Genomic DNA, 115,026 nt, shown 5'->3' with positions numbered 1-115,026 from the left:
TGAAACTCTTGCTCGGTGAAGGACGTTGGGACGGCGGTGAAAAAGGCAAAGGCGATTTCACCAAAGGAGCAGGCCTCAATACTGCTCAAATTAATGGACTTATGGACGCCTACCTTTTGCATGGCGTGAAACAGTTTGCACCCGGTTTCGATAAGGAAAATGAAGGTGATCTCGCCGGTCTCGGGTGGGTAGCTCCAGAAGTTATAGCTGATGAGGAAAAGTTCTTTGATGAGGCGCACGCCTACAACGTTGGAATGAAAGAGCTCCAACTCATTTGGCAAATCGTTGCAGCGTGCGGATACACAGAAGAACAGATTAAAATCGACACATCCGTTGTGCGCGGCCTCGAATATTACACCGGTCCCGTGTATGAAGCCGAGCTGCTGTTCGATGTGACCAACGAAAAGGGCGAAAAAGTCCAGTTCGGGTCCGTTGGCGGCGGCGGGCGCTATGACGGGCTGGTCAAGCGCTTCACCGGCCGTGATGTGCCAGCCACCGGCTTCTCCATCGGCGTGTCGCGTCTGATGACTGCACTGAAGAACCTCGGCAAGCTGGGTCAGGACGAGGTTGTCGCGCCAGTGCTTGTTACCGTCATGGACGGCGACACGGAAGCGCTCGGCCGCTACCAGAAGATGGTGCAGGAGATGCGCACCGCCGGCATCCGCGCCGAGATGTACCAGGGCAACTGGAAGAAGTTCGGCAACCAGCTGAAATACGCCGACCGCCGCGACTGCCCGATTGCCATCATCCAGGGCTCGGACGAGCGCGAGGCTGGACAGCTGCAGCTGAAGGATCTGATTGAAGGCAAACGCCTGTCGGAAGAGATCACCGACAATGTCACCTGGCGCGAAAGCCGCCCGGCGCAGATCACCATAGCCGAGGCGGACCTTGTCGCCACGGTGCAAAAGCTGCTGGCAGAACAGGCCGAAGACCGCGTCAAGGTCAGCACGAGCTCGGCTGACACGAGCACCAAGGGAGACGCATAATGACCGCACCGCTTGCCACTCCGGACAAGTCCAAGATCGCACGGGCCCTGGAACTGTTGCAGGCGGCAGGACATACGCTGATCGAGCCGCCGGTGCTGCAACCGGCGGACGTGTTTCTGGATCTGATCGGCGAAGACATCCGTCGTCGCCTGTTTCAGACCAACGGCCCGGACGGGGCGGACCTGTGTCTGCGCCCGGATTTCACCATTCCCGTCTGCCGCCAGCATCTGGCCAGCGGCGGAACGGCACCGGCTGATTACTTTTACCACGGGCTGGTGTTCCGCCAGCGTACGGACACCACCGGGGAAATTCCGCAGATCGGGGCTGAAAGCCTTGGGCGTGCGGATCTGGATGGGGCAGATGCCGACATGCTGGCGCTCTCCTCGTCGGTGCTGAAATGCTTCGGCGTGGAAACCCAGACTATCCGCATTGGCGACGAGACGCTGTTTGCTGCCGTGCTCTCCGGGCTCGACCTGCCTGCCGCCTGGCAGCGCCGCTTGCGCGGGTTGTTCGGCGAAGGCGAAAAGCTGAGCGATGCGATTTCCCGCATGGCCGGCAGCGACCGCAACCCGGACGACAATCGCGACGTGCGCTTCGGCTTTCTCTCCGCACTGGAAGGTGTCGCACCGGATGCAGCCCATGCGGTGGTCGAGGATCTTCTGTCGATAGCGGGAATTTCCGCAGTCGGCGGCCGGACGCCGAGCGAGATCGCCGACCGGTTCCTGGAGCAGGCAGCTCTTGCGACCGGCAATGGCGGCAATGAGCGTGCAGCCGGTATTCTGTCCCGCTACCTTGCGATCAGCGGCCCCGCCGATAAGGCTGCAACTGAACTGGAAACCTTTGCAGCGGAAACCGGCATTGACCTTGCCGCTCCTCTAGCGACTTTCAAGGCGCGCCTGAGCGCGCTGGAAGCCCGGGGCCATTCTGCCTCCAGCCTGCATTTCGCAGCCGACTTTGGCCGTCGCCTCGACTATTATTCCGGCTTCGTATTCGAGATCCACGGTGAAGACGGCCATGAGGATGGTCAGCTTGTCGGGGGTGGCCGCTACGACCGGCTGGTGACGCTGCTGGGCGCTGAAAGCGACGTTCCGGCCATCGGCTTTTCGATCTGGCTTGACCGGATCGCCAAACTTTCCGGAGCGAGCGCATGAGCAAGCTGACAATCGCCATTCCCTCCAAGGGGCGCCTGCAGGAAAACACGCACGATTTCTTCGGCCGCTCCGGCCTGAAGGTGCAGCGTCCCGGTGGCGCACGGAATTACCGGGGCAAGATCGCCGAACTGCCGGACGTCGATATCGCGTTTCTGTCGGCCTCGGAAATTGCCCGTGAACTGGCGGAAGGTTCCGTCCACTTCGGCATCACCGGGCTTGACCTTGTGCATGAAAGCATCACGTCGCCGGAGGAAAGCGTCCATCTGGTGACACCGCTTGGCTTTGGTCACGCGGATGTTGTGGTGGCTGTGCCGAAGGCATGGATCGACGTGGAAACCATGGCTGATCTGGCGGATGTCGCCTCCGACTATCGAAACCGTCACGGCAACCGGCTGCGGGTGGCGACCAAGTATGTGCATCTGACCCGCGCCTATTTCGCCAATCATGGCATCGCGGATTATCGCATCGTGGAAAGCGCTGGCGCCACCGAAGGGGCTCCTGCGGCAGGCGCGGCGGAGCTGATCGTCGACATCACCTCGACCGGTTCGACGCTGCACGCCAACAACCTGAAAATCCTCGCTGACGGCGTGATGTTGCGCAGTCAGGCGCATCTCGTGGCCTCCCGCAAGGCCGACTGGTCGCCTGCTGCCCTCAACGCAGCACGCGCCATTCTGGACCGGATTGCCGCCGAAGAAGAAGCCCGCGACATTCGCAAGATCCAGGCGAAGGTCACCGATCGACGCAAGGCGCTGGCCGAAGCCTCCAAGTTCGGGGCAACAGCACCCTTCGGTTCCGATGGATCCGACAGCTCTGTGCTGACATTGTTCTGCCCGAAGGCCAAGGTGGCCGAATGTGCCAAGGTTCTGATCGAACTCGGGAGCAGCACGGTCACAGTGCAGGATCTGGAGTATGTCTTCCGGAATGAAAATCCGCTCTATGAAGATTTTGCGGAGAAGGTCAGCCCGCGCAAACGCTGACCAAGACAAGAAAAAGGGCCGCCAGGGGAGGAACTGGCGACCCGAAGGTCAAGGGTGGTGGGCACCCCTGGGCATTGTCGGCAATGCTGAACTGCGCCAGCCAACTAACAAAGATACGCGCGTCGGGGACAGCTGGATCTCCGGCGGCAGCGCTTTTCTGGATGATGCAGTTGGCAAAGCCTGTTGATCAGGGCTCAGGTCGGTCGGGTGAAGGCATCGCGCGCTGCTTCAATTCTGGCGCGGCAACAGCATCCCTCGACATGATCATTGACCATGCCCATGGACTGCATGAAGGCATAGACGGTGGTCGGCCCAACAAAGCTCCAGCCGCGCTTCTTCAGGTCTTTCGACAAGGCGATGCTTTCCGGCGTTGTCGCGGCGATCGTGCCCCGCTCCAGCTTTTCCGGCCGGCTCTCAGCCGTTGGCTCAAAGCTCCAGAAGTGCGCGGCGAGTGAGCCCTTTTCCTGCTTCAGCTCAATCGCACGCTTGGCGTTGTTGATCACTGAAACGATCTTGCCGCGATGCCGAACGATGCCCTTGTCGGCAACGCAGCGCTCCACATCGGCCTCATCGAAGCCGGCGACCACGTCGAACTCGAAATTGGCAAAGGCTGCGCGAAACGCCTCGCGCTTGCGCAGGATCGTCAACCACGATAGCCCGGCCTGGAAGCCCTCAAGGCAGATCTTTTCAAACAACCGGCGGTCCGCGTCAACGGGCCATCCCCACTCTTCGTCGTGGTAGCGGCGATATTCCTCGAGGCCACCATGCCACCAGCACCGATGGAGGTCGTCAGGCCCTTTAAGCAGTCCCTTCAGCAACAAAGCCGCGGCTTCGGTATCCCCTGATCCTGTTGGTTCTTGCGTCGTCATGATCAGCCCCCTCAAACGTTCATTCTTTGTTCCATCCCACAGCCCTTTCTGAAATGCAAGGCTGGCAGCAGAAGCCGCAATTCTCTCCTGACAAGCAAAAAGCCGCCCCCTGACGGGAGCGGCTTTCAAAAAACTGGGCCTGACGAAGCTGGGTAGGTCAGGCGAAGAGGGCGTCGATGTCGTCCTGGCTGGCGACGTCTTCATCGGAATCAAGCGACGGGCCGTTCAGCAGTGCGGCATCGCCTTCTGCCGTTGTCTTGCCTGCAATTTCGACGTCCTTGAAGCTCTCGATACCGCCCCAGATGTCCATCATCTGGGCAATACGGTCTTCAATGAAACGCAGGGTGCCGACCACTTTGGTGATGCGCTGGCCGGTCAGATCCTGGAAGTTACAGGCTTCGAAGATCTGTACGACACTTTCCTGAATGTCGTGCGCCAGATCAGAGTCCTGCCCCTTCAAACGAGCCGACAAGGTGTTTGCGGTTTCATCGATGAACTCGGCAGAGGACAGAATGGCCTCGGTCGCCCCTTCCGTCCCGGACACAACGGCATCCAGTTCGTTTGTGACGCGGGTCATGTCCTCACCCTTGGAACCCGTGGTGTGGTGCAGGGTGGCGATTTCTTTTTTGGTCTGGCTGATCGCCTCATAGATGGCGTCCAGCTCGACCTTTAGTTTGCCTGCCTCCGACATTTCCTTACGGAACTCGGCCAGAACTTTTTCACTGACGTCCTGCGAGTCGACGGCTGGCTGCAGGTTTTCGGTGTGCTGCTGAGCCATCAGACGCTTCAGGTCTGAAATCTCGGCCATCACCTCCTGGTGGCGGCGCTCGTCCGCAAAGCCAATCTCATCGCCGCCATCAGACTGCAATCGTATCAAATTTTCGGCGCGAAAGGATTTTCTCACAGCAACCATCTCTGCTCCACAAACTCCAAGGACATGATCCCTTGAACATTTCCGCACCTTAACCGAGACTTCTTTAAGGAATTGTTTTTGCAGAGAGAGACCCCATGAGATCAGGTCGAAAACCGGAGCCTTGGCAATACTGACAGGTCTTTGCCTTAGTCCCATGCGCATCAGTCAATATCCCAAGCGCGTTGGCCCGCAGCGTAAAGTGCTCTACATTTCATTGTCCCGACTTCGCACCGATTCTTGGAAGTTTTTGATTTAAAATCGATGTTTCGCCTACTCTCGTCTCTTCTCCTGGTGTGTTCCCTTGTCCTGCCGGCCTGCGCGGCGGATCGGATCTTCACGACCGAAGAGCTGCTCGCGGGGTTTCACAAGACTGTTTTCGGGCTGGAATACCGACGTTGGAGCTGGCAGCCCTATCTCGTAAAAAAGTATATGAGCCCGGTCCGCTTCTATGTGCACAACATGTCGGAGATTGATCGACGACCGGTGTTGGACAAGTTTATCCGTCAGGTGCAGATCAAAGTGCACGGGCTGCAATCCTCCATTGTGCAGGATCCCGAGCAAGCCAACTTCAACATCTATGTTGTCGACCGACCAAACTACCTGCAGATCGTGCGCGAGCACGTTTACAAGAAGGCCGATGCCAAGGCGCCCGGTCGCTGTTTGGTCCGGGTGGTTTCCGACAAAAACGGCATAAAGCACTCGACAGCCGTCGTCGTGTCCGACGAGGGAGAGTTCATCTTTCGCCGCTGCATGGTGGAGGAAGTGCTGCAGGGACTGGGCCCAATGAACGATGATGACAGCCTGATCCATTCCGTCTTCAACGATCACTCACGGCATAACCGGTTCACGACCTTCGACCAGATGATCCTGAACATGCTGTATGACGACAGGATTCTGCCGGGCATGAGTACCGAAGATGTCGACCGCGTGCTGCCCAGGGTGTTGCAGCAAGTGCGCAACCGGATGAACTGAGCGCAGGCTTAAACCTTTTTTAACCGTGCCTCTCAACCAAGTCGTAACCATAGATACAATTTACGATCATGGTTAGCTTGCGATTCACCAAACCCTTGGGATTTGCCCCTAGCCTGTGGCCAGCCGATCTGGCGTGGAGATTCGTCTGCCGCGCCGATCCCCTTGTCGCATCGCCTATGGAGCCTTTCGCCATGACGCGCCTTGTCCGATATTTCCTGGCCGCGAGCTTTCTCGCCACCAGCGCCCTGCCCGGTGTTGCAGGCACCGCAGGTCGCGCTGCACCGCCGCCGCTGGTCCTCAGCCCCAATCTAACGGATCCATGGCTGTTGCAACTGCGCCAGAACCCACAGGTTCGCAGCACGTCACGACGCACCGGTTGGCTGAGTGCTCGCCGACCCCAACCCGCTCAGCAGCCGCAGCAGGCGGCAGCGCCTCAGCGCAGCATTGCACCGCAGTTTCTTCCGACAATCGTGCGCTATGACACCCAGCAGAAGCCGGGCACCATCGTGATCGACACCAATGCTCGCTACCTCTATCTGGTGCAGGCAGACGGCACAGCACGGCGCTATGGGGTTGGTGTGGGCAAGCCGGGTTTCGAGTGGGCCGGCACTCATAAAGTCACCCGCAAGGCCGAATGGCCGGATTGGCGCCCCCCGCAGGAAATGCGCAAACGACGTCCCGATCTTCCCGCCTTCATGGAAGGCGGTCCGGCCAATCCGCTGGGCGCCCGGGCGCTTTATCTCGGCTCGACGCTTTACCGCATCCACGGCTCCAACCAGCCCTGGACCATCGGCCACGCCGTGTCCTCCGGGTGCATTCGCATGCGCAATGAAGACGTGACGGATCTCTACCAGCGGGTTGGTGTGGGAACATCAGTCCACGTCATTTGAGGACGTGGTCCGCCATCAGACGGCGAAGGGTTCAACGCGACCCTTCGCCAGATAGTCGCGGAACAACTCCCGCCACTGGCGTTTATCTCCGGTCCACTCGCTGTCGTCCGCTTGCAGAATGCGCAGCTCCGGCAGCTCCGTTCCGCCGTGCCGCTCAGGATGAGACACAACCAGATACTCGCACGCCCTTCCAAAGAAGCCGTCGACCGCAACCTGCAAGCGCTTCAGCTCGTCCGCATCGAAATCCAGTTTTTCTATCCCTGTGTCTCTCGCCACCAGGTCCAGATTGTTCTGTGAGTTGGAGATGACGAAGATCAGCCGCTCACGCTGCCGCAAGCGCTCAAACTTCGCGCGCAGGTGAGTGAAGCGGGAGAGTTCATTCTCAAACCAGCCGTCGATGTCTGCTGCGGCTTCCGGCTCCGGTCGAAAATGATGCAGAAAGCGGATTTCGTAAGGATTCCAGGTCGGGTGCCCTGGACCATCGACGATGGCGACCCGGTCAAACAGCGGAAAACCGTCCTCGAACAGCTGTGCAAGCCCGGCAACAGGCGCAACCAATCCGTCGAAGAAATGACGCTCAGGCTGAAACGCCTGAGCGAGCACTTCCGACAGAACTTCGATGCTGGTCCTGATCTGTCGGGCGCTCTGGCAGGACATGCCCAGAGAGACTATCGCCGTCGTATCACTGCCTGCCGACATGCTGCGCGAACATCCTTCGTCTTTTGTGCCCCCAAGGTAGGAACCACAAAAGACGATGCCAAGGCCCTTACTCCACCGCCTGCGGCAAAGTTGCCAGTTCAACGGGTTTCGGACCGCCATAGACCCAGTCCAGCAGTTCGGCAGTGTGAACCACCGGAAGGTCCATGCCGCTGCCGATTTGAGTGATGCAACCGATGTTACCGGTCGCCACCAGATCCGGTGTGGTCTTGATAATGTTCGCCACTTTCCGGTCACGCAGACGGGTGGCTATTTCCGGTTGCAGGATGTTGTAAGTCCCCGCCGACCCACAACACAGGTGGCCTTCCGGCACGTCCTTGACCGCAAAACCGGCCGCCGTCAACAGCGCCTTCGGCTGACGCGTGATCTTCTGGCCGTGCTGCATGGAGCAAGCAGAATGATAGGCCACCTTGAGCCCCGGCTGGAGAACCGGTTCACCCAGATCCGCTTCGCACAGGAACTCGGTGATGTCCTTGGCCAGAGCTGAAACCTTCGCAGCCTTCTCCCGGTAAACCTCGTCCTCGCGCAGCATGAAGCCATAGTCCTTGATGGTCGTGCCACAGCCGGAAGCGGTGATCAGAATGGCATCAAGGCCCTTGTCTTCCAGCTCCCGGGTCCAGACGTCAACATTGCGCCGGGCGTTGTCGAGGGCGGCTGCTTCCTTGCCCATGTGGTGCACCAGAGCGCCGCAACAGCCTTCACCTTCCGGCAGAACCACCTCATAGCCAGCCCGACGCAGCAGACGGATTGTGGCAGAGTTAATCGACGGCTTCAGAACAGGCTGAGCACAGCCGGACAACAGAGCGACACGACCCTTGGCGGTCGTTGCAGGCGGGTAGACACCTGGCTTGTCGGCTTCGGACGCCGAGGGAACACGCAGTGGTGCCAACGCCAGCATGGCACCAGCCTTGGCAAAGAAGCCCCCCATCTTCTTCAATGGATCCGCCAATGGACGCGCCAGACGTGCACCGGCGAGTGCCAGGCGAAAGCGCGTTGGATGCGGCAGCACGGAGGCGAGGACGCCGCGCAAGAAGCGATCCGACAACGGCCGCCGATAGGTTTCCTCGATGTGCGCCCGCGCATGATCGACCAGATGCATGTAATTGACACCCGAAGGACAGGTGGTCATGCAGGACAGGCAAGACAGGCAGCGGTCGACGTGTTTGACAACCTTGGCATCCGCCGGCTTGTCGTTTTCCAGCATGTCCTTGATCAAGTAGATGCGGCCCCGCGGACTGTCGAGCTCATCCCCGAGCAAGGCAAAGGTCGGACAGGTCGCAGTACAGAAGCCACAATGCACGCATTTGCGCAGGATCTTTTCGGATTCTGCCACATTCGCATCGGCCAACTGGGCAAGTGAGAAATTGGTTTGCATGGGTCTCGTTTCTCCTGCCCGACCTAAACCGACCCGACCATACGGCCCGGGTTGAGAATGCCGACGGGATCGAATTGTTGTTTCAAACGGGCACTGAGGGCGGCGAGCGAGGCGGGCTGAGGCTGAAAAACCGGCGTTTCGAGACGCTCCTGCGCCCGCGCCCGGATCAGCATGGCATGACCTCCGCCGACAGCAGCAAGGCCCTGGCGAATTTCAGTCTCGTGCAGGGCACCGTCTTCGCAACGGATCCAGATCAAGCCTCCAGACCAATCGTAAAACACCTTCACATCGAAGCGTTTGCGCAGGGCATCGACGTAGATAGCACCAGCCGCCGGGGCAACAGACACCTTCCAAACCGGGGCTTCACCGGCAGAGATCATTTCGCAATCACGGACCTGACGCCACAGAGGCTCTGAACGCTCCGCACCGATACGCTCGGGTGTGCCCAGATCCCCTAGAAGCTTGTGCAGGATGGCAAAGCGATAGTCGATGGAGGTCGGGAAGCCCTCCAACCGCAGCAATGTTACCGGCCCCTCGCCCACCTGGGCACCGTCGGGCAAATGTGCAGCGCCCGAGACTTCCGCAGAGGACCCCATGGCCCGGCACAAGGCCTCCACTGCGACGCCTTCCGAAAGTCCCCGCAGGCAGAAGGTCGCCGAGCTTTCCGGCCGGGGATTGACCTTCAGGGTAACAGTCGTGGCGATTGCCAGCGTGCCGAAGGAGCCACAGAAGGCGCGCGGCAGGTCATAGCCGGTGACGTTCTTCACCACACGGCCGCCAGCCTTGAAAATTTCGGCTCGACCAGAAACGGCTTCCATACCGAGGATATGATCGCGGGCAGCACCCGCCTTGAGCCGGCGCGGGCCGGACAGGTTGGTCGCGAGAACCCCGCCAACCGAGCCTTGGCCGGCAGGTCTGCCCAAAAGCGGACCAAGGTCCATCGGCTCGAAGGACAGCTCCTGATTATGCTGGGTGACGAGAGCTTCGACATCGGCAATCGATGTGCCGGTCTTCACCGTCAGCACCAGTTCTTCCGGCTCATATTCAACGATACCGCTCAGATCGGTCAGATCGACAGCATGGGTTGCCTTAACTGGGCGGCCGAGACCGTCCTTGGAGCCATGCCCCCGCACAGCGAGAGCCGTCTCGTTCGAAACCGCCCATTCCACTGCGGAACGAACCTCTTCGACAGTCGTAGGGCGCAAGGTTTCCTGCATTGTTTTTCTCCCTCGCCTCAGAACCGCGGAATATCCGGGAAAGGCAGCTTCCCCTTGTGGACATGCATCCGGCCCAGCTCCGCACAACGGTGCAGCACGGGAAAAACTTTCCCCGGATTGAGAAGGTGGTTTTCGTCGAACGCACATTTGACGCGCTGCTGCTGCTTGAGGTCGTCTTCGGAGAACATTTCAGGCATCAGATCACGTTTTTCGATGCCGACACCGTGCTCTCCCGTCAGCACGCCGCCAACCGCAACGCACAGACGAAGGATATCGGCGCCAAAAGCTTCTGCAGCCTCAAGTTCCCCCGGCTTGTTGGCATCGTAGAGAATCAGCGGATGCAGGTTGCCGTCGCCAGCGTGGAAGACGTTTGCGACGCGCAGGCCATGCTTTTCCGAGAGATCGCGCATTCCAGCCAGCACCTTGGGCAGCTCGCGGCGCGGGATCGTCCCATCCATGCAAAGATAGTCGGGAGAGATACGGCCAACGGCGGGGAACGCGGCCTTGCGACCGGCCCAGAATGTCATGCGTTCTTCTTCTGACGTGGAGATGCGGATGTGTGATGCCTTGTTCTTCAAGGCAATCGCCTCGACCCGTTCGATCAGATCGTTGACCTCAGCCTCCGGCCCATCCAGCTCGACAATCAGCAATGCTTCGACGTCCAGAGGATATCCGGCATTGACGAAGGCCTCGGCCGCGTCAATCGCCAGCTTATCCATCATTTCCATGCCGCCGGGAATTATGCCGTTGGCGATGATCTCCGCCACGCAGCGTCCGCCGTCCTCGCTGGTCGGAAAACCCACCAGCAGCGCGCGCGCGGTTTCCGGCTTCTGCAGAATGCGCAGGGTAACCTCGGTGACTACGCCCAGCAGTCCTTCCGAGCCGGTCATCAGCGCCAGCAGGTCATAGCCTTCGCTGTCGAGATGCTTGCCGCCGAGACGGATCACTTCGCCGGTGATCAGCACCATTTCCAGGCCCAGGACGTTGTTGGTGGTCAGACCGTACTTCAGACAATGCACACCACCAGAGTTTTCGGCAATGTTGCCACCGACCGAACACGCAATCTGCGATGACGGGTCTGGCGCATAATAAAACCCTTCGTGCTCCACGGCTCGGGTCACGCCGAGGTTGGTCACCCCTGGCTGGACCGTCACGCAGCGGTTGGCGAAGTCGATGTCGAGCACCTGATTGAACTTCATCATCGACAGAAGGACTCCGTCGGCGAGCGGAAGCGCTCCACCCGACAGAGAGGTTCCAGCTCCTCGCGGCACCACCTTGACGCCATTCTCATGGCAATAGCACAGGACCTGCGACACCTGCTCCACGGTTTCAGGCAGCACGACGATCAACGGCATCTGTCGATAGGCGGTCAGCGCGTCCGTTTCATAGGGGCGCATCTCCGTTTCATCATCGATCACCCCTTCGCCGGGCACAATTCCCTGCAAAGCGGCGACAATTTCCCGGCGGCGCGCCAGAATCGACTGATCTGGCACCGGCATTAAAATGGCGGTCATGGCCTCCCGAGCCCTCCCTCGACCTACTATCTATTTCCGAATCCGAATAAGTGTGCTTTCATTATTGCCTCAGAGGCGCAAATAAACCAAGGGCCGGATCCACCTCCTCAGACCTGCTGTTCTAGCAGGTTCAGGAAATTCCGACAGCCTCGACCCGATATAGAGACGTTTTCCGGACGGTTGATAATGAGCGAATTCACGGACATGGAAATTTACGCCCGGGTAATCTCCGCCGGCAGCATGTCAGCTGCGGGGCGGGAGATGAACCTGTCGCCCGCTGTGGTTTCCAAACGCATTCGCCGACTGGAGGAAAGGCTGGGCACACGCCTGCTGCAGCGAACCACCCGGCAGATCGCGATGACTGAATCCGGCCAGGGCTTCTATGAGCGGGTGATTGCTATTCTGGCCTCGGTGGAAGAAGCGGAAGCCTATGTGGCCGACGCTGCCGCCAACGCCAAAGGCACGCTGAAGGTGGCGGCTCCCACGTCTTTCGGTCGGCTGCATATCGCCCCGCACCTGGGGAAGTTTTTTCAGAGCAACCCTGACCTGGCCGTCAACCTGGATCTGGAAGACAATTTCGTCGACATTGTTGGAGAAGGCTACGATCTCGCCATTCGGATTGCCGAATTGTCCGATTCCAGTCTGGTGGCCCGCCGTCTGGCCCCGGTTCACCGGATCCTCTGCGCATCGCCGGAATATCTGGAACGCCATGGCGAACCGCAAAGCATCACCGAACTGATGGAACAGCATGTTTGCCTGGCAGCTGCCAATCAAGACCCCTGGCGGCTGGTCGGACCGGACGGACAGATCACCCTGCGGACGCAGGCGCCGATCCGTACCAACTCCTCGGAAGTGGTGCGGGAGTGCCTGCTGGCTGGCGTCGGTGTTGCCCTGCGATCGACCTGGGATATCGGACCGGAACTCCGCGAGGGCAAGTTGAAGGTCGTCCTGCCATCGTATCGGGCCTCCAGCAAGGTCGGTCTCTATGCGGTCTATCCCAGCCGCCGATTCCTGCCGGCCAAGGTGCGCGTCTTCATCGACTTCCTCGCCAGTCTGTACGGGTCGTCACCCTATTGGGATGAAGGTGTGGAAGACTGGTTACGTCTGCCAGAAGAGATAAAACACGAAGCCTAGGCAATTTCGCCCAGAGAAGGCCCAGCCGCCTGCGACATAGACGCCCAAACCCGCCTGTTTCATCAGATAGTTTGATCCATGTCCTTGAGATTTTGCTGTGAAGACGCAGATGGTGTCTGACGCGAATTGACGACATGAGGGAGAAATCTGTGATGCGTTTGCTAACCATTGCCGCGACCATCGGTCTGGCCATGACCGCTCAGGCATTTGCCGAAGGCGATGCCGCGAAGGGCGAAAAGGTTTTCAGAAAGTGCGCTGCCTGCCATGCGGTGGGTGAAGGCGCCAAGAACAAGGTCGGGCCACAGCTCAACGGGCTGATCGACAGACCAGCCGCCACTGTCGAGGGCTACAAGTATTCCAAAGCCATGAAGGCCAAGGGCGAAGAAGGCCTGGTCTGGAGCGAGGACAATCTCCACGCCTATCTGACCAAGCCGAAGGATTTCGTTCCAAAAACCAAAATGGCATTCGCCGGGCTTCGCAAGGAAGCCGACATCGACAACATCATCGCTTATCTGAAGCAGTACCAATAAGCGTCAGAAACCGACCACCCAGCCGGCGCTTCACTCAGGAGCGCCGGTTTTGTCTTGACCGTGTACGATCATAGGCTCAGGCGCCTTCATCTTCGTCGTGATGTGCCCGGATGCGACGCACGGTCCACCAGATGAACAGCACCACCACCGGCACGGCCAGACCGGTGGTCAGCTCAGGAGACGGGATCGGCAGGCCGGATTTCTTCGCCGCCTTGGCGACATAAGACACCAGCCCGATGACATAGTAGCTGACAGCCGCCACCGAGAGGCCTTCGACAGTCTGCTGCAGGCGCAGTTGAAGTCTGGCGCGGCGGTTCATGCTTTCCAGCAGATTGCGATTCTGATCTTCCAGGTCCACATCGACACGGGTACGGAGCATGGTCGTGGCGCGGGCCAGCTTGCGCGACAGATTGGCCTGCCGATCTTCCACCGACTGGCAGGTGCGCATGGCCGGTGCCAATCGGCGGCGCAAGAAGGCAGCCAACCCGAGGCGACCGATCACCGGCTCCTCGTGCAGCGCATCAAGGCGGGCGTTGACAATCTCGTAGTAGGCGCGGCTGGCACCGAAGCGATAGGCACTTGCCGCAGCTCCGGCTTCCAGTTTTGCCGACAATCGCGACAGCTTGTCGAGCACCGAGCGGTTCGCCTGCATCTCGGTTACGCCTTGCAGATTTTGAGTGATGACAGCGAGGTCGCCCTCGATTGAGGCGACCTCCGGCTGTAGTCGGTTTGCCTCAAACAGGCCGAGCAATGCCAACGTCCGGTAAGTCTCGACTTCCAGCAAACGCTGGGCCACGGTCCCTGCCTGCCCTGGTGTCATCGTCTCATCGACAAGCAGAAAGCGGGTCATGCCATGGCCGTCGGCGCGGAAGTCAGAGGCCACCAGTCCTGCGCCGGCTTCGACACGGCTGGCCACCAGACTGGCCGGGTCGAAATGCCCTTCCCAGTCGTCGGGCAGGTCCGCCTTTGTAACGAGATCCAGCCGCATCGCGACCAGCATTGGTCCCGGCGCCCGAAAAGCCCGGCCAAAAGGATGGTTGCCAGTCAAAGGCGCAAAGACTTGCGATTTTTCTGCAGGACCGTCCCAGGTGTAAGTCGTGAACTCGGTGTGACGCTCCCAGCTCAGGGTGCCGCCGGCAAACCCCAGAGTGTGATAGCGCGCTGCTGGCTCCGGTCCGGCCACGCCATGGCTTCGGCACATCTCGGCAAACCATGACCGATCCTCGACGATGGCCTCCCCGTCCAGACAAAATGCGTAGTGCAGAAGCACCCGTGGCGTGTCCAGCGGGCGGAAGGGTCTGGCATGAATTTCTCCCAAAACAGCATCCCGCAAGGGATGGCTGGGGAATGTGGGACCAGAAGAACTCTCGGGGGACGTCGCGTCGGTCATTGTGTCGGTATCCGAATTGGCGCAGGCCGCGCACTGTGACGCCAAGGTTCACCGGAGTCCAATGCGCAAAAGGTCGCTCCGGCCATTCTAGCCATCTGAATTTCCCGCAGCGTTAATCTCACTTCGGCGAATTGGATAATTTATTTGACCAATTTTCCATTTTCTCGTTAGAACAGCGGAGACTTTCCGAGAGGGATGCCCAGTGACTGACGATGTTTGAGAAAATTCCCTCGAGCCGCACAGCCGACGCTGTGACACAGCAGATCGAGAAATTGATCCTGGCGGGTGTCTTGCGTCCCGGCGACCGACTGCCCGCTGAGCGGGAGTTGGCGGCTCAACTGGATGTCTCACGTCCGGTGCTGCGGGAAAGCCTGAAGACCCTGGAGAGCCAAGACCTGCTGGTCAGCCGACCAGGCGGTGGGACCTTCGTCGCTGATGTCATCGGCCCGATTTTTTCCGAGCCTGTCGTTGCCCTGATCGAGCGTCATACGGACGCCGCAGACGACTACCTGGAGTTTCGCCGAGATCTGGAAAGCCAGTCTGCCGCCTATGCGGCTGAACGGGCGAGCGACACGGATCTCGCGATCCTGGATGAGCTGATTTCCAACATGAAAACGGCCTACGCTCATCGCGACCACGCACGGGAAGCTATCCTCGACACGGAATTCCACCAGGCCATCGGCGAGGCGGCGCATAATGTCATTCTGATGCATTGCCTGCGCTCCTGTTATCGCTTGCTGGAGAACGGCATTCTGGTCAATCAACGGTTTCTGTTCGATATGCCCGGCGCCCGCGAAACGTTGCTGGAGCAACATGAACGCATTGCCCAAGCCATAGCCAACCGCGCCCCAGACGAGGCAGCTCAAGCGTCGCGCGATCACATAGATTTCGTCCGCCAGGCTGTTCGCGAAACCAAAGCCCTGACCAGCCGCCAAACATTGGCAGACCTCAGACGCAGCGGCCGCCAGAACAGCCGGGACACCGCCCTCGATACCACGGGCGGCAAACGCCGCTCCTCATGACCCCCTTTTCGCATTTCACGGAGATCTTTCGATATGGCTCAGATTACCAGCATTGCCGACCTTCAGGCCCTCGCAAAGCGTCGGGTACCAAAGATGTTCTACGACTATGCCGACACCGGCTCGTGGACACAGAGCACCTACCACGACAACGAGGCGGCCTTTCAGCGGCAGAAGCTGCGGCAGCGGGTTGCAGTCAACATCGACAACCGCAGCGTCAAGACCACCATGCTCGGGCAGGATGTCTCCATGCCCGTGGCGCTGGCCCCCGTCGGGCTGACCGGGATGCAGCATGCAGACGGCGAGATACTGGCAGCTCAGGCGGCAGAGGAATTCGGCGTTCCCTTCACCCTGACAACCATGAGCGTCTGTTCCATCGAGGACGTGGCAGAACACACCAAGTCGCCTTTCTGGTTCCAGCTCTACGTCATGCGCGACCGAGGCTTTTCGGAAAGTCTGATGCAGCGTGCGCATGATGCCAATTGCTCGGCGCTCTGCCTGACACTTGATCTGCAGGTCCTCGGTCAGCGTCACATGGACCTCAAGAACGGCCTCTCGACACCGCCTAATCCGACACCGCGCGTGCTGTTCGATCTGTTGTTCAAACCGCGCTGGCTGATGGGCATGGCGCAGACCAAACGTCGCCAGTTCGGCAACATCCATGGCCACGTCAAGAACGTCGATGACATGTCATCTCTGGCCGAGTGGACCAACAGCCAGTTTGATCCGAGCCTGGACTGGTCGTCGGTGGAGTGGGTGAAGAAGCATTGGGGCCGCAAGCTGATCCTCAAGGGGATCAACGATGTGGAAGACGCCAAGATCGCTGCCGAGATCGGTGCTGACGCCATTGTCGTGTCCAACCATGGTGGCCGTCAGCTCGATGGCGCATTGGCGTCTTATGACGTGCTGCGTGATATCGTTGATGCCGTTGGCGACAAGATCGAGGTGCATATGGATGGCGGCATCCGCTCCGGGCAGGACGTCTTCAAGGCCATGGCAATGGGCGCCAAAGGCACCTTTATCGGCCGGTCCTACATCTACGGGCTGGGCGCCATGGGTAAGCCGGGTGTCACCAAGTCGCTGGAAATCATTCACAAGGAACTGGATGTGACCATGGGACTGTGCGGCGAAACCAACATCGAGAACGTCGGGCGCCACAATCTGGTGCTTTAACCTCAGTCTCTGACCTGAAAGCACAGCCGGGCTGGCCAATCCTGCCCGGCTTTTTCCATGCGCTCAGATGTCCTTGGACAACAGCGCGACCCAGGCACGGGCAACCTCCAGCCCTGCGCGCTCTGCCACAACCCCGGAGCCTCGCGCTTCACGGACCATGCGTTCCGGCCAATCCGGTGTGTGAACCAGAATGGAAGACGAAAAGCTCTCCGACCACTGCCGCACGACCTTTAGTCCCGCCTCGAAATGAAACTGGGTGGCATAGGTGGACTGGCCAATGCGATAGGCCTGAACCGGCGTCGCATCACTTTGCGCTAAGTGCACGGCCTCTCGCGGCAGGCCGACCGTGTCCGAATGCCAATGAAACAGCGCCGCGCCTTCCTTCAGCACACCGATCACCGGATCGCCTCTGCCTTCGTCAGTCGGTCGGACCTCGTGCCAACCAAACTCCACCGGGCGACCGAGAATGTTCTCTCCGCCGAAAGCCCGCGCGATGAGCTGTGAGCCAAGGCAAATGCCGAGGACAGGTTTACCAGCAGCATGAAATGTCCGGATCAGCTCGCAGACCTGCGGCAGGAACGGATAGCCGAGGTCATCGAGGGCATTCTGTTCGCCGCCCAGCACGACTAGGCCGTCATGCCCCACATGATCTTCAGGAACTGGCGCGCCAGCGTGCGCCGGCACGGAAGTGACGCGGCCCCCAGCTTCTTCAAGAGCCTGACCGAGCAGCCCCAGAGGCGTGCCAGGATAGTTTTCGAGTACGAGAACGCGCATTGGGGTGTCCATTGATCATTGAAGCGGTCTACCCCAGCTGATTCTTTGATTGCATACCAGAGGACCAGCCTCATAACCTGAGGGTCCATCACCCGGCCATTGACGTGCAGACACAAAGGATCAGATCGCATGCCCTCCTCTCCGTTGCAGAACCGGGTTCTTCCTACCGGCGAAATCATCGCAACCAGCTCTCGCGGTCTGTTCTTCGGCAACCGCGGAGGCCGCCTGCACGATCCGTCCACCCGAATACTCCTGTCGCGACGGTGGACCTCGAAGCGCTGGATCTGCTGCTGTCTATCGTTCAAAGGCCGCCAACGGCAGGTCATGGGACCTGGATACACTGAGCTGTTCTTCCTCGACGAAGTCACCGCTCTTGCCTCTGGCCACCGCCCCTGCTTTGAGTGCCGCCGGCAGGACGCCAAGGCTTTCGGCGCGGCCTTTAGCCAGGGTCAGGATGCGCCAGCTCCGCTCAAGGCCGACGCCATCGATATGATCCTTCATGAAGAACGTCTGGCACGACCTCGGCCTTTCCTGGTGCCAGACGAGATCAAGGCCCTGCCGGATGGCACGATGGTTCTCTCGGACGATCAAGTTCTGGCCTTGCGAGATGGCGCCAGCTGGGCCTGGAGTGAAGACGGATACCGCCTAGATAAGCCCATAGCTGAACTGGCGAAGATCAAGGGCGCAAGCGTCGAACTTGTGACGCCGCCAAGCATCGTGGCAGCACTCCGCCACGGCTTTCAGCCTGCCTGGCATCCATCCGCAGCCTAGGGCAAAACTGGCCTATTCAGCCGCTGCGGACAGCTGGGTAACTGACAGGTTGTCGAGCGACGAAATGATGTGCTCCACCAGCGCCTCGGTCACCCGGCCATTCTGCCGCCAGGAGCGCAGCAGTCCGATTTCGCAGTCCGGCAGACGAGGAAACCCTTCGGCTTCCGTCAGAACTCGCATGCCGGGACGCACGGCGCTTTCTGGCAGAACCGAAATGGCAAGCCCAGCCAGAACGGCGGCACCGACGGCAGTCGAGTTCCAGCTGGAATAAAGAATGCGGCTTTCACGACCGGAGGCCTGAAGTGCTGCGAGGGCCGCTTTTCGCCAATCGCAAGTCGCGCGGCCCAAAGCCAGAGGGATTGGCGCCTCATTCTCGGTCGCGTGCCTGGCCGAGGCAACCCAAAGCAACGGCTCGCGGCGAATTGCCTCTGACCCCTGCTGACTGAACTTCGGCACGTGGGTGACAATCGACACGTCCAGCTCGTTGTTTCGGATCAGCTCAGACAGATTCGGTGTCGGCGCGCAGACCACACTGACTTCCGCCTTGGGATGGGTGCGGGAAAACCGCGCCAGAATTTCAGGCAGGAAACGATCGGCATAATCATCCGGCGTGCCTAGACGAACAAAACCGGCAACTTCCGAATCGTCAAAGGCAGCGAGGGTCTCGTCGTTGAGCTGGACCAGCCGTCTTGCGTAATGCAGCAGCCTGTCGCCGTCCTCGGTCAACCGCGACATGCGGCCGTCGCGATAAAAGATAGGTCTGCCGACCCTCTCCTCCAGTCGCCGCATCTGCATGGAGACAGCCGACTGTGTCTTGTAGACCGCCTCGGCCGCGCGCGTAAAACTGCCGTGCTCGGCGATGGCAACGAAGGTGCGGAGTTGATCGAGATCCAGCATGCCCACTCTCATTCATTTTCACGATAGATAGCAGCCCTTCGATCAAGAGACGAGATAAAACATGTCAGGATGGTGACAGGGCATTGGCACAAACCCTCGGATACACGCTTTAAAGTCAATTTAACCAGCAAGTTAGACAAACAAAACAAAAATAGATGAATACCATCAAAAACATTCGTTTGTTTAATAACTAAGGCTGACAGATAGTTTTATCAGACCTCGAAAAGAGGCATTTCGACACCTTCCAACACCAAAAAATCAATCAGCTGCGGAGTGGAGTCCCCAGCAAACAGGAGACTTATGGCAATGACTGATCATGCGAACTCTTCAATTTTCTCGATGCTTCTCAGCGGAGCTTCCAGCTTTTTCCGCGTGATCAAGAATCGCCGCCAGATCGCACGCCTTCACGACCTCACTGATGTTCAACTTGAGGACATTGGTTTGAGCCGGGGAGATGTTCGACGCGCTCTCAAGCTGCCGCTGCTGCAGGACCCGACTGCCGGACTGAGCCTGATGGCTCAACAGCGCCGCATGGGGGAGACCGCTCCCGCCACGCGCACGGCACCAGCAGCTCTTTCCGGTGTGGAAGCCGTGACTCTTTCCATATTCGCCCCCTTCTCTCAGTCGACTTCGCACACTGTGCGGTCTCCGGAGAGCAGCCTGGCTGCGTGACATAGTGCAGCCTTATCGGCACGAACCCCTTGATGCCGATGCCCCAAACTGGCCCGCTCTTCACCGAGTGGGCCTTTTTTTCAAGGAAAGTCATCGTGTCGGCTGGCTGAGATGTCGACGACGCCTGAGACTTTCAGTCCCGGCTTGAACCGCCCTCGGGATCTTTCGCGCTGCGGTCAAACAGGCTTTCGAACGCATTGAACTGAGTGAGTTGCAGCTCGCGTCCACGGGTCATCCAGTCGTTGACCATCGTGTCGAAGCGCGCTGCGCTGACCCCTGCCGGGGAAATCTCGTCCTGAGGTTCCGGCTCCAGATCGTCCTCCAGGTCATCTTCCGGCTCGTCCTCTGGCGGTTCGTGCTTCGCTGCCCAAGCCGAGGATCCGCCCCCGGAAAACGGCCGCATGAAACCGGTCCAGAAGGATTGAACCGCTTCAGAATAGCCTTGCATGTATTCGCTGGCCGTCGGCTGTGGCTTGGGTCTGCCACGCGCGAAGCCCCGCATGAATGCGTCGAGCAGCTCTCTGGCTTCTTCCGGGACATAAGGCCTGGCAATCTGACCGACGGCCAGAGTGGCTGCCACCGGCATCATGTCCATGATCGCGTCACGCTGCAGCCCCGTCAGAGTGGAAATCTGTACGGCAATGGCTTCCCGCATGGGCGCCGGGCCATAGACCAGAGCCAGATGCGGTGCCTCGTCTTTGCCCATCATGCCGGATTGAAAGAAAGACATGGGGTCGGGCACCTTGCCCGCTGAAAAAGCCGAAGGAAGGGATTGCCCGCTCATGCCAGGCATCCCCGGCATACCGGAGCTGGCCTGCATACCCGACATCGCCGCCCCCAACAGAGCAGACATGGCCGTTCCGAGTTCGGTCTCGCTCCAGCCGAAACGCGACTGAGCCTCCCGCACAAGCTCCGTCGGATCGAACGCAAATGGAACCAACGGATTATCCTTCATAAGGGCCTCGCAAATCAGAGCTAAGGTTGCATGATCTGCTTTATACGAGCGAAGGTCAAACGCCTCCTCACATGTCCCTCGCCTAGTAGGCGTAATCCTTGTAGATGCGGTCGATATCGCCATTCCAGCTGCCGTTGTAGCGCTGTAGCAAAACATCGGCCGGAGACAGGCCAGCTGCCAGGCCTTCCTCAACCGGCGCCAGATGCACCGTCTCGTCGAGACCGCCGTCGCTCAGACGGTTACGGCGCTTCAGCCCCTGCTTGGACAGGGACACCACCTGACGTGCTACGTCCAGCACCTTGCCGGACCGGAACGGTGTTTCGAGCGCATAACGCGGCACATCACGACGCAGCTGATCGCGCTCTTCCTGGGTCCAGTCCTTCACCAGTTCCAGTGCATCGGCCAGGATGCCGTCATCATACAGCAGGCCGACCCAGAAGGCCGGCAGTGCACAAATGCGGGTCCAGGCACCGCCGTCGGCGCCGCGCATTTCGATGAAAGTCTTCAGACGCACATCCGGAAACAGGGTGGAAAGGTGGTTATTCCAGTCGCCGAGGCTCGGCTTGGCATCCGGCACGCGGCCTTCCAGAGCGCCGTTCATGAAGGCACGGAAGGTGGTGTCGGTCACGTCGTAATAGGTCGAACCACGCTTGACGAAATACATTGGCACATCCAGTGCCCATTCGACGTAATGCTCGAAGCCGAAGCCCTCGTCAAAAACGAAGGGCAGATTGCCGGTGCGATCGGCGTCCAGGTCGTTCCAGACCTCGGCCCGGAAAGACTTGTAGCCGTTCACCTTGCCGTCGGTGAAGGGCGAATTGGCGAAGATTGCCGTGGCAATCGGCTGCAGCGCCAGACCGACGCGCATTTTCTTGACCATGTCGGCTTCTGAGCTGAAGTCGAGATTAACCTGAATGGTCGATGTGCGGTGCATCATATCGAGGCCGTAAGAGCCGACCTTCGGCATATAATTGCGCATGATGTCATAGCGCGACTTTGGCATATGCGGGACTGCATCGCGCTCCCAGGTCGGCGTCATGCCGGCGCCGAGAAATCCGATTCCCAGAGGTTCTGCGACCGAACGCACCTGATCCAGATGAGCGTGGGTCTCCCGGCAGGTCAGATGGAGGTCTTCCAGCGGCGCACCGGAAAGCTCGAACTGCCCACCCGGCTCAATCGAAATCGCGCCACCGCCAAGTGTGTCGGCAAGACCTATGATCCGGCCATTGTCGTCGATGCGCTCCCAGCCCAGCAGCTTTTCCATGCCAGTCAGGACGGCTTCGACACCTTGATCGCCTGCATAGGGAATCGGTTGATGGTCTGCCAGACGGAAGCCGAACTTCTCATGCTCGGTACCGATGCGGAAAGCCTTGACGGGTTTGCACCCGGCCTCAAGGACCGCTGCCAGCTCAGCCACAGTGCTGATCGGCGTGGAATCAACGGTATCGCGAGCCATCCAGCTCTCCCTCATCTTAACCGGACCCCGGCTGTCCCGCATGACCCTGAAAGAGCCGAATTCGCGTGACCTGTCCGTTGGCTGGCCATGTCCGTTCAGTGCGCCAGCTCGACGCATTTAGGCGTGCGCGGCAATGAAAGCAAGTCGCTGGCTGTGGATTGCGTCCTCAGCCGGTCAGCTCCCCCAGTCACCAAGGGTTGCCTGCACCATGGTGAGTGCTGCCACGGCCGCCGTATCGGCGCGCAGAATGCGCGGTCCCAAAGGAATTGGCGTGACAAACGGCTGCGCCCGCAAAAGCGCGCGTTCCTCTTCAGAAAAGCCGCCCTCCGGGCCAATCAGCACCGCCAAGGGCTGCGGCCCCTGCGCGGCCAGGCGCGTCAGTTCTGCAAGAGGATTTTGACTGTCTTCGGCCTCGTCACAAAACAGCAGACGACGCGCCGGATCTGCCTTCGCCCAGCCGCCAATCAAATCCTTGAGAGAGCGTGGCTCAAGCACGCCGGGCACGGAGATAATACCGCATTGCTCTGCTGCCTCGATGACATTGGCTTCCATCCGTTCCAGATTGACCCGGCTTGCCTGGGTATGCTGGGTCATCACGGGACGCAGGGCAGAGGCGCCCATTTCCACGGCCTTTTGAACCATATAGTCCAGCCGCGCATGTTTCAGAGGGGCAAAGAGGTACTGGATGTCGGCGGACACGGTCTGCTCGCGCACCTGCTCCACCAGCTCAATGGAGCAAGCCCGACGACCGGTGACATTGAGCCGGGCCAGCCATTCACCATCGCTGCCGTTGAAGACGAGCAACTGATCACCCTCTCCCAAGCGCAGGACGTTGATCAGATAATTGGCCTGGGCTCTGTCCGCCTCAATGACCGCACCCGCGGCCAGGATGTGACGGAGATGCAGGCGTTGCATTTTGTGGTCATAACGGGTCATGGGTGAAGGGTATTCAATCCTGCCGGTGTTTTTCAATGGTCTGATGCAAGCGTTCTTGGGATTAAATCTGCATAAGCCTGGTTGTTCCCCCGCTGTTGCTTGACCGGGGCCTGGCGGAGCGCCACTTTTGGCCCGACTGATCACCAAAGGAAAGTGCCAGTGGCCGAAGCCGTTTCCAACGTCGCCGAGTTCTCCGTTTCCGAAATTTCGTTTTCCATCAAGAAGACGATGGAGGACCGTTTCGGATACGTTCGGGTGCGCGGCGAATTGGGGCGTATTTCACGGCCAGGATCGGGACATATCTATCTCGATCTGAAGGACGACCGCTCGGTTCTCTCCGGCGTGGTTTGGAAGGGCGTCGCGTCACGGCTCAAGATCCAACCCGAGCAGGGTCTGGAAGTGATTGCCACCGGCAAGATCACAACATTCCCCGGCCAGTCGAAATACCAGATGGTCATCGATGCACTGGAACCAGCAGGCGCCGGCGCGCTGATGGCTTTGCTGGAAGAACGCAAGCGCAAGCTGGGTGCGGAAGGGCTTTTCGCCGAAGAGCGCAAGCGTCCCCTGCCCTCGCTGCCGAAGGTCATCGGCGTCGTCACATCACCAACTGGTGCGGTCATCCGCGATATCCTGCACCGGGTTGCCGACCGCTTTCCGCTGCATGTGCTGGTCTGGCCGGTGCGGGTTCAGGGCGAGACGTCGGGCGCCGAAGTTGCCAACGGCATTCGCGGGTTCAATGCACTGGCACCTGGTGGCGCGATCCCCCGGCCCGATCTGATTATCGTGGCACGCGGTGGTGGCAGCATCGAAGACCTTTGGGGCTTCAATGAAGAAGCCGTGGTGCGTGCGGCAGCGGCCAGCGACATTCCGCTGATTTCCGCAGTTGGCCATGAAACAGACTGGACGCTGATCGACCTGGCGGCCGACCTACGTGCTCCGACGCCGACAGGTGCTGCCGAAATTGCCGTCCCGGTCAAGGCAGAGCTAATGGGTCTGGTCGATGATCTTTCGCGTCGCCTTTCCTCCGGCCTGCTGCGGCTGGTGACCAACCGCAGGACGGAATTACGCGCCGCAGGTGCCGCCCTGCCTGCCCCGCATGAATTGCTTGCGCTGCCAAGGCAGAGGTTCGACACCTTCGCAGGACGACTGGAGCATTCACTCACCGTCAACACCCGCAGCCATCGCAGTGGCTTTCAGGCCGCGAGCACCCGCCTCTCGCCGCATGTGCTGACCCGTGGCACACAGGATGCACGCACAAAACTGAACCAGCTGAGTGACCGTCAGCAGCGCGCCCTCGGCGTTGCGGTCTCGCAGAAGCGCCAGGCCTTTTCAGCTCAGGCGGTCCGACTGTCTCCGCACCGCCTGTCACAGCAGATCGTACTGGGCAGCGAGCGACTGACTAGTCTCGGCGGGCGCCTCGACCGCGCCTATGGCACCCGACTCGGCAAGTCGAGGGATCGCCTGACCGGCCTCGAAAAGCTGCTGAAGTCGCTGTCCTACAAGGATGTGCTGTCGCGTGGCTATGCGTTGGTGCGTGATAGCAACGGTCAGCCGCTGCGAAGTGCCGCCGGTGTCGTTGCCGGGGCCGCGCTGTCGATCGAGCTGGCCGACGGCACGCTGGAAGCCGTTGCTGCCGGTACAGATGGCTTTGTTCCCCCCTCAGCACCAACGGCAAGTCCGGCGCCCAAGGCTGCTGCCCGGGCAAAACCTGCAGCAAAGCCTAAGAAAGCCGCCGCAACAGCGGCTATAGGCAAGCAAGGAAATCTGTTCTGATCCAAGGTCATTAGTACCGCCGTTGGCGCTAACGCATTCTTCACCAAGCTGACCTTACGTTTTGGGAATCCTTTTTCCAAATACGATGTTTTTTATGACAAATTCCAGAAAGACTTTTGGCCGACGCGGCAGGGGCCCGCGTGACAACCTCATTCCCAACCCAGATTCTTTAAGTAGCCAGGGTCGCGAGAACCCATATGGCGATCTACGCGCCTCGCTTTACACAACCGCGGAAGACACCGAAGAGAACACCGGTTTCAGTCTTGGCAGCATTCTGGACTTTCAAGGCCGGATCGGGCGCGGCACCTTCTGGTTTGCCTGCCTCCTGTGTGGCATCATATTCTTTCTCTCAGCCCTCGCCCTGGGTGTCGATGGACGGCTCGCCCTGACTCTGGATACGCGGCTGATCTATCTGCAGATCGGCGAGACCCGCTTCTACATTTTCATGGTGCTGATGGTGATGACGACCCTGGTACAGGTGTCCCTGATGGTTCGCCGCTTTCATGACCGCGACCAGTCCGGACTCTGGGTTTTCGCCTTGGCCGTGCCGATCCTCGGCCTGTGGTGCTCCATCACACTGATGTTCTTCGCCGGCACCGATGGCCCCAACCGCTACGGGCGCTAGAGAGCTATCTTCCGACTGATCACAAAAAGGCCGCCGGGCGATCAGCCGGCGGCCTTTTTCATGTTCACACGTTGTGTTGCAGGATTACTGCATCAACGACGGTAGCAGGGTGATGATCGACGGGAAGGCAAGCAGGCCACCGATCGTCAGAATGTCTGCAATGAAGAACGGCACGCAGCCACGGAAGACTTCCTGCACCGGAATATCAGGCCGCACGCCCGAGACCACGAAGCAGTTGAGCCCAATGGGCGGCGTTATCAGACAGAGCTCCGCCATCTTCACCACCAGAATGCCGAACCAGATCGCGCAGGCCTCTCCCGACATGCCGAAGGCACTGTCAGCGGCAGAAACACCCTCGCCACCGTTCAACGCCATCACGGCAGGGTAAACCACCGGCAGGGTCAGGATCAGCATGCCGATGGCATCCATGAACATGCCCAGCACTGCATAGGCGCAGAGGATCAACACCATCACCATCCATGGAGAGAACTCCAAGGCGACGATGAAGTCCCGGAAGGCGTCCGGCAGACCGGCAAACCCGAGAAAGCGCACGTAGACGAGAACGCCCCAGATCAGCGTGAAAATCATCACGGTCAGCTTGGCCGTCTCATGCAGGGCCTGGCCAAGCTGCTTGAACCGCATGCCCTTGGCAATCGCCACGATGAGCACGACAAAGGCGCCAAGCGATCCGGCTTCTGTCGGTGTTGCAAGACCGAAGAAGAACGAACTGAAGATGATCCCCACGACGGCGACGATTGGCAACGTTCCGGGGATCGACTCCATCCGCTGCTTGAAGGTGTAGCCACGGATCGGAGGTGCATCACCGCGCCAGGCGGAAATGCCGACGATGATCGCCACATAGATCAGCGCCGAAAAGACACCTGGAAGGAATCCGGCAATCAGCAATTTACCGACAGACTGCTCCACGAGAATGGCGTAGATCACCAGGATCGCCGATGGCGGAATAAGCGAAGCCAGGGTGCCACCTGCAGCCACCACGGACGCCGCCAGACGCTTGGAGTAACCTGCAGCCAGCATTTCCGGAATGGCAACGCGAGCGAACACGGCCGCTGTAGCAACGGAAGCGCCAGAGACGGCTGCGAAACCGGCGGTCGCAAAGACCGTTCCGACAGCCATGCCACCGGGCATCCAGCCGAGCCAGCGTTTGGACGCTTCAAACAGCTGCTTGGTGAACCCGGCGTAAAACGCCAGGAACCCGATCAGAATGAACGTCGGCAGCACGGAAAGCGAATAAGTCACCGACTTGGAATGGGGGATCGTACCGGCCATTTTCAGCGCGACAAAGAAGCCCTTTTCGAAGCCCATGCGCAGCGAGAAAATGGCAATCAGGCCGACAAGCCCGGTCAGGGCGGCGGCAAACGCCACCCGAACGCCGATCATAACAAGGACGAGCAAAATGCCCGTCATGATGAGACCTACTTCAAACGGGGTCATTTCGTCTCTCCCGCCACGGCATCATCGCCGAACGCTTCTTCAATTTCATGCTGGGCATGGGCGGTGACGTCTTCGATGACCGGAACAGCCACAGGCTCCCGGTTCGGGTCGATGACCAGTCGCAGATAACCGTAGGCTTGCATAAGCAGACGCAGGAACAGCAACCCCAGCGCCACGGGAATGACCAGCTTGGATGGCCAAGTCGGGAGGCGAATGTCCATCGTGCTGTCGCCCAGCGACCACGAGCGGTCGAAATGGTACCAGGAGCCCCAGATCAGCAGCAGAACCGTTCCAGCGATCAACAGGACGCCCAGGAATTCAGCGATCCAGAGAGGCCGTCCGCTCAGCTTGCCAAGCAGGATCTCCATGCGGATATGACCACCGACCCGCTGGCAATAGGCCACGCCGCCAAATGCAAAGACGGCCATCGCCTGCTCGGTGATGTCGATGAACCCGGGAACCGGCATGTTGAAGACCAGGCGTCCGAGAATTTGTGCAACGGCCATCAGCATGAGGATAAGGACGCTGGCTGCCGCGATCAGGTTGAAGATGTTTTCGACTACGCCCAGCGCGCCGTCAAACCGTATGTAGGTTTCCGGCCGATCGGGCCCCGCGGCAGTGCCTCGAGTGATCATTTGATTGTCCCCTAAGAAAGCACTCCGGCGCCTGATGGCGCCGGAGCCGAGCCTGTTCTTGAAACAGGCTTTAGCGTTTAGCTGGGATCAGCCCTTGATTTCGGACTTTACGAAATCGAGCAGTTCCTGAGCCGGAAGACCATTGGCAGCGTTTTCATCTACCCATGCCTTATGGATCGGGCCGGCCTTTTCAGCAAAAGCTGCCAGCTCTTCCTCAGAGTACTCGATCTGCGTGATGTTGCGCTCATCAAGCGTCTTCCACCAGGTGTCGTACAGCTTGTTGTAGGTCGCGAGATAGTAGTCCAGCGACGGTGCAACGGACGCATCGAGAGCTTCCCGGAAGTCATCCGGTAGAGCTGCAAGTGCATCGCTGTTGACCACGACCGGGCACTGAACCGTGCCTGGATTGAGGTTCTTGGTCCACCAGTTGGAGGCCTCAATGGTCTTGAACGACAGATGTGCATGCGGTGCAAAGCTTGCTGCATTCACGGTGCCGCTGTCGATCGCCTGATAGGTTTCAGATGCTGTGACCGATGTCGGAACTGCGCCTACAGCTTCCATCAGCTTGCCGATACCGCCGAGAGCGCGAACACGCATGCCTTCGAAATCGGAAATCGCTGTCGGAGCGTCACCCTTGCCGGCAAAGTTGTACTGCGGCATCGGGGTCGGCATCAGCAGGGTTGCGTTCCAGCGTGCCAGGTCTTCCTTGACCGCAGGCTGCTGGTAAAGAGCCTGGGCAACCTTGATCTCGGTTTCCAGGTCAGCCACGCCGAGGAAAGGGAGTTCCATCACTGTCAGGGTGGGGTTCTTGTCCGGATGGTAGGACGCACAGAACTGGGCCATCTCGAAGGCACCGAAGGAGATTCCGTCCAGGTTCTCGCGGGACTTGGACAGCGCGCCGCCGTAATGCAGCTTGATTTCGAACTTACCGTCCGTGCGGGCTGCGACTTCTTCAGCCAGCTTTTCGACGTGCTCGGTGAAAGCACGGCGCTTGCCCCAGAGAGAAACGTTCCAGGTCAAGTCAGCGGCGAAAGTCTCGGTCGCGAAGAAAAGAGCCAGCACGCTGGCTGAGGCAGCGGTCGCCAGCTTGCGGCGGGTGTTTACGTTGGACATGTAATCCTCCCAAGGGCCTAATCATGTAATTCGTCAGACTGGCGGCGCCATATAAACAGGCGCTGCCGTGTTCTCCCAATCCGTCCGCGCAAGGGTATGATTTTCCATCATTCCGATCCAGCCAGAGCAGATTTCTCCGAAATCCTTGGCGAATATGATATTTTTTTCAAGGTCGTATTTTAGGAGGGATCATTTACCCCGTGCTTCGGCAGGACATCAGAGCGTGTAAAATGTCACAAAGCAATCCCAATGCGGTGTATAATTAATCTGCAATAACAATAAGTTATAGAGGCCTTCCTGGAAGGCTCACGGAGGAGAGACAATGTTCCATAAGCTGCCAGATGAGCTGCAACTTATCTCAGAAACCGCTGGGAAACTCTCGCGCGACCATCTGGAGCCCTTGGCAGCCACGCTGGACTCTGGTGAGGGGCGCGAATCTTTCCTCAAAAACCTCAATCTTTTGGCGGCTAACGGCTTCATGGGATTGAACATTTCATCCGACTACGGCGGCACTGAAGCCGGTGCCACGGGCTTTGCCCTGGCCATCGCCAAACTGGCCGAAGGCTGTGCAGCGACGGCGTTGACAGTCTCCGTATCCAACATGGTGGCCGAGGTCATTCAGGCCGTCGGCAGTCAGGCGCAGCGCGATGCCTATCTGCCAAAGCTGACCGACGGCACCTTCCCCGCCGGTGGGTTCTGCCTAACAGAAGCCGATGCCGGATCCGATGCGGCCTCCATGCGGTGCCGGGCAGCAAAGGACGGCGACTTCTATGTCCTCAACGGATCGAAGCTTTATATTTCCTCCGCTGAATATGCCGGACTGTTCGTGGTCTGGGCGGTCACCGATCCGGCAGCCCGCAAAGGCAAGGGCATCTCGTGCTTTCTGGTGGAAGCCAATACGCCGGGACTGATCATAGGCAAGGCCGAAAAGAAGATGGGCCAGACCGGGTCTGCCACCAACGAAGTGCATTTTCAGGACTGCCGCATCCCCGCCTCTGCCTTGATGGGTGCGGAGAATGAAGGCTTTCGCATTGCCGTCAAAGAGCTGGCGGGTGGGCGCATCGGCATCGCCGCACTGGCCTATGGCATCGGGGTCAAGGCGATGGAAACTGCCAAGGTCTACGTGAGCGAGCGCAAACAGTTTGGCCAGCCGCTTTCGTCACAACAGGGCATCCAGTGGATGCTGGCCGACCGGGAGACCGAACTGGAAGCCGCCCGCCTGCTGATCCTGCAAGCTGCGGCGCTGAAGGATGACGGCCTGCCCTTTGCCAAACAAGCCAGCATGGCCAAACTCTATGCGTCCGAGACAGCCCAGCGCGCCACCTACACAGCGCTTCAGTTGCACGGCGGTGCCGGTTATATTCGCGAGTACCCTCTTGAACGCTATGCCCGTGATGCCCGGATCACCACGATCTATGAAGGCACTTCGGAGATCCAGCGGCTGGTGATTGCGCGTGAAATCCTCAAGGACTTCTAGTATTCCCAACGATCTCAGGAGAAGGCGCTGATGCAGGAGCCAGACCGCACGGGCGTTGAAGCCAGACTGGAAACACAACGGCTGATTTTGCGTCCTCCGCAAGAAACTGACTACGCGGAGTTTCTCGCCTATTCAACCTCGGACCGAACGCGCTATGTCGGCGGGCCGAAGACTGATGATCTGTGCCGTGAAAAGTTCGATGACCTGTCGGACCAGTGGCGCCAACGCGGATTTGGCCGTTTTATCATCGTGCGCAAGGACACCGGGCAGCCCCTCGGTCATGTTGGTCCGCTGCAGGACAAGTCCGGTGGCCCAGTGGAAATGACCTGGACGCTGTGGCGGGCGGAACACGAAGGTCAGGGGTTCGCGCTCGAAGCTGCCCAGGCCGCTCTCAAATGGGCGTTTGAAGCCGTTGACCAGCCCTACCTTGATGCCATGATCCATCCGGAAAACAAAAGTTCGATTGCCCTCGCCCTGCGCCTCGACGGCAGGCACCAGGGCGATGAGCCACACGAGCACATGGGGCGCTGTTCGGTCTTTCGGCTCGTCGGCACTTAATCCGTTCCGAACGATTTTCTGGAACAAATGAGACAGCTTTGATCCCTGTCAAAGCAACTTAGCAAGGACAGAGTAATTTACCTCATGAAAACACCGTCAGGACCCTGGTGGTCAGGGCTCCACCAGCGGTGTGTTGGAGGGAACTATGCCCATCAAGGACATTCTGACAATCGTCGACATGCAAGGCGCCCAACCGGCCGTCAAATATGCTTTGGCGCTCGCGGGGCATCACGATGCCCATGTCACCGGCCTGGCACTGGCCTTTGAACCTTTGGCCCCCGCCTTCGCCGCAACGCCAATGCCGATCGACTATATTCAGGCTGCCCAGGAGCAGGCTGTCGCAGCCGCCAAGGAAGCTCAGAACCAATTTGACGAGCTGGCCCGGATCGCTGCAGTGAAATGTGAAAGCCGCGTCACCAACCTGCAAACCGGCGGCCCGATCGAACCGGTCTTGCAGCACTGCCGTCCAACGGACCTGGTGGTTGTCGGGCAGAACAATCCCGAGGCTGCCGAGCCCTTGCGGGAGATGCTGATTGAGTCCGTGCTGTTTGAAAGCGGCGTGCCCGTCCTCCTCGTGCCTTATGTCGGCGCGCCTGAACGACCCGCCAAGAACGTGCTGATCGGATGGGATGGCAGCCCGACCGCAAGCCGCGCCGTGCATGCCGCCCTGCCACTTCTTGCAGACGCCGACAAGATCACCATCATGGTGGTCGAAAAAAATGCCAGCACCAACGGGCAACCTGGTGCCGATCTTGCGACCTATCTGGCGCGGCATGATCTTGACGTCACCATAAATGTGGTCACCAATCCACAGGTTGGCATTGCCGACACCCTGCTCAACGCGGTGTCCGAACAAGGGCATGATCTGATCGTCATGGGCGGCTACGGCCACAGCCGGATGCGCGAATTCCTGTTTGGTGGTGCGACACGTGAGATCCTTGCCAGCATGACAGTTCCCGTGCTGATGGCACATTGATCCGAACCGCCCGCCGGTGAATGCATCGGCGGGCGGGTTTCATCCGATTTCGCAATCCCTTCAGGACATACGCAGTTTGCACCGGCCATTTCAGCGCAGCGGTGGCGTCACGACCTGCTCCTGACCTATGATCAGGAAGAGGAGCAGCTGACGCGCCACGCGCCGGAAAGGGTTTGCCAAAGTGACCATTCGCAATCTTGAAGGGTTCTTCTCCCCCACATCAATCGTGGTGATCGGTCCCAACCGACATGATCAATGCGTCGCTGACCGCCTGCTTGAGCAGCTCTCGACCCATCGTGATACTGTTAAGGTCACGGCTGTCGATCTCCCCGACATGGTTTTTCCCGATGGCGTGAGCGCCGCTGACATTCTGCCGACCCATGTCGATCTGGCAATCTGCCTGGGCCCATCAAAACACATGCCGGCGCGCATCAACACGCTGGCCCAAGCCGGCTGCAAAGCCGTCCTGCTGCTGTCTCCGGGTTTTGAGGCTTGGGATTCGCAGCTGCTGCAGGACTGCCGGGAAGCCGCACGCGACAAGGGTCTGCGGTTGATCGGCCCCGGCTCCATCGGTTTCAGCGTGCCAGCACAAAAGCTCAATGCCCTGTTGAGTGCGGAGGCCCCGGCGGCCGGAGATGTGGCTTTCATTTCCCGCTCCTGCGCCGTTCTCAATGCTACGCTGTCCTGGGCCAATGCGCGCAGGATCGGCTTTTCAGCAGCCGTCAGTCTGGGTGAGCGAACGGATGTGGATGTCGGAGACCTCATCGACTATTTCGCCCAAGATTACCATACCCGCGCCATCCTGCTGCACGTGGAGAGCATTTCGAACCCGCGCAAGTTCCTGTCGGCCGCACGGGCAGCCGCGCGCAACAAGCCAGTGATTGCATTGTGGTCGGGTCGTCGCACATTGGGCCTGACGTCCGAGCGCACCCATGCCGGCCGACTGTTGACGCGCGAGGCCGTGTTCGAAGCAGCGTTCCTGCGGGCAGGCATCTTGCGCGTGACCGATCTGGACGAGATGTTCGAAGCGCTGGAAACCTTGTCGCGTGTGCGCATCCCGAAGAGCAACGCCTTCAGCGTCATGACCAACGGTCAGGGATTAGCCAACCTTGCCGCAGAGCGGTTCCGTGATCTGGACGGGCATCTGGCGGCATTGTCTCTGGAGACCCTGCATAAGCTGGCCCCCGCCTGTCGTGATAGTGTTTCGGAGAGCCTCGACAGGTCCCGAACTGAGCCAATACTCGTGCGGGACAATCTGTCGCCAGAAGGTCTCACCAAGGCCATCGGCGACGTGCTGGCGGATCCGGCCACCGACGGGCTTCTCGTTCTACAAGCCCCAACTGCCACGGCTTCGCTGGAAGACATGGGCGCAGCGATCGCTGCAGCTGCAAAGGCCGACAAGCGACGCAGCGGCCGAAAGAAGGCGCTGGTTGTCGGGTTGATCGGCAATTCCAGCCAGGGCCGCAAGGCGCTGGATGAGGCGAAAGTGCCTTGTTACGGCACGCCGGCGGAGGCCGCGCGGAGCCTGATGCACTTGGCACGGGACGCTCATCTGAAAGACTTTCTGATGGCAGCCCCGGCCAGCTTGCCACGAGACTTTAGCCCTGATGTCGACCATGCCCGCGACGTCCTCACCCAGGCGAGGGCTTCCGGGCGCACCTGGCTCGACCCGGATGAAGTCGTCACCCTGCTTGAGTGCTATCAGATCCCGGTGATGCCTTGCCGTTTCTGCAAGGACGCACCGTCAGCTGCAGAGGCCGCGCGGGAGATCCTGCAGAAGACCTCTCACTGCGTGGTCAAGGTCATCTCCCCCGACTTGCCCTTCAAGTCGCAGATCGATGGTGTCAGGCTCGGTCTGGAAACACCTGAAAGTGTCGCCTCTGCTGCCAAAGATCTTCTGTCGCAAACCCGCAAGGCCTATCCGGAAGCACGCATTACCGGGGTCACTGTGCATCCGATGCTGGAAGACCGGCACGGATTGGAACTTTATCTGGGACTGGGTGAGACCCACGACTTTGGCCCGGCGATCCTGTTTGGCCACGGTGGAACAGCCGTCGAAGACCGACAGGATGTTGCCGTGGATCTTCCCCCGCTTGACCTCAATCTGGCGCAGGCCTTCGTCCGGCGGACTGACGTGGCTCGGTTGCTGGATGGAGGAAAATCCCGGCCTGCGCTGGACCGACAAGCCATCGCTCTGGCATTGGTGAAGCTCTCGCAGATCACTGTTGATCTGTCTGATATTCTCGAAATGGACATCAATCCGCTGGTGGCCCTGCCCGACCGGCTCGTCGCGCTGGACGCACGCGTCACCCTACGGCCCGTTTCAGACACGCTGAGCCGCAAGGAAAAACGGGACCGTCTGGCGATCACCCCATATCCGGCCGAATGGGAGAAAACCTTGCACCTGCGCGATGGCAAGGCGTTGCAGGTGCGCCCCGTACGTCCAGAGGATGAGGCGCTATTCGCTCAATTCTTCGAAAGGGTGACTTCAGAAGACTTGCGCCTGCGGTTTTTCGCGCCGGTCAAGGACTTCAGCCACCGGTTTCTCGCCAAGCTGACCCAGCTCGACTATGCCCGCGCTATGGCATTCTGCGCCATCAACCCAGACAACGGCGATCTGCTGGGTGTCGTCCGCTTGCATGCGGATGCCGACCATCGCACCGGTGAATATGCGGTGATGGTTCGCTCCGACCTGAAGGGGATTGGCCTTGGCTGGGCGCTGATGAAGCTGATCATCGACTACGCCCGCTCCGACGGCATCGAAGAAATCCACGGCGAAGTTCTGAAGGAAAACACCAGCATGATCAGCGTTTGCGAAGCCCTTGGCTTTCGCATCGAGCCGTCACCGGATGACCCGGGCATTGCCCAGGTCACCCTGCCGGTCGAGGATTACTCCAATGCTATCTGAGCAAGCCTCGTCCATATTGTGCAACTCAGTCATCTGGTTTTGAACTTGTCCCCAGCATCCCGGTTAACCTATCTAGAAGGGGCATAATTGGATCGACTCGGCAGCGACTGGCAAAGATTATGAGTCCAAATAGTTCTAGTATCCCGATCACTATCGGCGCTGACCAATTCTCTGACTGAAGTAGAAAAAATATATCCAGAACTATAACTAAAAGTAGAACCCAAAGAAACCTCTCTTCATGGAGCTTATTTTCCAAGTCTACAATTTTATCTTGCAAATTGGCGACCTGATCATCCATCGCTTTTGGCCGATCGACGCTTCCGCCTTGACCGGCGCTCCGCTGGATGAAGCCTTTCACACCTTCCTCAGTAGAGGTTTCACTAAGCGGCGATTTTTCGATCATTATATTCTCGTAAAATTTCCATCTTAGGAATTTTTATGTTTCGCAAATGCGGAGCATAGAACTTAGCCCAGGCGCCTTGAGGCCAGTGAGTTATATTTACGAGTTCACCAGCGGTAAGTCTTTTCGTCTGAGCAGCAACCGCAGATAGTATATCAAATTCTTTCGACCCCTTTTTCACAGGGTCAATCCAATGGAAAACGTTTGGGACTGCGCTTTTGCCAAAACCACGAGCCTTGGAGTAGACAATAGGCACTACCGGCCCATAGTCCCAAGCCTCAAAATCCTCAAATATTAGAGGATCTTCTGTTATGCCAAGGTGATATAGTTCTGCTATGTACAGGAGCTTCTGCAATTCCAGATTGGAAATATTCCAATTTCGTTCTTCGCAGAGTGTTCGAGCTGCAGAAAGCGCTGATACCGTCATTGACCGCCTCCTATGCATTACCTACTAAAAACAGTTAATATCACGATCAGTATCTCGCAAGCTCAATTTTTTACTAAGAGTAATGGTTTTTAGCGCTCAGCTCGCTTTGAGCGCAGTCTCCCGGATCTGGCTTAGCGATGCGGCTGGCGTCAGGGCTTCCGGATCGATTTTCAGATGCAGCAACGCAGGCTTTCCACTGGCGCGGGCCCGCTCGAAGGCCGGGCCGAAATCCTCTGTGGCAAGCACAGTCTCTGCATGGGCGCCATAGGCGCGGGCGAAGGCAGCAAAATCCGGATTGACCAGCTCTGTTGCCGACACCCGGCCAGGGTAATGGCGCTCCTGGTGCATGCGGATGGTGCCATACATGGCGTTGTCGACGAGCACGACGATAACGTTCGCCTTGTCCTGACAAGCGGTGCCGAACTCCTGCATGGTCATCTGCAGACAGCCATCACCAGCAAAGCAGATAACTTCGCGCTCAGGGAACGTCAGCTTGGCGGCAACGGCAGCCGGCAGGCCGTAGCCCATGGAGCCGGACGTCGGAGCAGCCTGCGTCGCAAACTTGCGGAAGCGGTGGAAGCGATGCACCCAGGTGGCATAATTGCCGGCCCCATTGGTGAAGATGGCGTCGTCAGCAATGTTATCCTCGATCCACGCCATCACGCCGGCCATCTGCAGGTCACCCGGCGTTTGCGGGCGTGCACCCGACCACGAGAGATAATCGGCATGAGCGGCCTCGGCAGCTCCAGAGCTCTTCAGCTCGTTTGGTGGCTGAACGCCTTCGAGTGCCTTGACGAAGGCAGACGGGCTGGCGTGAACCGCCATCGTCGGACGATAGACCTTGCCGAGCTCTTCGGCGTCCGGGTAAACGTGAACCAGAGGTTGGCTCGGCTGGGGAATATCCAGCAGCGTATAGGACTGGCTCGGCATTTCCGACAAGCGTCCGCCGACCAGCAGGATCAGATCCGATGCCTTGACCCGTTCAGCCAGCTTCGGGTTGAGACCGATGCCGACATCGCCAGCGTAATTCGGATGCAGGTTGTCGAACAGCATCTGGCGGCGGAAGGAGCAGGCCACCGGCATGGCAAACCGTTCAGCAAACCGGATAAACCCGGCAACAGCGTCCTCGGTCCAGCGAGACCCACCGAGAATAGCTATCGGCCGCTCAGCTGCCCAGAGGCGCTTCTGCAGCTCGGCCATCTGGGTCAATCCAGGATAGGTTTCAACCTGGGTCCATGGGGCCGGCTGGGCGACGTCGGCCATTTCCACCAGCATGTCTTCCGGCAGGGCCAGCACCACGGGACCAGGACGGCCGGAGGTCGCGACATGATAGGCGCGGGAGATGAACTCCGGCACCCGGTCCGCATGGTCGATCTCGGCGACCCATTTGGTCATGCCGCCGAACATCTGGCGGTAGTCGACCTCCTGAAACGCCTCACGCTCGCGCATGCCGCTTTCGATCTGGCCGATGAACAGGATCATCGGCGTGGAATCCTGCATGGCAACATGAATGCCGGCAGCAGCGTTCGTGGCGCCCGGCCCTCGGGTCACCATGCAGATGCCCGGCTTGCCGGTCAGCTTGCCATAAGTCTCCGCCATCATCGCCGCGCCACCTTCCTGGCGGCAGAGCGTAATGGGAATAGAGGCGTCGTGCAGAGCGTCGAGAACCGCGAGGTAGCTTTCGCCCGGCACACAGAACACCCGCTCTGCGCCGTGGATTTCCAGCGCGTCTACAATCAGCTGCCCACCGGATTTTGCCGCCATGTTTCAGTCCCCTTTGGTTCTGTCACCATTCCGAGGTGGAATGCCCACCTGCATCATGTCTTCGTCTATACGCCAAGGATGCTGACTTCGGCAGAGCAATGCTTACGGAAATTGGCAATGAATTCATTCCATTTGCGAGCACAAAGAAGGCAAACCGACAACAGAGACGATTTGCCCGACACACAAAGACTTGCACCAACCGGCGCCATCCTCCACCTCTAGGCAAGGAATTTCGTTACGGGGCGGGGTCCCCCTGCAACCGGAGGCCAGTGGTTTCATGTCTACTCAGCCCACGCCTGATGACCAGGGCGATGTTCTCGCCTTTCTGGACCAGCTTGCCCGACAGGCAGCCGCGGATGACACGCCTCATCGGATCGACACCCACGCGAATGTGATCTTTATGGTCGGCGACCTAGCCTACAAGCTGAAGCGCGCGGTGTGGTTTCCGTTTCTGGACTACTCGACGCTGGAAAAGCGGCGGCATGCCTGTCAGCAGGAGATCGCCTGCAACAAGGCCAACGCGCCTCAGATTTATCGACGGGTGGTTGCCCTGGTTCAGGAAGACAATGGCGGACTTGCGCTTGGGCCGGAAGATACACCGCCTGCAGCAGCTGTGGACTGGCTTGTCGAGATGAACCGGTTCGACGGCAACCGTCAACTTGACCGGATCGCCTCTGAGGCCCCTCTGCCCGCCCCCCTATGCGACAAGCTTGCGGCAATGATGCTGGAGGCTCACGACGCCGCCCCCGTGAAACTGGACGCCGGGCCGGCCTTCTTTGCAGAGCTGACATCCTACGTGGATCAGAACGCGGACGCCTTTCAGGCCTTTCCGGATCAATTTCCGCCTGAACAGGCGCGCGCACTCAACGGGCAAGCCCGCAGTGGCTTGAGGGCACTGAAGCCTCTGATTTTACGGCGCGCACTTCAAGGCAACATCCGCTTTTGCCACGGCGATGCTCACACCCGGAACATCATCCTGCTGGATGATCAGCCCGTGCTCTTCGACGCCATCGAGTTTTCCGAGGCCATCGCCACCACAGATCGGCTGTATGATCTGGCCTTTCTGCTGATGGATCTCTGGGAGCAGGACCAGAAGCCGGCGGCGAACCTGATCTTCAACCGATATCTGGATCGTAAAACCCTTGCTGAGCATGGTGCGCAGCCAGGTGACGACGAGGAAAGCCTGGCTGCGCTGCCCTTTTATCTGATGATGCGCGCCTGTATCCGCGCCAAAATCGCTGCGGCCTCTGCGGACAACCAGGAGAGTGATCAGGCACGCGATGCGCTGCGCCGGGAGGCCACAACCTACTTCAATCTGGCGCGCTCCTTCATCGGCCTTGGTCCAGCCCCTGAGCGGGAGAGCACGCGACTTGTCGGCATCGGCGGATTGTCAGGCAGTGGAAAATCCACTCTGGCGCGGCAGATAGCCTGTGACACAGGGCGTGCGCCCGGCGCGCGTATTCTCAGGACTGACGTTGAACGCAAGGCGCTTTTAAAGCTGAAGGAAACCGACAAGGCACCGCAAAGCGCTTATGCGGAGGACGCGGCCCGGACGGTCTACGCCCGGCTTGAAGGTCGGATCCGCCATGCCTTGCAAGCCGGACAGAGCGTCATTTTCGATGCGGTGTTTGCCCATGAGGCGCAACGCCGCGAAATAGAGGCTTTGGCTGCGTCGGCGGGCGTGGAATTTCTCGGACTGTGGCTCGACGCCCCCGCAGACGTTCTGACCTCACGGGTCACCCAACGGCGCGGAGACGCGTCGGATGCCGATGCAGACGTTGTGGCCCTGCAACTGTCCCAGGACATCGGCGACATGACATGGCACCGGATTGATGCGTCAGGTTCCGCCGAGGACTGCCTTCGCCAATCGCGAGACCTGCTCTAGGTCCGTTGGATCAAATGCCGAAGTGACGGAAGATTGCGGCTGCGGCAACGCCGCCGAACACCGCGACAAAGTCCTTGCGGATCAACGCCATGATGGCCACGGCGACGACGAGGCTCAGGCCGAGCGCCAAATCACCCTTCAGCACAATCGGCAGGATCGTGGAGACGATAATCGCCCCCGGCAATGCTTCAAGGCCGCGACGGGTGCGGTCTGTCAGGGGCAGACGCCCCATCAGCCAGAAGCCGCCAGCGCGCATGAAATAGGTCACGCCGGTCATCATGGCGACGGCTGCGATGAACATCAGGTCTGCAGAGAAATACGGATCAGTCATTGAGATAGGCCCCAGCGAAAGCCCCGGCCAGAGCGCCGGTCAACACCCCCCAATAGCCGCCGAACAGAGTCCAGGTCGCAGTGGCAACAAGGCCTGCCAGCGCCCAGCCTACGGTTTGCCTGCGGCCTTTCCACAGTGGCACAAGAAGTGCGGCGAAGAAGGCCGGCAAAACAACGTCGAGGCCCCAGTCCTGCGGGTTCTCGATCAAACTGCCGAAGAAGTAGCCGGGGAGCACTGACAGACACCAGACAACCCAGAGCAACAGACCGCTGCCCAGAAGAACGCCCCAGTCGCGGTGGCCCTCATCATAGTGACGCACGGCCAGAAGCCAGTTGATGTCGGTGAGTACGAACAGGGTCGGATAAACCTGCCAGGCCGGTTGCCCCCCCATCCACGGCCGCAAGCTGGCCCCGACAAGCAGCATGCGCATGTTGACGGCCGCCACCACGCCGGCCATGGCCAGTGCAACGCCCCAGTTTATCGGATCGCGGTAAACTTCCATCGCCACGAACTGCGACGCACCGGCAAAGACAAGGCCCTGCATCATCATCGTTTCCAGCAAGGTCAGGCCTTTCTGGGCGGCCACCGTTCCGAAGACGGCACCAAGCGCAATGGAGCCGGGCAGAATGGCAAGGCACAGGCGCGCGCCAAGCAGGATGCCGTTCAGGCTGATCGTGACGGGGGAGGAAGAGGACATGGATCTCCGGCCCGAGGCACACTCCGCAGGCGCAGTTATCGAGACCGGGCACAACATGCGCCGATCCACTCAAGGGGAATGGGAAAAGCTGGCGCGACTTGTGTCACACCAGCTCAACAGAATTCCAACAGTGCCCCAACATCAGGGAAAACACCAATAAAAATCCTTGATGAACCCATCATCCCACGCAAGGAGCGAGACTGTGGGCCGATCCACTCAGAACATCACATCATAGATCATGCGCAGACCGGTGAAGCCCAGGAACAGCGCAAACACCAGCTTGAGCTTTGACGGATCAATCGCATGAGCGATCTTGGCCCCCAGCGGCGCGGTATAGGTGGACGCCGGAATGATCAGGATAAAGCCGATCAGATTGACATAGCCGAGCGACAGTGGCGGGCGGCCTTCAACGCCGAGGCCGAAGAAGATCGACAGCAGCGTGCCGGGAATGGCGATGATCAGCCCGATAGCCGCAGCGGTCCCGACAGCCTTGCGGATCGGATAGGAGAACAGCGTCAGGGTTGGCACGCCCAAAGTGCCGCCGCCGATGCCCATCATCACCGAGATGCCGCCAATCAGCATGCCGATCAATTCCTTGACCGGTGAGCCTGGCAAATCATCAGCCAATGAGGCGCCGTCCTTGCGGAGCAGCATATTGGCGGAAACCACGAGAGCCACAACGCCGAACACCAGCGTCAGTGTGCCACCAGAGACGTTGCCAGCCAGGGTGGCTCCGCCCAGAACGCCCAGAGCAATGGCCCACCACCAGCGTTTCAGCAAATCCACATCGACACTACCGCGCTTCCAGTGAGCGCGGGCGGAAGACGTCCCGGTTGCCAGAATTGTCGCCAGAGAGGTGCCGACAGCGACATGCATGAGCACGTCCTGATCCAGTCCGAGACCGGAGAACATGTAATAGAGGACTGGCACGATCACGATGCCACCACCAACGCCCAACAGTCCGGCAATGATGCCCGCAACCACGCCCGTGGCCAGCAGCGCACCGGCCAAAAGCCCCATTGAGGCAAGGCTCAAGTCTTCCATTTGGTTTCCCCCTCGTATCGCAAGCTCGAAGCTCGTCGTCTTGTTGCGCAGCTTGATACCCGTCTGTTTGACCGGAGGAAACGATAATTATAGCCTCAACCGGCATCACAACAGGTCTTCACATTCTCAATTGCATACAATTTTTATCACAAAAGGCAAATATGTCGACAATTCTCTCGCCTCATTTCATCAAATGAGCAGCTTTATCCTCGCAGCCTACACGTTCGCCCTGTTCCACGACCGCTACGAATCCGAAAGGATCTCCGGATTTCGTGACGCCGAGCCGGGAGCTTTTGCCGCGATTGAGCAAGCGCCCGGCTTTCTCGGACGCTCAGGCTATGAAGGTGATGAAGGTCCGAAGAGTTGGGGAGAGCAGGTTTTCCCAAGGTTCTGGGTCGACAACGGCGACGGCTTTGCCCCTTCCACCCTGTCAGTGTGGGAGACCCCGGAAGCCCTGGCTGCGGCGACCTATCACGGTCGCCACGGGGCAGCCTTTCGGCGCGGGCGGGAGTGGAACATCCTGCCGGAAAGCTGGCCTGGCTATGTGATGTGGTGGGTGGATGTCTCGCACCGGCCTGATTGGAGCGAAGCCGTGGCTCGACACGAGCATCTGGCGGATCATGGCGATAGCGCCCACGCCTTTTCGTTCAAGGCGCTGTTTGATCCCCACGGCCAGCCGCTGCGCCTCGACAACCGCCGGACCAAGTCCCTAGGCGCCAATCTGTCGAGATCATAGATCATCCCCGTCATGTCCCTGAAAAGGGTTGTCGACGGACGGCACGATCAAATTTTTACAGGAAGAAATGGTACAGACGAGTGGGTTCGAACCACCGACCTTCGGAGCCACAATCCGACGCTCTAACCAACTGAGCTACGTCTGCACGGGCAATGAGCCAACACCGAAAACCGTCCGGGTGACCTCATCAGGTGGCGCGGAACATAGGGGCGTTCCGCAGCCTTTGCAAGGGGGCTTCTAGCGTTGTTTCGAACTGTCCACAAGGGGTCAATTCGACCTTTTTCGACCACCAAAGCTACCCTGGCTTTTCAAAGCAGGCGAGCTTGAATACGACAACACCGCCGCAAACGGACCACGACTCCCGAACTGAATAAGTCCGAAAAATGCTGCGGAGCCGTCGCGGCGGTGTTTGAAATTTCACGCAAGCCACCCCTGATCAGGCGGCTTGGCGTTATCGTCTCAGACCGGGTTACAAAGCCTTAGGCGACTTTGAATTCCTTGGTAGCCTTGTCCACTGCGGACTTTACCGGAGCACCAAGTTCTGTAGAGAGCTTGGTGGCAAATTCCTGCATGTCCTTGGCCTGGGATGTCAGAGCGTCGAACTGCTGACGGGCAAAGCTGGACTGAAGCTCAATCACTTCGGCGACCGACTTGGCGGAAACCACGTCCTTCCAGAAGGAGAAAGTGGCGTCGGTGTTTGTCTTGGCAAGATCGACTGCCTTATGATTGAACTCAACCGCGCCCTGGCGGGAGGTCTCAAAGGAATCTTCCATCATGTCCGTTGCTTCTTCAGCAGCAGACTTGACCTTGTCGTAAGCGTCGCGCGCCTGAGAAATACCCTTCTCGGTGGCTTCGCGAACAGAGTCTGGAACTTCCATGCTCGGCATCGCGAAAGCTTCGAAATCCATGAAAGGATTTCCAGCGGCGGCGCCGGTCTTGGTGGATTTTGTAGTGCGGCCCTTAGGGGCTGTTTTGGCAGTGGTTGCTGCGTCAGTCATGATGTCTTCTCCATTTTTGAACGGACGCGATCATCATTTCGAGCAATTCCAACGAACCTGATCTCTTTATCGCGGCTCGTCAGTGTCGTCATCCGTGACCTGAATATAGGGGCGCACCTGCTGCATTGCAATATATTTATTGCGGTGCACAATAAACAAACAGCCACACAGGAGAGGAGAACTAACTCTCCACCTGTGTGGCCGATGAAAATATGTTCTACGTCAAGGACTTCCACGGACAGCGCTTCAGAAAGAAGACAGAAATATTTTTCTGTTTCAGCCTGCGGCGCCTTTCAAAAACGGCTTATTCCTTGGCAGCGTCGCTGGCCTTCTTGGCAGCCTTGGTCGCAGTCGCGCTCAGGTCACGGGTCTGCTCTCCGAGAGATTCCATCTGCTTGCGCATATAGTCACGCTGTAGGGAAACAACCTCATCGACATCCTTGGCACGCACCATCTGCTGCGCAAACTTGAAAGCCGCATCAACATGCTCTTCCGCATAGCTGAGGGTTTTCTTGTTCACGTCGGTCGCACCAGACTGTGCCACACTGGCCGAGCCTTCGACATTCGCGACAGCTTTCTGGGTCATCGACATGAAATCATCAAACGCCTTGCGCGCCTGGTCGACGCTCTTGTCAGCGAAGTCACGCATTTGGTCCGGCACTTCGAACCCGCTTTTGTCATTGGCCATTCATTGCTTCCTTGCACTCGGATCACGACGAAGGAGACCATCCTCAAAAAGGCCCGACCGCACCTACCGCGCGGCTGTCGCCCGCCAACCGGGCAGCCCTTGAAATCAAGGCGTCTCTAAAGTTCATGGAGGCTGGAGGTTTTTCTGGGACAAGTCCAGTCAGGTTTTACCCACTGGTCATGCCGAACCTCTTCTTGTTTCAAACGGCGGGACGGGCTGGAAGCCCAAGGCTCGGTCACCCGATCATCACCGGACCCGGAACGCGAGATGTGCCGCTGCGGACCATATCGTGCAGGCCCGCCATGGAGATCTCGGCTCCGAAACGTCTTTCAAGTCTTACCGTATAAATCCAGCTCCAAACCGACATGGCCAATCCTCCCACGGACCATTTCAGTTAGGCTGTCAGATCTTTACCATGAGACATGAGGGACCGCAAATATTACACTGGCAATTAACCACGCCTTCATGTCCCGGGACTTAGACCACGCCCTCCCGTGGACGAACGGGCTGAATACCGTTATTAACAAGGTATTTACCACCGCCGACCCGAAGCAACGTTTGCCGGATATAGTCACCTGCCTGAGCCTGCGGAGCCGCTCCATGGATACCCACCTAAAAACCTTCATGGAAATCAGCTCTTTGCCAGCGGTTTCGACGCTGCTGGAGGACCCCAGGGCTGCCTGGGTCTGGTCTGCTGACGGCGCCCGGATCCTCTGGGCCAATGCCGCTGGTGCCCGGTTCTTTTCCGTCAAGGATGCCGATGGCCTGACGCATCTGAGTGCGCTTGCCAAGTCCCCTGCCCGTCCGCACATCGCCCGGATTGCCACCAGCGGTCCGGAAGACCGGATGACGACGGATCGGCTGCGGTTTTATCGCGGCCTGCGGGTTATGCTGCTGACTTGCCAGGGACAAAGGCTAACCCTGCCGAATGGTCATTCAGCAGCGCTTGTCATCTGCGCCGACCGCAGTCTGGCGCTAACCGACGCGCCGCTTCCCGCCTATCTCGACCTCATCGCCGGACGCAACCGGACGGCGGCCGTGCTCGATGCAGCAGGCGCCGTTCTTGCTCAATCCGGTGACCTGGATCTGGCAACCGCCAGCTTCCCCCAAAGCGTACATGCCTCCGGCGAAACAGGCGGCAACGACTTCCTGGTGCTGGACGGCATGAGGCATACGAGCCTGAAGGCTGCCGCCGCTGATACGGTCCTGATCCTGGCTGAGAACACCGGTTCCGGCCCATGGCTGCCCGACATTGAGCCGGGCATTGAGATTGAGGAAGAGACTGCGGCCTCTCTTTTGGAAACAGATGAATTCACAACGGACGATGCAACGGCCCAAGAGGGCCCTCAGGTCGAGGATGCTCAAGCCACTGACGAAGACGCCGCCCTGAGTCACGCGCAGATCGAGGAGCCTGCTTCGGAGTTTGAGCCACCTGTCGAAACCGCGGGTGCCGATCTGCCGGTACATCCTTATGCCCTGAGCCTGCCTGCGGGAGCAGAAAGCGGCTGGGGTCGTGCCCAGGACATGGAAATTGCCGAGCCGGCCGAGGCGGATGAAAAGGCTGAGACCGAGGAGACGGAAGACGCCTCGCTTGCACTTGAAGAGACCAAAGCAGTTGAGCATTCTTCGTCCGGCAAGCCGACAGCAGCAGTCGACGATGCGGGGCAAGCCGACACAGCAGTGGCAGAGTCTGACGAGGCCATCAACGATGCCGATGAGCCTGCGGCAGAGGTTGCAGCTGAACCTGCAGCTTCCGAGGTCTCCGAGATGGCCGAGCCAGAAGGCTTTGTCTTCCAGCCACGCCGCCGTCCGATCCGCTTTGCCTGGCAGATGGATCTCGAACAGCGCTTTACCTTTATGTCCGACGAGTTCAGCGAAGCACTTGGTCCGACTGCTGGCGACATCGTCGGCCTCACCTGGCGCGAAGTCGCGCTCCGGTTCGGCCTCGATACCCGCGGTGAGATTTCACGTGCCCTCGACCGTCGGGACACCTGGAGCGGCAAGACCGTGCTCTGGCCGGTCAGCGGTGCGCAGCTGCGTGTTCCTGTCGACATGGCGGCTCTGCCGGCCTTCGATCGGGACCGGATCTTTGAAGGCTATCGCGGCTTTGGTGTCTGCCGTTTGGTCGATATGGTCGAAGACAAGAATGCACCTCTCGCAGAAGAACCGGCCGCTCTACCGTCTTCTGATGACGATTATGATGCCGACAGTCTGAATGCGGAGAAGGAGACCGGTGTTACAGATGAGGGCCTGACGAGCGACGGGTCCATTCCCGCGCATGCCGCTTCGACAGCCACCGGCGCACTCCTGACCTCGGAGGCCAATGCTGCGGACGCTGCTGACGCCTCAGACACGCCTGATGCGACTGCATTGAGCGAACAGAGCGATGCGCTAATTGAAGAGCAGGCAGAAGAAGAGCCAGAACTGGCATCTGATACGGCCTCTGACGCAAGCGCCGACGCGCAATTCACCGAAGACGAACAGCCGACGGAAGAAACAGAGCCCGTTTCGCCTTTCACCGCAACGGAAACCCCGCCCTTCGATCTGACCCCGATCAAGCATCAGCGTGAGCCCAATGGGGGAGGCCTGGCCCTTGGCGCCCGAGCGTCTGCACTGATCAGTGGCCTGGCCGCACGCGCTGGTGGTTATTTCACACCAGAAATGACGGATACCGCGTCAGGTCGCACCACCGCTTCTGTACGCCACACGGAACAGCCCAAGGCCGAGACGGCAGCAGATACCCCCTCTGACGACATCAAGACAGAAGCGCCGACAGCTGAGAGCAGCGAAAGTGTACTCCTGACGCCGACCGAGACCCCTGAAGAATCAACCGTCGACGCGCAGACGGACACGCTCTCTCTCGAAACGGAAATGGACGCTGCAAGCCTGCCGATCTCGGACGAAGTGACGGAAAGCACCGCTGTTCTGGGCGCCCCCCAAGACGATGACGCGATTGCGGATGCCCCTTCTGAGCCCGCTGAAGAGACCGACCTTCTGGCCAACGCCGGCGATGACCACAGCAGCAATGCGTCACAGATTGGGTTTTCCGAACGGGAGGATGTAGCTGAGGTCTCATCCGATGAGACACCGTCGGATGAGACACCGGCAGATGAGACCGTTCCCGAGGAGGCTCCGGAGCCATCAGCAGAAGACGAACAGCCATCGCTTGAGCAGGACGATGCCAATCCGCTGCTGAGCCTGCACGAGGCAGAAATTGACGCCGAAGAAGGTGTGCTTACTGGCATTCAGGGCAAGCAAGCGCTCAACCCAAAGGATATCGAGACCGCTGTCGCCAGCCTCGCCAAGAGCTACAAGAGCGGCACGCCTGTCAAAACATCGACCGAAGATGATGTCACGGCTGTGCCGGTCCAGACATCGCGCGACCTTTTCACACCGAAGTCCACGGACGTGCCGGCAGCGGAAAATGACGACCTGCCGTCCGCTATCGAGACGTCTGCCCAAACCGAAGATGATACCCCGGCTTCCGAAAGCATTTCTTCTCAGACCGAAAACGAGGCGAAGGATGGGGACGACGATGTATCCGGTGCCGATGAAGAAAGTTTTCGCAGTGAGACGACAGACTATCTGGCGGCAGATCTGGCAGAAGAATTCAACGAAGACCTGCTGACGCTGGACGATGAGGAGCGCTCGACGCCTCGCTCTGCAGGTCCGCAGCTGGACGACACATCTTCTGACGTCCCTGTTAAGCCGACCACTGAAACCGAAGGCACCACAGAGGAAGCCGAAGTGGCGGTTCCGGCCAGCAACGTGGTCCCCATGCCGCGTCGACGCGCTCATCTGGTGCCTGTGGATACCTCCCGACTTTCAAAGCCGGAGATCGCCGCGTTCCGCAAGATTGCCGAAGCCCTTGGGGCGCGGCTTGAAGACGATCTGGTCGAAGACGAACCGCCACTGGATCCGGAACTCGCCGCGAAGGTCGAACGTGACACCACGCCACCCAGCGCTGGTCCGATTGATCCGCGCCTGCTGGATCGGCTGCCAATCGGCATTGCCATCGTTCGCGACCGGGATGTGCTCTACGCCAATGACACCCTGCTTGGCCTGCTCGGCTACACCGGTTTGCAGGCCCTGACCGAAGCCGGTGGTCTGGAAGCGGTCTTCGCCGATGATGATGACGATTTTCCCGATACCGAGCTGGAAGGTACAATCGACGGCACACTGAAGGTGCGGCTCGCCGAGGGTGGATCCCGCAAGGTCGATGCTCGCATGCACACGGTTCCATGGAATGGCGGCCAGGGCCTGATGATCTCGATCATGGAACGGGCGGCGGAAACCGTACCTGTTCGGGCTGCCAGCCAGACAGCCGTCCTGACCGATTTCCCCTCACCTGCCTTCGCCGCTCGCACAGAACAGGAGACGCTGGAGAGTGAGCTGTCCAAGGCCCGTGAGCGTGTCGACGAGCTCGATGCCATCCTGGAGACCGCGACAGACGGCGTGTTGGTCATGGATCGCTACGGCACCATCTTGAAGTCCAACCGGTCGGCGGAAGCCCTGTTTTCCACCAGCCGCGGAGATATCGTCGGCGAGGCGCTGACCAGCTTCCTGGCGCCGGAAAGTCACCGCTCCGCCCTCGACTACCTCGACGGACTGTCGCGCAACGGTGTCGCCAGCCTGCTGAATGACGGACGCGAGGTTCTGGGACAGGTCACTTCGGGGGGACTGATCCCGCTGTTCATGACCATTGGCCGCGTTACGGGCAGCGGCGACCAGACGAAATTCTGCGCCGTCCTGCGTGACATAACGAACTGGAAGAAGGCCGAGGAGGAACTGACCGAGGCCAAGCGTCAGGCAGAAAACGCCAGTTCACAGAAGTCAGACTTCCTGGCCAAGATCAGTCATGAAATCCGCACGCCACTGAATGCCATCATCGGCTTTTCGGAGGTCATGATCGAGGAACGCTTCGGCCCGATTGGTGGCGAGCGCTACAAGGAATATCTCAAGGACGTACGCACCTCTGGCGCGCATATTCTGAGCCTGATCAACGACCTGCTTGATCTGTCGAAGATCGAAGCCGGCAAGATGGATCTGCAATTCTCTGCCGTGTCCTCCAATGAGGTCATTCGCGAATGCGTGGCGCTGATGCAACCACAAGCCAACCGCGACCGGGTGATCATCCGCGCCAGCTTGCCGGATGCCGTGCCGAATGTGGTCGCCGATCCGCGCTCCCTGCGTCAGATCACGCTGAATTTGCTGTCCAACGCCATCAAGTTCAACAAGTCCGGAGGCCAGGTGATCATCTCCACCGCACTGGAAGACAATGGCGAGGTGGTTCTGCGGGTACGCGATACAGGTCCGGGCATGAGCGAGAGAGATCTGTCGGCGGCGATGGAGCCGTTCCGCCAGCTGCACACATCGCGTCTGGGAGGGGGCACAGGCCTCGGCCTGCCGCTGACCAAGGCGCTGACCGAAGCCAACCGGGCGAATTTCCATATCGACTCCACCCCGAAACAGGGCACTCTGGTCGAGATCCGGTTTCCCTCGCAGCGGGTGCTGGCTGAGTAATAGCGACTTATCGAGACCATCAGATTGAGGGCGTCCGCGGTGCACCAACTCCGGGCGCCCTTCACTTTTAAGTCAGGACAAAGGGTCGCAGAAAAACATCGCGACCCGGCGCATCCCGGACTTTCTGAAAAATTGCCTGTAAATTCAGAGGCCTACATTCATGTATTATCAACACGCTCAACTCCTTTTGGAATTCTTCTAAACTATTGATTTAAAAGCGTTCGTTGACAGCCTTCAGGCTCGCAACCATAGTCTCGTCTCCATATCAGAGACCGTCCATAACGGCGATAAAGGGAGAAAAACATGACACGCAACTGGCATCGGCTGGCTCTGGCCACCATTTCCTGCATTCCGCTTTCTCTGGCCCTTCCGGCCGCATCGCAAGCCGAAGAAGTCAACATCTACTCCTATCGCCAGCCATATCTGATCCAGCCACTGCTGGACGCTTTTGAAGAAAAAACCGGCATTAAGACCAATGTGGTCTTTTCCAACAAGGGGCTCGGCGAACGTATCGCAACGGAAGGTGAGAACTCACCCGTAGATGTCATGCTGACTGTGGATATCGGACGACTGTCCGGCGCCAAGGACCTTGGTATCACTGCTCCCATTCCGGCTGAGCAGCTGGAAGGCACAGTTCCGGCAGAATTTCAGGACCCCGACGGCGCCTGGATCGGACTGACCAGCCGTGCGCGGATCGTCTATGCATCGCGTGAACGCGTCGAACAGGACAGCATCGACTACGAGGACCTGGCCGACCCGAAATGGCGTGGCCGTATCTGCACCCGCTCGGGCCAGCATGACTACACGCTCGGCCTGATCGCCTCGATGATCGCCCATCATGGCGAAGCAGAAACCGAAACCTGGTTGACCGCTGTTCGCGATAATCTCGCCCGCAAGCCGACCGGCAACGATCGCGCACAGGTCAAGTCGATCTACGCCGGCGAATGCGACATCGCCCTTGGCAACACCTATTACATGGGTCAGATGGAAACCAACGATAAGGATCCGGAACAAAAGGAATGGGCTGCTTCCGTCAAGCTGCTTTACCCGAATTCGGACAATCGCGGCAGCCATGTCAACCTGTCCGGGGTGGTTCTTGCCAAATATGCGCCACACAAGGAAGCGGCCATGAAGTTCATCAGCTTCCTGACTTCGCATCAGGCCCAGGGCATCTATGCCGAGACCAATTTCGAATACCCGGTCGATCCGGAGGTTCCTGTTTCAGAGCGCGTCCTGTCGTGGGGAACCTTGAAGCCGGACAGCCTCCCCTTGCACGAAGTCGCCGACTTCCGTAAAGCAGCAAGCGAAATGGTGGACCGCGTCGGCTTCGACAACGGACCCCAGAGCTGAAAGACCGTTCAGTAGCGGGACAAACCGTCCCGCTACTGACACTTCCGGGGCCGGCCCCGATCAGGAGATGCATGCGTGATCGGTGATGCCGGCAAGAGTTCAGAGGGTGCGTGGTCAGGGCTGGCGCTGGTAGCGGCGGCCCTTGTGCTTATTCCCCTGCTTGCCATCGGCTGGATTGCGCTGTCGCCCGCTGGTGACGTCTGGCATCACCTGCTCACCACCGTCCTGCCTCGGTCTATGGCAACCACGCTGATCCTGATGGCCGGGGTCGGGGTATTGACCACCGTGCTGGGTGTCGGAACCGCCTGGCTCACCACCATGTGCCGGTTTCCAGGGCGTGGCTGGTTCGACTGGATCCTGCTGATCCCGCTGGCGATTCCGACCTATATCGTTGCTTTTGCTTATGTAGAGGCGCTCGATTACACCGGTCCGCTGCAGTCCGCCCTGCGATCCGTCTTTGGCTTCAAGACCTCACGTGACTACTGGTTTCCGGAAGTTCGATCGCTCGGCGGTGCGATCTTTGTGATGAGCCTTGTGCTCTATCCTTATGTCTACCTGACCAGCCGGGCGAGTTTCCTGATCCAGATCGCCTCGGTCTTCGACGTATCGCGGACGCTTGGCGCCTCTCCCTGGCGGGTGTTCTTCACCGTGGCCTTGCCGATGACCCGACCGGCAGCAGTCGTCGGTGTTTCCCTCGCGTTGATGGAGTGCCTCAACGACATCGGCGCCGTGACCTTCTTCGGTGTTCGCACGCTGACCTTCTCCGTCTATGAGACCTGGCTGAACCGATCCAGTCTGGAAGGCGCAGCTCAGCTGGCCGTTGCCATGCTGTTGATGGTGTTTGCCCTGTTGTGGGTCGAGCGCCAGGGACGACGGCATCAGAAATTCCACAACCATTCCACCAAGCACCTTCAGCCTTCGCGGTTCAAGTTGCAGGGCTGGCGCGCTACGGTTGCCTTTACCGCCTGTGCGCTGCCTGTGCTGCTCGGCTTCGGCATTCCAGCCTACATTCTGGTCAAGATGGCTTCTCGCAGGCTTGAGCAGCTTATGGACGGGGCGTTTCTCGCGGCGATCAGCAACAGCCTGTTTCTGGCCTGCATTGCATCGGTGCTGACCGTCAGTCTGTCTGTCGCCCTCGCCTATGGCATGCGCCTGCAAAAGAACGTCATCCTCTCCCTTGCCGTGCGGTTTTCCGCCATCGGCTATGCCATTCCCGGGACCATTCTGGCCGTCGGCATTCTGGTGCCTCTCGCCAATCTTGACGGCGTGCTCAATTCCTTTTCAAAGAGCACCTTCGGCTATGCAACCGGGCCGCTGCTGCTCGGCTCAGGCGTCGGGCTTATCTATGCCTACACAGTTCGGTTTCTGGCGATTTCCTTCGGCCAGATCGACAGCGGCTTTGCCAAGATCTCCCCCCACCTCGACATGGCATCCCGCACCCTGGGGCGCACAGCCTCGCAAACGCTCTGGCAGGTTCACCTGCCGATCCTCAAGCCGGTGCTTTTATCGGCTTTGCTGCTGACCTTTGTCGATTGCATGAAGGAACTGCCGGCGACCATTCTGCTGCGTCCTTTCAACTTCGAAACGCTGGCCACCACGGTCTTTGAAGCAGCCTCACGCGAGGCCTTCGAGGATGCCGCCCTGCCAGCGCTGGCGATTGTTCTTGTCGGGCTGCTGCCTGTCATCCTGCTGGCACGCACAAGCGCACAAAGCTTCCGCAGCAAGTCCTCAACGCGTCCGCCGCTGGAGGCCGCCGTCCCACTCGCCTCTCCCGACCTGTCAGCGGCAGAATAGGCCGTTATCAACGGCCCAATGAAAAACCGCCGATGCCCCAGGACACCGACGGTTCTTGCAATCTTGTGTTTGTGTCGAAGGCTTATGCGGCCTTAGTCGACCAGCGCAGCCTCAGTCTTGGACTTGACCTCGTCCAGTGTGATGCCCGGAGCCAGCTCAACCACTTTCAGACCATTGTCTGTGACGTCAAAGACACCCAGGTTGGTGATGATGCGGTCAACACAGCCAACCCCGGTCAGCGGCAGCGTGCATTCCTTCAAGAGCTTGGCATCTCCCTTCTTGGAGGCATGATCCATGACAATGACCACACGCTTGACGCCTGCGACCAGATCCATGGCGCCGCCCATGCCTTTGACCATCTTGCCCGGGATCATCCAGTTGGCGAGATCGCCTTTCTCGGAGACTTCCATCGCACCGAGGATCGACAGGTCGATGTGCCCGCCACGAATCATCGCGAAACTGTCAGCCGAGGAGAAATAACTCGTCTGCGGTAGCTCGGTGATGGTCTGTTTGCCAGCGTTGATCAGATCGGCATCCACTTCGTCGTCGGTCGGGAACGGCCCCATGCCGAGCATGCCGTTTTCCGACTGAAGGGCGACTTGAACGCCATCCGGAATGTAATTGGAAACCAGGGTCGGGATTCCGATACCCAGATTGACGTAGAAGCCGTCTTCCAGCTCCTGGGCGGCGCGCTTGGCCATATCGTCACGTGTCCAGCTCATGGTGCCCTCCTCAGGCCTGACGGATTGTGCGCTTTTCAATGCGCTTTTCGAATGATGCGGAAAGGATCCGGTCGACAAAGATACCTGCGGTGTGGATGTGGTCGGGATCCAGCTCACCGGTCTCGACGATCTCTTCCACTTCAACAATCGTGACTTTGCCTGCCGTGGCCATCATCGGGTTGAAATTGCGCGCAGTCTTGCGGAAGACGAGGTTGCCTTCCTTGTCGGCTTTCCACGCCTTGACCAATGCCACATCGGCCAACAATCCGGTTTCCAGAACATAGGTCTCGCCGTTGAAGTCCTTCAGTTCCTTGCCTTCAGCGATCAAAGTGCCAACGCCTGTTTTCGTGTAAAAACCCGGGATCCCGGCACCACCCGCGCGGATGCGCTCTGCCAATGTTCCCTGCGGATTGAACTCAAGCTCAAGTTCTCCATTCAGGTACTGACGCTCGAAAGTTGCGTTTTCACCGACGTAGGACGAGATCATCTTCTTGATCTGCCGGGTCTGCAACAACAGGCCCAGGCCGAAATCATCGACACCGGCGTTGTTGGAGATCGCGGTGATATCCTTTGTGCCGGTGTCCCGAAGAGCTGCGATCAGATTCTCCGGAATTCCGCACAAACCAAAGCCACCGGCCATGATCGTCATCCCGTCAAACACAACTCCCTCCAACGCGGCGGCCGCGTTCGGGTAAATCTTCTGCATATTCGTCTCCCAAGAAGATTGTCACCAGTTGGGGTCACTTGAAACCACATGTTGCAGAGCGTCAAGAGTGAAGCCGTCTTCACTTCGTGACTTTTTGGCAATCAAGGCCTCCGCATTTTCTCGCTGGACATATATACCAGCAGCGGCAACAAGACTTTCATCCCCGGTCTATTGCTTGACCATAGCGCAACCGGTCGCCACTGTCTTAACATGGGCGGTCTGAACGAGGTGATTTCGGAGCGAAGCTTGTCTCAATTCCTTTTGACGCTTTTGAAAATCTCCGGCTTTTCCCTGCTGGTCGGGATAGCACTGTCCGTCTTCGGCATTTCCGCTGCGGATCTTCTTGAAAGCATTGGCCTGACACCTCTCGATGTCTGGATCTACATCCTGAATGCCATCGACTGGGCGGTGCCGACGATGCTGCTTGGCGCGCTGATCGTGGTGCCGATCTGGATCGTGATCTTCTTGCTGCGCCCGCCCGGCAACTGATCTCTTTCGCAGATGCACAAAAGGGGAAGGCCATATGACCTTCCCCTTCGCGGTTCAGCTGTTTTCTTCAAACACTACCCTTGAGCGATAGCCGCCCGCTCGTCACGCTGGCGCTGGGTTTCCCTTCGCTTGGTCGTCACCGACGCGGCAATCACGCCCATGGTCACCAGGGCCACAAGGATCGTACAGACCGCGTTGATTTCCGGTGTGACCCCAAGGCGAACCTGCGAGTAGATCTTCATCGGCAGCGTCGTTGCCCCCGGTCCGGTGGTGAAGCTGGCGATGACCAGATCATCCAGCGACAGGGTGAAGGCCAGCATCCAACCGGCAATCACCGCAGGCAAGATGCCAGGCAGTGTGATGAGGAAGAACGTCTTGAAGGGCGGGCAGCCGAGATCTTCTGCCGCCTCCTCGATGCTTCGATCAAAGCCGACAAGACGCGACTGCACGACCACGGCGACGTAGCACATGCAAAAAGTGGTGTGTGCGATGATGATCGTCCAGAAACCGCGCGATTGATCAATCGCCACGAAGAGCAGCAACATTGACAGCCCGAGGATCACCTCGGGCATGACCAGTGGCGCAAAAATCATCCCCGAGAAGATTGTCCGCCCCGGAAACCGGCCCGAGCGAGAGAGCACCAGGGCAGCCATCGTGCCGAGCACCGTTGCAATGGATGCGGAGAGAAAAGCCACCTGCAAGGTGACTTTACCAGCGTCCAGAAGCTGCTTGTTATGGAACAACTCTCCATACCACTTGGTGGAGAAGCCTCCCCAGACCGTGACCAGACGCGATTCGTTAAATGAAAAGATCACCAACAGAACGATCGGCAGATAGAGGAAGGAAAATCCCACCACCAGCGACGTGACGTTGAACCAGGAGGGACCGTTTCTCATGCCTGTTTCTCCTGCATCTTCTGCTGATAATTCTGGAACAGCACAATAGGGATGACCAGCAACAGCAGCAGCAAGACCGCAACAGCCGACGAGACCGGCCAGTCCCGGTTGGAGAAAAATTCCACCCAGAGCGTCTTGCCAATCATCAAGGTGTTTGATCCGCCAAGAAGATCGGGGATGACGAATTCACCGACCGCCGGAATGAACACCAGAAAGCATCCGGCGATCATGCCGGGGATCGAGAGCGGAAAGGTGATCTTCCAGAAAGCCTTCCAAGAGGGGCAGCCAAGGTCTTCCGCCGCTTCAAGCAGACTGTCGTCAAGTTTTTCCAAAGAGGCGTAGAGCGGCAGAACCAGAAACGGCAGATAGGAATAGACGATGCCGATGTAGACGGCAGTGTTGGTGTTGAGGATCACCAGCGGCTGATCGATGACGCCAACCCACAAAAGCAGCTGATTGAGCAGCCCTTCATTCTTCAGGATACCGATCCAGGCGTAGACGCGGATCAGAAAGCTGGTCCAGAACGGCAGGATGATCAGCATCAGCAAGGTCGGACGCCAGGCCTTGGGCGAGCGCGCCATGCCGTAGGCAATCGGGTAGCCGACCAGCAAGGTGATGAAAGTCGAAATCCCTGCGATGACGACGCTGGAAATATAGGATTTCCAATAGAGATCGTCTTCCGTCAGCCAGATATAATTTTCAAAGGAGAGGTCAGAGAGCTTCTCGACGAAGGCACTCCAGCCGGAGGCAAGGTCGAATGTCGGAACATAAGGTGGCATCGCCACCGCGACCTCCGACAGGGAGATCTTCAGAACGATCAGAAACGGTGCCAGAAAGAACACCAACAGCCACAAATATGGGGCAGCAATCAGCGCCTTCGCGCCCAGGGATCGACGGGGTTTTGTCTGTGTCTGGCTCATGGCCTCACTCCTCCTCCACCATCACTTGGACAAGATGACGCCGGCATCGCGGCCCCAGCTCAAGGTCACCCTGTCTTCCCAGGTCAGTGGACGCTCTACCAATCGGGTCACATTGGCGATGGTCGACCGCAAGCTGGTTTCCTCAGCTTCACCGACCCGCGAGTGGAAGATTGAAACGTCGCCCAGATAGGCGATGTCCCAGACTTCCGCGCCGACCTGGTTGATTTCAGGTGTTTCCGTTTCTCCCAACTCGATGCGAACCTTTTCCGGACGCATGGCATACCAGACGGTATCGCCAACGCTGACGGTCGTGGTTTGCGAACTGTCGATCCGGCAGCCGATTCTCGGGGCATCCATGATTGTTCCGTCTTCTGACTTGGAAACAACCCTGGCTTCGATCAGGTTGATATCCCCAATGAAGTCCGCGACGAACTTGGAGTTGGGCGTTTCATAGATTTCCGAAGGTGTCGCGCATTGCATGATCTTGCCGGCATCCATGACGGCAATGCGGTCGGCCACGGTCATGGCTTCTTCCTGGTCGTGGGTGACGATGAGGAAAGTGGTCTTCAGCTCTTCCTGAATATTCATCAGCTCGAACTGGGTTTCCTCACGCAGCTTGCGATCCAGCGCGCCGAGCGGCTCGTCCAACAACAGAACTTTCGGCTTTTTCGCCAAGGCACGGGCCAGAGCTACGCGCTGGCGCTGACCGCCGGAGAGCTGGTGAGGCTTGCGTTTGCCAAAGGCCTCAAGCTTCGTCAGCCGCAGCATTTCAGTGACCCGCGCCGCGATGTCGGCTTTCGACATCCGATCCTGCTTCAGGCCGAAGGCAATGTTTGCCTCAACGCTCATATGTGGAAACAGCGCATAGGATTGGAACATCATGTTGGCCGGCCGCTTGTAAGGCGGCACACCGTGCATGTCCTGACCATCGATCAGGATGCTGCCCTCGGTCGGGGTCTCGAAACCCGCAAGCATGCGCATCATGGTGGTCTTGCCGCAGCCCGACCCCCCGAGAAGCGCAAAGAACTCGCGTTCGTAGATTTTCAGACTGAGATTGTCGACGGCGGTGAAATCGCCGAAGCGTTTGGTTACGTTCTGGAATTCAATGAACGGCGTTGCCGTGCTGTCTTCCCAAGGCGTAAACGTCCGGCGCACCGGCCCAATTGCTTTCTTTGCCAAGTACCCACCCCCTGGTCCCGCCATCGGCGGAATTGAAATTCAAACATTTGGCCAGATCCGAAAAGGATCGGCACGGTTCCCTGACGAGAAACACCTGCTTACAGAACCACCCTCGACCTACCTCGGGCGGGCTCCACCGGGCTCATGCCGGCTCCGCAGCTTCCCCGCGCAGACGCAAACACATGTTACCGATTGCAGCGGGTGTGTCTCTCAAAAAGACGGTTCAAAGAGTTGTTCGGTTCCCGGAATTCTTATTTTCTTTGAGACTGATAGCGGCATTCGGCTGCCAGGATTGCCCTGCAGGCTTTCGAGCGTGCAACGCCCGGTGAAACTTTCGCTCCGACCTGTCGCCCAAGCTTGAGCAGTGGCATCCTACCGTGCAACCGAAAAGCCCCGGACAGATTGTCCGGGGCTTTCGTTGTTGGATTACTGTCCGCTCTTCACGGATGTCCAGACGCGGGTCACAACCCGGTTCACCTTCGGCGGGTAAGCGGTGACGGTGTAAAGCTTCGACACAGTTTCCTCGCTTGGGTAGATCGCCGGATCGCCGATCACGTCTTCATTCAGGAATTCCTGAGACGCCTTGTTGCCGTTGGCGTAGTAGACGTAGTTGGACGCCTTCGCCATGACGTCGGCACGCATGATGTAGTTGAGGAACTCATGCGCTGCATCCGGATGCGGAGCATCTGCCGGGATCGCCATCTGGTCGAACCACATGAGAGCCCCCTGCTTCGGGATGGAGTATTCCACCGTCACACCGTTGTCGGCCTCTGCAGCACGATCACGGGCCTGTAGAATATCACCAGACCAACCGACTGCCAGGCAGATATCGCCATTGGCAAGTGCGTTGATGTACTCAGAAGAGTGGAACTTCTGAATGAACGGGCGGACCGTCTCCAGCAGCTCACCGGCCTTCTTGATGTCTTCCGGGTCCTTGCTGTCCGGGTCCAGGCCCAGGTAGTTCAAGGATGCCGGGATGATCTCAGTCGGCGCGTCCAGCATGAAGATGCCGCAAGCGGACAGTTTTTCTGCATTGGCCGGATCGAAGACCATATCCCAGCTATCGACCGGAGCATCGTCGCCCAGAGCTGCCTTGACCTTCTCAACGTTGTAGCCGAGGCCGGTGGTGCCCCACATGTAGTTGATCGAGTAATCATTGCCCGGATCGTATTTTTCCACGCGAGCTGAGATATCGGCCCACATGTTTTCCAGGTTGGTCAGCTTGGACTTGTCCAGCTTCATGAATACGCCAGCGGTGATCTGACGAGACAGGAAGGACCCGGTCGGAACCACGACATCATAGCCGGTGCCGCCAGCAAGCAGCTTGGTTTCGAGGATCTCGTTGCTGTCGAAGACATCGTATTTGACTTCGATGCCGGTTTCCTTGGTGAAATCTTCCAGGATCGACTCGTCGATGTAGTCCGACCAGTTGTAGACGTTGACGACCTTGTCTTGCGCAAGGGCCGAACCGCCCATCAGGCACAAGGCCGCAACACTCAAAATCAGATGTTTCTGCATATTAAACTCCACTCCAGAAGGTGCTCTGCCCGCCGTTCTCGACGTGTTGGCTTTATGACCCGACAGCCTGTTGGCCACCGAACGCTAAGTCAAAGGCCTGCTCCCATCAAGACGTGTTTCTCGTCTTACAAGCCCGTTTTCAAAAGCAGACTTACAAATAAGTCTGCCGTTCCAGGGATGAGATCTCACGGCCGAATTCGTTCAGCTCTTCCTTTTTGATCTCAGTCAGGACCTTGTGCATCTCATCGCCGACGGCGGCCTTCATGCGATCCGAAGCCTCGAACGCGTCAATCGCCTCATCCATCCAGGGTGTCAGCCGCTTGTTCTTGGCTTCATAAGCATTGCCGATGACCGGCGGCGGGGCCGGCTGCTTGTTTTCCAAGCCTTCCAGCATACCTGCCAATACACCAATCAGCACGAAATACGGATTGGCATCCGCACCGGCGATGCGATGTTCGATGCGCGTGGCTTCGGCACTGCTGGCCGGAACGCGCAGAGCGACCGAGCGGTTGTCGTAGCCCCAGCAGATTGACGTTGGAGCGTAAGAGCCCGGCTGCATCCGGCGGAAGCCGTTGAAGGTCGAGGTGAACAGCAGCAGTGCTTCCGGCATGGTCCTCAGCAAGCCGCTGATGGCATGGCCCAGACGGGTGCTTCCCTCCTCCGGACAAGCGAAGATGTTGCCGTTCTTGTCTTCCATGGAAACATGCACATGCATGCCATTGCCGGGCCATTCTACGAACGGCTTGGCCATGAAGGACGCTTTCAGATTGTGCTTGCGGGCAACTCCCTGCACAAGACGACGCAGCAAAACGGCATCGTCCGCAGCCTGCAGTGGATCGCGGCGATGATGCAAGTTCAGCTCAAACTGGCCGGGAGCGGCTTCCGATACGGCCGCATCGGCCGGGATATTCTGTAGCTCGGCGGCCCGACGCAGATCGTCCACCAGCGGCATCAACGCTTCCAGATCAGACAGGGCGTACATGTTCTGACGTGCCGGGCCGAGGTGGGTAGAGAACAACGGCTTGGGCTGATCGGTCCAATCGCCGTCGGTTTCTTCCAGAAGATAGAACTCCAGCTCAAACGCACAGGTCGCCGAAAGACCATGCTCCGCCAGGCGGTCGCACATTGATCTCAAGACATGCCGCGGATCCATCATGAAGGGCGCGCCCTCACGATCATACATCGACAACAACACCTGCGCCGTCTTGCGGTCGCTCCAAGGCACCAGCTTCAGGGTTTCCGGGACGGGCCAGCACAATGCGTCCCTGTCCCCGGTCTCGATATGCATGCCGGTGCTTTCAACTTCACGTCCCCAGACATCAAGTCCGAACAGCGAAAACGGAAAGGCCACGCCCTGCTCGAAGACCTTGGCAGTCGCATTGCCTGGCAACCACTTGCCGCGCAAGACCCCGTTGGTGTCGGGCAGCACCACTTCCAGCGTGTCGAGATCCGGATGTTCGGCGAGAAAGGCCTCGACACCCTTCTTCCAGCTCGTCTCATCGGGATGTTCGATGGTAAATTGCGGCAGATCGACCATGTCGAAAGGTATTCCCTTATTTTTGGGGCCAGCGATCTGGTGGCTTTCGCCCAATTCCCAGCCAAAGGAGTTCATCGGCCGGCCCACCGACCAGAAACAAGCTTGCTTGATCTGGACGACTCCATATGATTTCCAATATGTTGTGATCACATTTAGTGCGACTGTCAAGCAGCGCAGGCATGTCCCTCCAGACCACCTTTTGGAAGTAACGCTCAAATTACGGGCATGTCGCCAAGCTGATCAGGAGAGGCGTAGACAAAACCTGGCAAGAGCTGTCAAATATCCCCGATCGGCACGCCAAGCGCTCCATACCTGAGCCATTATGACGACAAGGATACTCAAGGACTGGAATGGAGAACCCTACGAAGCCGACCCCTGAAGCAGGCCCTGCCTCCCCAGACAAGCCGAGTGACACCCCAGGCCAGCGCGGTGCGACCCGAGCCCAAGTTGAACAGGCGATCCGGACATCGCTTCTAACCGGGCGTTTCATCCCCGGAAAAGCTGTCACACTGCGGGGCCTGGCAAGTGAACTCGGCGTCAGCCCGATGCCTGTTCGCGAGGTTATTCAACGTCTTGCTGCTGAACACGCCCTGGTGATCAAGCCCAATGGTCGGGTCCAGGTGCCGGAAATGAGCAGCGAACGCTTTGACGAGATCCTCAAAGCCCGCCTGCTGCTGGAACCGGAAGTGGCGGCCATGGCATTGCCGCACCTGTCTGCAAGTGACGCTGCGGAACTCCTCGACATAGACCTGGAAATCGACCGTTGCCTGGAAAGTGGCGATGCCGTGGGCTACATGCAGCTGAACCATCAGTTCCACTTCCGCATGTATCAAAAGTCCGGCTCGCAGATCCTGCTGCCGCTGGTGGAAAGCCTGTGGCTGCAGTTCGGGCCTTACATGCGCATGGTCTATGGTCGCGTCGGCACGGCGAATTTGGTCGACTGGCACAAGCAGTCCCTGAAAGCGATTGAAACCAGAGACGCCACAGCGTTGCGTCAGGCCATCGCCTCAGATATTTCCGACGGCATGGGCATGCTGGGTCGGGATTGCCTGCCCACCTTGTGAGTTCAGCCCCCTTTTCACATCGAATGATCCGGTCAAGACTGACCGGTCCCTGAAACTCGACCCTTGCATTTTTTGTGATCACAAATTATGCCTGAGCTTAAGTTGATAGGATGGCAACGTGGCGTGCGCCTCATAAAGCGCTTCCAGTCTCGAAAACCGCCCTATCGTTCATCGAAGCTGCAAGGGACTGGAAAAACTTGGCATACTGCGGCCCGAATCTACCGCGTCGTTCTGCCAGACCGCACAATATGGAGCCCCCCAGTGAGCACTGATTCCACTCCCAAGGAAAACGCCAACTCTTCTGACAATGTCGACAGCCTGCGAGGTGTCGACGCTGAGGATGCCGCCCGCTCCTGGCTGCATGCGCGCAACATCCATGACATTGAGTGCATCGTTCCAGATCTGGCCGGCGTTGCCCGTGGCAAGATGATGCCGACGGAGAAGTTCTTCTCCGGCCCGGTGATGACCATGCCCGCCTCTATTTTTGCCCAAACCATCTCCGGCAGCTATCCGGAAGACGATGAGCGGTTTCAGCACAACCCAATCGACGGAGATCTGTATTTCCGGGCCGACTATTCCACGTTGACCGTCGTGCCTTGGGAAACCGACCCGACCGCCCAGCTGATCCACGATGCCTACACCCGTGACGGGTCACCGGTGGAAACCGCACCTCGCAACGTGCTGAAGCGGATCCTCAAGCTGTATGAAGACAAGGGCTGGGAGCCGGTTGTCGCACCGGAAATCGAGTTCTATCTGGTCAAGCCGAACACCGATCCCGATTACCCGCTTGAGCGCCCCACCGGCCGCTCCGGGCGCCCGGAAGTGGGACGACAGTCCTATTCGATTTCCGCCCTGAACGAATTCGATGATCTTATCGATGACATCTACGACCTGTCGGAAAAGCAGGGACTGGAAATCGACACGATGATCCACGAGGAAGGCGCGGCGCAGATGGAAATCAACCTGCGTCACGGCAACCCGCTGGAGCTGGCCGATCAGGTTTTTCTGTTCAAGCGCACCATTCGTGAAGCTGCGCTGCGTCACGACATGTTCGCGACCTTCATGTCGAAGCCTATGTCAAACCAGCCAGGCTCGGCCATGCACATCCACCAGTCAGTGATCGACAAGCAGACGGGCAAGAACATCTTCTCCGATGCAGAAGGCAAAGAAACCCCGGCCTTCCTGTCGTTCATCGGCGGCCATCAGAAGTATCTGCCCTACGTAACGTCGATGATGGCGCCTTACGTGAACTCCTATCGGCGCTTTGCCCGCAGCTCGACAGCTCCGGTCAACGTCTACTGGGGCTATGACAACCGCACGGTCGGTCTACGCGTTCCCTACTCTGACCCGCAGGCGCGACGGTTGGAAAACCGCGTGCCCGGCTCGGATGCGAACCCGTATCTCGCCATCGCCGCCTCCCTTGCCTGCGGGTATCTGGGCATGATGGAAGAGCTGACGCCGGATGCCCCCCAGAGCGTGGATTGCAGTGACTTGCAAAAAGCTCTGCCGCGCGGATTGACCGATGCGCTCGCCCTGTTCGAGCGCAACGACGCGATGGTTCAGATCTTCGGCGAAAAGTTCGTCGCGACCTACCGGGCCATCAAATACGAAGAGTTTGAAACATTCATGTCCGTCATCAGTCCCTGGGAGCGGGAATACCTGCTTCTCAACGTCTGATCCGGAGCCACTTACCCGTCACCGGAGAAAGCCCCATGACCGCGGTGTCCAACATCTATCCAACTGCATCGCTCCAGGCGATTGATGCAGCTCACCACATCCATCCGTTCACGGACACCAAGGAGCTGAACGAGGAAGGCACCCGGATCATTACTCGTGCTGACGGCGTCTGGCTGACGGATTCCGACGGCAACCGGATCATGGACGGCATGGCGGGTCTGTGGTGCGTTCAGGTGGGGCATGGGCGGCCGGAGATTGCTGACGCCGTTCACAAGCAGATGAGCGAGCTGTCCTATTACAACACCTTCTTCAAGACGACCCACCCGCCTGTGGTGGCTCTGGCGGAGAAACTGGCACAGCTTGCTCCGCCGCACATGAACCATGTGTTCTTCTGCTCCTCGGGGTCCGAAGCAAACGACACCGTTTTTCGGATGGTGCGTCACTATTGGGCCCAGATGGGCAAGCCGGAGAAGCAGGTCATCATCGGCCGCTGGAATGGCTACCACGGCTCCACGGTGGCTGGCACCAGCCTCGGCGGCATGAAGGCCATGCACGAGCAAGGCAATATGCCGATACCGGGCGTTCATCACGTCGACCAGCCTTACTGGTTCGGTGAAGGCGGCGACATGAGCTCCGACGAATTCGGCATTCATGTCGCCCGCAAGCTGGTGCAGGCGATAGACGAGATCGGCGAAGACAAGGTTGCGGCCTTCATCGCCGAGCCTATCCAGGGCGCTGGCGGTGTCATCATCCCGCCGGAGACCTATTGGCCTGAAGTGAAGCGCATCCTGAAGGAGCGTGACATCTTGTTTGTCGCCGATGAAGTCATTTGCGGCTTCGGGCGCCTCGGCACCTGGTTCGGCTCAGAATACTTCGGGCTTGAGCCGGACCTGATGCCAATCGCCAAGGGACTGTCCTCCGGCTACCTGCCTATCGGTGGTGTTCTGGTGTCGGACCGTGTATGCGAAGGGCTGATCGACAAAGGCGGCGAGTTCTACCACGGCTACACCTACTCCGGTCACCCGGCGTGTGCTGCGGCGGCCCTGGCCAACCTGGAAATCATGGAAAGCGAAAACCTCATCGGCTACGTCGCCGATGATATCGGTCCCTATCTGCAGCAGCGCTGGAAAGCGCTCGGCGATCATCCACTCGTCGGCGAAGCACGGATGGTTGGCCTCATGGGCGCCATCGAGCTTGTTCCGAACAAGGGTGATCGGTCAGTCAAATTCGCGCATGAAGGCAGCGTCGGGACGATGTGCCGCGACCTCTCCTTCCAGAACGGCCTGGTGATGCGTGCCGTTCGCGACAGCATGATCATCTCTCCGCCGCTGGTGTTGAGCCACGAGGAAGCCGATCTTCTGGTCGCCACGACAAAGAAGACGCTGGATGCGACTTATAACGAACTGAAGCGGACTGGACAGGTCTAACCAGCATTGCCACACGCTGTAACAAACAAAAAGCCCACCACATTGGCGGGCTTTTTTTAATGCTGAATGCGCAGCTTATTCGGCTGCTTCCGGAGCGCCTGGCACGGGCTTGCGCGCCCAGGGACGCTCACCAGCCGGGAGCTCTTCAACGGCGTCGACCGGCTGGAGATAATTGGTCACCTCCGGCCACTCCCCTGCATCCAGTGCCTTCAGCATTTCCGGCTTGGAAATCTCGAAGCTGGTTACACCGCAGCGGCGCAACAGTGGCGCCTGATCCAGAATGTACTTGCCGATGGCGCGAATGTCGCCCTGATAATTCAACTGCTCGCGCAGAACACGGGCTGCCGAAAACCCTCGGCCGTCGGAGAATGCGGGAAAATCCACCGCGATGATCGCCAGCTTGTCCAGATGGTCGGCCAGCAGCTCCACATCCTCGCCAGCGGCGACCACCACAGCCAGACCGCGGTTGGAACCGGCGAAGCTGTTGGGCTCCTCCAGAAAGCGGCTCATGGGCAGCAGGACATTTCCGGTCTCTGGAAGATCATCTTCAAGACCAATATGAGCCCATTCCTCGTCGCGGAAAGCGCCGTTTGCAAAAATCTTCGTCATCTTTTCTTTCGCGTCCGTATCGCGTCCTTGCCGAAACCAATTGCCCGTTCCCTCTCGGACCGGCATGCGGCACATGTGTCTTAAAGCCTGACCGATGGGAGGCCAAGGTGTCGGCTGGAATTAAATCCCGCTGCCATCCACTTCGCGCCCATGGCTGGCGATGTGGATGCCGCACTCGGTCTTCTCCTGGCCGCGCCAGCGACCGGAGCGCGGATCCTCGCCTGGTTCCACCTTGGAAGTACATGGCATGCACCCAATGGACGGATACCCCTGTGCCACCAGCGGATGTGCCGGCAGATCGTGATCGCGGGAATAATCCAGAATGTCCTGGGCCGACCAATCCGCCAACGGATTGACCTTCACCCGACCGTCTTCAATCTCGAAGATGTCGAGCTTCGCGCGGGTTCTGCTTTGAAACCGCTTGCGACCGGAAATCCACGCGCCAAAGCCTTCCAGCGCCCGCTCCAGCGGAACCACCTTGCGGATATGGCAGCAGGCATCGGTGTCGGTCATCCAGAGCATGCCTGCAGGGTCCTCTTTCGAGAGATCCTCACGTGCCGGCTTTTCAGACAGTACGTTCGTCAACCCGAAGGTCTCCGCTAGCAGATCGCGATAGCGCAGCGTGTCGGGAAACAGTTTGTTGGTATCGACCATCACAACTGGCGTCGCGGGATCTACCTGGGCCATCAAATGCAACAGCACAGCCGAATCCGCGCCGAAACTGGAGACCATGGCGATATCGCCAACAAAGCCTTCCGTCAGGGCAAAGCGCAGGATGTCGAGGGCAGACTGGCCCTCGAACCGCGCGTTCAACGCCGCAACCCTGGCAACCGCCGGATCCGGTTTCTGCTCATTAGCCCGAAGGGCTTCAGCTAATGCCATAGAGTGCCTCCTTGAAAGGCTCCTCCCCGACGCGCCGATAGGCATCCAGGAAGGTTTCTTCCTTGCCAGCCCGCAGGCCGAGATAGGTGTCCACCAAAGTTTCGATTGCATCGACAACCTTTTCCGAGGAGAAGCCGCGACCCACGATCTTGCCGATGGAGGACTTTTCGTCTGCCGAACCACCCAGGGTGATCTGGTAGAATTCCTCGCCCTTTTTCTCCAGGCCGAGAATGCCGATGTGACCGACGTGGTGATGACCACAGGCGTTGATGCAGCCGGAAATCTTGATTTTCAGCTCGCCAACTTCCGCCTGACGATCCGCATTGCCGAAGCGCTCGGAAATTTCCTGAGCGACCGGAATGGAGCGTGCCGTTGCGAGAGCGCAGTAATCCATGCCCGGGCAAGCGATGATATCGGTGATCAGACCGGCGTTGCCCTCGGCCATGCCATGAGCAACCAACGTGTCGAAGATCGCCGGGACGTCCTTCAAGGCAACATGCGGCAGGATGACATTCTGCTCATGCGAAATGCGGATTTCGTCGTGGGCGAAACGCTCTGCCAGATCGGCAATCACATCCATCTGCACATCCGTCGCATCGCCTGGAATTCCGCCAATCGGCTTCATCGATATGGTGATGCTGGTGTGACCGGGAACCCGGTGCGGGTTCAGGTTGTGCGCACAGAACTGGGCGAACGCCGCATCCGATGCCTTGCGGTCCTCAAGGCCCTTGTCATCGACCTCCAGCACTTCCAGCGGGGGCGGTGCGAAATAGGCCTCGATGCGCCGCACTTCCTCATCGGGAAGACGCAGAACGCCGTGGCGGATCTTGTCGAACTCAGCCTCGATATCAGCCTTGAGTTCCTCCAGACCGGTCTCGTGCACCAGGATCTTGATGCGGGCCTTGTACTTGTTGTCGCGACGACCGTAGCGGTTGTAAACGCGCAGGATCGCTTCCGAATAGGCCAGCAGGTCCTCTTCCGGCAGGAAGTCACGCACCTTGCGGCCGATCATCGGCGTACGGCCTAGACCACCACCAACAAACACGACAAAGCCGATGTTGCCATCTTCGCCACGGGCCAGCTGCAGACCGATGTCATGCACCTGCACGGCGGCACGGTCGTGCGGCGCGCCGGTGATGGCGATCTTGAACTTGCGCGGCAGGAACGAGAATTCCGGATGCAGCGACGACCACTGACGCAGGATCTCGGCATAGGGACGCGGATCGGCGATCTCGTCGGCAGCAGCGCCGGCGAAATGGTCTGCGGTCACATTGCGGATGCAGTTGCCCGAAGTCTGAATGGCATGCATTTCAACTTCGGCCAGCTCTTCAAGAATAGCCGGAGTATCTTCCAGCTTCGGCCAGTTGAACTGAATGTTCTGCCGGGTGGTGAAGTGGCCGTAGCTCTTGTCATACTTGCGGGAGATATCGGCCAGCTTGCGCATCTGACGCCCATTCAGCGTGCCATAAGGAATGGCAACACGCAGCATGTAGGCATGCAGCTGCAGGTACAGGCCGTTCATCAAGCGAAGCGGCTTGAACTCGTCTTCCGACAGCTCACCAGCCAGACGGCGACGCACCTGATCGGTGAACTGCGCGGTGCGCTGGTTGACGAAATCCTGATCGAACTCATCGTAGCGGTACATCTCAAATCCTCTCCGCTCGGGCGCTGCCTGCGCGTGGGCGCGGCGCTGCCCTCATTGGTATCTGTTTCGCGTCTCGCGGGTGTGCCCTGGGCAGGGTCTCACACCAGTGTTGGACGTGCCTGCTTGCCAAGGTGCGGGTGCGTCGTCGGACCGGCTGCCCGAATAAGCTCGCGAAGGCGCACCGGAACGACCCGGCCATCCTCTTCCTTGACGTCGATTTCATACGCATCGACCATCACCTGCTCATCCAGCGACTTCTTGGCCAAGGCCATCGCGTCTGCGACATCGTTCTTTTCGTGCAGGATTTTGGCGAGCGAAAGCAGCTCGACCCAGGATCCGTTTTCCCCCATCCAGACGACTTCTCCGTCCAGCAGGCGGTTTCCAGTGATAACCTTCATTGCCTCTCTCCTCAGGCAGCAAAATTACGTTTCAAGGCCGCTGCCGAGATAGGCTCGGCGGCAGCCAGACTTGCGTGGGCGACTGCGTCTCCAATCACCATCAGCACAGGTCCATCGATATCGTCACGCTCACTCAGCAGGCGCAGGTCCTGCAGGCTGCCCAGGAACTGACGTTCCTCAGCGCGGGCAGCATTTTCGATTATTGCGACCGGTGTGTGCGGCTTCATGCCGGCTGCAATCAAACGGGTCGAGACGGCAGCAGCCACGCTGCGGCCCATGTACACTGCGACTGTTGAACCTTTGAGAGCCAGCCCGGCCCACTCCGGCAGGGTTTCGGACTTGGCATTGTGGCCCGTGGCAAACACCAGCGTGGAAGCCACACCGCGCAGGGTCAGCGGCAATTGCGCCGAAGCGGCTGCTGCAAAGGCGGCGGTGACGCCTGGAACGACCTCGAAATCGATGCCCGCGCTCCGCAGGGCATCCATTTCCTCGGCAGCACGGCCGAAGATCATCGGATCGCCGGATTTCAGCCGGACCACTTTCAGACCCGCCTGACCAAGTTCAACCAGCTTTTCACAAATCTCCTTTTGGGAGACCGAATGCTTGCCTTTGCGCTTGCCGACAGAAACGCGCTGCGCATCCCGACGCCCCATGGCGACCACAGCAGCGGGCACCAGAGCGTCATGCACGATCACATCGGCCTCTTGCAAAAGGCGTTGCGCCCGCAAGGTCAAGAGATCTTCAGCTCCCGGACCAGCCCCGACCAGCCAGACATAACCATTTTCTTCTGTCGCGCCATTCAACAGTCGCTGTGCTTCCTGGCGTGCGCCGGCAAGGTCGCCGGCGTAGGCACGGGTAGACACCGGACCGGAAAAGAACTTCGCCCAGAACCGACGCCGCGCTGCGCCATCCGGGATCAGATTGGCTGCTGCATCCCGCAGGCTTTCGGCCAAACGGGCCAGATCGCCCGTCGAGCGCGGCAGCATGGTTTCGATACGCGCCCGAATGTGACGGGCCAGAACCGGACCGACGCCCGTCGATGTGATTGCCACGGCTATCGGCGCCCGATTGACCAGAGCGCCTGTGTAAAACTGGCAGAGATGCGGCTTATCGACAGCATTGGCAGGCACCCCCATGATCCGCGCAGCTTCGACAACAGCCCGATCGAGTGCGTCATCCTCACGGGCACTGAAGACCAGCACAGCGCCATTCAGGTGGGTTGGGCGAAAGTTCTCGGCAACATGGACGGCGCCGACTTCGTCGATCACCTCGGCAAGTTCAGGCTCGATATCCCGCGAAATGACTTCGATCAGTGCATTGGTTTCGCCCAGCAGACGCACCTTCGCAGCGGCCTCGCCGCCATGACCGACCACACAGACGCGCTCACCCGCGACCTTGAAAAAGGTCGGGAAGACATCCAGTCGGGTCCTTGGGTTGCCACGCTTGCGCGAAGTCATCAGGCCTCTCCGCCTACTTGGAATTGTTCCAACCCAATGTAGCGGTTTCGCCAGCGTTTCTGCGGGCACGGGTTTTCAAAGAAGCTCGTAAAAGGAGAAAAGGTTTCCTCAGCCGCCGAGTGCGAGGAAACAGCAGGCTTTTCAGCCCAGAAACTCAAGAACACCACGAAAATGGCGGCAGAGCATGCACCGCCGCCATTCCTGTGTGGATGCTACTTCATCGCCTGCAAAATAGAGACGTAGTTTGCCACGGCAGCACCACCCATGTTGAAGATGCCGCCAAGCTCGGCGTTTTTCACCTGGATGTCACCAGCTTCCCCCGCCAGCTGCATGGCGGTCAGAACATGCATGGAGACGCCAGTGGCCCCGACAGGATGGCCCTTGGCCTTCAGGCCGCCGGACGGATTGACCGGCAACTTGCCATCCGGGTGGGTCCACCCTTCCAGAATGGCACGGGCGCCATCGCCCTCCCCGGTCAGGCCCATGGCTTCATATTCGATCAGTTCAGCGATGGTGAAACAGTCGTGTGTCTCGACAAAGGACAGGTCTTCCAACGCCAGTCCGGAATCGCCCAGTGCCTGACCCCAGGCCCGTGAACACCCTTCGAATTTCAGGATGTCACGCTTCGACATCGGCAGGAAATCCTGCACATGCGCCATGCCACGGAAGGCAATCGCCTTCTTCATGCCCAAAGCGATGGTCGCGTCGGTCAACACGAGAGCTGCGGCGCCATCAGAGACCAGCGAGCAATCGGTTCTCTTCAGCGGGCCGGCGACAAACGGGTTTTTCTCGCCCTCGTTGCGGCAGAAATCGAAGCCCAGATCCTTGCGCATCTGCGCCAGTGGATTGGCTGCGCCGTTCTTGTGGTTTTTCGCCGCGATATGGGCCAAGGCGTCAGACTGATCGCCGTACTTCTGGAAGTAGCTCTCGGCAATCTGGCCAAAGACACCAGCGAACCCAGCCGGAATGTCCCCCTCTTCCGCCAGATAGGATGCCTTCAAAAGGTTCTTGCCGATCTCCGGCCCCGGTGTCGTCGTCATCTGTTCAACACCGACAACCAGCACGACCGACGCGTCACCGGCTTCAATTGCCCGAACGCCCTGATGGACGGCAGCTGACCCGGTGGCACAGGCATTTTCCACCCGCGTAGCCGGCTTAAACCGCAAGTCGGGATTGGCCTGCAAGACCAGCGACGCGGTGAAATCCTGCGCCGAGAAGCCGCCGTTGAAATGGCCGAGAACGATCTCATCGACGTCTTCTGCTGCGATGCCCGCATCTTCCAAGGCTGCGTTTGTCACCTTGACGATCATGCTCTCGACAGTTTCGTCGCCGTGTTTGCCAAACGGCAGATGAGACCAGCCTACGATTGCTGTTGCCATGATGCTTCCTCCAAATCCGGCCGACCTCCCGCCGACCTCTATCAAGACCAGAAACTACGCCGCCAACAGTGGGAAGAAAAGGCTTTGTCTTCGCACACGCAGCAAACCTCAGAATGCGGTCGGGTTCATTGAAAAATGCTGCCGGTTCGGCTCAAATAATCGTCATATGACTTACGCTGTTCCTTCATGCGCCTGTCACTTGAAAGGCGGATAATCCGTAGCGTTACATCAAGTCGTTTTTCGATATTTTTCAGATTTTCCGGCCAATTCCGCTCGAGCGGGATTGGCCTTTTTATTTGACCATCAGTTTTTGCGAAAAGTGCGTCCCTTCCGTCGATGAGACACTCTTCTGATGCCAGATGAAACTCCTCAGTGTGGTTTTTCTTGACGCCTTGCACTGAAGCAGCTAGCGATTCAAAGCGCTTTGAAACTCACTTTTCTAGGTTCACCTCCCGGCACGGCCGCAGTCATTGGCGAGAGGACGACACATCAACCGGAAAGACACTCATGTCGGATATGCTGCCCCACCCATCAGACACAGCCTATCCCGCAGCCTCCGGCGACACCGACTGGTGGCGCGGCGCGGTGATTTATCAGATCTACCCGCGCTCTTTTCAGGACAGCAACGGCGACGGCATCGGCGACCTGCCGGGCATCACCCGCCGCCTCGACTATATTGCCGGTCTTGGGGTGGACGCGATCTGGCTTTCGCCTTTTTTCACGTCGCCGATGGCCGACTTCGGCTACGATGTCTCCGACTACCGGGATGTCGACCCGATGTTCGGCACGCTGGACGACTTCAAGGCCATGGTCGCAAAGGCCAAGAGCCTCGGGCTCAAAGTCCTCATCGATCTGGTGATCTCTCACACTTCCGACCAGCACGCCTGGTTCAAGGAAAGCCGCTCTTCCAGATCAAACCCCAAGGCTGACTGGTATGTCTGGGCGCAGTCCAAGCCGGAGGGGTCGCCGCCCAACAACTGGCTGTCGATCTTCGGCGGTTCCGCCTGGGAGTGGGATGGCGTACGCGGCCAGTATTACCTGCATAACTTCCTGACCAGCCAACCGGACCTGAACTTCCACAATAAAGAGGTTCAGACGGCGGTTCTCGATGTCGCCCGCTTCTGGCTCGATCTGGGTGTGGAAGGCTTCCGGCTGGATACAGTCAACTTCTACTTCCACGATCAGGAATTGCGGGACAATCCGCCACGTCCACCGAACGTGCCTATCACCGGCGTCGATCCGTCGAACCCTTACTCCTTCCAACATCACCTTTTTGACAAGACGCGACCTGAAAACCTGGCGTTTCTGGAACGCTTGCGCCGCCTCGCCGACGCCTATCCCGGCACAACATTGGTCGGCGAGATTGGCGCAGACCGGGACGTGATCGGTACGACAGCAGCCTATACAGTCAAGGACAAGCGGCTGCACATGGCCTACAGTTTCGACCTGCTGACAGAAGACAATTCGCCCGCTTACCTGCGCCAGACAATAGAGGCGATGGAAGCCGAGCTTGGCGATGGCTGGCCAAGCTGGGCGCTATCGAACCACGACGTTACCCGGGTTGCCACGCGCTGGGGGCAGGGCCGTGATCTCCGCCGCTTCGCACCTCTGGCCACGGCTCTTGTCACCTGCCTGCGCGGAACGCCCTGCATCTATCAGGGCGAAGAGCTGGGGCTGGAAGAAGCCGATGTGCCTTTCGAGCTACTGCAGGATCCCTATGGCATTCGCTTCTGGCCGAAATTCAAGGGCCGCGATGGGTGCCGAACGCCAATGCCGTGGGATGCTGACGCGGCACATGCCGGCTTTACGGAAGGAACGCCGTGGCTGCCGGTGCCTCAGGCGCATCATATGGTTGGGGTCTCGGCGCAGAGTGGCGACGGCACCTCAGTACTGGAGCGGACGCGCAGCTTTTTGACATGGCGCAAGCAACAGCCGCCACTGCAAAAGGGTAGCATTCGCTTTGTTGATGCGCCGGAGGGAATGTTTGCGTTGCTGCGTCACTTCGAAGACCGGGCAATCCTCTGCGTCTTCAACATGACCTCAGACAGCACGAGCTTTACACCAGACATCGGCGCATTGACGCTGCTTTCAGGTAGTGGTTTCGGTGGAACCCTTGACGGAGCCACCCTCAAAATTCACGGGCTCGATGCAGCCTTCGCCGAAGTGGAAGCGTAAAGCAGGAACCGGCACTAGCCCGTCCAGCAAGGCAGTCCGGACTTAAGCCCGGATTGCCTTGTCGTTTTCATCGAAGAAATGCAGACGGCTTTCGTCGAAGGACAGCCCAATGCGACTTCCCTCGGCAATCTCTTCACTGCCATCGATCCGCACAAGCATCGCCTCCAGCCCGTCCACGCCAACGTAGAGATAGGTGTCGGCGCCAAGATACTCGGCAACATCCACCGTTGCATCCAGATGACCTGCGCCAGGCGCCACAACCTTGATGTGTTCCGGGCGGATACCGAGTTTCGTCGGGATGCTTGCAGTCGAGGCATACGGATAGACGCCGGAGCCCTTGCCTTGCAGGTCAAAGCGATCTCCCGTCGCAGTACAAGGCAGAACATTCATCTTTGGCGAACCGATGAACTGGGCAACGAAGAGGTTGTCCGGCTTTTCGTACAGCGCACGCGGGGAGCCTACCTGCTCGATATTGCCGGCCTGTAACACCACGATCTTGTCGGCAAGGGTCATCGCCTCGACCTGGTCGTGGGTGACGTAGATCATCGTTGTGCCCAAAGCCTTGTGCAAACGGGCGATCTCAAACCGCATCTCCACCCGCAGGGCCGCATCGAGGTTCGACAGCGGCTCATCGAACAGGAAGGCGGCCGGTTCGCGCACGATGGCCCGGCCGATGGCGACGCGCTGACGCTGACCGCCCGAAAGCGCTTTTGGGCGACGATCGAGATAGTCGTCGAGCTTCAGAACTTCAGCCGCCCGCCCCACTTTCTCATCAATATCCGCCTTTGGCATTCCCGCTGTCTTCAGCGCAAATCCGACGTTTTCGCGCACACTCATATGCGGGTAGAGCGCGTAGGACTGGAACACCATCGACAAGCCACGCCCTGAGGGTGGCTCGGCGGTCACATCCTTGCCGTCAATCTCCACCACACCACGGCTGGTTTCCTCCAGCCCGGAAATCAGCCGCAAAAGCGTGGACTTGCCGCAGCCGGACGGGCCTACGAAAATCACGAACTCGCCATCGGCGACGTCCAGATCAATCCCCTTGATGACCTGAAGTTCGCCAAACCACTTTTCGATGCCCGAAAGACGGATCGCTCCCATAACCCTAAACCCCGTTTCTTGTGTCTTTAGGCCGCTTCGACGGCATGTGTTGGCGATACCCAGGCAAGCCAGACAGCAGCTGTCCAGGAAAACGAGCGTCCGCCTGCCCCCGTGCCGTCAATTGGGCTGAAATATTCGGCGAACCCGCTTTTTGCGACGAGATTGGCGGTGTCCTGCCGAACGCGTTCCGCACGCAAGGTGTCGCCTTGTTCCCGCAGACCACGTGCAATCATGTAGTTGACCACCGCCCAGACCGGGCCACGCCAGTAGCGCATGTGCTCAAAGCCTTCATAATCCGGGTCATACGAAGGCACCATGTAGGTGACCTTGCCGGCAATCCGGTCAAAATGGTTGCGCATAGGGTCCAGCACCTTCGGATCGGAGATGCCGGCAAACGGCGCCAGAAAAGCAGCGCTGGAGACGCCCGCACCGAAAACGCCGCTGCGCAGGTTCTTGGTGGTGTAGGCCTGAACCGTCTCGTTCCATAGACTGGCAACGCCACGCTCAAGCTGGGCAATCCAGCCCTGGATCTCGACACGCTCGCGTTGAAAGCCGAGGCGTTCCGCCAGAGCCAGCAAATCGCGGTTGGCGCGCAGCAGGATCATGGTGATTGCCGGATCCGCCACGAGGAACGGACTGTTTTCGACAACCTTGTGCGGATCCCAACCGACTGCCCGTCCAGACTGAAGGATCGCCATATAGCGATCATAATCCTGCTTCAGCGGCCGCATGGAGGCATCGACGTGGGTCGTGTCCTTGCGCTCGTAGGCATCAATCCGGCTGACATCGACCAGCGACAAAGGCTCGTCCCAGTCCGGCAGATTGTCGCGCCCGGATTCCCAAGGGTGGATGATCGCAACGCTGCCTTCACCCGACGGGTCGCGGTAGGTCGCCCACCAGCGATGAAAGGCCATCAGCTTGGGAAACAGACCCTTGGCGCGTTCAGCATTTTCGTCGGCGGGCGCTTTTTCAAACATGTCCCGCACGGCGATTGCAGCGACCGGTGGCTGTGAATGGCCGGAGGTCGGAAAGGGCTCGTGACTGGTCTGCCAGACACTCGGTCCGGGAAAATAACCAGGGTCATTTTTGCGAAACAGAATGTGCGGCACCATGCCGTCGGTCCATTGGCCCTCGAACAAGGTTTCCAGCTCGCGCCAGGCCCGATCAAGATCGAACGTCGCAAAGCCAAGCGCTACGAAAACGGAATCCCAGTTCCACTGATAGGGATAAAGCCCCTTGGTGGGGACCGTATATCCGCCAAGATCATTGCCGATCAGGATGTCATGGGCCGCTCGTTTCAGACTGGCTCCCATTGTGTGAATACTCCTGTGTGTTCCAACCGCCTTGCGAGCGGTTTGTGCGTGTATCCGCGCTCAGCCTTTGACGCTGCCAGCGGTCAGGCCCTGCACCAGGAAGCGCTCAAACCACAGAAAGATGACCAGAACGGGAACCGTTGCGATCACGGCGCCCGCCATCAGATGCTGACGGGGCACTTCCGAGGAATTCAACGCGACGATGCCGCGGGAAAGGGTGAAAATGTCCGGATCGTCAAGGAACATGAAAGCAAAGAGAAATTCATTCCAGGCGATCATGAAGACATAAAGCGAGACTGAGGCCAGTGCCGGCAAGGACAGTGGCAGGGTGATTTTCAGAATAACGCCGATACGGCTCAGGCCATCCATCAGACCGGCCTCTTCAAGCTCGGCAGGAAGCCCGCGAAAATAGCCCTGCAGCATATACAGTGCGACCGGAATGGTCGTTGCAGGATAGACGATCAGCAGACCCGTCAGGCTGTTGCGCAGTCCCAACTGCGAGAAGACGGTATAAAGCGGGATCACCAGAACAATCGCCGGCACCATGTAGATCAGCAGCACGGAGCGCGACAGCATCGCCCGGCCTGGAAACCGCAGGCGGGAAACCGCATAGGCCCCCGGCACTGAAAACAGCAACGTCAGGATGACCGTGGCCACCGAGACGACCGTCGACACCAGCAGGTAAGTGCCAAAGTCGTACTGTGTGAACAGCTCGACGTAAGACCGGAACAATCCGGCGATGCCTTGACCAATGTCGATGGAGAGGTCCAGCGGATTGGCGAGTAGGGCCTGCTGGCTTTTCAGCGACGTCATCACCATCACATAGAACGGCAGCGCGACGATGATCGTGAAGAAGACAAAGCCGATCCCCTTCAGCACGCGGATCAGGACGACCTCCTGATCATAACGCCGCATGGCCCCCAGCGCGATGCCGCGCAGACAAGCAGCGTTTGCATACATCATGGCGCCCAAAGACAGGACCAGCGCCACGGCCTGCCAGACCGGCATGACACTCAGCGGCAGGCTGAAAGGCATGGCCATGGTCAGTACCATCAAGACGATAAAGGCGATGAAGAAACCGGTCAACGATGACTGGCTGCGCGCCGATGAGCCTTTGACGCTCCAAACAAGCCACAAGGCCTGTAAAGCGCCAGCGATGGCCGCAGCCCCCACAGCAGGGACAGCGACCTGACCGGTGACCAACGTCAGTGTGACCCCGGTGACCAGCATCGAGACGGCCCCCCAGACAGCACCACACGCCAAGGCAATCAGAATACAGGCAAGCATCTCAGAGGCCCTCCTCTTTCGGTGAGAAGGTCAAGAACAGCGTGGCAAAGGCAACCAGCACCACGAAGACCACCACAGCCACGGCGGCACCCGCCCCCAGGTTCGACAAGGCGAAGCCCTGCTCATAGACATCGACAGTCAGTGTCCGCGTTCCGGCATTGCCGCCGGTGAGCAGGAAGATGTCGTCGAACTTGTTGAAGGTCCAGATGAAGCGCAACAGGAAGAGCACAGACAGGATCCCCATCAATTGCGGCAGGGAGATGTACCAGAACTGCTGCAGCGGCGTGGCGCCGTCCATTTCAGCTGCCTCATAGACATCCGTGTTCATTGACTGCATGCGTGCCAGAATGAAGAGGAAAGACAGCGGAAAGTAGCGCCAGGCTTCAAACGCAATAACGGTGCTGAGCGCCAGGGGAAACTCGATGGTCAGACCGAAAAGCGACAGATCAAGAGAGCGCTGACCGAAGAAGTTGATGGCCTGATCGGCCACGCCCATCTTTGTCACAAGGGCATTGACCGTGCCGGAGAACGGATCGAACAGCACCAGCCAGGTGAAGGCCACGGCAATAACCGGCGAGACGTAGGGAAAGAGAAAGAGGCCGCGCAGAAATCCGCGCCCCTTGAAGCTGGTATGCAGAAGTTGAGCGGCAAACAGGCCCATCACCAGCGCTCCGCCGGTGCCGAAAATCGTGTAGTAGAATGTGACCCGCAACACGCTCCAGAACTCGTCATTGTCAAAGACGCGGGCGAAATTTTCCAGCGTGAAGTCGAAGTTGGTCAGGATGTTGTCAGCGTCTCCCGAGACCACCGCTGCGTGAATGTCCTCAGGGTCTTCCGTGTCGAGAAATGCCTGATCGACGGTTCCCTCGACCTTCAGCCGCTCGCGCCATTTGCCCGGTACGGTCCCAAGATCACAGGACAGAAGATCGTCGGTTAGCGTGCAGACCTCGGGCACGCTGGTGACCGAAAATCCGTCCGGGATCCGATCTTCGAGCATCACTGCCCGAATCTCCTTGTCCTGGGTCGAGTTTCTCAGGCGGTATTCCAGCGTTGCAGCGTCACCGGGGTTTTCCGGACCGCCGCGCACACGTTCATTGATCAGCACCGAAGGCGGTCGTAGATCAGCCAGCCCGACCGGTTTCACACTGATCCAGAAGTTTGCAAGCAGCGGGCCCAGGACGATGGCCAGCACGATCAGAAAGGTCGGCGCCAGCATGAGATAGGCCAAGCGCGATTCACGTCGCTGCATTGGCCCGATCCCCTTGGGAGGGCGCGGGCGGTCATCCTCGTCCTGAGCGGCAGGCAGTTTGGCACTGATGTCCGACATGTCTTGATCTACTTGAAGCTTGAACTCGGAAAGAACGCACCAGAACATCCACCGACTTCAGTTAAGTCTGCCCCGGCAACCGGAAGGCAACAGGGGGTCGCCTTCCGGGAAATGCTAATCGTCCGTACTTACTGGATTTCCGCCAGTTGCTCGTTCAAGGCCGCAACAGTGGCCTTGGCGTCCCGCTCGCCGTCGATGAATTCACGCACCAATCGGTTGAGGGTCTGACTGTTGATGATCTTGGAAGCCAGCGACAGCTGCCCTTCTTCGACACCCCAGCGGCTAGCTGTTTCCAGCCCTTCAACGATGGAGTTGATGGTGACTTCGTCATAAAGCTCACCAAGTGGCGCCTTGCGATCGACGCCAACAGGCAGCTCAGCCCAACCCTTGACGAACTTGGTTGCATCATCAGCATTGCCGCGACGGATCGGGAATTTGCCTTCCGGTGCGATGGACAGGGTGGTCAGGTAGCCTTCGTCCATGGAGAACTTGACGAACTCCATCGCGGCATCCGTGTCGGCGTCATTGGTGATGCCGAAGTAGCGAATGTCACCCCAGGCAGCACCGTCCGGATTGGACGGACCGGAGAAGGTTGTGACCACACCTGTCATGCCGGCAAGCGCGGCAGAGGTCGGATCGTCGTTGATCGTCGGCGGAGCACTGTCACGCAGCCCGGCCAGTTCATCGAGAATAAACGGCGACCAGATGATCATCGCGGCCTTGCCGGCAAAGTAGACTTCGCGAGACTGTTTCCAGAACAGATCACCTGGAGGCGAGGCGTCGGCAATGGTCTTGTAGAACTCAAGCGCCTCGACGGTCTTGGTCTCATCCAGCGGCAGGAAACCGTCCGGACCAACCGGCGTGATGCCGTTGGCGAGAAGAACATGTTCCAGCACCTGGCTCATGAAGTTTTCGTCGATCTTGGTTGCCGCGACAAAGCCGAACATTTCCGGCGGATTGTGCAGCTTTTCGACGGCGGCTTCGATGGCCGCGTAAGTCGTCGGCGCTTCCAGGCCATTCTCTTCGAACAGATCCTTGCGGTAAACGATCATCTGCGTCCATCCGTCGGACGGAACCGAAGCGACCTCCCCGTCCACCGTCGACATGTTGACGGCTCCCGGCGCAAAGGTGTCTGTGCCCAGCGCTTCCATGACGTCAGCAGCAGCTTCCGTGTCGAGAATGCCGGCTTCGCTCCACGGTCCGACATACTGTAGCGTGTGATAGATCACATCCGGCAGATCACCGGCTGCGAAGGCTGCCGTGGCACGGGTTCCGAGATCCTTTTCGGTAACCGGTATGACATCAACGTCGATGCCGGTCTTTTCCTTGAATGCCGCTGCCATTTCCTCCTGTTTGGCAAGGCGCTCTGGCTGTTCTTCAATGGTCCAGAACCGCAAGGTTTCGGCATTGGCTCCCCCCAGGCCAAGCGCCAGCGCGCATGCCATGGTTGTTGCTGCAATCAGCTTCCTCCCGAACATTTCCAACTCCTTTGCTAAAAATAAAATGGTTGTTACGTCAGTGTCGTAGAAAAGCCGCCAGTTCTTGCGGCGTACGGGCCGGAGGTCCATCGGACCCTCGGCGCACGAGTGTTGCGCTCACCAGTCTCTGGGTCGGCGGCGCCAAAGGCTTTTCAATCTCGGCAATCAACATGCTGGCAATGCTGCCGCCAGCCTCCTGCGCTGATTGAGAAAATGTCGTCAGTGGCGGATCAAGATAGGCGCCGACCGGCAGTCCGTCGTAGCCGATGATGGTCACGTCCTTGCCAACAGTGAGCCCCATCACTCCACATTGACGCATGGCGCCGATGGCCTGCGCATCCGTTGCGCAGAGGATCGCCGTCGGGGGCAAAGCTGCAGCCAGAAGCTGACTTGCCCCCAAGGCTCCCCCCTCTTCCGTCAGCGGTTGTTCAACTTCCAGCTCATCAGACAGGACCAACCCGTGTCGCACCACGCTCTTCCGGTAGCCATCCAGGCGCTGACAGGCGAAATTCAGGTCGATCGGCCCGCTGATCATACCGATGCGGCTGTGACCCAGATCCGCGACATGTTCGACGCCCTCGACGAATGCCTTCTCGTTGTCGACATCCAGCCAGGAATAGGCCTCCGCATTGCGCGTCCGTCCCAAAGCGACGAAGGGAAACTTACGGGCAAGCAGGAAATTCACCCGTGGGTCATCAACCTCCGTCCGGGTGAGAATAAATCCATCCACCTTGCGTCGTGCCATCAACCGCTCATGCGCCTGCACGATATCCTGCGCCGAATGGGCCGTGGAGATCAGCAGATCGAGGTTCAGATCGTCCAAAGCCCGGGCGATGCCATCAATGAACTCAGCCAGAAACGGATCAGCGCCGCGGCCACGCCCGAGCGGCATGACCAGCCCGATGGTGTCCTGACGTCCCCGCTTCAGGCTGCGGGCAGTGGAGGACGGATGATAACCCAGCTCTTCGACAGCCTTGAGAATGCGCTCGCGGGTCGCCGCTGAAATGTCGGTGTAATTGTTCAAAACGCGCGAGACCGTTCCCTTCGCGACACCGACGTGACGCGCAACATCAGATATCGTCACCGATGCCCGCTCCTTGTCCTGGGTGTCACTCATGAAAACGCTCTCTCCGTATTCCGCATTCAGGCACCGAAACAAAGCAGACCTGCCTGCTCTTGAGGCAGGTCCTTGCATCAACAGCCGTGGTGCTTTTCCTGACCAACCGAACCCGTTTGACGTTTGGCACAACGGGAGGCGATTTGGTCAGAACGCGAAAAAATCCAAAAATCCTGTCAAAACAACTTACAAAATCGGTTTCGAGAGTCAACAAAATCGGTTTTGGCAATGCAGCATCATCCGCGTAGCAGGGCCTCAAAGCCACTGCTACCGACATGAGGGCAGGCAGAAACCTGCCAAAATTTCAGGCGCGGCACTGCGCAATTGTTTTTCACGGCACGGAGCCTCTTGAGCCCTTTCCCGACCTGCCATTCCCGTTCTCGCAGCACGTGCTTTTCGAAGTCCGACGCCTGACAGGCCCCTTCGATCCTGCTAGAACCCAGTCACTTCATCCCGATTAAATGCAGCTCCGGATCCCCCTCCATGCCCCTTCCCCTGTCCGTCTTCATAATCGCCAAGGATGAGGCTGACCGCATTGGCCGGGCCATAGCCAGTGTGCACGAGTGGGCGGATGAAGTGATCGTCATCGACAGCGGCTCCACCGACGGAACCCAGGACATTGCCGCAGAGCTCGGGGCAACGGTGATCTTCAACCCCTGGCCCGGATATGGCCCGCAGAAACGCTTCGGCGAAGACCAGTGCCGCAACGACTGGTTGCTCAACATCGATGCGGATGAGGAAGTCACACCGGAGTTGCGCTCAGAGATCGAGGCACTGTTTGCTGACAACCAGCATCTGAAAGCCGACAACTGGCGGATCATGATCCGGGATGTCTTCGCGCATGAAGACACTCCTGCTGACTGGGCCTATGGCTATCACCAGATCCGTCTCTATGATCGGAGAAAAGGGCGGTTTTCAGCTTCCACCGTGCATGACACGGTGCGGCCGCAGACAGGCACGCGCAGCGCCGATCTACAGCACCCGATGGCCCATCGCTCCATCCGCAGCCTGGAATTTCAGGTCGGCAAGTACAATCGCTATTCGGACATGCAAGTCGCCGACATGCAGGCGCGAGGCCGCAAGCTGCCGCGCAGCCGTCTGTTGAGCGAGTTCCCCCTGGCGTTCCTGAAGGCGTATATCATCCGACGCTATTGCCGATACGGTTGGTGGGGGCTCGTCTTATCGGTGAACTACGCCCACGCCCGATTTCTACGGGTCGCCAAAGCCTATGAGGCGGAGCTTCTGGACAAACGGCGACCGTGAGGCTGAGCACGCCCAGTCGCGCGCTCACTTCAACACACCCTCATGCAATCACTCACGCACTGAGGGGTTCCGCCTGCTTTTGAGCCGCCGGCTGGCGATGCACTCTGATCGGCTGCCTGATGCCTGCCACATGATTGTAGTGATCGAGCCGGCGAATGGTGGTACCGGTCAGCTCGTGCCCGCGTGACAAGACCAGTTCATGCGTCCCGTCTGTGAGCACATCATCAACCAGGACATCGCCAGGACGCAGGGCTCGAATATGACAGAGAGTAACCTTGTCATCGCCCTCCTCTTTCTTCTGTTCCTTCAGAAGAACCTGGCGTGCCACCTCAAGAAGTTCCGGGTCATACTGGCGATGATTGATTTGAAGCGCTTCGAAGGCAGCGGCATCCACGCCGTTTTCAGGGCTGGCGTACCAAAGATCGGTCAGCAGCTTCAGTATGCGGGCATTCAACGGGATATCCCGCCCGCTCGGCCCGTCCTCCGGAAACCCGGATCCATCGAAGCCACGGCCTGAGCAATAGATGGCCTCTGCGACCTTTTCCAGCTGCGGGATATTGTTCAGGAGATCACGGGTCTGCCGCGGGGCCGTGGCCAGGATGGCCCGCTGCTGATCCGTAAGGGTTTTCGCCGATCTGTAGCGTGACAGGATTTCCTTGGGGAGCAAGGCTTCGCCCAAGGGTGAAAACATCACCGCCATCTCCAGTTCCCATGTCCGTTTCAGCCCAAGCTTGCGGGCCATCGTAACGGCTTGCGGTCGAATGACGTGGGTCCGGCGAAAGGCTTCCGCATGGAACAAGCTCAACATGTCGATCAACAGCTTGACGGAGCCACCAATCGTTTTCTCCAAAGTCATCCGATCATTGTGCAGACGTGCGTGGTGTCCGACACCGGCTTCAATACCGGCAACCAGATCCGTTTGGGAGCAGGGTTTGCTGATGAACATGAAGACGCCAACTTCATTCACAGCACGTTTGAGCGTATCCAGGGACTTATCCGCTGTCAGCAGAATCCGTGCGGCCATAGGCGCCAGCGACTGAGAGGCCAGGAGAAAGCCAAAGCCACCCCGACCAGGCAAATTCATACAGGAAACCACAACCGCCACACCTGGATGATCTTTTAGATACTTCAGCGCGCTTTCCGGTTCCTCATAAGTGGTGACTGCATACCTTCCCTCAAACAAGCGCGTAAAGGCCTGCAGCACCTTTGGATCGTCATCTACGACGACAATGGTCTTTGAAGGTTGGGCCATACAGCGCCTCCTTATCCTGTTTATGAGCTTTCCCTTCTGCGACGAGACAAAAGCATCGGAAAGACACGTTGACCGCAGAGGAAACCTCGAGCTTTATTCATTTTGCAGAATTCTAGTCATAAAATACCCTATCAAGACCCTAACAATTTTAAGTAAGTTCACTTTAATCCCGCACCCCCTTGCGAATATTACTTACTAAACAGCAATATGAGGTTCCCCCTTTGAATAATCCGGTTTCCGGCTATAAGGGCCCCATGTTAGATATCTTGATAATTGGCGCCGGCCCAGCGGGCTTGATGGCTGCTGACAGACTGTCTTCCCAAGGGCTTTCGGTTTGTCTGGTGGACCAGATGCCTTCTGTTGCCCGAAAATTCCTGATGGCAGGTCGCGGCGGTTTGAACCTGACCCATAGCGAGCCGCTCGATCAGCTCCTGACGCGCTACCGCGAGGCTGAGCCCCGACTGGCACCGATGATCCGGTCGTTCACCCCTGACGATCTGCGGGCCTGGTGCACAGAGCTGGGTCAGGAGACCTTTGTCGGCAGCAGCGGCCGGATTTTCCCGACGGCCATGAAAGCCTCACCGCTTCTGCGTGCCCTTCTGGCGCGACTGAGCAGCCGGGGCGTCGAGGTGCGCCTGCGCACCAAACTGGTCGATCTGCCGGCCAGTGGCGGAGCGACTGTGAAGACGGCGGAGGGCGCAACTGAGACCATCCCCGCCCGCGCCATTCTACTGGCGCTGGGCGGAGCAAGCTGGCCGAGGCTCGGCAGTGACGCAGACTGGGTCTCGCTGCTGAGCCAGGTCGGCGTAGCGCAACGCAGACTTCGCCCCGCCAATTGCGGCTTTTACATCAATTGGTCCGCCATCTTGAAAGACCGCTTTGCCGGCACACCGCTGAAGCGCGTCCAGCTGAGCCTGGGCGACGTAAGCCACAAGGGAGAAGCGGTCATTTCCGAACGCGGGCTGGAAGGCGGTGTGGTCTATGCCCTTTCGGCCGAAATTCGGGACGCTATCGAAGCCAAGGGCGATGTCACGCTGCATGTCGACCTGCGGCCCGACCTCACGGCCGAAGCGCTGCATCAGCGGCTGGAAGCGGGGCCCGGCAAGCAGTCCATGGCGACTTTCCTGAAAAAACGAGCCGGCCTGACGAGCGCCGAGGCCAGTCTTTTACGTGAGACGGGCGACGCGCTGCCGCGCGACCCGGACGCCCTGGCGCGGCTGATCAAGGCCCTGCCGCTGGTGACCCACAGCCCCTATCCAATTGACCGCGCCATCTCCAGCGCCGGTGGCGTTTCCATGGACGAGCTGACCGATGGCCTGATGGTGCAGATGCGGCCGGGTCTGTTCCTGGCCGGTGAAATGCTGGATTGGGAAGCGCCAACAGGAGGTTATTTGCTACAGGCATGCTTCGCAACAGGGTACCGGGCGGCTGAGGGGATTAGCCAGTACTTGAACCAGCCGACAGCAACGGAAGCTGCCACATGACAAAACTCTACGTCGATGCAGATGCCTGTCCCGTCAAGGCAGAGGCCATTCGCGTCGGTGAACGCTATGATGTGCCTGTCATCATGGTATCGAATGCGTTTTTCCGCCTGCCCGAAAGCCATGTGGTGGAACGGGTCGTGGTGCCTGAAGGGCCGGATCAGGCCGACGACTGGATTGCCGAACGGGCCACAGCTGGCGACCTGGTGGTGACCGCAGATGTCCCACTGGCATCTCGCTGCGTGAAAACCGGTGCGCTGGTGATTTCTCCCAATGGCAAGCCGTTTGCGGAAGCTGCCATGGGCATGCGCCTCGCTGTCCGCGATCTCAATACGCAGCTGCGCGAGATTGGCGCAATCAAGGAAAGCGGACCACCGTTTTCAAAGACCGACCGCTCCCGCTTTCTCAATCAGCTGGATCCCCTGATGCGTCGGGCAATCAAGATCTCCGAAGACCAAAAAGAAGCCTGAGCTCCCCCGGATACGTCACCCGGAGGAGGTCAGGCTGGTCTGCGCGCCCGCGCTGCTCTTAACGGCAGAAGCGATGATTGCCTGAATAGGCCACAAAGTATCCCGTGTTCGGATTGAAAGACCGGTATTTGGCCGAACAGTAGCGGTACCAAGCCCGCGTCCAGGGCTCCGGACGATGGCGATAGCGCGGCGCCGGGGCGATATAGACCGGCGCCGGCGCAGTGTAGCGTGGCTGGCTCAGAACACTTCCGACGAATGCTCCGGCAACGAAGCCGCCAACAGCTGCAGCCCCTGCGTTGCCGGCCTGCGCCGGCTGAACATTCGCTATTGTAGCAACACTGGCCACAACAACAGCTGTGACGGCGACGGCTTTTGCAAATTTCCTGATCATGATGACTTCCTCCTCTTCAGAGGCTGCCCACGTCATGTGACAGTTGGGAAAGGCGACCTCTTTGCGATGAAGTGACGTTACGTCTTTCGGCGCAAACCCGCTGTGACCCGGGTCACAGTTCATCGGTTTGGCGATCGCTCGGGATTTTTGCCTCATGCGACTTCAAGTGGCTAGAAAGTGGGCGTCACCCGGTTAAGCTGAGACTTGTAAATAAAAAAGTTCCCGCCTATCTTTCCCGCTATCGGCAGCGTCTGCCGAGCGGGACACGAAATAGACCCGGCGAAGATTGTTTTCGGTTCGTGTTTTACGAACTCTGAATTGCGAAGCTTTTCCGTATCTACTTGACTGCTCGTTCCAGGCAATCCTTGGAGAAGCGCTTCGAGGAGATGCCGCAAACTACGGAAAGGTTTCCCATGCGCCAGACAGGCACTATCAAATTCTTCAATTACGACCGTGGCTTTGGCTTCATCACGCCGGAAGATGGCAGCAAGGACGTTTTTGTTCATGTCACCGCTTTTGAGCAGGCTGGTCTTCCGGCTCCGGAAGAAGGGGCAAAGATCTCCTTCATCGCCGAAGACGACCGTCGCGGACGCGGCAAGCAGGCAGCACAGCTCGAGCAGGTCTAAGTCTCTCTTTCGAGATTGAGCATCGTGGAAGCGCCGGCCCTTGGGCCGGCGCTTTTGTGTCAGGCCTCACCTGAGGCAAAAGCGCCTAAAGCTGATCGGGCGACCTGCGCAAGGGATCATGGGCGTTACGCAGATCCTCAAGTGCCTGCATCCGCTCCCGGCTGCGTTCGGAGTTGACCCGCGTCACACCGGCAATCAGCATCTCGGAGATGGCCATCAGCGCTGTCGACGAATCCCAAGGGGAAGGCACCGCAACTTGCGCCGGGAGGACATGGCTCGCCACCCGTGAAATCGGCGAGTGCCAGCTGTCAGTGATCAACGCCACCGTCGCCCCCTGCCCCGCCGCAGCTTCTGCAAAGTGGATGATTTCCGTCTGGTAGCGACGAATGTCGAAGATCACCACCACGTCTTTGGGCCCGAGGCCAATCAGCTGATCGAGCCAGTTTCCGTGCTGCCCGGCGACATGCACAACGTCGGGCCGGACGATACGCAGATGGGCGGCCATATAGCGGGCAAGCGCATCGGTGAAGCGTCCGCCAATCAGGTGGATGGTTTTTCGCTCGTCCGCCAGAAGCCGCACCATGGCTTCCAGCTCGACCCTGGGCAGGTTGGCAAACGTCTCGCGAAGGTTGGCCAGAAGGTGCTCGACAAAGGGATCCTCCGCACCGTTTTCCTTATCGGAAAGGACGGAACTGCGTGCCAGAGGCGTGTTGAGCTGTGCTTCCAGCTCCGCTCTGAGGCGCGCCTGAAAATCGGCATAGGCCGGGAAGCCCAGACGCGCTACAAAGCGCAGAATCGTCGGCGAACTGACCCCCGCACCCTTGGCAAACTGCGCAACCGTTGCCAGGCCCTGAAGCGGATAGTTGGCCAAAAGGGCATGAGCGGCCTTGCGCTCGGTTGCTGTAAATTCTTCCAGCCTGTCCTGTACTTCCAGTCGCAGCGAACTTGCCATCGCAGCCGTCCCTCACCCCGAAATGCCCAACAAGTGCGCAGGCGCAGCTTTCCATCAGCTATCGCCAGATTTACGTTTGACAATAACCCTCATTCCGTATCAAATCATACAGAATTCTGAGTTTGATGCGTTTTGTAACAAAACATACAATCCAAAATAACGCGCCAAATCAGCTGAGGGGACTACCTGATGGCGTATGCCTCATCGACCGTAGGCGAAGCCTACGCGCCGGTTAAAATCGAGAATGAGACCGGCAACGGTGGCTTTGTGTTTGTCTGCGAGCACGCCAGCAACTACATCCCGCCCTCCTTTGGGGATCTGGGATTGACCGAGGCCGATCGCGAGAACCACATCGCTTGGGATCCCGGCGCCCTTGGGTTGGCCCGCGGCTTGTCACGGCGCCTTTCAAGCCCGCTCATCGCAGCAGGTCTGTCGCGACTGCTGATTGATTGCAACCGGGACATTGCCGCCCCGGATCTTATTCCAGAATGCAGTGAACTGACGCGAATTTCCGGCAACGAAGGTCTGAACGACGCGGCACGCAGCCACCGCATCTCCTTGTCACACACGCCGTTTCATGCCGCCGTCGAGAGTGTTGTCTCCGGACGGCTGCTCGCCGGCACCCCGCCAGCCATCGTGTCGCTCCACACGTTCACTCCGATCTACAAGGGCACACACCGCCCCTGGGACATTGGCCTGATTTACGATCAGGATATGTCGCTGGCCGCACCGGCACTTGAGGCCCTGAAAAGCGGCACAGGCCATATCGTTGGCGACAATGAACCCTATTCCCCGGCAGACGGCGTGTTCTATACGCTCAATCGGCACGGCCAATCGAAAGGTCTGCCACATCTGATGATCGAGGTTCGCAACGACCTGATCCAATCTCCCGAGCAGGAAGAAGCCTGGGCTGATACTCTCGCCTCGATCCTTCAAAATGCACTTGATAGCCTGTCCGCGACGCCGGAAACGGGAGCGACCCATGCCTAAAGTGGCCCTGCTCTTCATTCGCTACGTCGACGGGTTCAACCGAGGCCTCGGCAAGATCATCATGTGGGGCATCTTCGTGATGGCCGGCATTCTGCTGTGGTCGTCGATCTCCAAGACCTTCTTCAACCCGTCGCTGTGGACGCTGGAAATCGCCCAGTTCGCCATGGTCGCCTATTACGTGCTGGGCGGGCCTTATTCGATCCAGATGGGGTCCAACGTGCGGATGGACCTTTTCTACGCCGAGTGGTCGTTGAAGAAGAAGGCCTGGTTCGACACTTTCACCGTGCTTCTGCTGATCTTTTACATCGGCGTGCTGATCCATGGCGCGTTAAATTCCACGGCTTATTCGCTCGGGTATTTCGGCAAGAGCAGCTACGCCTTCTGGTGGGACCTGTTCGTCGCCTTTATCACCGGTGGCCCGGATGCAGCCTCCGACATGATCGGCTACATCGAACGCAGTCCGACCGCCTGGCGGCCCTTCCTCTGGCCGATCAAATTCACCATGCTATTCGGCTTCATCCTCATGTTGTTGCAATCCGTTTCGGAGCTGCTCAAGGACATCGCCCGGCTCAAGGGAGAGACGATCTGATGTCCTATGAAATGATCGCAATCCTGATGTTCTCATCGATGATGCTGATGCTGCTGACCGGGCAGCGCGTCTTCGGGGCCATCGGCGGCATTGCTGCCATTGCCGCACTTGCACTTTGGGGCACCGGCGGCGGCGACATTCCGTTCTCTGCTGCCATGAAGCTGATGAAATGGTATCCGCTGCTGACGCTGCCGATGTTCATCTTCATGGGCTATATCCTGTCGGAAACGAAGATCGCCGACGACCTCTACAAGATGTTCCACGTCTGGATGGGACCGCTACCGGGCGGCCTTGCCATCGGCACGATCTTCCTGATGGTGCTGATCTCCGCCATGAACGGGCTGTCCGTCGCAGGGATGGCCATCGGGGCGACCATCGCCCTGCCCGAGTTGCTCAAACGCGGCTACGACAAGAAAATGGTGACTGGGGTCATCCAGGCCGGGTCCTCGCTGGGCATTCTCGTGCCGCCGTCTGTCGTGCTGGTGCTGTATGCGATGATTGCCCGCGCACCGGTTGGCCAGCTTTGGCTCGCCGGACTGATCCCCGGCCTGATGATGGCCGGCATGTTCATTATCTACATCGCTATCCGCTGCAAGTTCCAGCCTGAGCTTGGACCGCCGCTGCCGCGTGAAGAACGCGACATCTCCAAGGCCGAACGCTATCGCCTTCTGGCCGCAGGTGCGCTGCCGCTGGTGATCTTTGGTGCAATGATGGTGCCCTTTGTCAACGGGTGGACCAGTCTGGTAGAAAGCTCCGCAATCGGCGCCCTGACCGCGCTGTTGGCCTCTATCGCCAAGCGTCGCCTGACCCTGCCGATCCTGATCTCGTGTCTGAAGCAGACGCTTGGCATCTCCTGCATGTTCATGTGGATCATCCTGGCAGCCCTTGGCTTTGGCGCGGTGTTTGACGGACTGGGTGCGGTGAAGGCGATCGAAAGCCTCTTCACCGAGCAGCTTGGTCTGTCACCCTGGGCGATCCTGATCCTGATGCAGCTTTCCTTCCTGGTGATGGGTACCTTCCTGGACGACACAGCCATGCTGGTGATCGTTGCGCCGCTATACGTGCCGCTGGTTGGCAGCCTGGACCTTGGAATGCCACGCAACGAGGTGCTGATCTGGTACGGTGTGCTCTACACCGTGACCACGCAGATCGCCTACATGACGCCGCCCTTCGGGTACAACCTTTTCCTGATGCGCGCCATGGCTCCCAAAGAGATCACCATGCGCGACATTTATGGGTCTATTGTACCGTTTGTCGGGGTGATGGTCCTGGCCCTGATCATCATCATGGTGTTTCCGCAGATCGCACTCTGGCTGCCGCAAGTCGTCTACGGACGATGAGGCAGTCGGGGAGCCAATAACAAAAACAACAAGAAGATAGCTTCGTATCCGACTTTTAACCCGGATCCTCAGACAAGACCTGAATGGCGCTGAAGATCCAATGTTTGCCACTTACCAGAGGGGAATTCTGGACATGACCAACAGACGTGATTTTCTTAAGAAAGCCGGTATCGGCGGCGTTGCCGCAGCTGGTGCCACCGCGCTTGCCGCTCCTGCCGTTCGCGCTCAGGCGCCGATCAAGTGGCGCCTGCAGACCTATGCGGGTCCGGCTCTGGCCGAACACGTGATCAAGCCGGCCATCGACGCTTTCAACAAAGCTGCCAACGGCGAAATGGTCATCGAACTCTACACCGCTGACCAGTTGGTTCCGACCGGTGAGTTGTTCCGCGCCATGCAGCAGGGCACGATCGACGCCGTACAGTCCGATGACGACAGCATGGCCTCCCCGACCGAAGTGACCGTCTTTGGCGGCTACTTCCCATTCGCTTCGCGTTACTCCCTCGACGTTCCGGTCCTGTTCAACCAGTACGGGCTGAAGGAAATCTGGGAAGAAGAATACGCCAAAGTCGGCGTCAAGCACATTTCCGCAGGCTCCTGGGATCCCTGCCACTTCGCCACCAAAGAGCCGATCAACTCGCTCGCAGACCTGAAAGGCAAGCGCGTCTTCACGTTCCCGACAGCCGGACGCTTCATGAGCCAGTTCGGCGTTGTTCCGGTCACCCTGCCTTGGGAAGACATTGAAGTTGCCGTACAGACCGGCGAACTGGATGGTATCGCCTGGTCCGGTATCACCGAGGATTACACCGTTGGTTGGGCCGACGTGACCAACTACTTCCTGACCAATAACATCTCCGGTGCGTGGGCTGGGTCGTTCTTCGCCAACCAGGAACGTTGGAACGAACTTCCTGATCATCTGAAGACCTTGCTGCAGCTGGCCATGGACAGCTCCCACTACTACCGCCAGTGGTGGTACTGGGGCGGCGAAGCATCGCTGCGCGTCAACGGCGACAAGATGAAGCTGACCACCATTCCGGACGAAGAATGGGCAACTGTCGAAGAAGCTGCTGTTACCTTCTGGGACGAAATTGCAGCTGAATCAGAGACAAAAGCCAAGGTTGTCGAAATCTTCAAGAAGTACAACGCCGACATGAAGAAGGCTGGCCGGCCCTACCGGTACGGCTAACCCCTTCTTCCCTGAAACAGATCGGCCCGGCATCCGCCGGGCCGATCGCTCTGTTCCAACGTCTCCACCTGCAAGCGGATCGACCCTTAAATGGCTGGCACCTTAACTTTCGACGCCCTCAAGAAAGCCGTCTCCAACGGCGAGATCGACACGGTTCTCACCTGCATCATCGACATGCAGGGGCGCCTGATGGGCAAGCGCTTTCACGCACAGCATTTTATCGACAGTGCTTATGAAGAGACCCATTGCTGCAACTATCTGCTGGCGACGGATCTGGAGATGTACACGGTCGAAGGGTATGCCTCGACCAGCTGGGCAGGCGGCTATGGTGATTACGTCATGAAGCCGGACCTGGAGACCCTGCGTCCCGTGCCGTGGCTGCAAGGCACCGCGATGGTTCTGTGTGATCTCCTCGATCACAACACGCACAAGCCTGTTCCGCATTCGCCGCGCGCCTTGTTGAAAGCACAGGTGGCGAAGCTGGCCGAGATGGGACTTTCCGTCATGGCGGCGACGGAACTGGAATTCTTCCTCTTCGAGAAGGGTTTTGAGGAGCTGCGCAAGAGCGGCTATCGCCCGCTGGAGCCGATCTCCGGCTACAACGAAGACTACAGCATTCTGCAGACCACCCGCGAAGAACATGTGATGCGGCCGATCCGCAACCATCTCTACAAGGCGGGCATCCCGATCGAAAACTCCAAGGGCGAGGCGGAATCCGGTCAGGAAGAGCTGAACATCCGCTATGCCCCTGCACTCGACACGGCCGATTACCACACGATTGCCAAGAACGCCGTCAAGGAGATTGCCCATATGCAGGGGCACGCCGCCAGCTTCATGGCGAAGTGGCGGCCGGACAAGGTGGGCAGCGCCACCCATGTGCACCAGTCACTGTGGGACAGCAACGGCACCAACGTCTTTGTCGATCCGGACAAGCAGCATGGCATGTCCGAGCTGATGCAGAACTATGTTGCCGGGCTGATCAAATATGCGCCGGAGAGCACTTATTTCTTCGCGCCTTACATCAACAGCTACAAGCGCTTTCAGAAGGGCTCCTTTGCCCCGACCAAGACCGCCTGGTCCGTCGACAACCGCACCGCCGGTTTCCGTCTCTGCGGCGAAGGCACAAAAGCCCTGCGGATCGAGTGCCGCATCGGCGGCGCCGATCTCAACCCGTATCTGGCAATAGCCGCCCAGCTTGCAGCCGGCATCAAGGGCATCGAAGACAAACTGCCGCTTGGGGCTGCAACTGATGGCGACATCTATGATGCGACCGGCGGCAACGAGATCCCGATTAATCTGCGCGATGCAAAAGATCTGCTGAAAAGCTCAAGTTTCTTCCGCGAAGCCTTTGGCGAAGCAGTGGTAGATCACTATGTCCGGGCGGCGGAATGGGAGATCGAGGATTTCGATCGTGCCGTGACCGACTATGAAATTGCACGCGGCTTTGAACGGGCCTGACCCGGCAGCCGGTGCCAGACTGGCAGGCGCGACTGCGTCTACCGACCCAAGACCCAAACCCGCGCGAGAAGACGCGGTGCTTCGAGGTGTAAAATGACTGATACGATCAAGCTCGTCTCTCCTGTCGACGGATCGATCTATGTTGAGCGGCCCGCCCTCGACGAGTCGGCTGTCGAGAAAACTGTTTCCGCAGCACGCACTGCCCAGATCGCCTGGGCCAAGGTGCCGCTCAATGAGCGTGTTTCTTATTGCTTCAAGGCACTGGATGCCCTGAAGGCGATGAACGACGAAATCGTTCCGGAACTCGCCTGGCAGATGGGGCGCCCGATCCGCTACGGCGGCGAATATGGCGGCGTTGATGAACGCACGCGCTACATGGGCGGGATTGCCGAGAGCGCACTTGCCGACATAGTGCGCACCGACAAACCAGGCTTCGATCGTTATCTGAAGCATGTTCCGCTTGGCATCGTCATGGTCATCGCGCCGTGGAACTATCCGTTCATGACCGCGATCAACACGATTATGCCAGCGCTGATGGCCGGCAACGTCGTGGTCCTCAAGCACGCAGCGCAAACGCTGCTGGTTGGCGAGCGTCTTGCCAAGGCGTTTGAAATCGCCGGACTGCCGAAAGACGTGTTCCAGAACATCGTCCTGACCCATGCCGGCACCGAAAAACTGCTGGGCTCCGGCCTGATCAACCACGTCAACTTCACCGGGTCTGTTGGTGGTGGCCGTGCCATTGAAAAGGCGCTTGCAGGCACCTTCGCCACGCTCGGCCTGGAGCTGGGCGGCAAGGATCCTGCCTACGTGCGAGCCGATGCGGATCTGGATTACACCATCGGCAATCTCGTCGACGGCGCCTTCTTCAACGCCGGTCAGTGTTGTTGCGGCATCGAGCGCATCTATGTGCATGAGAGCAAGTATGATGCCTTCGTCGATGGCTTTGCCGACATCACCAAGCAATATGTGCTCGGCAATCCGCTGGACGAGGCAACCACGCTCGGCCCGATGGCGCAGACACGGTTTGCCGACTGGGTGCGCGAACAGACCCAGGAAGCCCTGCGCAAGGGTGCCAAGGCACTGATCGACACGTCTGCCTTCAAAGCCGACAAGGCAGGAACGCCTTATCTCGCGCCGCAGGTCCTGACCAACGTCGACCATCAGATGTCGGTCATGCGCGAAGAAAGCTTTGGCCCGATCGTCGGCATCATGAAGGTGAAGGACGACGCGGAAGCGCTGCAATTCATGAACGACAGCCCTTACGGACTGACCGCGTCGCTGTGGACGGAAGACAAGGAAGCTGCCGCGACCATCGCCGACCAGATCGAAACCGGCATGGTCTTCATGAACCGCTGCGACTACGTCGATCCGGGCCTCGTATGGACTGGCGTCAAGGACACAGGCAAGGGCGCAGCAATGTCCGAGATCGGCTTCCACAACCTGACCCGGCCAAAGGCCTACCACTTCAAGATCGAACATTGATTCCAGGATCGGAAAGGCGTGCGAGCGCGTGCCTTTCCGCTGCCTCCCATCAACCGTCCATAACCCTCCTCTAAGGGCGAACCAGCATGAGCTCCCTTCCCCATATCAATTGGTCTTACCCAACCTCCGTGCGCTTCGGCGTCGGCCGCATCAAGGAATTGCCTGAGGCGGTCAAGGCGACGGGCATGAGCAATCCGCTTCTCGTTACCGATCCGGGCGTTGCCGCCCTGCCGATGGTGGCAGACGCCATCGCCAGCCTGAAAGCTGCCGGTCTTGGCGCCGACGTGTTCTCAAACGTCAAACCGAACCCGATCGATGCCAACATCGAGGCAGGTGTCGCCGCCTACAAGATGGGCAAGCACGACGGCGTCATCGCCTTTGGTGGTGGCTCTGGCCTGGATGCGGGCAAGCTGATTGCCTTCATGTCCGGACAGACCCGTCCGATCTGGGATTTTGAAGATATCGGTGACTGGTGGACCCGTGCAGATGAAGCCGGCATTGCGCCAATCATCGCCGTTCCGACCACAGCCGGAACCGGCTCTGAAGTCGGCCGTGCCGGTGTTGTCACCAACTCCGAAACCCACACCAAGAAGGTGATCTTCCATCCCAAGATGCTGCCGGCCATCGTGATCTGCGATCCCGAGCTGACTGCCGGCATGCCAAAGATGATCACAGTGGGTACAGGCATGGATGCGCTGGCACATTGCCTCGAAGCCTACTCCTCGCCGTTCTACCACCCAATGTCAGAAGGCATTGCACTGGAAGGTATCCGGCTGGTGCTTGAAAACCTGCCAAAGGTTGCCGCTGACGGATCCGACCTGGAAGCCCGTGGCCATCTGATGAGCGCAGCTGCGATGGGTGCAGTCGCCTTCCAGAAAGGCCTGGGCGCCATTCACTCCCTCTCACACCCGGTTGGTGCGCTGTATGACACGCACCACGGCATGACCAATGCAGTCTTCATGCCTTATGTGCTGCAGTTTAACAAAGCTGCCATTGAACAGAAGTTCGAACGACTCGCGGGTTTCCTCGGCATTGCCGGCGGCTATCAGGGCGTTCTGGATGCAATCCTGAAACTGCGCGAAGACCTCGGTGTTCCACACACGCTGAAAGGCCTGAATGTCGACGGTGCAAAACGCGATCTTATTGCCGAGATGGCCGTTGTCGATCCGACGGCAGGCGGCAACCCGGTCAAGCTGACGAAAGAAGGTGCGCTGGAGATCTTCGACAAGGCACTGTCCGGCGAAGTCTGACCACAACGGTTTACTGAAGCACTGCAACGCACCCGTCGACAGGCTCGGCGGGTGCTTTTTTCTGGACATGCTCGCTTCAAACCGAGAGGCTTGCCAGAGCCATTCTCCGGTGTTCGCACGCAAGGTCACGCAACTCGAAGAGCTCGGCATCGTCGAGGCCCAGCCACTCGAAATAGTTGGCGAGATTTTCCAGATAGTCGATGTTGGGCCCGAGATAGCCCTCAGCATGGGCAATGGCGCGCGCAGTTTCCTCAAGACCCATCGGCGGCAGCAGTAGAGGGTTGTCTCGGTTGACCAGAAACGACAGGGCATCAACCTGTCCCTCAGCGGTTTCCAAGGTCAGGAACTCTGGCGCATAGGATCGCATGAGCATTTCACGGCGCCATAGAAAATGGCTTTCCTCTTCGACCAGATGGCCATCGATCTTGAACACCAGCCCCTGACAGACACCGCCTACGTCCAGCCCGGCCATCAGACCGGGTTGCTCCGGGGTACCGCGCCCGACTTCCGAGCGCAGACAGAACCGCCGATGAAAGCCTGTCGCTGTCGCCCGTCGGATATCCGAAAAGATGAAGGCCGGGTCCCACATCAAGGACCCATATGCAAACACCCAAAGATCCTCATCGAGACGGCCTTCGAGTGTGGCCAGACGGGAGGCATTGCGGTCCTCGTCGCAACGGCGCCAGTCCGGGCCGAAGCCGCGCCCCTGCATGTCGCGATCCATGTCGGTCAGATCAAGAGAGCGGAAGCGGGATGTCAAAGGGTCCTGAATCTTGGACCGAAGGTTCGGATGATGGCGAAACGGATCTGGGGCTTGCAAGAACGGCGTCCTGTGGAACTGGGTGGAGACGGCGCATCATAGCACCGTCTCCACCCAGTTCCACAGACAGGGACCGGAAGGTCCCGTTTTTGGGCAGCCAACCTGTCACACCACAGCGAAGCCCGAGATGACGACCCGGTTGCGGCCCTCACGCTTGGCCCGATAGATCGCATCATCGGCTTTCGGGATGAGATCCGGGATCGTCTTACTGCGGCTGCCAATTGCCACGCCCACCGACACGGTCACCAACCGTGGCCCGATGTGGACCTTTTGGGCAACGGATCGGCGGATACGTTCCGCAATCACACTGGAAGAACGATGTTCGGAGTTGGGAAGGAATACGATGAACTCTTCTCCGCCATAGCGACCAACTACATCCGACGTTCGCACGCTTTCAGTCAGCACCCGCGAGACCTCGATCAGCACATCGTCACCGGCATCATGGCCGAAGTTGTCATTGATGCTCTTGAAGTTGTCGATGTCGATCAGCAGGATCGATCCCATGCACTGCTCGGATGTTCTGGCCTCGAAGCCGCGCCGGTTGAGCAGACCGGTCAGTGGGTCTGTATGCGCCGCCTCCATCGCCTCCGACAGTTCCGAGGTGACCAGACTGAAGTGGGAGTTGACGCTTTTCATCAGGGACCCAACTTCGTCAGAGTGGATATCGGGCAATGGTTCGGCGGTGTGATCCGCTGCAAAGCTCTCCATCGTGCTTTGAACCTTGTAGATCGGCACGAGGATCGCTTTCAGGCTCCACAAGGTGGCAAACGTTCCAGCGAGGGTGGCCAACAACAAGGGGGCAAGAACGTCGATCTGGCCCCAAATTCCGCCGTGACGGAAGAGTACGACCATCACCATGCATATGAGTGGGACGTGGGTTCCGATGAAAGCAACACAGAAGACTTTTGCCGTGTAGCTGCGAGGAAAAACCTTATCCAGTGACTGATATAGGAACATAGTCTGTCTCCTTCCGACAGGCCTACGCTACGTAAAAAGCCTTAAAAGAAATTACTCGAATACTCATAGAAAACAATACGTTGCCCCATCGCGAATAATCACGATGGAGCTTGGCAAGTTTACCGTTACGTGATCAGGCAATCAATCAGCTGGCGCTCGGAAACCTTACCAAGCGCCTTGCCCTCCTCTTCGATCCAGACGTCGCTCAGGGCTGATTTTTGCAGCTTCATGACATCGCGAATCTTCTCATGTGGTTTACAAAAGATTGCATCTTCCGGAACCACATCCTCCGGTGATACCGGTACCATAATGTCACGTGCGCGCAGTACCGTCAGCGGATTCATATGCCCAACAAAATCGGCCACATACTCCGTCGCCGGCTTCCGGACGATCTCCTGAGGCGTGCCGAGCTGAATAACCCGTCCGCCTTCCATGATCGCGATACGCGTTCCGATCTTGGCTGCCTCATCCAGATCGTGACTGACGAAAAGAATGGTCCGGTTAAGACGTTTCTGTAGATCCAGAAGCTCATCCTGCAGCCGGTCGCGGATCAGAGGATCCAGTGCGGAGAAAGGCTCGTCCATCAGCAGGACCGGTGCGTCTGTTGCAAAGGCACGTGCAAGCCCTACGCGTTGCTGCATTCCGCCTGACAGTTCATGAACGTATTTTTCGCCCCAACCGTCGAGGCCGACCAGCTCAAGCTGCTCTTTCACTTTTTCCATGCGCTTGGACTTCGGCACGCCGGCCAGCTCAAGGCCGAAAGCCACATTGTCTTCGACCGTGCGCCATGGCAGCAGCGCAAATTGCTGGAACACCATGGCAACCTGACGGCGGCGCAGCTCTTTCAATTCTTCAGCCGTGCATTTGGCCGGATTGACGTAGGAACCATTCATCGCGACTTCCACGTCGCCGCGAATAACCGGATTGAGGCCGTTCACAGCGCGCAAAAGCGTCGACTTGCCCGAGCCTGACAGACCCATCAGCACGAGAACTTCACCTGCCTTGACATCGAGGCTGGCCCCGGCGACACCCAGGGTCTGTCCAACCTCGGCCTGAATTTCTTCACGGGTCTTGTGTTGGTCGATCATTGGCAAGGCAGACTGCGGCTTGTCGCCGAAGACGATGTCGACCTCACGAAATTTGATCATCGGTTGATCGGTCATTTGCGGTCCCCATTCGTTTCCTGCTGCTGAAAGAAGCGGTCCAGAATGATCGCAATCAGAACAATTGCCACGCCAACTTCGAAGCCCTTGGCGATGTCCGCCCGGCCCAGCGCGCGGACGATCTCTGCACCGAGTCCCGGCGCTCCAACCATCCCGGCAATGACCACCATGGAGAGCGACAGCATGATGGTCTGCGTCAGACCCGCCATGATCTGGGGCAGCGCGTACGGCAGTTCGATCTTCCACAGCAGCTGCGATTTCGTTGCGCCGAAGGCGTGTCCGGCTTCCAATAGGTGGGATGGTGTGGACGAAACACCGAGCTGCGTCAGGCGAATAGGCGCAGGCACGGCAAAAATCACCGTTGCCACCAGCCCCGGCACCATGCCGAGCCCGAACAGGATCAACGCCGGGATCAGATACACGAAGGTCGGGATGGTCTGCATCATGTCGAGAACAGGTCGCATCACCACATAGACCCTCGGTCGATGCGCGGCCATGACACCGATTGGAACACCAATGATCACACAGACAAAGGACGCAGCTGCAACCAGCGCCAGGGTCTCCATGGTTTCGGACCAATAGCCCTGATTGATGATGAAGAGCAGGGAGACGGCGACAAATGCCGCAAAGGCGATATTGCGTTTGACGATCACCGCAAGCGCCACAATGACAGCAACGACGATGAGTGGATGCGGGGCCAGCAGCAGCCAGAGGATCCCTTCAATGACGCTCTTCAGCACGTCGGCAATCGCATCGAACACCCAATAGGCGTTCTCCGTCAGCCAGTCGACAATGCTCTCGGCGACATCGCCTACCGGCAGCTTGTTCCTCGTCAGCCACTCCAAACCCGCTACTCCAATTTCATCGTTCTGCATTTCCAGCAGGGCAGCCCCATGAAGCCCTGAAACCTAATTCGGCAGAACCTGAACCCAGGTCCTGCCGAACGTCTTGGCCAGACTGTCTAGCGGTCTGGCAACCGAACCTTATAGGCCCAGTTTTGTCTTCACGACGTCGTAGCCAGCGCCACCATCAATGCTGGTCACGCCGTCAAGCCAGGCCTCGGCTGCCGATGGATTGGCCTTCAGCCATGCTTCAGCTGCCGCTTCCGGCTCAGTGCCATCGTTGAGGATCGCGCCCATGATCTCATTCTCCATCTTGAGGGAGAATTCGAGATTGTTCAGGAGCTTTCCGACATTCGGGCATTCTTGCGTGTAGCCGGCGCGAACGTTGGTGTAGACAGTCGCTCCGCCGTAATCTGGACCGAAGAAGTCATCACCACCTTCAAGATACTTGAGTTCGAAGTTGGCGTTCATCGGGTGCGGCGCCCAACCGAGGAAGACAACATCCTGGTTGCGCTTCTCAGCCCGTGCGACCTGCGCCAGCATGCCCTGCTCGGAGGATTCGACCACATCGAAATCCTTCAGGTCGAAAGCGTTGCCTTCGATCATGTCGAGGATCAGGCGGTTGCCGTCGTTGCCCGGCTCGATGCCGTAGATCTTGCCATCAAGATCGTCGGAAAACTTGGCAATGTCAGCAAAGCTCTTCAGACCCTTTTCATAGGTGTAAGCCGGAACAGCCAGCGTGTATTTCGCCCCTTTCAGATTGGCGCGAACGGTTTCGACGCTGCCATCCTCACGGAACTTGGCGATGTCGCCTTCCATCGTCGGCATCCAGTTGCCGAGGAACACATCAATGTCCTTGTTCTTCAGCGACGCGTAGGTGACAGGAACAGACAGGATCTTGGTTTCCGGCTCATATCCGAGCGCACCGAGCACGACAGAAGTCGCCGCTGTGGTGGCGGTGATATCCGTCCAGCCGACATCGGAGAACCGAACAGTCTTGCAGGCCTCGGAAACATCCGCGAGTGCAGTTCCGCTCGTCAGGGCGACAGCCAGCGCAACACCGCCAGACATTTTCACAAAGTGGTTCATTCAAAAGCCTCCGTTCTGATTAGACCGTAACTATGCGTAGGTTACGGCAAGACGCAAGCAGATGGTCATCAGCTGACGTCCACGCATCCCCGACATTCCTGTTGAAGACACTCACGTTCATTTTGCGCCAGCGTTGCCGTCGCATTGCTCCGTTACTCTGCTTGCTTTTCTGCAAAAGCGTCTGTAGGCAACCATCTTAATGCCGCAGTTTCAAGTTTTTTATTGATTGACTGTTCAATCAAAAATACCTTTGGCGCGAATAAGGAGATGCCGGTGCCACGTATCGGAATGGAAGCTGAACGCCGAAAAAGCCTGATCGCTGCAACGATCGAGGCCATCCACGATCGTGGATTTTTCGATGTGACGCTGGCACAGATCGCCAAACGGGCTGGTGTCTCCAGCGGATTGGCCCTGCATTATTTTGGCAGCAAGGACCAGCTTCTAGCTGCAACCATGCGCCATATGCTGAAGGATCTGCAGGACAGCATCCGCTGCGAGCTGCGCAACGCCGATACACCGCGCGCCCGGCTCAGCGCGATTATCGCAGGCAACTTTTCACCCGAGCAGTTCCGTGACGCGACGATTGCCGCCTGGCTGGCTTTCTACATTCAAGCCCGCAACCACGACGGAAACCGCCGTCTTCTACAGATTTATGCCGCGCGGCTGGCCTCGAACCTGGCCTTCAACCTGAAAACGTTCATGAGCCCGAAGGATGCACGCCACGTTGCGGAAGGCACCGCCTCGATGATCGATGGCGTGTGGATCCGCCATGCTCTGCGTGACGGCCCGGCCAACCGCTCTTCGGCGATTGAGATGGTTGAACAATTCGTCGAGGCGCAAATTGCCTTCTACCAGACCAGCGCTGCGGCTCCCGCACAAGAGCACCTTCAAATAACCAGCCGATAGAAGCCCCAAGGTATCGAAAGCCCCATGTCAGTCACATATGATTACATCATCGTAGGCGCCGGCAGTGCCGGTTGCGCCCTTGCTTCGCGCCTCACAGAAGATCCGTCCAACTCGGTTCTCTTGCTGGAGTTTGGCGGCACGGATGCCGGACCGTTCATTCAGATGCCGGCGGCCCTGTCGTATCCGATGAACATGAGTCGCTACGACTGGGGATACCAGAGCGAACCGGAACCACATTTGAACGGGCGGCGGCTGGCGACCCCGCGCGGCAAGGTCATCGGCGGATCCTCATCCATCAACGGGATGGTCTATGTGCGTGGACACGCCAAGGACTTCGACACCTGGGAAGAGATGGGCGCCCACGGTTGGGGCTATCGCAATGTGCTGCCCTACTTCCAACGGCAAGAAACATCCCATGGCGGACAGGCTGGCTGGCGCGGAACATCCGGGCCTCTGCATGTGCAGCGCGGCACCAAGTGGAACCCGCTTTACGCGGCCTTCAAAAAGGCCGGTGAAGAAGCCGGCTACGCTGTGACGCCGGACTATAACGGCGAGCGCCAGGAAGGCTTCGCCGACATGGAGATGACCGTCCACAAGGGCAAGCGCTGGTCGGCCGCCAACGCCTATCTCAAGCCTGCCTTGAAGCGCCCCAACCTGACGCTCATCAAGGGCGCCCTGGTCGAGAGGGTGCTGTTTGAGGAACGTCGCGCGACAGGGGTTCGCTACGAGGCGTCAGGCCGAACACAGGACGTGCTTGCTGGAAAGGAGGTCATCCTTGCTGCCTCCTCGATCAATTCGCCCAAGCTGCTGTTGCAGTCCGGCATCGGCTCTGCCAAGGACCTCGGGGCCTTGGGAATTGAGGTGATTGCGGATCGTCCAGGCGTTGGTGCGAACCTGCAGGACCACCTGGAACTCTACATCCAGCAGGCCTGTTCCAAGCCGATCACGCTCTACAAGCACTGGAACCCGATCTCCAAGGCTTTCATCGGGCTGCAATGGCTGTTGCAAGGCAAAGGGCTGGGTGCCTCCAATCACTTCGAAGCTTGTGCCTTTATCCGTTCCAAGGCCGGGATCGAATATCCGGACATCCAATATCATTTCCTACCTTTCGCGGTCCGCTATGACGGACAGGCAGCCGCCGAAGGCCACGGTTTTCAGGCCCACGTCGGGCCAATGCGCTCCAGGTCACGCGGCCGGATCAAACTGACGTCCCCGGATCCAAAGGCGGCGCCGTCCATTCTCTTCAACTACATGTCGCAGGACGAGGACTGGGCCGACTTCCGCACCGCCATCCGCCTGACCCGCGAGATTTTCGGCCAGTCCGCCTTCGACGAATATCGCGGCAAGGAAATCCAACCGGGCGTTGATGTTCAATCCGATGAAGATCTCAACGCCTTTATTTCGGAGCACGTCGAGAGCGCCTACCATCCTTGTGGCACCTGCCGAATGGGCGATGCCAGCGACCCAATGGCCGTTGTCGACCCGGAATGCAGGGTCATTGGTGTCGATGGCCTGCGGGTTGCCGACAGCTCGATCTTCCCGCAGATCACCAACGGCAACCTCAACGGCCCGTCGATCATGGTCGGGGAAAAAGCCGCCGATCACATTCTGGAAAAGCCTCCCCTTGCGGCATCGAACCAGGAGCCGTGGATCCACCCGGACTGGCAATCAAGCCAACGCTGATATCATCTGTCGAATTCACTCAAACTCCAGAGGCCCCTCATGCGCGCACAGCCCACTGCCTCCCACTACATCAACGGCCAATACCGTGAGAACGCGGAAGGTGCCGTCTTCACCTCGATCTACCCGGCGACTGGTGAAACGATCGCTGAGCTGCATATCGCCAGCGTCGAGCTCATCGACGAGACCATGCAGGCCGCCAGCAAAGGCCAGAAAATCTGGGCTGCCATGGCGCCGGTCGAGCGTGGTCGGGTGCTGCAGCGCGCAGCCGCCCTCCTGCGCGAGCGCAACCGCGAACTTTCGGAACTGGAAACTCTCGACACTGGCAAACCGCTGCAGGAAACATTGATCGCCGATGCGGCCTCGGGTGCCGACTGCCTTGAATATTTCGGGGGCATTGCTGCCTCTGTCACCGGCGAACACATCGACCTGGGCGGCGGGACCTTTGCCTACACTCGCCGGGAAGCGCTTGGCGTTTGCGTCGGGATCGGCGCGTGGAACTACCCGATCCAGATCGCCTGCTGGAAAGCGGCTCCTGCCTTGGCCTGTGGCAACGCCATGGTGTTCAAGCCGTCGGAAGTCACGCCCTTGAGTGCGCTGAAGCTGGCCGAAATCTTCACAGAGGCCGGCCTGCCCGATGGGGTCTTCGACGTCCTGCAGGGCAACGGTCCGGTCGGCGCAGGCCTGACGGCCCATCCGCTGACGGCAAAGGTCTCGCTGACGGGTTCCGTGCCGACCGGCAAGCGCGTCGCCGCCCTTGCAGGCGAACACTTGAAGAAGGTGACACTGGAGCTGGGTGGCAAGTCGCCACTGATCATTTTCAACGATGCAAACGTCGAGAACGCGGTTTCCGCTGCGATCAACGCGAATTTTTATTCAACCGGCCAGATCTGCTCCAACGGCACCCGCGTCTTCGTCCAGAAAGGCATCAAGGATGCATTCCTGGAGCGCCTGAAAGAGCGCACCGAAGCCGGCTCTATCATCGGCGACCCCATGGACGAGAGCGTCAACGTTGGCCCTCTGGTGTCCGAACCGCAGCTGGAAAAGGTTCTGGGCTACATGGCACTTGGCCAGGAAGAAGGCGCTCGCCTGGTCTTCGGCGGCAACCCCACATCAGTGGCCGCGCTGCCTGACGGATATTTCGTTGAGCCAACAGTCTTTGCCGAGGTGAAGGACGACATGCGCATCGCCCGTGAGGAAATCTTCGGGCCAGTGATGTGCGTTCTGGATTTCGACACGGAAGAAGAGGTTCTAGCCCGTGCAAACGACACGGACTTCGGCCTTGCAGCCGGCGTATTCACCAGGGACCTGCAGCGGGGGCACCGTGTTGCAGCAGGACTGGAAGCCGGCACCTGCTGGATCAATACCTACAATCTCACGCCGATCGAAATGCCATTTGGGGGCCACAAGTCGTCCGGGATCGGTCGCGAAAACGGCCACGCAGCCCTGGAGCACTACTCTCAGGTGAAAAGCGTTTATGTGGAGATGGGCGACGTCGAAGCTGCGTTTTAAGGAAAGCCGCGTTCAAGGCTTTTCACCTAGTGCACTTTTCCAAGAGGGCCGGATACGTCCGGCCCTTTTTCGGGCGCAGGATCTACAACGACAGCGCCGACGGCCAAATCTTCCGGGGGCGGCGACACGGCAGACTTGCGTTTTTTGCCTTTGAATGCGCGGTGACGCATCTGCAGCGGAGGTACCCCGAACCAACCTTTCGCCGCTCTGGAGAACGCACTCAATTCTGAGTAACCCAGCCGATAGGCGATCTCTGACAGCGACAGGTCGCTTTCCTTCAGATAGCGCAAAGCGAGAGAGTGACGCACATCATCCAGCAAAGCTCGGAAGGTGGTGTTGGAATGCTCCAATTGCCGTTGAAGGCCACGCCGTGACATGCCCAGACGTCCGGCAACCGTCATCAAGCTGGCTTCACCCTGCTTCAGGCATTCACTGATCTCGCTTGAAATCCGGAAAATCACATCCCCGCGACTGTGCTGGGCCTGTAGAATGTGAAGAGCCGACTTTTCGATGATGGTCAGTAGGTTGCTTTCACTGTCAACCGGCTTCCACTCGAGAATTTCGACAGGAACGCCAAGCCGCAAGTGGGGCCTGGAAAAGCGGACGTTCGGACCAAGAATGCTGGTGTGGTCGGTCATGTCGTCCGGTTGCTTGCAGGGCATGTCTACAAAGAGCTCAACCTTCCTGTCTCCAGCCATCCGGCGAATGCGACTGCTTGCGAAGCCCAATGTCATCCCGCAAATCTGAGCCTGCGGACCGACTGTCTCTGGGAACTCCCAATTGAGGTAGGCACGACCGTTCTCCTGCGAACGGGTCACAATGATCGAGCTGGAAATAATGCTTTGATAGCGCAGCCAGTTGTCAAAGGCCTCATTGAAAGACGGTGCAGCCAGGCTGACGTAATCATAGACGGACGCAATGCCGATTGGTGCTCCGTGGCCCAGTTTCAGTCCATAGGCTTCATCATTGAGAACATTCGCCGTCTCATAGAGATAGCCCGCAAAATTCGCCAGCGGAACAAACTGTTCGCCCTGATGGGCCTGATCCGGATCCAGTTTGAACGCGCGCTCGATCGCCCGCCAATCCAGCCCTGCCTCGGCCAGTTGTCCACGCAAACGCAGAATCACCGAAGAAAGGATCAACCCACCCGCATCAGTCTTATCCACCATATGAAGCCCCTTCTCTTCGTATAATGTCAAAGAACTGGAACAAAATGTCAAATCGCTTCTCTTTCGCTTTACTTGTGATTTGAGCCTCGGCAGGCTACAGCAGCCGCTATGTTGGAAACTGATGTCATCGTTGTAGGTGGGGGCGCCGCCGGCTTCATGTGCGCCATCGAAGCGGGAAAACGCGGGCTTGGCGTCCATGTTCTGGACCATGCAAAACGTCCAGCCGAGAAAATCCGCATTTCCGGCGGTGGACGGTGCAATTTCACCAATCTGCATTGCAGCCCGGCAAACTACCTTTCGCAAAATCCCCGCTTCTGCATTTCGGCTCTTAAGCGCTACACCCAGCACGATTTCCTGCAACTCGTCGAAAAGTATCGGATTGCCTGGCACGAGAAGACGCTCGGCCAGCTGTTTTGCGACGACAGCGCTCAAAACATCATCGACATGCTGCTGAATGAACTGAGGGACGCAGGGGGTAAACTGCTACTGGAAACCTCAGTCGACGATATTACCACGCCCGATAATCAGTTTCGTCTGGAAACCAGTCGCGGGCCCATGCGCGCCCGAGCTGTGGTGATTGCTACCGGTGGCCCGTCGATCCCCAAGATGGGCGCAACCGGGTTCGGCTATGAGATTGCTCGGAAATTCGGCCTCTCGGTGGTACCGACAAGACCGGCCCTGGTACCGCTGACGTTTTCCGATGCCCACAAGGAGATGTGCAAGCGATTGGCCGGCGTATCGATTGATGCAGAAGTCAGCTTTGGCAAGACGCGTTTCCGCGAAGGGCTACTCTTCACCCATCGCGGTCTCTCGGGGCCGTCGATCCTGCAAATCTCTTCTTTCTGGGAAGAGGGCAAGCCGATCTCGGTCAACATGGCACCGGACATCGCAGTCTTCGATAAGCTCTCCGAGGCCCGACAGACGAATCCGAAGCAGGAATTGAGAACTGCCGTTACACGGATGTTCCCTGCCCGACTGGGCGACGAGCTGACGCGCGAATTTGACCTGAAGGGCAAGTTGGCGGACATGTCCAACAAGGTGCTGACCCGGACAGCAGACCAGATCAACGGCTGGCGCCTCACGCCGGTTGGAACCGAAGGCTACCGCACCGCCGAGGTGACTTTGGGCGGCGTCGACACCGGTGAGCTCTCGTCGAAAAGCTTCGAAGCTGTAAGGGTGCCCGGCCTCCATTTCATTGGCGAAGTGGTGGATGTGACCGGCCATCTCGGCGGCTTCAACTTCCAGTGGGCCTGGGCTTCCGGCCACGCTGCTGGACGCGCGCTACTAGCCAGCTGAGCACGCGGTCGAGCAGGATCTCGCTGCCTCACGGCTCCCAGCTCCCCAGGCTACCCAACGCCTTCTGGGTTCGGGATGACGTCTCGGCTTTCCTGGCTATACTCCCGGATCTGCCACGAGGACGAAAATGCGCCGAATCACCATTCACGATGTTGCCGCCAAGGCCGGGGTCAGCCTTGCAACCGTCGACCGGGTCTTGAACAACCGTCCGGGTGTGCGCCAGATAACAATCGAGAAGGTTCAAGCTGCGGTTCGGACCTTGAACTACATTCCGGATGTGCATGCTGCCAATCTGGCGAAGCGCCGAACCTACCGCCTGAAGTTTCTGCTGCCCAACAGCTCCAACGGCTTCATGCAGGATCTGGTGCGTGAGGTGGAGGATCGCGCCGCCGCACTGACCCAGGAACGCATCCTGATCGAGATTATCCCGATCGACGCCTTTGACGCCCACGCAGTCACCGGCACGCTCGCCATTCTTGACAAGTCGTCTTGCGATGGGGTCGCCGTTGTTGCACCAGCTTTTCCCGAGGTGCGCGCAGCTGTCGACCGGTTGCAGGAGCGCGGCGTGCATGTGGTCACGCTGATCTCCGACCACCCCGCCTCGGCCCGCCAGCACTTCATCGGCATCAACAATGATGCAGCCGGCCGCGTTGCAGGTCGCCTGCTAGGACGCTTCCTCACGGGACATCGGGGCAAGGTCGCCTTCTTGGCCGGGTCGCTGGGACTGCGGGATCATGCCGAGCGTTATGCCGGATGCACCCGCATTCTGCGTGAGGAGTTCCCCGACCTGACGCTTTTGCCTGTTCAGGAGGGGCGTGACGATTCCACCCGCAATGCCGCAATGCTGAAGCAGCTATTGAACGATCACCCAGATCTGATCGGGCTCTACAACATGGGTGCGGGCAACCAGGGGCTTATCGATGGTTTGCAGGAGGTGGCTGAGGTCAGGCCAATCGCTTTCGTTGCCCATGAGCTGACGTCCCAGACCCGACAGGCATTGGAAACCGGCATCATCGACGCCGTCATCGCTCAGGATCCGGGTCACGAAGTCCGCAGCGCGATCCGTGTGCTGAAATCCTTGTGCGATGGAGCTCCAATTGTTGAAGGACAGGAGCGTATTCGCATCGACATCTTCCTGAAGGACAACCTGCCTGACCTAGGCTGACCCCTGCGAAAGTCCGCGCCAACTCTCCAAAGGGGACCTGAAACGACGCAACTTTAGAATTTTTTTAAACAAGGATTTTCAGGGAGTTGAGCCAAACTCGTTAAAAGTCGAGGTTTGAACTCAAATATTATCGTTGACGGATATGGAACGAGATCGCATATCTAACCTATGCGCCTGACACAACAAACCAATTATGCGGTTCGCGCGCTGATGTACTGTGCTGCGAACCCCGAGCGTCCAAGCAAGGTGGCTGACATCGCCGCCAGCTTCGACATGTCCGAAACCCATCTCTTCAAGATCATGAAGGTTCTGGTCGACTCGAACCTGATCCGAACGATCCGTGGACGAAACGGTGGTGTCATGCTGGCACGTCCGGCTGAATCCATCACGGTCGGTGAAGTGGTTCGTGCAGCGGAAGAAAGCTTCCTGCTGGCGGAATGCTTCGATTCGGGAAAGACCGACTGCCCGCTGATCATGTCCTGCGGCTTCAACGGCCTGCTGCATGAAGCACTTGAAGCCTTCCTGGATGTTCTTGATACCAAGACAATCGGTGACCTCTCCGAAGATCGCCAGGGAATGCGCAGCCTGCTGAAGATCGATCTGATCCCGCAAAAGCCCGTCGCCCGCGCCAGCTGACTCTGGACGCCCGGTCGTTTGAGGTGACCCGCCCCGTCAGGCGCGGTGGGTGCAGCGCGAACTCTCGCGCGCTTATCCAGCCTCATTTCAGACCCGGACTTGAACAAAAAAACCCGCCTCAGTGAGGCGGGTTTTTTCTTGTTCGGTCACCAGAACAAGGAGCTACAGGACGCGATTGAGCCCCCGTTCGGTTTCGATGGCAGGCTGGTTTATCTGGCTGGCTCACCGTTGAGGGAGAGGAGAGGACGGTTGGCTTGCCGGACAAACTAGCGTGTTGCCAGACCTGAATTGAAACGAACCAGAAGGACGCGATTCCCAGCCGTTTCAAATCAGGCATTGCCTTGATACTTAAACTTGAGTATTTGTGTCAAGAAATTTTCTTGAGTATTTGGCTCAAGTTTTTAAAAGCTCTAAATCTGGCCGCTCAGCGAGGAAGAACCGCCGATGCATTCCACCAAGGTCCGTCGTGACAAACTGTCGATCTCCGGTCTCAGCCGTCCGCAACCCAGCTATCAGGACAGCCATGACCTCGTCCTCGATACCAAGGCTCTGTTCAAGGGACAGCGGGAACTGAAAATCCAACACAACTCCGAGGTCTATCGATTGTCGATCACCAAACTCGGCAAACTTATCCTGACCAAATAACACCTCCCTCCTCAGTCCAGGACGCACCTGCAAACCTTCAGGCTGCGCCAACCGGTCCGCACCGTAGCCAGGCAGCCTATAGTCCCAGCTTGCGATTTCGAGCGAATATCCAGACAGCTCCGGGAAATCGGGGTGACGGAAGAGCGAATTAACGGCATGATGATCTGATAATCAGAGCACGCTCACACCGTCACAGGCTTTTGGTCCATGTTCATCAGCGTCTTCGACATCTTCAAAATTGGCATTGGGCCTTCCAGCTCGCATACGGTTGGCCCGATGGTGGCCGTCACACGCTACCTTGATCGCCTGAGAAACATGCCGGGGCTCGACCAGCTGCAAACTCCTAGACTTCGCGTGACCCTGCATGGCTCCCTTGCCTTTACCGGCAAGGGCCATGCCACGGATCACGCGGTCTGCCTCGGGCTGATGGGCGCCTCGCCTGCCACGCTCGATCCGGATCAAGTGCCGGGCATGCTGGAACGCCTTGCTGCGGACAAGATCTTACAGCCGGAGGGGCTTCCTTCCCTTGCCTTCGATCCCGCCCATGACGTGGTCTTCGACTACGGCCCGCCTTTGGCAATCCATGCCAATGGCATGACCTGCGAGCTGCTGGATTCTGAGGGCAAGGTCATCGACGAGATGGTCTATTTCTCCATCGGCGGCGGCTTCGTTGTAACAGAAGCCGAACATCGCAAGACCCGTAATGCGGTGGATGACCTGGCCGACCAGCCCGTGCCCTATCCCTTTGCCTCGGCGGCCGAGATGCTGACCATGGGCAAGACCAGCGGCTTGTCAATCGCCGACATGAAGCTGGCCAATGAGAGTGCCGCAACCTCCAAAGAGGAGGTTCTTGGGGGCATCGACAAGGTCTGGGGGGCGATGGATGCCTGTATCAACCGCGGTATTTCCTCCTCCGGCACCCTGCCTGGCGGGCTGAAGGTCAAGCGCCGTGCCGCTGACATCTATCAACAGCTTTTGAGCGAAGGCCGGTCAAAACCTCCGTTCGAGCACACCGTGATGGACTGGCTTGGTGTCTATGCCATGGCCGTCAATGAAGAAAATGCTGCCGGCGGCCGGGTGGTCACCGCCCCGACGAATGGAGCTGCAGGGGTCATTCCCGCCGTCACCCGATATTATCTCGACCATTGCCCCAATGCTTCCAACGAGGGGATACGCACCTTTCTACTGACAGCCTCTGCCATCGGAGGGATCATCAAGGCCAATGCCTCGATCTCCGGTGCAGAAGTGGGCTGTCAGGGTGAAGTTGGCTCCGCCTCGGCCATGGCAGCGGCCGGTCTCTGCGCCGCCCTTGGTGGCAGCAATGAGCAGGTGGAAAATGCAGCAGAGATTGCACTTGAGCATCATCTGGGCATGACCTGCGATCCGATTGCCGGACTGGTTCAGGTTCCCTGTATCGAGCGCAACGCGGTTGGTGCCGTCAAGGCGGTCACGGCCTGCTCTCTGGCCCTGCGCGGCGATGGCTCGCATTTCGTTCCGCTGGACGGCTGCATCGAAACCATGCGCCAGACCGGGCTCGACATGTCCGACCAGTACAAGGAAACCTCACAAGGTGGTCTTGCCGTCAACATCGTCGCGTGTTGACCGGTAGAGGACACAGGCATGGATCTGATCGTCACCCCGATTTACACCGCCCTGCTGGCTCTGCTTTTCATCGTGTTGAGCATTCGGGTCATCCTGCTTCGACGGGACCTTTGGATCAGTCTCGGTGACAAGGGCAACCCGCAGCTTTTGCGCCGTCAGCGGGTTCACGGCAATTTCGCGGAATATGTGCCGTTCGCACTGCTGCTCATGGTCGGTGCGGAACTGATGTTAACGCCGAAGTGGATCATCCACGCCCTAGGCGTTGCGCTTCTGCTGGGCCGATTGGCACATGCCTATGGTGTCAGCCGCGAACCGGAATCGCTTTTCCTGCGCAGCGTCGGGATGGTGCTCACCTTCATTGTACTCTTCGCAGGGGCACTCACGTGTCTGGTGCAATCTTACCGGATGGCGGGATTCGCCGGCTGAGACACCTCGTCCTGCACACCTAGATCTGTTGAAGCCGGGTCTTGTGAGCTGCCCCGATATGCCGGCGTGCGGCGGCTTCGGCCCGATCGCTGTCGCCCGCTTCGATCGCATCGACAATCGCGGCATGCTCCTCGACTGCAGTTTCCCGACGTTCAGGAGTGTCCAGCGTGGTCCCGGCCATGAGGATCAACGACAAACGCAGGTGCTCAATCTGGTCGACCAGATAACGGTTATGCGATGCCAGACAAAGCCGACGGTGGAACTCGCGGTTGGACCTGACGAGCTCTTCCTTGTCGGTGATGCGCTGACGATCCGCGGCCACCAGATCCTGCAGGATCTCGATCTCCGGCTCGGAGGCATGTTTGGCAGCCAGTGCGGCGGCGGTTCCTTCCAGAACCTCACGCATGAAATAGACTTCATTGACCTGCGAATGGTCCAGGGTAGGGATGACCATGCCACGGTTGGGCTCGTGGACGGCAAGCCCCTGCGCTTCCAGCCGCTTGAGGCCTTCGCGAATGGGCGTTCGCGACACGCTGAATTCCTTGGCCAGATCCGCTTCCCGCAGACGATCCCCAGGCTTCAGCACACGTTCTTCGATCAGGCTGATCAGCCTGCGGTAGATTTCAGATCCGTTCATGGTTCAAGGTCATAGCTGATTTTTGCCAGCTTGGCAGCTCTGCATATTCCCACACCTTGAAACCAACCGTTGCAATGCGGTGAGATGGGGCAAAAAGCCGACTTTAACGCCGAGCAGTAAACAGACGCCCCCCAACAACAGGACGCTGCGCACCGGTCGTTTCCGGATAGCTGGTGGGCAATCCGGCCAGCAACCGGGCGCCGAGGAACGCCATTGCCTGCGCTTCCAGCGCGTCCCCATCAAAACCATGTTGCTCAACCGGTACGACGCTGCCCTGCATCTTTTCGGCGAGCACCTTCATCAAAGTCTCGTTATGACGTCCACCGCCACAGACAAGCCAGGCAACAGGCGGCGCCGGACAGAACGTCTCAGACTGTGCAATCGCAGCCGCCGTGAACTCAACCAGAGTCGCCGCTCCATCCTCCAGCGCCGTGCCGGGGTTGAGTTTGGTGTTTGAAAAACTGTTTCGATCGAGTGACTTGGGGCCAGGCCGCGCAAAAAACGGATTTGCCAGTGCTGCAGACACCCAATCTGCATCGGTGGAGCCCTTGGCAGAGATTTGTCCGGATGGATCGAAGTCTCCGGCCTGATGGGACCGAACCCAGTCGTCGAGCAACGCATTTCCCGGACCGATATCGAAGGCCAGGACGGATGAGCCATCGATGTAGGTTAGATTAGAGACACCGCCGATGTTCAGGAAACACAGCGGCTGGGGAAGTTCGTTGGCGAGTGCCTGATGATAGACAGGCACTAGAGGAGCCCCCTCGCCGCCTTCCAGCATGTCCGCAAGGCGCAAGTCGCCGACAACATCTATGCCGAGCGTATCCGCCAGATCCTGAGACCTGCCCAGTTGCACGGTCTCGCCGGCCTTCGGGTCATGCCAGACGGTCTGACCATGAAACACTGCCAACTCGGGTTCCAGGTCATGCGCGTCCACAAACTGGCGGATGGCCGCCGCATGATCGCGGGTGACCAGCCGGGACACCTCGGGCCAGCTGCTGCGATCGGAGGGCCCCGTCTCGATCGCGGAGAGAACGGCTGCCCGAGTTTCATAGGAATAGGGCAGTGTCGCAGATGGACCAAAACGGACGACCGTGCGGCCATCCGTTTCAAGTTCTGCCAGATCAATACCATCAGCGGATGTGCCGCTGATGGTTCCGATGACTGAAGTCAACTCAGAGCCCCTTGGCAACCTCGTTGATACCGGCTTCGGCGATATCGAACATGTCGTTGACCTGTGTCTCGCTCATGATCAACGGCGGACAGAAAGCCATTGTGTCGCCCAGTGCACGGGAGATCAGACCCTTTTCGAGATAGGAGGCATTGACCTTGCCGCCGAGAACGCCCGGGGTGTCCTTGACGCTTTCATGCGCCAGTTCGACGGCCCCGATAAGGCCGATGCCGCGAGCTTCAATGACCAGTGGATGCTCCTGCAGGCTGTTCAGGCGCTTCAGGAATGTCGGACTGATGTCGCGAACATGACCGACGAGATCGCGTTCCTCGATGATCTTCAGGTTTTCCAGCGCAACAGCTGCGGCGACCGGGTGCCCGGACGCGGTGTAGCCATGGCCGAAGGTGCCGATCTTGTTGCTTTCATCCGCGACCGGGCCGTAGACCTTCTCGTTAACGAGAAGCGCGGAAATCGGCAGATAGGACGACGACAGCTGCTTGGACAGGGTCATGATGTCCGGCTGCAGGTTGTAGGTCTCTGTGCCGAACATGTTGCCAGTCCTGCCAAAGCCGCAGATCACTTCATCGGCAACGAACAGAATATCGTACTTCTTCAGGATCGGCTGGATCTGCTCCCAATAACCTTCCGGCGGCAGAACGACACCACCGGCCCCGATGACCGGCTCGCCGAAGAAGGCAGCAATCGTGTCCGGGCCTTCAGCCAGGATCAGATCTTCAAGCTCCGTTGCACAGCGCTTGGCGAAGTCGACTTCCGTCTCTCCGTCCTTCTTCATGGTGCGGTAATGCGGGCTGGAGGTATGCAGAATGTTGGCGATCGGCAGATCGAAGGAACGGTGATTGTTCACCAGACCAGTCAGGCTGGCGGAGGCAATCGTAACGCCGTGATAGCCACGAACACGCGAGATGATCTTCTTCTTGTCCGGCTTGCCCATGGCATTGGAGCGATACCAGATCAGCTTGATCGCCGTGTCATTGGCTTCCGAACCGGAGTTGGTGAAATACGCCTTCGACATCGGAACCGGCGCCATGTTCACCAGCTTTTCGGCCAGCTCAACGGACGGACCGTGGGTCCGGTGGGCAAAGGTGTGGTAGTAGGGCAGCTTTTCCATCTGGCGAGCGGCAGCTTCAACCAGACGCTTTTCGCCGAAGCCTACCGCAACGCTCCAGAGGCCAGCCATAGCCTCGATGTAGCGCTTTCCGGAGTTATCCTCGACGTAGATCCCCTCTCCCTTTTCAATCACCAACGGGCCCATTTCCTCATGCTTGCGGGCATCGGTGTACGAATGAAGTTGAAAGGCGACGTCCCGGGCTTCGAGAGAGTTGGGAATCTGATTCATGACATCCTCTGGATTTATTGTTCTTCGCGTCACTGCCGGGGCAGCTGGTTCCGTGTCACCACTCTGGAGATGCGGCATCCGGGTTTTAAAAATCAGCGCAACCCCTCAGGGCATGGTGCGGTTGCGCCTGCAACTTGCGACATTACGCATCCTCCTGGCCCTTTTCACCTTTATTTTCTGGATCCACAGACCGCTTGCCTGCGCCAATGCGATAGATCGTCCTTTTGCGACGAATATCAAAAAAGGCCCGAGGAATTCCTCGAGCCTTTTGAATATCTAACATGTTGGCGTTTAATCAAAAATCCCAATCATCATCTTCGGTCGCGACGGCTTTGCCAATCACGTATGAGGAACCGGATCCGGAGAAAAAGTCGTGATTCTCGTCGGCGTTTGGAGACAGGGCTGCGAGAATCGCCGGGTTCACCTGACAAGCCTCATCCGGGAACAAGGCTTCGTAGCCCAGGTTCATCAGCGC

The 115,026-nt window shown here is 58.8% G+C and carries 104 protein-coding genes and 1 tRNA gene (2 of these 105 running past the window's edge); 48 read left to right on the top strand and 57 right to left on the bottom strand.

All coding sequences use genetic code 11. From position 1 onward, the window contains the following. The 3 genes in view from hisS to hisG are tightly spaced (each overlapping or abutting the next) and all read left to right on the top strand, a layout consistent with a single transcriptional unit that may run on beyond the window. A protein-coding gene (gene hisS / locus J0X15_RS11450; protein ID WP_206940770.1) for a histidine--tRNA ligase crosses the window boundary here: on the top strand, positions 1-986 show its 3' portion. 634 nt of this gene lie to the left of the window's left edge; the window shows 986 of its 1,620 coding nt (coding positions 635-1,620); the start codon falls outside the window, past its left edge; its stop codon occupies positions 984-986. Further along, positions 986-2,137 carry an ATP phosphoribosyltransferase regulatory subunit gene (locus tag J0X15_RS11445; protein ID WP_206940768.1) on the top strand — a complete coding sequence of 384 codons (1,152 nt, stop codon included), beginning with the start codon at positions 986-988 and terminating at the stop codon, positions 2,135-2,137. The genes hisS and J0X15_RS11445 overlap by 1 nt, the downstream gene beginning before the upstream one ends. Then, positions 2,134-3,114, top strand: coding sequence for an ATP phosphoribosyltransferase (hisG, locus tag J0X15_RS11440; protein WP_206940766.1), 981 nt, complete (start codon positions 2,134-2,136; stop codon positions 3,112-3,114). Before J0X15_RS11445 ends, hisG begins: the two co-directional genes overlap by 4 nt. Before the next feature lie 194 nt (positions 3,115-3,308). On the opposite strand, the gene J0X15_RS11435 is transcribed toward hisG, so the two are convergent. Both J0X15_RS11435 and J0X15_RS11430 read right to left on the bottom strand, forming a co-directional pair. Further along, positions 3,309-3,983 carry a DNA-3-methyladenine glycosylase I gene (locus tag J0X15_RS11435; protein ID WP_206940764.1) on the bottom strand — a complete coding sequence of 225 codons (675 nt, stop codon included), beginning with the start codon at positions 3,981-3,983 and terminating at the stop codon, positions 3,309-3,311. 157 nt (positions 3,984-4,140) lie between these two features. Continuing rightward, positions 4,141-4,896, bottom strand: a complete 756-nt coding sequence (locus J0X15_RS11430; RefSeq protein ID WP_206940762.1) for a protein phosphatase CheZ — start codon at positions 4,894-4,896, stop codon at positions 4,141-4,143. A gap of 261 nt (positions 4,897-5,157) precedes the next feature. Here J0X15_RS11430 and J0X15_RS11425 point away from each other — a divergent pair, with 261 nt between their 5' ends. Together J0X15_RS11425 and J0X15_RS11420 are read left to right on the top strand one after the other, a co-directional pair. Then, on the top strand, positions 5,158-5,868 hold the full coding sequence (locus J0X15_RS11425) for a DUF2927 domain-containing protein (protein WP_206940760.1): 711 nt from the start codon (positions 5,158-5,160) through the stop codon (positions 5,866-5,868). 191 nt (positions 5,869-6,059) lie between these two features. Further along, on the top strand, positions 6,060-6,758 hold the full coding sequence (locus J0X15_RS11420; protein ID WP_206940758.1) for a L,D-transpeptidase: 699 nt from the start codon (positions 6,060-6,062) through the stop codon (positions 6,756-6,758). 15 nt (positions 6,759-6,773) lie between these two features. Here the strand turns inward: J0X15_RS11420 and J0X15_RS11415 are convergent, their stop codons facing one another. The 4 genes from J0X15_RS11415 to J0X15_RS11400 form a co-directional block, all read right to left on the bottom strand. After that, the gene (locus J0X15_RS11415) at positions 6,774-7,457 is read right to left on the bottom strand and encodes a hypothetical protein (RefSeq protein ID WP_206940756.1); all 684 of its coding nucleotides are present in this window, start codon (positions 7,455-7,457) and stop codon (positions 6,774-6,776) included. 67 nt (positions 7,458-7,524) lie between these two features. Continuing rightward, positions 7,525-8,850: a glycolate oxidase subunit GlcF gene (glcF, locus tag J0X15_RS11410; protein WP_206940754.1), complete on the bottom strand. Its 1,326-nt coding sequence runs from the start codon at positions 8,848-8,850 to the stop codon at positions 7,525-7,527. A 23-nt stretch (positions 8,851-8,873) separates the two neighbouring features. Then, complete coding sequence (locus J0X15_RS11405; RefSeq protein WP_206940751.1) at positions 8,874-10,067, bottom strand: FAD-binding protein; 1,194 nt, start codon at positions 10,065-10,067, stop codon at positions 8,874-8,876. 17 nt (positions 10,068-10,084) lie between these two features. Then, complete coding sequence (locus J0X15_RS11400) at positions 10,085-11,581, bottom strand: FAD-linked oxidase C-terminal domain-containing protein (protein WP_206940749.1); 1,497 nt, start codon at positions 11,579-11,581, stop codon at positions 10,085-10,087. Positions 11,582-11,764: 183 nt separating this feature from the next. Between J0X15_RS11400 and J0X15_RS11395 the strand changes: the two genes are divergently transcribed. Further along, a complete protein-coding gene (locus tag J0X15_RS11395; RefSeq protein ID WP_331461910.1) occupies positions 11,765-12,715 on the top strand; it encodes a LysR family transcriptional regulator in 951 nt (316 codons plus the stop codon). A 152-nt stretch (positions 12,716-12,867) separates the two neighbouring features. Further along, a complete protein-coding gene (locus J0X15_RS11390) occupies positions 12,868-13,245 on the top strand; it encodes a c-type cytochrome (RefSeq protein ID WP_206940745.1) in 378 nt (125 codons plus the stop codon). A gap of 76 nt (positions 13,246-13,321) precedes the next feature. On the opposite strand, the gene J0X15_RS11385 is transcribed toward J0X15_RS11390, so the two are convergent. Beyond that, positions 13,322-14,635: a DUF3422 family protein gene (locus J0X15_RS11385; protein ID WP_206940743.1), complete on the bottom strand. Its 1,314-nt coding sequence runs from the start codon at positions 14,633-14,635 to the stop codon at positions 13,322-13,324. A 212-nt stretch (positions 14,636-14,847) separates the two neighbouring features. Here J0X15_RS11385 and J0X15_RS11380 point away from each other — a divergent pair, with 212 nt between their 5' ends. Next, positions 14,848-15,657: a FadR/GntR family transcriptional regulator gene (locus J0X15_RS11380; protein WP_206940741.1), complete on the top strand. Its 810-nt coding sequence runs from the start codon at positions 14,848-14,850 to the stop codon at positions 15,655-15,657. A gap of 33 nt (positions 15,658-15,690) precedes the next feature. Next, the gene (locus tag J0X15_RS11375) at positions 15,691-16,827 is read left to right on the top strand and encodes an alpha-hydroxy acid oxidase (RefSeq protein ID WP_206940739.1); all 1,137 of its coding nucleotides are present in this window, start codon (positions 15,691-15,693) and stop codon (positions 16,825-16,827) included. A gap of 63 nt (positions 16,828-16,890) precedes the next feature. Here J0X15_RS11375 and J0X15_RS11370 read toward each other — a convergent pair whose 3' ends face one another. Continuing rightward, positions 16,891-17,601, bottom strand: a complete 711-nt coding sequence (locus J0X15_RS11370) for a type 1 glutamine amidotransferase (RefSeq protein WP_206940737.1) — start codon at positions 17,599-17,601, stop codon at positions 16,891-16,893. 129 nt (positions 17,602-17,730) lie between these two features. Here J0X15_RS11370 and J0X15_RS11365 point away from each other — a divergent pair, with 129 nt between their 5' ends. Further along, the gene (locus J0X15_RS11365; protein ID WP_206940735.1) at positions 17,731-18,372 is read left to right on the top strand and encodes a hypothetical protein; all 642 of its coding nucleotides are present in this window, start codon (positions 17,731-17,733) and stop codon (positions 18,370-18,372) included. Positions 18,373-18,384: 12 nt separating this feature from the next. On the opposite strand, the gene J0X15_RS11360 is transcribed toward J0X15_RS11365, so the two are convergent. Beyond that, a complete protein-coding gene (locus J0X15_RS11360; protein WP_206940732.1) occupies positions 18,385-19,269 on the bottom strand; it encodes a LysR substrate-binding domain-containing protein in 885 nt (294 codons plus the stop codon). A 306-nt stretch (positions 19,270-19,575) separates the two neighbouring features. Between J0X15_RS11360 and J0X15_RS11355 the strand changes: the two genes are divergently transcribed. Next, on the top strand, positions 19,576-19,941 hold the full coding sequence (locus tag J0X15_RS11355; RefSeq protein WP_206940730.1) for a DUF1127 domain-containing protein: 366 nt from the start codon (positions 19,576-19,578) through the stop codon (positions 19,939-19,941). A 133-nt stretch (positions 19,942-20,074) separates the two neighbouring features. On the opposite strand, the gene J0X15_RS11350 is transcribed toward J0X15_RS11355, so the two are convergent. The 3 genes from J0X15_RS11350 to J0X15_RS11340 form a co-directional block, all read right to left on the bottom strand. Further along, the gene (locus J0X15_RS11350; RefSeq protein ID WP_206940728.1) at positions 20,075-20,896 is read right to left on the bottom strand and encodes a hypothetical protein; all 822 of its coding nucleotides are present in this window, start codon (positions 20,894-20,896) and stop codon (positions 20,075-20,077) included. 82 nt (positions 20,897-20,978) lie between these two features. After that, positions 20,979-22,352, bottom strand: coding sequence for a glutamate--cysteine ligase (locus J0X15_RS11345; RefSeq protein WP_206940726.1), 1,374 nt, complete (start codon positions 22,350-22,352; stop codon positions 20,979-20,981). Between the two features lie 174 nt (positions 22,353-22,526). Continuing rightward, positions 22,527-23,288, bottom strand: coding sequence for a 16S rRNA (uracil(1498)-N(3))-methyltransferase (locus tag J0X15_RS11340; protein ID WP_206940724.1), 762 nt, complete (start codon positions 23,286-23,288; stop codon positions 22,527-22,529). Between the two features lie 159 nt (positions 23,289-23,447). Between J0X15_RS11340 and xseA the strand changes: the two genes are divergently transcribed. Further along, the gene (gene xseA, locus J0X15_RS11335; protein WP_206940722.1) at positions 23,448-25,061 is read left to right on the top strand and encodes an exodeoxyribonuclease VII large subunit; all 1,614 of its coding nucleotides are present in this window, start codon (positions 23,448-23,450) and stop codon (positions 25,059-25,061) included. A gap of 94 nt (positions 25,062-25,155) precedes the next feature. After that, the gene (locus J0X15_RS11330) at positions 25,156-25,686 is read left to right on the top strand and encodes a DUF805 domain-containing protein (RefSeq protein ID WP_206940720.1); all 531 of its coding nucleotides are present in this window, start codon (positions 25,156-25,158) and stop codon (positions 25,684-25,686) included. Positions 25,687-25,770: 84 nt separating this feature from the next. Here J0X15_RS11330 and J0X15_RS11325 read toward each other — a convergent pair whose 3' ends face one another. The 3 genes from J0X15_RS11325 to J0X15_RS11315 form a co-directional block, all read right to left on the bottom strand. Next, positions 25,771-27,141, bottom strand: coding sequence for a TRAP transporter large permease (locus J0X15_RS11325; RefSeq protein WP_206940718.1), 1,371 nt, complete (start codon positions 27,139-27,141; stop codon positions 25,771-25,773). Then, positions 27,138-27,776, bottom strand: coding sequence for a TRAP transporter small permease subunit (locus J0X15_RS11320; RefSeq protein WP_206940715.1), 639 nt, complete (start codon positions 27,774-27,776; stop codon positions 27,138-27,140). The genes J0X15_RS11325 and J0X15_RS11320 overlap by 4 nt, the downstream gene beginning before the upstream one ends. Positions 27,777-27,863: 87 nt before the next feature. Further along, positions 27,864-28,889: a C4-dicarboxylate TRAP transporter substrate-binding protein gene (locus J0X15_RS11315; RefSeq protein WP_206940713.1), complete on the bottom strand. Its 1,026-nt coding sequence runs from the start codon at positions 28,887-28,889 to the stop codon at positions 27,864-27,866. Positions 28,890-29,211: 322 nt separating this feature from the next. Between J0X15_RS11315 and J0X15_RS11310 the strand changes: the two genes are divergently transcribed. The 4 genes from J0X15_RS11310 to J0X15_RS20375 all read left to right on the top strand — a co-directional run bounded on the left by J0X15_RS11310 (position 29,212) and on the right by J0X15_RS20375 (position 34,808). Then, positions 29,212-30,366 (top strand): acyl-CoA dehydrogenase family protein, encoded by a 1,155-nt coding sequence (locus J0X15_RS11310; RefSeq protein WP_206940712.1) that lies wholly within the window; start codon positions 29,212-29,214, stop codon positions 30,364-30,366. Positions 30,367-30,396: 30 nt separating this feature from the next. Beyond that, positions 30,397-30,924 carry a GNAT family N-acetyltransferase gene (locus J0X15_RS11305; protein WP_206940709.1) on the top strand — a complete coding sequence of 176 codons (528 nt, stop codon included), beginning with the start codon at positions 30,397-30,399 and terminating at the stop codon, positions 30,922-30,924. 145 nt (positions 30,925-31,069) lie between these two features. Next, positions 31,070-31,900, top strand: a complete 831-nt coding sequence (locus tag J0X15_RS11300; RefSeq protein ID WP_206940707.1) for a universal stress protein — start codon at positions 31,070-31,072, stop codon at positions 31,898-31,900. A gap of 181 nt (positions 31,901-32,081) precedes the next feature. Beyond that, entirely contained in the window at positions 32,082-34,808 is a 2,727-nt protein-coding gene (locus J0X15_RS20375) for a bifunctional acetate--CoA ligase family protein/GNAT family N-acetyltransferase (RefSeq protein WP_206940705.1), read from the top strand. A gap of 25 nt (positions 34,809-34,833) precedes the next feature. Here the strand turns inward: J0X15_RS20375 and J0X15_RS11290 are convergent, their stop codons facing one another. From J0X15_RS11290 to J0X15_RS11280, 3 genes are all read right to left on the bottom strand, one after another. Continuing rightward, entirely contained in the window at positions 34,834-35,211 is a 378-nt protein-coding gene (locus J0X15_RS11290; protein WP_206940703.1) for a hypothetical protein, read from the bottom strand. Continuing rightward, the gene (locus J0X15_RS11285; protein ID WP_206940701.1) at positions 35,189-35,635 is read right to left on the bottom strand and encodes a Panacea domain-containing protein; all 447 of its coding nucleotides are present in this window, start codon (positions 35,633-35,635) and stop codon (positions 35,189-35,191) included. The genes J0X15_RS11290 and J0X15_RS11285 overlap by 23 nt, the downstream gene beginning before the upstream one ends. A 96-nt stretch (positions 35,636-35,731) precedes the next feature. Continuing rightward, positions 35,732-37,399, bottom strand: a complete 1,668-nt coding sequence (locus tag J0X15_RS11280) for a thiamine pyrophosphate-binding protein (protein ID WP_206940700.1) — start codon at positions 37,397-37,399, stop codon at positions 35,732-35,734. A 277-nt stretch (positions 37,400-37,676) separates the two neighbouring features. Between J0X15_RS11280 and J0X15_RS11275 the strand changes: the two genes are divergently transcribed. After that, positions 37,677-39,284 carry a bifunctional aminoglycoside phosphotransferase/ATP-binding protein gene (locus J0X15_RS11275; RefSeq protein WP_209015258.1) on the top strand — a complete coding sequence of 536 codons (1,608 nt, stop codon included), beginning with the start codon at positions 37,677-37,679 and terminating at the stop codon, positions 39,282-39,284. Between the two features lie 10 nt (positions 39,285-39,294). On the opposite strand, the gene J0X15_RS11270 is transcribed toward J0X15_RS11275, so the two are convergent. The 3 genes from J0X15_RS11270 to J0X15_RS11260 form a co-directional block, all read right to left on the bottom strand. Next, positions 39,295-39,615, bottom strand: coding sequence for an AzlD family protein (locus J0X15_RS11270; protein ID WP_206940698.1), 321 nt, complete (start codon positions 39,613-39,615; stop codon positions 39,295-39,297). Further along, positions 39,608-40,312: an AzlC family ABC transporter permease gene (locus tag J0X15_RS11265; RefSeq protein WP_206940696.1), complete on the bottom strand. Its 705-nt coding sequence runs from the start codon at positions 40,310-40,312 to the stop codon at positions 39,608-39,610. The genes J0X15_RS11270 and J0X15_RS11265 overlap by 8 nt, the downstream gene beginning before the upstream one ends. Before the next feature lie 216 nt (positions 40,313-40,528). After that, positions 40,529-41,356 carry a sulfite exporter TauE/SafE family protein gene (locus J0X15_RS11260; RefSeq protein WP_206940694.1) on the bottom strand — a complete coding sequence of 276 codons (828 nt, stop codon included), beginning with the start codon at positions 41,354-41,356 and terminating at the stop codon, positions 40,529-40,531. A gap of 193 nt (positions 41,357-41,549) precedes the next feature. Between J0X15_RS11260 and J0X15_RS11255 the strand changes: the two genes are divergently transcribed. Beyond that, positions 41,550-42,092: a DUF3291 domain-containing protein gene (locus J0X15_RS11255; protein WP_206940693.1), complete on the top strand. Its 543-nt coding sequence runs from the start codon at positions 41,550-41,552 to the stop codon at positions 42,090-42,092. A 68-nt stretch (positions 42,093-42,160) separates the two neighbouring features. Here the strand turns inward: J0X15_RS11255 and J0X15_RS11250 are convergent. From J0X15_RS11250 to J0X15_RS20285, 4 genes are all read right to left on the bottom strand, one after another. Beyond that, a tRNA-His gene (locus J0X15_RS11250) sits at positions 42,161-42,237 on the bottom strand. A 334-nt stretch (positions 42,238-42,571) separates the two neighbouring features. Continuing rightward, positions 42,572-43,090, bottom strand: a complete 519-nt coding sequence (locus J0X15_RS11245) for a phasin (RefSeq protein ID WP_206940692.1) — start codon at positions 43,088-43,090, stop codon at positions 42,572-42,574. A 304-nt stretch (positions 43,091-43,394) separates the two neighbouring features. Further along, entirely contained in the window at positions 43,395-43,778 is a 384-nt protein-coding gene (locus J0X15_RS11240; protein ID WP_206940691.1) for a phasin, read from the bottom strand. Between the two features lie 235 nt (positions 43,779-44,013). Then, entirely contained in the window at positions 44,014-44,145 is a 132-nt protein-coding gene (locus tag J0X15_RS20285; protein WP_269439416.1) for a hypothetical protein, read from the bottom strand. A 233-nt stretch (positions 44,146-44,378) separates the two neighbouring features. On the opposite strand from J0X15_RS20285, the gene J0X15_RS20185 reads away from it, so the two are divergent. From J0X15_RS20185 to J0X15_RS11225, 3 genes are all read left to right on the top strand, one after another. Beyond that, a complete protein-coding gene (locus tag J0X15_RS20185; protein ID WP_206940690.1) occupies positions 44,379-49,301 on the top strand; it encodes an ATP-binding protein in 4,923 nt (1,640 codons plus the stop codon). 303 nt (positions 49,302-49,604) lie between these two features. Continuing rightward, positions 49,605-50,651, top strand: a complete 1,047-nt coding sequence (locus J0X15_RS11230; protein ID WP_206940689.1) for a Fe(3+) ABC transporter substrate-binding protein — start codon at positions 49,605-49,607, stop codon at positions 50,649-50,651. Positions 50,652-50,726: 75 nt separating this feature from the next. Continuing rightward, entirely contained in the window at positions 50,727-52,445 is a 1,719-nt protein-coding gene (locus J0X15_RS11225; protein WP_209015257.1) for an ABC transporter permease, read from the top strand. A 92-nt stretch (positions 52,446-52,537) separates the two neighbouring features. Here the strand turns inward: J0X15_RS11225 and J0X15_RS11220 are convergent, their stop codons facing one another. Both J0X15_RS11220 and J0X15_RS11215 read right to left on the bottom strand, forming a co-directional pair. After that, on the bottom strand, positions 52,538-53,167 hold the full coding sequence (locus tag J0X15_RS11220; protein WP_206940688.1) for a CoA transferase subunit B: 630 nt from the start codon (positions 53,165-53,167) through the stop codon (positions 52,538-52,540). Between the two features lie 10 nt (positions 53,168-53,177). Beyond that, positions 53,178-53,873 (bottom strand): CoA transferase subunit A, encoded by a 696-nt coding sequence (locus J0X15_RS11215; protein WP_206940687.1) that lies wholly within the window; start codon positions 53,871-53,873, stop codon positions 53,178-53,180. Between the two features lie 246 nt (positions 53,874-54,119). Here J0X15_RS11215 and J0X15_RS11210 point away from each other — a divergent pair, with 246 nt between their 5' ends. Further along, positions 54,120-54,362 carry a DUF6460 domain-containing protein gene (locus tag J0X15_RS11210; protein WP_206940686.1) on the top strand — a complete coding sequence of 81 codons (243 nt, stop codon included), beginning with the start codon at positions 54,120-54,122 and terminating at the stop codon, positions 54,360-54,362. A gap of 74 nt (positions 54,363-54,436) precedes the next feature. Here the strand turns inward: J0X15_RS11210 and J0X15_RS11205 are convergent, their stop codons facing one another. The 5 genes from J0X15_RS11205 to J0X15_RS11185 form a co-directional block, all read right to left on the bottom strand. Continuing rightward, positions 54,437-55,258 (bottom strand): ABC transporter permease, encoded by an 822-nt coding sequence (locus J0X15_RS11205; RefSeq protein ID WP_206940684.1) that lies wholly within the window; start codon positions 55,256-55,258, stop codon positions 54,437-54,439. Then, complete coding sequence (locus J0X15_RS11200; protein WP_206940682.1) at positions 55,255-56,178, bottom strand: ABC transporter permease subunit; 924 nt, start codon at positions 56,176-56,178, stop codon at positions 55,255-55,257. The genes J0X15_RS11205 and J0X15_RS11200 overlap by 4 nt, the downstream gene beginning before the upstream one ends. Before the next feature lie 21 nt (positions 56,179-56,199). Beyond that, entirely contained in the window at positions 56,200-57,381 is a 1,182-nt protein-coding gene (locus J0X15_RS11195; RefSeq protein WP_206940680.1) for an ABC transporter ATP-binding protein, read from the bottom strand. A 402-nt stretch (positions 57,382-57,783) separates the two neighbouring features. Beyond that, a complete protein-coding gene (locus J0X15_RS11190) occupies positions 57,784-58,875 on the bottom strand; it encodes a polyamine ABC transporter substrate-binding protein (RefSeq protein WP_206940678.1) in 1,092 nt (363 codons plus the stop codon). A gap of 151 nt (positions 58,876-59,026) precedes the next feature. Further along, positions 59,027-60,487 (bottom strand): glutamine synthetase family protein, encoded by a 1,461-nt coding sequence (locus J0X15_RS11185; protein ID WP_209015256.1) that lies wholly within the window; start codon positions 60,485-60,487, stop codon positions 59,027-59,029. A gap of 275 nt (positions 60,488-60,762) precedes the next feature. On the opposite strand from J0X15_RS11185, the gene J0X15_RS11180 reads away from it, so the two are divergent. From J0X15_RS11180 to J0X15_RS11170, 3 genes are all read left to right on the top strand, one after another. Continuing rightward, positions 60,763-61,476, top strand: a complete 714-nt coding sequence (locus J0X15_RS11180; RefSeq protein ID WP_206940676.1) for a GntR family transcriptional regulator — start codon at positions 60,763-60,765, stop codon at positions 61,474-61,476. A gap of 261 nt (positions 61,477-61,737) precedes the next feature. Continuing rightward, positions 61,738-63,153: a glutamine synthetase family protein gene (locus J0X15_RS11175; protein WP_206940675.1), complete on the top strand. Its 1,416-nt coding sequence runs from the start codon at positions 61,738-61,740 to the stop codon at positions 63,151-63,153. A gap of 35 nt (positions 63,154-63,188) precedes the next feature. After that, the gene (locus tag J0X15_RS11170) at positions 63,189-64,580 is read left to right on the top strand and encodes an aspartate aminotransferase family protein (RefSeq protein ID WP_206940674.1); all 1,392 of its coding nucleotides are present in this window, start codon (positions 63,189-63,191) and stop codon (positions 64,578-64,580) included. A gap of 75 nt (positions 64,581-64,655) precedes the next feature. Here J0X15_RS11170 and J0X15_RS11165 read toward each other — a convergent pair whose 3' ends face one another. The 6 genes from J0X15_RS11165 to J0X15_RS11140 all read right to left on the bottom strand — a co-directional run bounded on the left by J0X15_RS11165 (position 64,656) and on the right by J0X15_RS11140 (position 70,950). Further along, the gene (locus J0X15_RS11165; RefSeq protein WP_206940672.1) at positions 64,656-65,189 is read right to left on the bottom strand and encodes a DUF934 domain-containing protein; all 534 of its coding nucleotides are present in this window, start codon (positions 65,187-65,189) and stop codon (positions 64,656-64,658) included. Positions 65,190-65,309: 120 nt separating this feature from the next. Next, positions 65,310-66,071: a phosphoadenylyl-sulfate reductase gene (locus J0X15_RS11160; protein ID WP_206940670.1), complete on the bottom strand. Its 762-nt coding sequence runs from the start codon at positions 66,069-66,071 to the stop codon at positions 65,310-65,312. Then, complete coding sequence (locus J0X15_RS11155) at positions 66,058-67,716, bottom strand: nitrite/sulfite reductase (protein WP_206940668.1); 1,659 nt, start codon at positions 67,714-67,716, stop codon at positions 66,058-66,060. Before J0X15_RS11155 ends, J0X15_RS11160 begins: the two co-directional genes overlap by 14 nt. Positions 67,717-67,814: 98 nt before the next feature. Further along, positions 67,815-68,114, bottom strand: a complete 300-nt coding sequence (locus tag J0X15_RS11150; RefSeq protein WP_206940666.1) for a DUF2849 domain-containing protein — start codon at positions 68,112-68,114, stop codon at positions 67,815-67,817. Between the two features lie 11 nt (positions 68,115-68,125). Continuing rightward, complete coding sequence (gene cysG / locus J0X15_RS11145) at positions 68,126-69,571, bottom strand: siroheme synthase CysG (RefSeq protein ID WP_206940664.1); 1,446 nt, start codon at positions 69,569-69,571, stop codon at positions 68,126-68,128. Between the two features lie 212 nt (positions 69,572-69,783). Continuing rightward, positions 69,784-70,950, bottom strand: coding sequence for an acetyl-CoA acetyltransferase (locus tag J0X15_RS11140; protein ID WP_206940663.1), 1,167 nt, complete (start codon positions 70,948-70,950; stop codon positions 69,784-69,786). Positions 70,951-71,457: 507 nt separating this feature from the next. Between J0X15_RS11140 and J0X15_RS11135 the strand changes: the two genes are divergently transcribed. Further along, positions 71,458-73,125, top strand: a complete 1,668-nt coding sequence (locus J0X15_RS11135) for an alpha-amylase family glycosyl hydrolase (protein WP_231710377.1) — start codon at positions 71,458-71,460, stop codon at positions 73,123-73,125. Positions 73,126-73,167: 42 nt separating this feature from the next. Here J0X15_RS11135 and J0X15_RS11130 read toward each other — a convergent pair whose 3' ends face one another. From J0X15_RS11130 to J0X15_RS11105, 6 genes are all read right to left on the bottom strand, one after another. Continuing rightward, positions 73,168-74,229 (bottom strand): ABC transporter ATP-binding protein, encoded by a 1,062-nt coding sequence (locus J0X15_RS11130; RefSeq protein WP_206940661.1) that lies wholly within the window; start codon positions 74,227-74,229, stop codon positions 73,168-73,170. 26 nt (positions 74,230-74,255) lie between these two features. Next, complete coding sequence (locus tag J0X15_RS11125; RefSeq protein ID WP_206940659.1) at positions 74,256-75,542, bottom strand: MGH1-like glycoside hydrolase domain-containing protein; 1,287 nt, start codon at positions 75,540-75,542, stop codon at positions 74,256-74,258. Positions 75,543-75,602: 60 nt separating this feature from the next. Continuing rightward, positions 75,603-76,829: a carbohydrate ABC transporter permease gene (locus J0X15_RS11120; RefSeq protein WP_206940657.1), complete on the bottom strand. Its 1,227-nt coding sequence runs from the start codon at positions 76,827-76,829 to the stop codon at positions 75,603-75,605. 1 nt (position 76,830) lies between these two features. Then, positions 76,831-78,156 (bottom strand): carbohydrate ABC transporter permease, encoded by a 1,326-nt coding sequence (locus J0X15_RS11115; protein WP_209015254.1) that lies wholly within the window; start codon positions 78,154-78,156, stop codon positions 76,831-76,833. A gap of 128 nt (positions 78,157-78,284) precedes the next feature. Then, complete coding sequence (locus tag J0X15_RS11110; protein WP_206940655.1) at positions 78,285-79,634, bottom strand: ABC transporter substrate-binding protein; 1,350 nt, start codon at positions 79,632-79,634, stop codon at positions 78,285-78,287. Positions 79,635-79,671: 37 nt separating this feature from the next. Then, positions 79,672-80,751: a LacI family DNA-binding transcriptional regulator gene (locus J0X15_RS11105; RefSeq protein ID WP_206940653.1), complete on the bottom strand. Its 1,080-nt coding sequence runs from the start codon at positions 80,749-80,751 to the stop codon at positions 79,672-79,674. Positions 80,752-81,234: 483 nt separating this feature from the next. Here J0X15_RS11105 and J0X15_RS11100 point away from each other — a divergent pair, with 483 nt between their 5' ends. Next, positions 81,235-82,014, top strand: coding sequence for a glycosyltransferase family 2 protein (locus tag J0X15_RS11100; RefSeq protein WP_206940651.1), 780 nt, complete (start codon positions 81,235-81,237; stop codon positions 82,012-82,014). A 52-nt stretch (positions 82,015-82,066) separates the two neighbouring features. Here J0X15_RS11100 and J0X15_RS11095 read toward each other — a convergent pair whose 3' ends face one another. After that, positions 82,067-83,266 (bottom strand): HD domain-containing phosphohydrolase, encoded by a 1,200-nt coding sequence (locus J0X15_RS11095; RefSeq protein WP_206940649.1) that lies wholly within the window; start codon positions 83,264-83,266, stop codon positions 82,067-82,069. A gap of 254 nt (positions 83,267-83,520) precedes the next feature. Between J0X15_RS11095 and J0X15_RS11090 the strand changes: the two genes are divergently transcribed. Next, a complete protein-coding gene (locus tag J0X15_RS11090) occupies positions 83,521-84,750 on the top strand; it encodes a BaiN/RdsA family NAD(P)/FAD-dependent oxidoreductase (protein WP_206940647.1) in 1,230 nt (409 codons plus the stop codon). Next, positions 84,747-85,217, top strand: coding sequence for a YaiI/YqxD family protein (locus J0X15_RS11085; RefSeq protein ID WP_206940645.1), 471 nt, complete (start codon positions 84,747-84,749; stop codon positions 85,215-85,217). Before J0X15_RS11090 ends, J0X15_RS11085 begins: the two co-directional genes overlap by 4 nt. A gap of 58 nt (positions 85,218-85,275) precedes the next feature. Here J0X15_RS11085 and J0X15_RS11080 read toward each other — a convergent pair whose 3' ends face one another. Continuing rightward, positions 85,276-85,605: a BA14K family protein gene (locus J0X15_RS11080; protein ID WP_331461909.1), complete on the bottom strand. Its 330-nt coding sequence runs from the start codon at positions 85,603-85,605 to the stop codon at positions 85,276-85,278. 416 nt (positions 85,606-86,021) lie between these two features. Here J0X15_RS11080 and J0X15_RS11075 point away from each other — a divergent pair, with 416 nt between their 5' ends. Then, positions 86,022-86,234: a cold-shock protein gene (locus J0X15_RS11075; RefSeq protein ID WP_206940641.1), complete on the top strand. Its 213-nt coding sequence runs from the start codon at positions 86,022-86,024 to the stop codon at positions 86,232-86,234. 85 nt (positions 86,235-86,319) lie between these two features. Here J0X15_RS11075 and J0X15_RS11070 read toward each other — a convergent pair whose 3' ends face one another. After that, entirely contained in the window at positions 86,320-87,186 is an 867-nt protein-coding gene (locus J0X15_RS11070; RefSeq protein WP_206940640.1) for a MurR/RpiR family transcriptional regulator, read from the bottom strand. 189 nt (positions 87,187-87,375) lie between these two features. Between J0X15_RS11070 and J0X15_RS11065 the strand changes: the two genes are divergently transcribed. From J0X15_RS11065 to J0X15_RS11035, 7 genes are all read left to right on the top strand, one after another. Continuing rightward, positions 87,376-88,176 carry an N-formylglutamate amidohydrolase gene (locus tag J0X15_RS11065; protein ID WP_206940638.1) on the top strand — a complete coding sequence of 267 codons (801 nt, stop codon included), beginning with the start codon at positions 87,376-87,378 and terminating at the stop codon, positions 88,174-88,176. Then, entirely contained in the window at positions 88,169-88,765 is a 597-nt protein-coding gene (locus tag J0X15_RS11060) for a TRAP transporter small permease subunit (protein ID WP_206940636.1), read from the top strand. Before J0X15_RS11065 ends, J0X15_RS11060 begins: the two co-directional genes overlap by 8 nt. After that, positions 88,765-90,105: a TRAP transporter large permease gene (locus J0X15_RS11055; protein ID WP_206940634.1), complete on the top strand. Its 1,341-nt coding sequence runs from the start codon at positions 88,765-88,767 to the stop codon at positions 90,103-90,105. Before J0X15_RS11060 ends, J0X15_RS11055 begins: the two co-directional genes overlap by 1 nt. 133 nt (positions 90,106-90,238) lie before the next feature. Beyond that, the gene (locus J0X15_RS11050; protein WP_206940632.1) at positions 90,239-91,288 is read left to right on the top strand and encodes a TRAP transporter substrate-binding protein; all 1,050 of its coding nucleotides are present in this window, start codon (positions 90,239-90,241) and stop codon (positions 91,286-91,288) included. Between the two features lie 90 nt (positions 91,289-91,378). Further along, positions 91,379-92,746: a glutamine synthetase family protein gene (locus J0X15_RS11045; RefSeq protein WP_206940630.1), complete on the top strand. Its 1,368-nt coding sequence runs from the start codon at positions 91,379-91,381 to the stop codon at positions 92,744-92,746. A gap of 93 nt (positions 92,747-92,839) precedes the next feature. Continuing rightward, positions 92,840-94,228: an aldehyde dehydrogenase family protein gene (locus tag J0X15_RS11040; protein ID WP_206940627.1), complete on the top strand. Its 1,389-nt coding sequence runs from the start codon at positions 92,840-92,842 to the stop codon at positions 94,226-94,228. An 86-nt stretch (positions 94,229-94,314) separates the two neighbouring features. Then, complete coding sequence (locus J0X15_RS11035; protein WP_206940626.1) at positions 94,315-95,478, top strand: iron-containing alcohol dehydrogenase; 1,164 nt, start codon at positions 94,315-94,317, stop codon at positions 95,476-95,478. Positions 95,479-95,554: 76 nt separating this feature from the next. Here J0X15_RS11035 and J0X15_RS11030 read toward each other — a convergent pair whose 3' ends face one another. The 5 genes from J0X15_RS11030 to J0X15_RS11010 all read right to left on the bottom strand — a co-directional run bounded on the left by J0X15_RS11030 (position 95,555) and on the right by J0X15_RS11010 (position 100,349). Continuing rightward, positions 95,555-96,298, bottom strand: coding sequence for a gamma-glutamylcyclotransferase (locus J0X15_RS11030; RefSeq protein ID WP_206940625.1), 744 nt, complete (start codon positions 96,296-96,298; stop codon positions 95,555-95,557). A gap of 105 nt (positions 96,299-96,403) precedes the next feature. After that, positions 96,404-97,255, bottom strand: coding sequence for a GGDEF domain-containing protein (locus J0X15_RS11025; RefSeq protein WP_206940624.1), 852 nt, complete (start codon positions 97,253-97,255; stop codon positions 96,404-96,406). Between the two features lie 125 nt (positions 97,256-97,380). Next, positions 97,381-98,418: a choline ABC transporter ATP-binding protein gene (gene choV / locus J0X15_RS11020; RefSeq protein ID WP_206940623.1), complete on the bottom strand. Its 1,038-nt coding sequence runs from the start codon at positions 98,416-98,418 to the stop codon at positions 97,381-97,383. Continuing rightward, positions 98,415-99,263: a choline ABC transporter permease subunit gene (choW, locus tag J0X15_RS11015; RefSeq protein ID WP_206941019.1), complete on the bottom strand. Its 849-nt coding sequence runs from the start codon at positions 99,261-99,263 to the stop codon at positions 98,415-98,417. Before choW ends, choV begins: the two co-directional genes overlap by 4 nt. 138 nt (positions 99,264-99,401) lie before the next feature. Continuing rightward, positions 99,402-100,349: a choline ABC transporter substrate-binding protein gene (locus J0X15_RS11010; RefSeq protein ID WP_206940622.1), complete on the bottom strand. Its 948-nt coding sequence runs from the start codon at positions 100,347-100,349 to the stop codon at positions 99,402-99,404. A gap of 273 nt (positions 100,350-100,622) precedes the next feature. On the opposite strand from J0X15_RS11010, the gene betI reads away from it, so the two are divergent. The 3 genes from betI to betB are packed head-to-tail and all read left to right on the top strand — an operon-like array spanning position 100,623 to position 104,447. Continuing rightward, on the top strand, positions 100,623-101,255 hold the full coding sequence (gene betI, locus J0X15_RS11005) for a transcriptional regulator BetI (RefSeq protein ID WP_206940621.1): 633 nt from the start codon (positions 100,623-100,625) through the stop codon (positions 101,253-101,255). A 24-nt stretch (positions 101,256-101,279) separates the two neighbouring features. Next, positions 101,280-102,938: a choline dehydrogenase gene (gene betA, locus J0X15_RS11000; protein WP_206940620.1), complete on the top strand. Its 1,659-nt coding sequence runs from the start codon at positions 101,280-101,282 to the stop codon at positions 102,936-102,938. Positions 102,939-102,977: 39 nt separating this feature from the next. Next, the gene (betB, locus tag J0X15_RS10995) at positions 102,978-104,447 is read left to right on the top strand and encodes a betaine-aldehyde dehydrogenase (protein ID WP_206940618.1); all 1,470 of its coding nucleotides are present in this window, start codon (positions 102,978-102,980) and stop codon (positions 104,445-104,447) included. A 26-nt stretch (positions 104,448-104,473) separates the two neighbouring features. On the opposite strand, the gene J0X15_RS10990 is transcribed toward betB, so the two are convergent. Then, the gene (locus J0X15_RS10990) at positions 104,474-105,616 is read right to left on the bottom strand and encodes a helix-turn-helix transcriptional regulator (RefSeq protein WP_206940617.1); all 1,143 of its coding nucleotides are present in this window, start codon (positions 105,614-105,616) and stop codon (positions 104,474-104,476) included. 108 nt (positions 105,617-105,724) lie between these two features. Between J0X15_RS10990 and J0X15_RS10985 the strand changes: the two genes are divergently transcribed. The 6 genes from J0X15_RS10985 (at position 105,725) to J0X15_RS10960 (ending at position 111,386) form a co-directional block, all read left to right on the top strand. Further along, the gene (locus J0X15_RS10985) at positions 105,725-106,912 is read left to right on the top strand and encodes a BaiN/RdsA family NAD(P)/FAD-dependent oxidoreductase (protein ID WP_206940615.1); all 1,188 of its coding nucleotides are present in this window, start codon (positions 105,725-105,727) and stop codon (positions 106,910-106,912) included. A gap of 127 nt (positions 106,913-107,039) precedes the next feature. Beyond that, complete coding sequence (locus J0X15_RS10980) at positions 107,040-108,077, top strand: LacI family DNA-binding transcriptional regulator (protein ID WP_206940612.1); 1,038 nt, start codon at positions 107,040-107,042, stop codon at positions 108,075-108,077. Positions 108,078-108,245: 168 nt separating this feature from the next. Further along, positions 108,246-108,713, top strand: coding sequence for an Rrf2 family transcriptional regulator (locus J0X15_RS10975; RefSeq protein ID WP_206940610.1), 468 nt, complete (start codon positions 108,246-108,248; stop codon positions 108,711-108,713). Between the two features lie 444 nt (positions 108,714-109,157). Then, the gene (hemP, locus tag J0X15_RS10970; RefSeq protein WP_206940608.1) at positions 109,158-109,358 is read left to right on the top strand and encodes a hemin uptake protein HemP; all 201 of its coding nucleotides are present in this window, start codon (positions 109,158-109,160) and stop codon (positions 109,356-109,358) included. 207 nt (positions 109,359-109,565) lie between these two features. After that, on the top strand, positions 109,566-110,960 hold the full coding sequence (locus tag J0X15_RS10965; protein WP_206940606.1) for an L-serine ammonia-lyase: 1,395 nt from the start codon (positions 109,566-109,568) through the stop codon (positions 110,958-110,960). A gap of 18 nt (positions 110,961-110,978) precedes the next feature. Next, positions 110,979-111,386 (top strand): MAPEG family protein, encoded by a 408-nt coding sequence (locus tag J0X15_RS10960; RefSeq protein ID WP_206940604.1) that lies wholly within the window; start codon positions 110,979-110,981, stop codon positions 111,384-111,386. Between the two features lie 19 nt (positions 111,387-111,405). Here J0X15_RS10960 and J0X15_RS10955 read toward each other — a convergent pair whose 3' ends face one another. The 3 genes from J0X15_RS10955 to J0X15_RS10945 all read right to left on the bottom strand — a co-directional run bounded on the left by J0X15_RS10955 (position 111,406) and on the right by J0X15_RS10945 (position 114,551). Next, positions 111,406-112,023, bottom strand: a complete 618-nt coding sequence (locus J0X15_RS10955) for a GntR family transcriptional regulator (RefSeq protein ID WP_206940602.1) — start codon at positions 112,021-112,023, stop codon at positions 111,406-111,408. A 103-nt stretch (positions 112,024-112,126) separates the two neighbouring features. Continuing rightward, positions 112,127-113,197, bottom strand: a complete 1,071-nt coding sequence (locus J0X15_RS10950; RefSeq protein WP_206940599.1) for an anhydro-N-acetylmuramic acid kinase — start codon at positions 113,195-113,197, stop codon at positions 112,127-112,129. 1 nt (position 113,198) lies between these two features. Then, a complete protein-coding gene (locus J0X15_RS10945) occupies positions 113,199-114,551 on the bottom strand; it encodes an aspartate aminotransferase family protein (RefSeq protein WP_206940598.1) in 1,353 nt (450 codons plus the stop codon). Between J0X15_RS10945 and J0X15_RS10940 the strand changes: the two genes are divergently transcribed. Then, entirely contained in the window at positions 114,550-114,831 is a 282-nt protein-coding gene (locus J0X15_RS10940; RefSeq protein ID WP_206940596.1) for a hypothetical protein, read from the top strand. The two genes, J0X15_RS10945 and J0X15_RS10940, sit on opposite strands and share 2 nt — an antisense overlap. 15 nt (positions 114,832-114,846) lie before the next feature. On the opposite strand, the gene nrdF is transcribed toward J0X15_RS10940, so the two are convergent. Continuing rightward, positions 114,847-115,026: the 3' end of a class 1b ribonucleoside-diphosphate reductase subunit beta gene (gene nrdF / locus J0X15_RS10935; protein WP_206940593.1), read on the bottom strand. The gene runs 798 nt beyond the window's last position; only the last 180 of its 978 coding nucleotides appear in the window; its start codon lies beyond the right edge, outside the window — the gene reads right to left on this strand; it ends in the stop codon at positions 114,847-114,849.

This window comes from Roseibium limicola, assembly GCF_017313085.1.
Taxonomy (GTDB): Bacteria; Pseudomonadota; Alphaproteobacteria; order Rhizobiales; family Stappiaceae; genus Roseibium; species Roseibium limicola.
This window is presented reverse-complemented; position numbering and strand designations above follow the sequence as displayed.

Bases quoted from the DNA above. Each gene is read 5' to 3' on its own strand.
- J0X15_RS11265 (WP_206940696.1), bottom strand. From the start codon at position 40,312: ATGTCCTCTTCCTCCCCCGTCACGATCAGCCTGAACGGCATCCTGCTT.
- J0X15_RS11275 (WP_209015258.1), top strand. From the start codon at position 37,677: ATGTCTACTCAGCCCACGCCTGATGACCAGGGCGATGTTCTCGCCTTT.
- J0X15_RS11290 (WP_206940703.1), bottom strand. From the start codon at position 35,211: ATGATCGAAAAATCGCCGCTTAGTGAAACCTCTACTGAGGAAGGTGTG.
- J0X15_RS10990 (WP_206940617.1), bottom strand. From the start codon at position 105,616: ATGGTGGATAAGACTGATGCGGGTGGGTTGATCCTTTCTTCGGTGATT.
- J0X15_RS11355 (WP_206940730.1), top strand. From the start codon at position 19,576: ATGACTGATCATGCGAACTCTTCAATTTTCTCGATGCTTCTCAGCGGA.
- J0X15_RS11050 (WP_206940632.1), top strand. From the start codon at position 90,239: ATGACCAACAGACGTGATTTTCTTAAGAAAGCCGGTATCGGCGGCGTT.
- J0X15_RS11370 (WP_206940737.1), bottom strand. From the start codon at position 17,601: ATGCGCGTTCTCGTACTCGAAAACTATCCTGGCACGCCTCTGGGGCTG.
- J0X15_RS11385 (WP_206940743.1), bottom strand. From the start codon at position 14,635: ATGACCGACGCGACGTCCCCCGAGAGTTCTTCTGGTCCCACATTCCCC.
- J0X15_RS11350 (WP_206940728.1), bottom strand. From the start codon at position 20,896: ATGAAGGATAATCCGTTGGTTCCATTTGCGTTCGATCCGACGGAGCTT.
- betA (WP_206940620.1), top strand. From the start codon at position 101,280: ATGTCAGTCACATATGATTACATCATCGTAGGCGCCGGCAGTGCCGGT.
- J0X15_RS11090 (WP_206940647.1), top strand. From the start codon at position 83,521: ATGTTAGATATCTTGATAATTGGCGCCGGCCCAGCGGGCTTGATGGCT.
- J0X15_RS11215 (WP_206940687.1), bottom strand. From the start codon at position 53,873: ATGCAGAAGATTTACCCGAACGCGGCCGCCGCGTTGGAGGGAGTTGTG.
- J0X15_RS11310 (WP_206940712.1), top strand. From the start codon at position 29,212: ATGTTCCATAAGCTGCCAGATGAGCTGCAACTTATCTCAGAAACCGCT.
- J0X15_RS11120 (WP_206940657.1), bottom strand. From the start codon at position 76,829: ATGCTTGCCTGTATTCTGATTGCCTTGGCGTGTGGTGCTGTCTGGGGG.
- J0X15_RS11115 (WP_209015254.1), bottom strand. From the start codon at position 78,156: ATGTCGGACATCAGTGCCAAACTGCCTGCCGCTCAGGACGAGGATGAC.
- J0X15_RS11040 (WP_206940627.1), top strand. From the start codon at position 92,840: ATGACTGATACGATCAAGCTCGTCTCTCCTGTCGACGGATCGATCTAT.
- J0X15_RS11180 (WP_206940676.1), top strand. From the start codon at position 60,763: ATGGAGAACCCTACGAAGCCGACCCCTGAAGCAGGCCCTGCCTCCCCA.
- J0X15_RS10960 (WP_206940604.1), top strand. From the start codon at position 110,979: ATGGATCTGATCGTCACCCCGATTTACACCGCCCTGCTGGCTCTGCTT.
- J0X15_RS11435 (WP_206940764.1), bottom strand. From the start codon at position 3,983: ATGACGACGCAAGAACCAACAGGATCAGGGGATACCGAAGCCGCGGCT.
- J0X15_RS11025 (WP_206940624.1), bottom strand. From the start codon at position 97,255: ATGTTCCTATATCAGTCACTGGATAAGGTTTTTCCTCGCAGCTACACG.
- J0X15_RS11110 (WP_206940655.1), bottom strand. From the start codon at position 79,634: ATGTTCGGGAGGAAGCTGATTGCAGCAACAACCATGGCATGCGCGCTG.
- J0X15_RS11190 (WP_206940678.1), bottom strand. From the start codon at position 58,875: ATGCAGAAACATCTGATTTTGAGTGTTGCGGCCTTGTGCCTGATGGGC.
- J0X15_RS11105 (WP_206940653.1), bottom strand. From the start codon at position 80,751: ATGAGTGACACCCAGGACAAGGAGCGGGCATCGGTGACGATATCTGAT.
- J0X15_RS11220 (WP_206940688.1), bottom strand. From the start codon at position 53,167: ATGAGCTGGACACGTGACGATATGGCCAAGCGCGCCGCCCAGGAGCTG.
- J0X15_RS11035 (WP_206940626.1), top strand. From the start codon at position 94,315: ATGAGCTCCCTTCCCCATATCAATTGGTCTTACCCAACCTCCGTGCGC.
- J0X15_RS11075 (WP_206940641.1), top strand. From the start codon at position 86,022: ATGCGCCAGACAGGCACTATCAAATTCTTCAATTACGACCGTGGCTTT.
- J0X15_RS11375 (WP_206940739.1), top strand. From the start codon at position 15,691: ATGGCTCAGATTACCAGCATTGCCGACCTTCAGGCCCTCGCAAAGCGT.
- J0X15_RS11400 (WP_206940749.1), bottom strand. From the start codon at position 11,581: ATGACCGCCATTTTAATGCCGGTGCCAGATCAGTCGATTCTGGCGCGC.
- J0X15_RS11160 (WP_206940670.1), bottom strand. From the start codon at position 66,071: ATGGCATTAGCTGAAGCCCTTCGGGCTAATGAGCAGAAACCGGATCCG.
- J0X15_RS11055 (WP_206940634.1), top strand. From the start codon at position 88,765: ATGTCCTATGAAATGATCGCAATCCTGATGTTCTCATCGATGATGCTG.
- J0X15_RS11185 (WP_209015256.1), bottom strand. From the start codon at position 60,487: ATGAACTCCTTTGGCTGGGAATTGGGCGAAAGCCACCAGATCGCTGGC.
- J0X15_RS11345 (WP_206940726.1), bottom strand. From the start codon at position 22,352: ATGGCTCGCGATACCGTTGATTCCACGCCGATCAGCACTGTGGCTGAG.
- J0X15_RS11260 (WP_206940694.1), bottom strand. From the start codon at position 41,356: ATGGAAGACTTGAGCCTTGCCTCAATGGGGCTTTTGGCCGGTGCGCTG.
- J0X15_RS11285 (WP_206940701.1), bottom strand. From the start codon at position 35,635: ATGACGGTATCAGCGCTTTCTGCAGCTCGAACACTCTGCGAAGAACGA.
- J0X15_RS11320 (WP_206940715.1), bottom strand. From the start codon at position 27,776: ATGATCACTCGAGGCACTGCCGCGGGGCCCGATCGGCCGGAAACCTAC.
- J0X15_RS20285 (WP_269439416.1), bottom strand. From the start codon at position 44,145: ATGTCGGTTTGGAGCTGGATTTATACGGTAAGACTTGAAAGACGTTTC.
- glcF (WP_206940754.1), bottom strand. From the start codon at position 8,850: ATGCAAACCAATTTCTCACTTGCCCAGTTGGCCGATGCGAATGTGGCA.
- J0X15_RS11390 (WP_206940745.1), top strand. From the start codon at position 12,868: ATGCGTTTGCTAACCATTGCCGCGACCATCGGTCTGGCCATGACCGCT.
- J0X15_RS11140 (WP_206940663.1), bottom strand. From the start codon at position 70,950: ATGGCAACAGCAATCGTAGGCTGGTCTCATCTGCCGTTTGGCAAACAC.
- J0X15_RS11095 (WP_206940649.1), bottom strand. From the start codon at position 83,266: ATGGCCCAACCTTCAAAGACCATTGTCGTCGTAGATGACGATCCAAAG.
- J0X15_RS11170 (WP_206940674.1), top strand. From the start codon at position 63,189: ATGACCGCGGTGTCCAACATCTATCCAACTGCATCGCTCCAGGCGATT.
- J0X15_RS11330 (WP_206940720.1), top strand. From the start codon at position 25,156: ATGACAAATTCCAGAAAGACTTTTGGCCGACGCGGCAGGGGCCCGCGT.
- J0X15_RS11425 (WP_206940760.1), top strand. From the start codon at position 5,158: ATGTTTCGCCTACTCTCGTCTCTTCTCCTGGTGTGTTCCCTTGTCCTG.
- J0X15_RS11360 (WP_206940732.1), bottom strand. From the start codon at position 19,269: ATGCTGGATCTCGATCAACTCCGCACCTTCGTTGCCATCGCCGAGCAC.
- J0X15_RS11070 (WP_206940640.1), bottom strand. From the start codon at position 87,186: ATGGCAAGTTCGCTGCGACTGGAAGTACAGGACAGGCTGGAAGAATTT.
- J0X15_RS11280 (WP_206940700.1), bottom strand. From the start codon at position 37,399: ATGGCGGCAAAATCCGGTGGGCAGCTGATTGTAGACGCGCTGGAAATC.
- J0X15_RS11240 (WP_206940691.1), bottom strand. From the start codon at position 43,778: ATGGCCAATGACAAAAGCGGGTTCGAAGTGCCGGACCAAATGCGTGAC.
- J0X15_RS11010 (WP_206940622.1), bottom strand. From the start codon at position 100,349: ATGAACCACTTTGTGAAAATGTCTGGCGGTGTTGCGCTGGCTGTCGCC.
- J0X15_RS10965 (WP_206940606.1), top strand. From the start codon at position 109,566: ATGTTCATCAGCGTCTTCGACATCTTCAAAATTGGCATTGGGCCTTCC.
- J0X15_RS11060 (WP_206940636.1), top strand. From the start codon at position 88,169: ATGCCTAAAGTGGCCCTGCTCTTCATTCGCTACGTCGACGGGTTCAAC.
- J0X15_RS11340 (WP_206940724.1), bottom strand. From the start codon at position 23,288: ATGACCCGTTATGACCACAAAATGCAACGCCTGCATCTCCGTCACATC.
- J0X15_RS10945 (WP_206940598.1), bottom strand. From the start codon at position 114,551: ATGAATCAGATTCCCAACTCTCTCGAAGCCCGGGACGTCGCCTTTCAA.
- J0X15_RS10985 (WP_206940615.1), top strand. From the start codon at position 105,725: ATGTTGGAAACTGATGTCATCGTTGTAGGTGGGGGCGCCGCCGGCTTC.
- J0X15_RS10955 (WP_206940602.1), bottom strand. From the start codon at position 112,023: ATGAACGGATCTGAAATCTACCGCAGGCTGATCAGCCTGATCGAAGAA.
- hisG (WP_206940766.1), top strand. From the start codon at position 2,134: ATGAGCAAGCTGACAATCGCCATTCCCTCCAAGGGGCGCCTGCAGGAA.
- J0X15_RS11100 (WP_206940651.1), top strand. From the start codon at position 81,235: ATGCCCCTTCCCCTGTCCGTCTTCATAATCGCCAAGGATGAGGCTGAC.
- J0X15_RS11300 (WP_206940707.1), top strand. From the start codon at position 31,070: ATGCCCATCAAGGACATTCTGACAATCGTCGACATGCAAGGCGCCCAA.
- J0X15_RS11045 (WP_206940630.1), top strand. From the start codon at position 91,379: ATGGCTGGCACCTTAACTTTCGACGCCCTCAAGAAAGCCGTCTCCAAC.
- J0X15_RS11150 (WP_206940666.1), bottom strand. From the start codon at position 68,114: ATGAAGGTTATCACTGGAAACCGCCTGCTGGACGGAGAAGTCGTCTGG.
- J0X15_RS11165 (WP_206940672.1), bottom strand. From the start codon at position 65,189: ATGACGAAGATTTTTGCAAACGGCGCTTTCCGCGACGAGGAATGGGCT.
- J0X15_RS11230 (WP_206940689.1), top strand. From the start codon at position 49,605: ATGACACGCAACTGGCATCGGCTGGCTCTGGCCACCATTTCCTGCATT.
- J0X15_RS11270 (WP_206940698.1), bottom strand. From the start codon at position 39,615: ATGACTGATCCGTATTTCTCTGCAGACCTGATGTTCATCGCAGCCGTC.
- J0X15_RS11065 (WP_206940638.1), top strand. From the start codon at position 87,376: ATGGCGTATGCCTCATCGACCGTAGGCGAAGCCTACGCGCCGGTTAAA.
- betB (WP_206940618.1), top strand. From the start codon at position 102,978: ATGCGCGCACAGCCCACTGCCTCCCACTACATCAACGGCCAATACCGT.
- choV (WP_206940623.1), bottom strand. From the start codon at position 98,418: ATGACCGATCAACCGATGATCAAATTTCGTGAGGTCGACATCGTCTTC.
- J0X15_RS11365 (WP_206940735.1), top strand. From the start codon at position 17,731: ATGCCCTCCTCTCCGTTGCAGAACCGGGTTCTTCCTACCGGCGAAATC.
- J0X15_RS20185 (WP_206940690.1), top strand. From the start codon at position 44,379: ATGGATACCCACCTAAAAACCTTCATGGAAATCAGCTCTTTGCCAGCG.
- J0X15_RS11430 (WP_206940762.1), bottom strand. From the start codon at position 4,896: ATGGTTGCTGTGAGAAAATCCTTTCGCGCCGAAAATTTGATACGATTG.
- J0X15_RS11415 (WP_206940756.1), bottom strand. From the start codon at position 7,457: ATGTCGGCAGGCAGTGATACGACGGCGATAGTCTCTCTGGGCATGTCC.
- J0X15_RS11255 (WP_206940693.1), top strand. From the start codon at position 41,550: ATGAGCAGCTTTATCCTCGCAGCCTACACGTTCGCCCTGTTCCACGAC.
- J0X15_RS11245 (WP_206940692.1), bottom strand. From the start codon at position 43,090: ATGACTGACGCAGCAACCACTGCCAAAACAGCCCCTAAGGGCCGCACT.
- J0X15_RS11315 (WP_206940713.1), bottom strand. From the start codon at position 28,889: ATGTCCAACGTAAACACCCGCCGCAAGCTGGCGACCGCTGCCTCAGCC.
- J0X15_RS11420 (WP_206940758.1), top strand. From the start codon at position 6,060: ATGACGCGCCTTGTCCGATATTTCCTGGCCGCGAGCTTTCTCGCCACC.
- J0X15_RS11305 (WP_206940709.1), top strand. From the start codon at position 30,397: ATGCAGGAGCCAGACCGCACGGGCGTTGAAGCCAGACTGGAAACACAA.
- J0X15_RS11205 (WP_206940684.1), bottom strand. From the start codon at position 55,258: ATGAGAAACGGTCCCTCCTGGTTCAACGTCACGTCGCTGGTGGTGGGA.
- J0X15_RS11130 (WP_206940661.1), bottom strand. From the start codon at position 74,229: ATGGGAGCGATCCGTCTTTCGGGCATCGAAAAGTGGTTTGGCGAACTT.
- J0X15_RS11195 (WP_206940680.1), bottom strand. From the start codon at position 57,381: ATGGCGGGACCAGGGGGTGGGTACTTGGCAAAGAAAGCAATTGGGCCG.
- J0X15_RS11125 (WP_206940659.1), bottom strand. From the start codon at position 75,542: ATGGGAGCCAGTCTGAAACGAGCGGCCCATGACATCCTGATCGGCAAT.
- J0X15_RS11445 (WP_206940768.1), top strand. From the start codon at position 986: ATGACCGCACCGCTTGCCACTCCGGACAAGTCCAAGATCGCACGGGCC.
- J0X15_RS11155 (WP_206940668.1), bottom strand. From the start codon at position 67,716: ATGTACCGCTACGATGAGTTCGATCAGGATTTCGTCAACCAGCGCACC.
- J0X15_RS11405 (WP_206940751.1), bottom strand. From the start codon at position 10,067: ATGCAGGAAACCTTGCGCCCTACGACTGTCGAAGAGGTTCGTTCCGCA.
- J0X15_RS11135 (WP_231710377.1), top strand. From the start codon at position 71,458: ATGTCGGATATGCTGCCCCACCCATCAGACACAGCCTATCCCGCAGCC.
- J0X15_RS10940 (WP_206940596.1), top strand. From the start codon at position 114,550: ATGACATCCTCTGGATTTATTGTTCTTCGCGTCACTGCCGGGGCAGCT.
- J0X15_RS11325 (WP_206940718.1), bottom strand. From the start codon at position 27,141: ATGACCCCGTTTGAAGTAGGTCTCATCATGACGGGCATTTTGCTCGTC.
- J0X15_RS11085 (WP_206940645.1), top strand. From the start codon at position 84,747: ATGACAAAACTCTACGTCGATGCAGATGCCTGTCCCGTCAAGGCAGAG.
- J0X15_RS10980 (WP_206940612.1), top strand. From the start codon at position 107,040: ATGCGCCGAATCACCATTCACGATGTTGCCGCCAAGGCCGGGGTCAGC.
- cysG (WP_206940664.1), bottom strand. From the start codon at position 69,571: ATGACTTCGCGCAAGCGTGGCAACCCAAGGACCCGACTGGATGTCTTC.
- hemP (WP_206940608.1), top strand. From the start codon at position 109,158: ATGCATTCCACCAAGGTCCGTCGTGACAAACTGTCGATCTCCGGTCTC.
- J0X15_RS11380 (WP_206940741.1), top strand. From the start codon at position 14,848: ATGTTTGAGAAAATTCCCTCGAGCCGCACAGCCGACGCTGTGACACAG.
- J0X15_RS10975 (WP_206940610.1), top strand. From the start codon at position 108,246: ATGCGCCTGACACAACAAACCAATTATGCGGTTCGCGCGCTGATGTAC.
- J0X15_RS11200 (WP_206940682.1), bottom strand. From the start codon at position 56,178: ATGAGCCAGACACAGACAAAACCCCGTCGATCCCTGGGCGCGAAGGCG.